General features: G+C 75.9%; 119 protein-coding genes and 1 pseudogene (1 of these 120 running past the window's edge). 62 read left to right on the top strand and 58 right to left on the bottom strand.

The window, feature by feature from the left end:
- The 3 genes from BM414_RS20450 to BM414_RS20440 all read right to left on the bottom strand — a co-directional run.
- A protein-coding gene (locus BM414_RS20450) for an SMP-30/gluconolactonase/LRE family protein (RefSeq protein WP_093582399.1) crosses the window boundary here: on the bottom strand, positions 1-395 show its 5' portion. It extends 505 nt beyond the left edge of the window; only the first 395 of its 900 coding nucleotides appear in the window; its start codon is at positions 393-395; its stop codon lies off the left edge, out of view.
- Positions 396-405: 10 nt separating this feature from the next.
- Complete coding sequence (locus tag BM414_RS20445; RefSeq protein ID WP_093582397.1) at positions 406-1,854, bottom strand: amidohydrolase family protein; 1,449 nt, start codon at positions 1,852-1,854, stop codon at positions 406-408.
- A 293-nt stretch (positions 1,855-2,147) separates the two neighbouring features.
- Positions 2,148-3,311 carry an RtcB family protein gene (locus BM414_RS20440; RefSeq protein ID WP_093582395.1) on the bottom strand — a complete coding sequence of 388 codons (1,164 nt, stop codon included), beginning with the start codon at positions 3,309-3,311 and terminating at the stop codon, positions 2,148-2,150.
- Positions 3,312-3,503: 192 nt separating this feature from the next.
- Here BM414_RS20440 and BM414_RS20435 point away from each other — a divergent pair, with 192 nt between their 5' ends.
- Positions 3,504-4,469, top strand: a complete 966-nt coding sequence (locus BM414_RS20435; RefSeq protein ID WP_093582393.1) for a TIGR03557 family F420-dependent LLM class oxidoreductase — start codon at positions 3,504-3,506, stop codon at positions 4,467-4,469.
- Positions 4,470-4,559: 90 nt separating this feature from the next.
- Positions 4,560-5,156 carry an HD domain-containing protein gene (locus BM414_RS20430; RefSeq protein ID WP_093582391.1) on the top strand — a complete coding sequence of 199 codons (597 nt, stop codon included), beginning with the start codon at positions 4,560-4,562 and terminating at the stop codon, positions 5,154-5,156.
- A 4-nt stretch (positions 5,157-5,160) separates the two neighbouring features.
- On the opposite strand, the gene BM414_RS20425 is transcribed toward BM414_RS20430, so the two are convergent.
- Positions 5,161-5,589, bottom strand: coding sequence for an ATP-binding protein (locus BM414_RS20425; protein ID WP_093582389.1), 429 nt, complete (start codon positions 5,587-5,589; stop codon positions 5,161-5,163).
- Between the two features lie 70 nt (positions 5,590-5,659).
- On the opposite strand from BM414_RS20425, the gene BM414_RS20420 reads away from it, so the two are divergent.
- Positions 5,660-6,010: an STAS domain-containing protein gene (locus BM414_RS20420; protein WP_217644838.1), complete on the top strand. Its 351-nt coding sequence runs from the start codon at positions 5,660-5,662 to the stop codon at positions 6,008-6,010.
- An 11-nt stretch (positions 6,011-6,021) separates the two neighbouring features.
- The gene (locus BM414_RS20415) at positions 6,022-8,259 is read left to right on the top strand and encodes a SpoIIE family protein phosphatase (RefSeq protein WP_093582386.1); all 2,238 of its coding nucleotides are present in this window, start codon (positions 6,022-6,024) and stop codon (positions 8,257-8,259) included.
- Between the two features lie 27 nt (positions 8,260-8,286).
- Here BM414_RS20415 and ilvA read toward each other — a convergent pair whose 3' ends face one another.
- On the bottom strand, positions 8,287-9,582 hold the full coding sequence (gene ilvA, locus BM414_RS20410; RefSeq protein ID WP_245784865.1) for a threonine ammonia-lyase IlvA: 1,296 nt from the start codon (positions 9,580-9,582) through the stop codon (positions 8,287-8,289).
- Positions 9,583-9,680: 98 nt separating this feature from the next.
- A complete protein-coding gene (locus BM414_RS20405; RefSeq protein ID WP_093582384.1) occupies positions 9,681-15,755 on the bottom strand; it encodes a DUF4011 domain-containing protein in 6,075 nt (2,024 codons plus the stop codon).
- Between the two features lie 154 nt (positions 15,756-15,909).
- On the opposite strand from BM414_RS20405, the gene BM414_RS20400 reads away from it, so the two are divergent.
- From BM414_RS20400 to BM414_RS20385, 5 genes are all read left to right on the top strand, one after another.
- Complete coding sequence (locus BM414_RS20400; RefSeq protein WP_093582382.1) at positions 15,910-16,407, top strand: hypothetical protein; 498 nt, start codon at positions 15,910-15,912, stop codon at positions 16,405-16,407.
- Positions 16,408-16,419: 12 nt separating this feature from the next.
- A complete protein-coding gene (locus BM414_RS20395) occupies positions 16,420-16,884 on the top strand; it encodes an NUDIX hydrolase (RefSeq protein ID WP_093582380.1) in 465 nt (154 codons plus the stop codon).
- Between the two features lie 465 nt (positions 16,885-17,349).
- Positions 17,350-17,493, top strand: coding sequence for a hypothetical protein (locus BM414_RS29550; RefSeq protein ID WP_175551708.1), 144 nt, complete (start codon positions 17,350-17,352; stop codon positions 17,491-17,493).
- A 153-nt stretch (positions 17,494-17,646) separates the two neighbouring features.
- Complete coding sequence (locus BM414_RS20390) at positions 17,647-18,624, top strand: hypothetical protein (RefSeq protein ID WP_093582378.1); 978 nt, start codon at positions 17,647-17,649, stop codon at positions 18,622-18,624.
- A 115-nt stretch (positions 18,625-18,739) separates the two neighbouring features.
- The gene (locus BM414_RS20385; protein ID WP_093582377.1) at positions 18,740-19,165 is read left to right on the top strand and encodes a hypothetical protein; all 426 of its coding nucleotides are present in this window, start codon (positions 18,740-18,742) and stop codon (positions 19,163-19,165) included.
- Between the two features lie 49 nt (positions 19,166-19,214).
- Here the strand turns inward: BM414_RS20385 and BM414_RS20380 are convergent, their stop codons facing one another.
- Positions 19,215-19,496, bottom strand: coding sequence for a DUF427 domain-containing protein (locus tag BM414_RS20380; RefSeq protein ID WP_093582375.1), 282 nt, complete (start codon positions 19,494-19,496; stop codon positions 19,215-19,217).
- Between the two features lie 151 nt (positions 19,497-19,647).
- On the opposite strand from BM414_RS20380, the gene BM414_RS20375 reads away from it, so the two are divergent.
- Together BM414_RS20375 and BM414_RS28585 are read left to right on the top strand one after the other, a co-directional pair.
- On the top strand, positions 19,648-19,896 hold the full coding sequence (locus BM414_RS20375) for a hypothetical protein (RefSeq protein WP_093582373.1): 249 nt from the start codon (positions 19,648-19,650) through the stop codon (positions 19,894-19,896).
- A 114-nt stretch (positions 19,897-20,010) separates the two neighbouring features.
- Positions 20,011-20,667, top strand: a complete 657-nt coding sequence (locus BM414_RS28585) for an LppU/SCO3897 family protein (protein WP_139245963.1) — start codon at positions 20,011-20,013, stop codon at positions 20,665-20,667.
- Between the two features lie 73 nt (positions 20,668-20,740).
- Here BM414_RS28585 and BM414_RS20365 read toward each other — a convergent pair whose 3' ends face one another.
- On the bottom strand, positions 20,741-21,124 hold the full coding sequence (locus tag BM414_RS20365; RefSeq protein ID WP_093582371.1) for a PaaI family thioesterase: 384 nt from the start codon (positions 21,122-21,124) through the stop codon (positions 20,741-20,743).
- 81 nt (positions 21,125-21,205) lie between these two features.
- On the opposite strand from BM414_RS20365, the gene BM414_RS20360 reads away from it, so the two are divergent.
- The gene (locus BM414_RS20360) at positions 21,206-21,757 is read left to right on the top strand and encodes a DM13 domain-containing protein (protein WP_093582369.1); all 552 of its coding nucleotides are present in this window, start codon (positions 21,206-21,208) and stop codon (positions 21,755-21,757) included.
- A 48-nt stretch (positions 21,758-21,805) separates the two neighbouring features.
- Here BM414_RS20360 and BM414_RS20355 read toward each other — a convergent pair whose 3' ends face one another.
- From BM414_RS20355 to BM414_RS20345, 4 genes are read right to left on the bottom strand one after another with little or no spacing between them, the layout of a single operon-like run.
- Positions 21,806-22,252 carry a GNAT family N-acetyltransferase gene (locus BM414_RS20355; protein WP_175551707.1) on the bottom strand — a complete coding sequence of 149 codons (447 nt, stop codon included), beginning with the start codon at positions 22,250-22,252 and terminating at the stop codon, positions 21,806-21,808.
- Positions 22,253-22,271: 19 nt separating this feature from the next.
- A complete protein-coding gene (locus BM414_RS31655) occupies positions 22,272-22,607 on the bottom strand; it encodes an ABC transporter permease (RefSeq protein WP_342716284.1) in 336 nt (111 codons plus the stop codon).
- The gene (locus BM414_RS20350) at positions 22,523-23,125 is read right to left on the bottom strand and encodes an ABC transporter permease (protein ID WP_342716282.1); all 603 of its coding nucleotides are present in this window, start codon (positions 23,123-23,125) and stop codon (positions 22,523-22,525) included. The genes BM414_RS31655 and BM414_RS20350 overlap by 85 nt, the downstream gene beginning before the upstream one ends.
- Positions 23,122-24,153, bottom strand: coding sequence for an ATP-binding cassette domain-containing protein (locus BM414_RS20345; protein ID WP_245784864.1), 1,032 nt, complete (start codon positions 24,151-24,153; stop codon positions 23,122-23,124). Before BM414_RS20345 ends, BM414_RS20350 begins: the two co-directional genes overlap by 4 nt.
- 170 nt (positions 24,154-24,323) lie before the next feature.
- Between BM414_RS20345 and BM414_RS20340 the strand changes: the two genes are divergently transcribed.
- The 6 genes from BM414_RS20340 to BM414_RS20315 all read left to right on the top strand — a co-directional run bounded on the left by BM414_RS20340 (position 24,324) and on the right by BM414_RS20315 (position 30,480).
- Complete coding sequence (locus BM414_RS20340; protein WP_093582367.1) at positions 24,324-25,346, top strand: iron ABC transporter substrate-binding protein; 1,023 nt, start codon at positions 24,324-24,326, stop codon at positions 25,344-25,346.
- 92 nt (positions 25,347-25,438) lie between these two features.
- Positions 25,439-26,956, top strand: a complete 1,518-nt coding sequence (locus tag BM414_RS20335) for an ABC transporter permease (RefSeq protein ID WP_093582459.1) — start codon at positions 25,439-25,441, stop codon at positions 26,954-26,956.
- Positions 26,953-28,017 (top strand): ABC transporter ATP-binding protein, encoded by a 1,065-nt coding sequence (locus tag BM414_RS20330; protein ID WP_093582365.1) that lies wholly within the window; start codon positions 26,953-26,955, stop codon positions 28,015-28,017. The genes BM414_RS20335 and BM414_RS20330 overlap by 4 nt, the downstream gene beginning before the upstream one ends.
- Positions 28,018-28,082: 65 nt before the next feature.
- Entirely contained in the window at positions 28,083-28,886 is an 804-nt protein-coding gene (locus BM414_RS20325) for an aldolase/citrate lyase family protein (RefSeq protein WP_093582363.1), read from the top strand.
- A complete protein-coding gene (locus BM414_RS20320) occupies positions 28,883-29,740 on the top strand; it encodes an NAD-dependent epimerase/dehydratase family protein (RefSeq protein ID WP_093582361.1) in 858 nt (285 codons plus the stop codon). The genes BM414_RS20325 and BM414_RS20320 overlap by 4 nt, the downstream gene beginning before the upstream one ends.
- Positions 29,737-30,480, top strand: a complete 744-nt coding sequence (locus tag BM414_RS20315; RefSeq protein WP_245784863.1) for a glycosyltransferase — start codon at positions 29,737-29,739, stop codon at positions 30,478-30,480. Before BM414_RS20320 ends, BM414_RS20315 begins: the two co-directional genes overlap by 4 nt.
- On the opposite strand, the gene BM414_RS20310 is transcribed toward BM414_RS20315, so the two are convergent.
- The gene (locus BM414_RS20310; protein ID WP_245784862.1) at positions 30,416-31,849 is read right to left on the bottom strand and encodes a glycosyltransferase family 39 protein; all 1,434 of its coding nucleotides are present in this window, start codon (positions 31,847-31,849) and stop codon (positions 30,416-30,418) included. The genes BM414_RS20315 and BM414_RS20310 overlap by 65 nt on opposite strands.
- Positions 31,850-32,026: 177 nt before the next feature.
- Here BM414_RS20310 and BM414_RS31860 point away from each other — a divergent pair.
- The 4 genes and pseudogenes from BM414_RS31860 to BM414_RS20295 all read left to right on the top strand — a co-directional run.
- Positions 32,027-32,101, top strand: a pseudogene (locus BM414_RS31860) (hypothetical protein); the annotation flags it as partial.
- Positions 32,102-32,154: 53 nt separating this feature from the next.
- Positions 32,155-32,358, top strand: coding sequence for a DUF559 domain-containing protein (locus tag BM414_RS30995; RefSeq protein WP_245784861.1), 204 nt, complete (start codon positions 32,155-32,157; stop codon positions 32,356-32,358).
- 119 nt (positions 32,359-32,477) lie between these two features.
- The gene (locus tag BM414_RS20300) at positions 32,478-33,500 is read left to right on the top strand and encodes a DUF222 domain-containing protein (protein ID WP_175551706.1); all 1,023 of its coding nucleotides are present in this window, start codon (positions 32,478-32,480) and stop codon (positions 33,498-33,500) included.
- A 65-nt stretch (positions 33,501-33,565) separates the two neighbouring features.
- Positions 33,566-33,904 carry an HNH endonuclease signature motif containing protein gene (locus BM414_RS20295; RefSeq protein WP_093582357.1) on the top strand — a complete coding sequence of 113 codons (339 nt, stop codon included), beginning with the start codon at positions 33,566-33,568 and terminating at the stop codon, positions 33,902-33,904.
- Between the two features lie 16 nt (positions 33,905-33,920).
- Here the strand turns inward: BM414_RS20295 and BM414_RS20290 are convergent, their stop codons facing one another.
- On the bottom strand, positions 33,921-34,502 hold the full coding sequence (locus BM414_RS20290; RefSeq protein ID WP_175551705.1) for a DUF6328 family protein: 582 nt from the start codon (positions 34,500-34,502) through the stop codon (positions 33,921-33,923).
- Between the two features lie 146 nt (positions 34,503-34,648).
- Between BM414_RS20290 and BM414_RS20285 the strand changes: the two genes are divergently transcribed.
- Complete coding sequence (locus BM414_RS20285; protein WP_245784860.1) at positions 34,649-34,879, top strand: hypothetical protein; 231 nt, start codon at positions 34,649-34,651, stop codon at positions 34,877-34,879.
- 6 nt (positions 34,880-34,885) lie between these two features.
- Here the strand turns inward: BM414_RS20285 and BM414_RS20280 are convergent, their stop codons facing one another.
- Positions 34,886-35,143: a hypothetical protein gene (locus BM414_RS20280; RefSeq protein WP_139245962.1), complete on the bottom strand. Its 258-nt coding sequence runs from the start codon at positions 35,141-35,143 to the stop codon at positions 34,886-34,888.
- An 82-nt stretch (positions 35,144-35,225) separates the two neighbouring features.
- Here BM414_RS20280 and map point away from each other — a divergent pair, with 82 nt between their 5' ends.
- Positions 35,226-36,008, top strand: coding sequence for a type I methionyl aminopeptidase (map, locus tag BM414_RS20275; RefSeq protein WP_245784859.1), 783 nt, complete (start codon positions 35,226-35,228; stop codon positions 36,006-36,008).
- A 6-nt stretch (positions 36,009-36,014) separates the two neighbouring features.
- On the opposite strand, the gene BM414_RS20270 is transcribed toward map, so the two are convergent.
- From BM414_RS20270 to BM414_RS20250, 5 genes are all read right to left on the bottom strand, one after another.
- Entirely contained in the window at positions 36,015-37,196 is a 1,182-nt protein-coding gene (locus BM414_RS20270) for an aromatic acid exporter family protein (RefSeq protein ID WP_093582349.1), read from the bottom strand.
- A 93-nt stretch (positions 37,197-37,289) separates the two neighbouring features.
- Complete coding sequence (locus BM414_RS20265) at positions 37,290-37,796, bottom strand: PGPGW domain-containing protein (RefSeq protein WP_093582347.1); 507 nt, start codon at positions 37,794-37,796, stop codon at positions 37,290-37,292.
- A 52-nt stretch (positions 37,797-37,848) separates the two neighbouring features.
- Positions 37,849-38,394 (bottom strand): hypothetical protein, encoded by a 546-nt coding sequence (locus tag BM414_RS20260; RefSeq protein ID WP_093582345.1) that lies wholly within the window; start codon positions 38,392-38,394, stop codon positions 37,849-37,851.
- A 101-nt stretch (positions 38,395-38,495) separates the two neighbouring features.
- Positions 38,496-38,765 carry a DUF2277 domain-containing protein gene (locus tag BM414_RS20255; RefSeq protein ID WP_093582344.1) on the bottom strand — a complete coding sequence of 90 codons (270 nt, stop codon included), beginning with the start codon at positions 38,763-38,765 and terminating at the stop codon, positions 38,496-38,498.
- 65 nt (positions 38,766-38,830) lie between these two features.
- The gene (locus BM414_RS20250) at positions 38,831-39,451 is read right to left on the bottom strand and encodes a hypothetical protein (protein ID WP_093582342.1); all 621 of its coding nucleotides are present in this window, start codon (positions 39,449-39,451) and stop codon (positions 38,831-38,833) included.
- Between the two features lie 85 nt (positions 39,452-39,536).
- Between BM414_RS20250 and BM414_RS20245 the strand changes: the two genes are divergently transcribed.
- The 6 genes from BM414_RS20245 (at position 39,537) to eutC (ending at position 46,998) form a co-directional block, all read left to right on the top strand.
- Complete coding sequence (locus tag BM414_RS20245) at positions 39,537-39,932, top strand: hypothetical protein (RefSeq protein ID WP_093582340.1); 396 nt, start codon at positions 39,537-39,539, stop codon at positions 39,930-39,932.
- Between the two features lie 37 nt (positions 39,933-39,969).
- Entirely contained in the window at positions 39,970-40,851 is an 882-nt protein-coding gene (locus BM414_RS20240; RefSeq protein ID WP_093582338.1) for an SDR family NAD(P)-dependent oxidoreductase, read from the top strand.
- Between the two features lie 110 nt (positions 40,852-40,961).
- Positions 40,962-42,440, top strand: a complete 1,479-nt coding sequence (gene eat, locus BM414_RS20235) for an ethanolamine permease (RefSeq protein ID WP_175551704.1) — start codon at positions 40,962-40,964, stop codon at positions 42,438-42,440.
- Positions 42,441-42,480: 40 nt separating this feature from the next.
- Positions 42,481-44,790 (top strand): penicillin acylase family protein, encoded by a 2,310-nt coding sequence (locus BM414_RS20230; protein ID WP_093582336.1) that lies wholly within the window; start codon positions 42,481-42,483, stop codon positions 44,788-44,790.
- A gap of 43 nt (positions 44,791-44,833) precedes the next feature.
- Complete coding sequence (locus tag BM414_RS20225; protein WP_093582334.1) at positions 44,834-46,249, top strand: ethanolamine ammonia-lyase subunit EutB; 1,416 nt, start codon at positions 44,834-44,836, stop codon at positions 46,247-46,249.
- Between the two features lie 17 nt (positions 46,250-46,266).
- Positions 46,267-46,998 (top strand): ethanolamine ammonia-lyase subunit EutC, encoded by a 732-nt coding sequence (eutC, locus tag BM414_RS20220; RefSeq protein ID WP_245784858.1) that lies wholly within the window; start codon positions 46,267-46,269, stop codon positions 46,996-46,998.
- A gap of 3 nt (positions 46,999-47,001) precedes the next feature.
- Here eutC and BM414_RS20215 read toward each other — a convergent pair whose 3' ends face one another.
- From BM414_RS20215 to BM414_RS20205, 3 genes are all read right to left on the bottom strand, one after another.
- On the bottom strand, positions 47,002-47,436 hold the full coding sequence (locus BM414_RS20215; RefSeq protein ID WP_093582332.1) for a nuclear transport factor 2 family protein: 435 nt from the start codon (positions 47,434-47,436) through the stop codon (positions 47,002-47,004).
- Positions 47,437-47,496: 60 nt separating this feature from the next.
- Positions 47,497-47,892, bottom strand: a complete 396-nt coding sequence (locus tag BM414_RS20210) for a nuclear transport factor 2 family protein (protein ID WP_163475728.1) — start codon at positions 47,890-47,892, stop codon at positions 47,497-47,499.
- A gap of 135 nt (positions 47,893-48,027) precedes the next feature.
- Complete coding sequence (locus BM414_RS20205) at positions 48,028-48,273, bottom strand: hypothetical protein (protein ID WP_093582328.1); 246 nt, start codon at positions 48,271-48,273, stop codon at positions 48,028-48,030.
- Positions 48,274-48,292: 19 nt separating this feature from the next.
- On the opposite strand from BM414_RS20205, the gene BM414_RS20200 reads away from it, so the two are divergent.
- The 5 genes from BM414_RS20200 (at position 48,293) to BM414_RS20180 (ending at position 52,558) form a co-directional block, all read left to right on the top strand.
- Positions 48,293-48,931, top strand: coding sequence for a hypothetical protein (locus BM414_RS20200; RefSeq protein WP_093582326.1), 639 nt, complete (start codon positions 48,293-48,295; stop codon positions 48,929-48,931).
- Positions 48,932-49,007: 76 nt separating this feature from the next.
- On the top strand, positions 49,008-49,316 hold the full coding sequence (locus BM414_RS20195; RefSeq protein WP_093582324.1) for a hypothetical protein: 309 nt from the start codon (positions 49,008-49,010) through the stop codon (positions 49,314-49,316).
- 118 nt (positions 49,317-49,434) lie between these two features.
- Complete coding sequence (locus tag BM414_RS20190; protein WP_093582322.1) at positions 49,435-50,631, top strand: hypothetical protein; 1,197 nt, start codon at positions 49,435-49,437, stop codon at positions 50,629-50,631.
- A 26-nt stretch (positions 50,632-50,657) separates the two neighbouring features.
- Positions 50,658-51,887 carry a sensor histidine kinase gene (locus tag BM414_RS20185; RefSeq protein WP_217644836.1) on the top strand — a complete coding sequence of 410 codons (1,230 nt, stop codon included), beginning with the start codon at positions 50,658-50,660 and terminating at the stop codon, positions 51,885-51,887.
- Complete coding sequence (locus tag BM414_RS20180) at positions 51,884-52,558, top strand: response regulator (protein ID WP_093582447.1); 675 nt, start codon at positions 51,884-51,886, stop codon at positions 52,556-52,558. The genes BM414_RS20185 and BM414_RS20180 overlap by 4 nt, the downstream gene beginning before the upstream one ends.
- Here BM414_RS20180 and cydC read toward each other — a convergent pair.
- Genes cydC through BM414_RS20165 form a run of 3 tightly spaced genes read right to left on the bottom strand, consistent with a single transcriptional unit; the run spans position 52,551 to position 58,560 of the window.
- Positions 52,551-55,955, bottom strand: coding sequence for a thiol reductant ABC exporter subunit CydC (gene cydC / locus BM414_RS20175; RefSeq protein WP_245784857.1), 3,405 nt, complete (start codon positions 55,953-55,955; stop codon positions 52,551-52,553). The genes BM414_RS20180 and cydC overlap by 8 nt on opposite strands.
- The gene (gene cydB / locus BM414_RS20170; RefSeq protein WP_093582319.1) at positions 55,952-56,965 is read right to left on the bottom strand and encodes a cytochrome d ubiquinol oxidase subunit II; all 1,014 of its coding nucleotides are present in this window, start codon (positions 56,963-56,965) and stop codon (positions 55,952-55,954) included. Before cydB ends, cydC begins: the two co-directional genes overlap by 4 nt.
- A 14-nt stretch (positions 56,966-56,979) precedes the next feature.
- Positions 56,980-58,560 (bottom strand): cytochrome ubiquinol oxidase subunit I, encoded by a 1,581-nt coding sequence (locus BM414_RS20165; protein ID WP_093582317.1) that lies wholly within the window; start codon positions 58,558-58,560, stop codon positions 56,980-56,982.
- 208 nt (positions 58,561-58,768) lie between these two features.
- Here BM414_RS20165 and BM414_RS20160 point away from each other — a divergent pair, with 208 nt between their 5' ends.
- Together BM414_RS20160 and BM414_RS20155 are read left to right on the top strand one after the other, a co-directional pair.
- Positions 58,769-59,134: a BlaI/MecI/CopY family transcriptional regulator gene (locus tag BM414_RS20160; RefSeq protein WP_093582315.1), complete on the top strand. Its 366-nt coding sequence runs from the start codon at positions 58,769-58,771 to the stop codon at positions 59,132-59,134.
- Position 59,135: 1 nt separating this feature from the next.
- Positions 59,136-60,062 (top strand): M56 family metallopeptidase, encoded by a 927-nt coding sequence (locus BM414_RS20155; protein WP_093582314.1) that lies wholly within the window; start codon positions 59,136-59,138, stop codon positions 60,060-60,062.
- Positions 60,063-60,071: 9 nt separating this feature from the next.
- Here the strand turns inward: BM414_RS20155 and BM414_RS20150 are convergent, their stop codons facing one another.
- The 8 genes from BM414_RS20150 to BM414_RS20120 all read right to left on the bottom strand — a co-directional run bounded on the left by BM414_RS20150 (position 60,072) and on the right by BM414_RS20120 (position 65,173).
- Positions 60,072-60,422, bottom strand: a complete 351-nt coding sequence (locus BM414_RS20150) for a hypothetical protein (protein WP_093582312.1) — start codon at positions 60,420-60,422, stop codon at positions 60,072-60,074.
- A complete protein-coding gene (locus BM414_RS20145) occupies positions 60,419-62,689 on the bottom strand; it encodes a heavy metal translocating P-type ATPase (RefSeq protein ID WP_281246767.1) in 2,271 nt (756 codons plus the stop codon). Before BM414_RS20145 ends, BM414_RS20150 begins: the two co-directional genes overlap by 4 nt.
- Positions 62,686-62,910 carry a hypothetical protein gene (locus tag BM414_RS30990; protein WP_245784856.1) on the bottom strand — a complete coding sequence of 75 codons (225 nt, stop codon included), beginning with the start codon at positions 62,908-62,910 and terminating at the stop codon, positions 62,686-62,688. Before BM414_RS30990 ends, BM414_RS20145 begins: the two co-directional genes overlap by 4 nt.
- Positions 62,907-63,602, bottom strand: coding sequence for a hypothetical protein (locus BM414_RS20140; RefSeq protein WP_245784855.1), 696 nt, complete (start codon positions 63,600-63,602; stop codon positions 62,907-62,909). The genes BM414_RS30990 and BM414_RS20140 overlap by 4 nt, the downstream gene beginning before the upstream one ends.
- A 26-nt stretch (positions 63,603-63,628) precedes the next feature.
- Positions 63,629-63,838, bottom strand: coding sequence for a heavy-metal-associated domain-containing protein (locus BM414_RS20135; protein WP_093582310.1), 210 nt, complete (start codon positions 63,836-63,838; stop codon positions 63,629-63,631).
- Positions 63,839-63,866: 28 nt separating this feature from the next.
- Entirely contained in the window at positions 63,867-64,178 is a 312-nt protein-coding gene (locus BM414_RS20130) for a metal-sensitive transcriptional regulator (RefSeq protein WP_281246766.1), read from the bottom strand.
- Between the two features lie 16 nt (positions 64,179-64,194).
- The gene (locus BM414_RS20125; protein WP_217644835.1) at positions 64,195-64,578 is read right to left on the bottom strand and encodes a helix-turn-helix domain-containing protein; all 384 of its coding nucleotides are present in this window, start codon (positions 64,576-64,578) and stop codon (positions 64,195-64,197) included.
- Positions 64,579-64,672: 94 nt separating this feature from the next.
- Positions 64,673-65,173 carry an Hsp20/alpha crystallin family protein gene (locus BM414_RS20120; protein ID WP_093582308.1) on the bottom strand — a complete coding sequence of 167 codons (501 nt, stop codon included), beginning with the start codon at positions 65,171-65,173 and terminating at the stop codon, positions 64,673-64,675.
- 163 nt (positions 65,174-65,336) lie between these two features.
- Here BM414_RS20120 and BM414_RS20115 point away from each other — a divergent pair, with 163 nt between their 5' ends.
- Genes BM414_RS20115 through BM414_RS20100 form a run of 4 tightly spaced genes read left to right on the top strand, consistent with a single transcriptional unit; the run spans position 65,337 to position 68,055 of the window.
- Positions 65,337-65,801, top strand: a complete 465-nt coding sequence (locus tag BM414_RS20115; protein ID WP_093582306.1) for an STAS domain-containing protein — start codon at positions 65,337-65,339, stop codon at positions 65,799-65,801.
- A 49-nt stretch (positions 65,802-65,850) separates the two neighbouring features.
- Positions 65,851-67,119 carry a YibE/F family protein gene (locus tag BM414_RS20110; protein ID WP_093582304.1) on the top strand — a complete coding sequence of 423 codons (1,269 nt, stop codon included), beginning with the start codon at positions 65,851-65,853 and terminating at the stop codon, positions 67,117-67,119.
- Positions 67,116-67,736, top strand: coding sequence for a class I SAM-dependent methyltransferase (locus tag BM414_RS20105; protein WP_093582302.1), 621 nt, complete (start codon positions 67,116-67,118; stop codon positions 67,734-67,736). Before BM414_RS20110 ends, BM414_RS20105 begins: the two co-directional genes overlap by 4 nt.
- Entirely contained in the window at positions 67,726-68,055 is a 330-nt protein-coding gene (locus BM414_RS20100) for a TraR/DksA family transcriptional regulator (protein WP_093582300.1), read from the top strand. The genes BM414_RS20105 and BM414_RS20100 overlap by 11 nt, the downstream gene beginning before the upstream one ends.
- Positions 68,056-68,134: 79 nt before the next feature.
- Here the strand turns inward: BM414_RS20100 and BM414_RS20095 are convergent, their stop codons facing one another.
- Genes BM414_RS20095 through BM414_RS20075 form a run of 5 tightly spaced genes read right to left on the bottom strand, consistent with a single transcriptional unit; the run spans position 68,135 to position 73,031 of the window.
- Positions 68,135-69,070 (bottom strand): glycosyltransferase family 2 protein, encoded by a 936-nt coding sequence (locus tag BM414_RS20095; protein ID WP_093582298.1) that lies wholly within the window; start codon positions 69,068-69,070, stop codon positions 68,135-68,137.
- Positions 69,067-69,954 (bottom strand): glycosyltransferase, encoded by an 888-nt coding sequence (locus BM414_RS20090; RefSeq protein ID WP_245784854.1) that lies wholly within the window; start codon positions 69,952-69,954, stop codon positions 69,067-69,069. Before BM414_RS20090 ends, BM414_RS20095 begins: the two co-directional genes overlap by 4 nt.
- Complete coding sequence (locus tag BM414_RS20085; RefSeq protein WP_245784853.1) at positions 69,951-70,991, bottom strand: prenyltransferase; 1,041 nt, start codon at positions 70,989-70,991, stop codon at positions 69,951-69,953. The genes BM414_RS20090 and BM414_RS20085 overlap by 4 nt, the downstream gene beginning before the upstream one ends.
- Before the next feature lie 31 nt (positions 70,992-71,022).
- On the bottom strand, positions 71,023-71,784 hold the full coding sequence (locus BM414_RS20080; protein WP_093582296.1) for a class I SAM-dependent methyltransferase: 762 nt from the start codon (positions 71,782-71,784) through the stop codon (positions 71,023-71,025).
- The gene (locus BM414_RS20075) at positions 71,778-73,031 is read right to left on the bottom strand and encodes a glycosyltransferase family 4 protein (RefSeq protein WP_175551703.1); all 1,254 of its coding nucleotides are present in this window, start codon (positions 73,029-73,031) and stop codon (positions 71,778-71,780) included. The genes BM414_RS20080 and BM414_RS20075 overlap by 7 nt, the downstream gene beginning before the upstream one ends.
- A 53-nt stretch (positions 73,032-73,084) precedes the next feature.
- Here BM414_RS20075 and BM414_RS20070 point away from each other — a divergent pair, with 53 nt between their 5' ends.
- A complete protein-coding gene (locus tag BM414_RS20070) occupies positions 73,085-73,378 on the top strand; it encodes a Dabb family protein (RefSeq protein ID WP_093582294.1) in 294 nt (97 codons plus the stop codon).
- A 108-nt stretch (positions 73,379-73,486) separates the two neighbouring features.
- Complete coding sequence (locus BM414_RS20065; protein WP_093582434.1) at positions 73,487-74,593, top strand: DUF4192 domain-containing protein; 1,107 nt, start codon at positions 73,487-73,489, stop codon at positions 74,591-74,593.
- A 3-nt stretch (positions 74,594-74,596) separates the two neighbouring features.
- Here BM414_RS20065 and BM414_RS20060 read toward each other — a convergent pair whose 3' ends face one another.
- Together BM414_RS20060 and BM414_RS20055 are read right to left on the bottom strand one after the other, a co-directional pair.
- Positions 74,597-76,690 carry a S9 family peptidase gene (locus BM414_RS20060; protein ID WP_245784852.1) on the bottom strand — a complete coding sequence of 698 codons (2,094 nt, stop codon included), beginning with the start codon at positions 76,688-76,690 and terminating at the stop codon, positions 74,597-74,599.
- Positions 76,691-76,795: 105 nt separating this feature from the next.
- Positions 76,796-77,503 (bottom strand): iron-dependent transcriptional repressor DtxR, encoded by a 708-nt coding sequence (locus tag BM414_RS20055; RefSeq protein ID WP_093582292.1) that lies wholly within the window; start codon positions 77,501-77,503, stop codon positions 76,796-76,798.
- Between the two features lie 173 nt (positions 77,504-77,676).
- Between BM414_RS20055 and BM414_RS20050 the strand changes: the two genes are divergently transcribed.
- Positions 77,677-78,858 (top strand): acetoin utilization protein AcuC, encoded by a 1,182-nt coding sequence (locus BM414_RS20050; RefSeq protein WP_093582290.1) that lies wholly within the window; start codon positions 77,677-77,679, stop codon positions 78,856-78,858.
- On the top strand, positions 78,851-81,565 hold the full coding sequence (locus BM414_RS20045) for a bifunctional acetate--CoA ligase family protein/GNAT family N-acetyltransferase (RefSeq protein ID WP_093582288.1): 2,715 nt from the start codon (positions 78,851-78,853) through the stop codon (positions 81,563-81,565). Before BM414_RS20050 ends, BM414_RS20045 begins: the two co-directional genes overlap by 8 nt.
- Before the next feature lie 16 nt (positions 81,566-81,581).
- Here BM414_RS20045 and BM414_RS20040 read toward each other — a convergent pair whose 3' ends face one another.
- The 4 genes from BM414_RS20040 to dtd form a co-directional block, all read right to left on the bottom strand.
- Positions 81,582-82,469, bottom strand: a complete 888-nt coding sequence (locus BM414_RS20040) for an alpha/beta fold hydrolase (RefSeq protein ID WP_093582287.1) — start codon at positions 82,467-82,469, stop codon at positions 81,582-81,584.
- 113 nt (positions 82,470-82,582) lie between these two features.
- Complete coding sequence (locus BM414_RS20035; protein WP_093582285.1) at positions 82,583-83,146, bottom strand: TIGR03086 family metal-binding protein; 564 nt, start codon at positions 83,144-83,146, stop codon at positions 82,583-82,585.
- 108 nt (positions 83,147-83,254) lie between these two features.
- Entirely contained in the window at positions 83,255-84,238 is a 984-nt protein-coding gene (sigB, locus tag BM414_RS20030) for an RNA polymerase sigma factor SigB (protein WP_093582283.1), read from the bottom strand.
- Positions 84,239-84,481: 243 nt separating this feature from the next.
- Positions 84,482-84,913, bottom strand: a complete 432-nt coding sequence (dtd, locus tag BM414_RS20025; RefSeq protein WP_093582281.1) for a D-aminoacyl-tRNA deacylase — start codon at positions 84,911-84,913, stop codon at positions 84,482-84,484.
- A 118-nt stretch (positions 84,914-85,031) separates the two neighbouring features.
- Here dtd and BM414_RS20020 point away from each other — a divergent pair, with 118 nt between their 5' ends.
- The 3 genes from BM414_RS20020 (at position 85,032) to BM414_RS20010 (ending at position 87,197) form a co-directional block, all read left to right on the top strand.
- Positions 85,032-86,036, top strand: a complete 1,005-nt coding sequence (locus BM414_RS20020) for an anti-sigma factor RsbA family regulatory protein (RefSeq protein ID WP_245784851.1) — start codon at positions 85,032-85,034, stop codon at positions 86,034-86,036.
- 34 nt (positions 86,037-86,070) lie between these two features.
- A complete protein-coding gene (locus BM414_RS20015) occupies positions 86,071-86,673 on the top strand; it encodes an HhH-GPD-type base excision DNA repair protein (RefSeq protein ID WP_093582279.1) in 603 nt (200 codons plus the stop codon).
- A gap of 164 nt (positions 86,674-86,837) precedes the next feature.
- Entirely contained in the window at positions 86,838-87,197 is a 360-nt protein-coding gene (locus tag BM414_RS20010; protein ID WP_093582429.1) for a DUF3099 domain-containing protein, read from the top strand.
- 38 nt (positions 87,198-87,235) lie between these two features.
- On the opposite strand, the gene BM414_RS20005 is transcribed toward BM414_RS20010, so the two are convergent.
- Positions 87,236-88,117 (bottom strand): carbohydrate kinase family protein, encoded by an 882-nt coding sequence (locus tag BM414_RS20005; RefSeq protein WP_093582427.1) that lies wholly within the window; start codon positions 88,115-88,117, stop codon positions 87,236-87,238.
- Positions 88,114-89,067: a pseudouridine-5'-phosphate glycosidase gene (locus BM414_RS20000; RefSeq protein ID WP_217644834.1), complete on the bottom strand. Its 954-nt coding sequence runs from the start codon at positions 89,065-89,067 to the stop codon at positions 88,114-88,116. The genes BM414_RS20005 and BM414_RS20000 overlap by 4 nt, the downstream gene beginning before the upstream one ends.
- A 104-nt stretch (positions 89,068-89,171) precedes the next feature.
- On the opposite strand from BM414_RS20000, the gene BM414_RS19995 reads away from it, so the two are divergent.
- Complete coding sequence (locus tag BM414_RS19995) at positions 89,172-89,402, top strand: DUF3039 domain-containing protein (RefSeq protein WP_093582423.1); 231 nt, start codon at positions 89,172-89,174, stop codon at positions 89,400-89,402.
- Position 89,403: 1 nt separating this feature from the next.
- Here BM414_RS19995 and BM414_RS19990 read toward each other — a convergent pair whose 3' ends face one another.
- The 6 genes from BM414_RS19990 to ppgK form a co-directional block, all read right to left on the bottom strand.
- Positions 89,404-90,507, bottom strand: a complete 1,104-nt coding sequence (locus tag BM414_RS19990) for a YihY/virulence factor BrkB family protein (RefSeq protein WP_245784850.1) — start codon at positions 90,505-90,507, stop codon at positions 89,404-89,406.
- Positions 90,508-90,590: 83 nt separating this feature from the next.
- Positions 90,591-92,927, bottom strand: coding sequence for a VanW family protein (locus BM414_RS31465; protein WP_093582277.1), 2,337 nt, complete (start codon positions 92,925-92,927; stop codon positions 90,591-90,593).
- 159 nt (positions 92,928-93,086) lie between these two features.
- Positions 93,087-93,296, bottom strand: a complete 210-nt coding sequence (locus BM414_RS19980; protein ID WP_199505451.1) for a DUF7455 domain-containing protein — start codon at positions 93,294-93,296, stop codon at positions 93,087-93,089.
- A gap of 357 nt (positions 93,297-93,653) precedes the next feature.
- Complete coding sequence (locus BM414_RS19975) at positions 93,654-95,111, bottom strand: alanine/glycine:cation symporter family protein (protein ID WP_093582273.1); 1,458 nt, start codon at positions 95,109-95,111, stop codon at positions 93,654-93,656.
- A 190-nt stretch (positions 95,112-95,301) separates the two neighbouring features.
- Positions 95,302-96,684, bottom strand: a complete 1,383-nt coding sequence (locus tag BM414_RS19970) for an RNA polymerase sigma factor (protein WP_093582271.1) — start codon at positions 96,682-96,684, stop codon at positions 95,302-95,304.
- 246 nt (positions 96,685-96,930) lie between these two features.
- Positions 96,931-97,674: a polyphosphate--glucose phosphotransferase gene (gene ppgK, locus BM414_RS19965; protein WP_093582269.1), complete on the bottom strand. Its 744-nt coding sequence runs from the start codon at positions 97,672-97,674 to the stop codon at positions 96,931-96,933.
- Positions 97,675-97,733: 59 nt separating this feature from the next.
- Here ppgK and BM414_RS19960 point away from each other — a divergent pair, with 59 nt between their 5' ends.
- Positions 97,734-98,558 (top strand): inositol monophosphatase family protein, encoded by an 825-nt coding sequence (locus tag BM414_RS19960; protein ID WP_093582268.1) that lies wholly within the window; start codon positions 97,734-97,736, stop codon positions 98,556-98,558.
- On the opposite strand, the gene BM414_RS19955 is transcribed toward BM414_RS19960, so the two are convergent.
- Together BM414_RS19955 and BM414_RS19950 are read right to left on the bottom strand one after the other, a co-directional pair.
- Positions 98,555-99,091 carry a LytR C-terminal domain-containing protein gene (locus tag BM414_RS19955; RefSeq protein ID WP_093582266.1) on the bottom strand — a complete coding sequence of 179 codons (537 nt, stop codon included), beginning with the start codon at positions 99,089-99,091 and terminating at the stop codon, positions 98,555-98,557. The two genes, BM414_RS19960 and BM414_RS19955, sit on opposite strands and share 4 nt — an antisense overlap.
- 70 nt (positions 99,092-99,161) lie before the next feature.
- Positions 99,162-100,205, bottom strand: coding sequence for a phosphotransferase family protein (locus BM414_RS19950; RefSeq protein ID WP_093582419.1), 1,044 nt, complete (start codon positions 100,203-100,205; stop codon positions 99,162-99,164).
- Between the two features lie 311 nt (positions 100,206-100,516).
- On the opposite strand from BM414_RS19950, the gene BM414_RS19945 reads away from it, so the two are divergent.
- The 7 genes from BM414_RS19945 (at position 100,517) to BM414_RS19915 (ending at position 105,243) form a co-directional block, all read left to right on the top strand.
- Complete coding sequence (locus BM414_RS19945; protein WP_093582264.1) at positions 100,517-100,819, top strand: DUF4193 domain-containing protein; 303 nt, start codon at positions 100,517-100,519, stop codon at positions 100,817-100,819.
- 94 nt (positions 100,820-100,913) lie between these two features.
- Complete coding sequence (locus BM414_RS19940; RefSeq protein ID WP_093582262.1) at positions 100,914-101,891, top strand: hypothetical protein; 978 nt, start codon at positions 100,914-100,916, stop codon at positions 101,889-101,891.
- Between the two features lie 51 nt (positions 101,892-101,942).
- Positions 101,943-102,398, top strand: coding sequence for a dUTP diphosphatase (gene dut, locus BM414_RS19935; protein ID WP_093582260.1), 456 nt, complete (start codon positions 101,943-101,945; stop codon positions 102,396-102,398).
- 1 nt (position 102,399) lies between these two features.
- A complete protein-coding gene (locus BM414_RS19930; RefSeq protein WP_093582258.1) occupies positions 102,400-103,134 on the top strand; it encodes a DUF3710 domain-containing protein in 735 nt (244 codons plus the stop codon).
- Positions 103,131-104,018: an alpha/beta hydrolase family protein gene (locus BM414_RS19925; RefSeq protein ID WP_093582256.1), complete on the top strand. Its 888-nt coding sequence runs from the start codon at positions 103,131-103,133 to the stop codon at positions 104,016-104,018. Before BM414_RS19930 ends, BM414_RS19925 begins: the two co-directional genes overlap by 4 nt.
- On the top strand, positions 104,015-104,392 hold the full coding sequence (locus tag BM414_RS19920) for an OB-fold nucleic acid binding domain-containing protein (RefSeq protein ID WP_093582254.1): 378 nt from the start codon (positions 104,015-104,017) through the stop codon (positions 104,390-104,392). Before BM414_RS19925 ends, BM414_RS19920 begins: the two co-directional genes overlap by 4 nt.
- Positions 104,389-105,243: a DUF3159 domain-containing protein gene (locus BM414_RS19915; protein WP_245784849.1), complete on the top strand. Its 855-nt coding sequence runs from the start codon at positions 104,389-104,391 to the stop codon at positions 105,241-105,243. The genes BM414_RS19920 and BM414_RS19915 overlap by 4 nt, the downstream gene beginning before the upstream one ends.
- Here the strand turns inward: BM414_RS19915 and BM414_RS19910 are convergent.
- Positions 105,240-105,908: a potassium channel family protein gene (locus BM414_RS19910; RefSeq protein ID WP_093582252.1), complete on the bottom strand. Its 669-nt coding sequence runs from the start codon at positions 105,906-105,908 to the stop codon at positions 105,240-105,242. The two genes, BM414_RS19915 and BM414_RS19910, sit on opposite strands and share 4 nt — an antisense overlap.
- On the bottom strand, positions 105,908-106,573 hold the full coding sequence (locus BM414_RS19905; protein WP_093582250.1) for a potassium channel family protein: 666 nt from the start codon (positions 106,571-106,573) through the stop codon (positions 105,908-105,910). Before BM414_RS19905 ends, BM414_RS19910 begins: the two co-directional genes overlap by 1 nt.
- 169 nt (positions 106,574-106,742) lie before the next feature.
- Between BM414_RS19905 and BM414_RS19900 the strand changes: the two genes are divergently transcribed.
- Genes BM414_RS19900 through BM414_RS19880 form a run of 5 tightly spaced genes read left to right on the top strand, consistent with a single transcriptional unit; the run spans position 106,743 to position 111,024 of the window.
- Positions 106,743-108,785, top strand: coding sequence for an APC family permease (locus BM414_RS19900; protein ID WP_093582415.1), 2,043 nt, complete (start codon positions 106,743-106,745; stop codon positions 108,783-108,785).
- A complete protein-coding gene (locus tag BM414_RS19895) occupies positions 108,778-110,112 on the top strand; it encodes a class I SAM-dependent RNA methyltransferase (protein WP_093582248.1) in 1,335 nt (444 codons plus the stop codon). The genes BM414_RS19900 and BM414_RS19895 overlap by 8 nt, the downstream gene beginning before the upstream one ends.
- Complete coding sequence (locus tag BM414_RS19890; protein WP_175551702.1) at positions 110,109-110,480, top strand: DUF732 domain-containing protein; 372 nt, start codon at positions 110,109-110,111, stop codon at positions 110,478-110,480. Before BM414_RS19895 ends, BM414_RS19890 begins: the two co-directional genes overlap by 4 nt.
- Before the next feature lie 50 nt (positions 110,481-110,530).
- The gene (locus BM414_RS19885; RefSeq protein ID WP_139245961.1) at positions 110,531-110,740 is read left to right on the top strand and encodes a hypothetical protein; all 210 of its coding nucleotides are present in this window, start codon (positions 110,531-110,533) and stop codon (positions 110,738-110,740) included.
- Positions 110,741-110,796: 56 nt separating this feature from the next.
- Positions 110,797-111,024 (top strand): DUF4177 domain-containing protein, encoded by a 228-nt coding sequence (locus tag BM414_RS19880; RefSeq protein WP_093582413.1) that lies wholly within the window; start codon positions 110,797-110,799, stop codon positions 111,022-111,024.
- A 117-nt stretch (positions 111,025-111,141) separates the two neighbouring features.
- Here BM414_RS19880 and BM414_RS19875 read toward each other — a convergent pair.
- A partial coding sequence (locus tag BM414_RS19875) for a transposase (RefSeq protein WP_139245960.1) occupies positions 111,142-111,350 on the bottom strand: 209 nt, incomplete at its 5' end.

The raw sequence follows: 111,350 nt of genomic DNA, 5'->3' as shown, positions 1-111,350 counted from the left end.
ATCCGCTTCAGCGACGCGGTGGAGACGGCGCCGCCGCCCATGAGGTCGTAGCCGAAGTCGCCCGCGAACACGTGCCCGGCCGCGTCGACGACGAGGTCGTTGAGGTGCCCGCCGCAGTGCTCCGACAGGTCGGCGTACGTCGACAGCGACGAGCCGTCCCAGCGCAGCACCTCGTGGGTCTTCATCGAGACGACGACCAGCGAGCCGTCGGGCAGCCAGCCCATGCCCGAGGGCTGCCCGGGCACCTCGAACTGCACGGTCTCCTGCCCGTCGGCGCTCACCCGGCTGACCGTGTGCCGGTAGAAGTCCGACACCCACCACGTGCCGTCGTGCCAGCGCGGGCCCTCGAAGAAGCCGCCGCCGGTGAGCACCGTCCTGACCGTCCGCTCCGCCATGACGCGGACCCTAGGACCTGGCGGCCGGCGCGGCCGGTTGCGGGCGGTTGGCCTGGAACAGTGGCTCCATCAGCTCCCACCCGTTCCCGGGGGTGCCGGGCAGCGTCTGGCCGTTGTCGGCCACCCGCTGCAGCACCCCTTCGCACGCGGCCTCGGCCTGCCGGGTGAGCGCCCGCAGGTCGTGGTCGACGAGCACCCCGTCCTGCTTGACCACCCGGCCGTCCACCAGGACCGTCCGCACGTCGGCGACCGTCGTCTGGAAGACCAGCGAGCCGACGACGTCCGGCCGCGGCGACGTCTCGAACGACGGGCCGCCCACCAGCACGAGGTCGGCGCGCTTGCCCGGGGTGAGCGAGCCGATGCGGTCACCCATGCCCATCGCGTCGGCGGCGTTGACCGTCGTCCAGGTGAGCGCGTCGCGGGCGGTCGTCGTCACGGTCTCGGGCATCCGGCCGGCGAGGTTGTCCGCGTGCGTGGCGTCCCAGCGGTCGAAGCCGAGGCCGAAGCGCATCTGGTGCCACAGGTCGCCGCTGTTGAGCGAGATGACGTCGGCCGACAGCGTCGGCGCCAGCCCGTGCCGGCGGCAGCGCTCGAACACCGGGCGGCCCATGCCCATGTTGAGCTCGGTCTCCACCGAGATGGACACCTTGCCGCCGCTGCGGGCCAGCGCCGTCCACTCGTCGTCGTCGAGGGTGTTGCAGTGCACGTGCACGATGTCGGGGCCGAGCAGGCCGGCGGCGTCGAGCTCGCGGATGCCGCCGGTCACGCAGCTGCCCCACACGCAGCCGGTGTGGTTGACCACCAGCGCGCCGTACTCGCGGGCCAGGGTCAGCTCCTCGACCGTCTGCTGCCACGGCTGGCCGAACACCTCGCTCAGCGAGACGCCGAGCGTGACCAGCCCGTCGCGGCCCGGGAAGTGCCGCTCGGCCAGCCGGGCGAAGTCGCGGACCCGGTCGGCGTGCGTGCCGAACCGCGGCTCGGCGGGGCGGCTCTCGAAGAAGCCGTGGCAGTGCGCCGCCCGGACACCGGACTCGCGGATCCCGGTCACCGCGGCGTCGAAGTGGTCGGGGGTGTTGTTGGTGTGCGAGAAGTCCAGCAGCGTCGTGACCCCGGCGTTGAGGGCGTCGGCACCGCCGACCAGCTGGCCGAGCCGCACGTCCTCGGGCGTCATCGCCGGGGAGATCGCCAGCCGGATGCCGAAGTAGTAGTCGCCGAGCGTCCAGTCGGCACAGATGCCGCGGACGACCGACTGCCAGGTGTGCCGGTGGGTGTCGATCAGCCCGGGCAGGACGACGTGCCCGGTCGCGTCGACGACCTCCGCGTCGCCGGCCGGGACCGCCGGGGCGACGGCGACGATCACGCCGTCCTCGACGAGCACGTCCCCGACCGGCAGGTCGCCGATCGCGGGGTCCATCGAGACGACGTGCCCGCCGGTGACGAGGGTGCGCTGCTGGGCCATGACCGGGACCTCCCCGACGTCGGGAGCCGGCCTCGGCGCCGGCTCCTCAGCGCCACTCCACCACCGGGGGACCGGCCGGATCATCCGCCGGATCGGCAAGGATCCGGTCAGCCGGCGACTGCGGTGGCCGCCTCCCGGAAGGCCGCCACCAGCGGGCGGCGGAGGGTCAGGACGTAGCGCAGCGACTCGACGTCCACGCGGCGACTGTCCTCCCCGGCCGCCCCACGGGGAAGGGTCCGGCGAGCTCGTGCTCTGCCCACCCCTGTGGGCAGAGCACGAGCGTGGCGGAGGCACTAGTCGCCCTTGACGTTCACCACCTGGCGCAGCGTGTGCCGCACCTCGACCAGGTCGGCGGCGTCGGCCATGACGACGTCGATGCTCTTGTACGCATTGGGGTGCTCGTCGAGGAAGGCGTCCGAGCGGCCCCAGGCAATGCCCTGCATCCGCCGGTCGAGGTCGGCCCGGCTGAACCGCTTGCGGGCGGCCGACCGGGAGAACGCTCGCCCGGCGCCGTGCGGCGCCGACATCAGCGCCGCGGCGTCGCCCTTGCCGACGACCACGTAGGACGCGGCGCCCATCGAGCCCGGGATGAGCCCCCACTGGCCGGTGCGCGCGGAGATGGCCCCCTTGCGGGACAGCCACACCTCGCGGCCGTCGTGCGTCTCCCGCTCGGTGTAGTTGTGGTGGCACTGGACGACCTGCGCCCGGTGCACCTCCTCGGCGAGGAAGCGCGACACCTGGTCGGCGACCCGGTCCATCATCTCCTCGCGGTTGAGCGCGGCGAACCGCTGTGCCCAGCGCAGCGCCTCGACGTAGGAGTCGAACTGCGGCTCGCCCTCCTCGAGGTAGGCGAGGTCCCGGTCGGGGACCTCGACGCCGCGCGCCCGGGTGCGCTCCTGCGCGATCCGGATGTGCTTGGTGGCCAGCTTGTTGCCCACGCCGCGGGAGCCCGAGTGCAGGAACAGCCACACCCGGTCGGCCTCGTCGAGGGAGACCTCGATGAAGTGGTTGCCCGAGCCCAGCGAGCCGAGCTGCTGCGGCCAGTTCGGCGCGACCCCGTCGGCCTGCGCCGCGCCGGGCAGGCTCCGCAGCTCCTCGACGCGTGCTGCCGCCGTCTCGCGCACCTTCTTGTTGTAGCGGCCGGCCGACAGCGGGATCGCGCGGTAGACCTGCTCGTGCAGCGTGGACAGGTTCCGGCCGCGGACGTCGTCGCCGGTGAACTGGGTGCGGACGGCCATCATCCCGCAGCCGATGTCCACCCCGACCGCGGCCGGGATGATCGCGCCGTCGGTCGGGATGACCGAGCCGACGGTCGCGCCGAGGCCCAGGTGCGCGTCGGGCATGAGCGCCACGTGCGGGTGGATGAACGGGAGCGAGGCGGTGCGCTCGGCCTGCTCGCGGGTCGAGTCCTCGAGGATCGACGCCCAGCTGAGCAGGCGCTCGCTGATCTTCTCCATGGTCCTTTCGCTTCTGTGGTGCAGGGCCCGGTCCCCGCCGCTGACGGGAGGCCGGGGCAGTCAACGCGCTCGGCTCGCGCGACGCGACCGCATTACCCGCGCGCCGCCGGGTGGACCCCGGCGTGCCGTTTCCGTTCCGCGGGCCACGGGCAGCCCCGGTGCGACCGGGAACCCAGCAGTGAGGACGAGGACATGCAGGTCGGACTGAAGCTCGCCACCGAGGCCTTCCCGCCCGAGGAGATCGTCCGGCAGACGGTCCGGGCCGAGGAGGCGGGCTTCGACTTCGTCGAGCTCAGCGACCACTTCCACCCGTGGCTGGACAACCAGGGGCACAGCGGCTTCACCTGGTCGATGCTCGGTGCGATGGCCGCGAAGACCGAGCGGATCGGTCTGGCCACCGGCGTGACCTGCCCGATGATCCGGTACCACCCCGCGGTCATCGCCCAGGCCGCGGCGACCGTGCAGATCCTCTCCGGCAACCGCTTCACCCTCGGCGTCGGCTCCGGTGAGCGGCTCAACGAGCACGTCGTGGGCCAGGGCTGGCCGGCCGTGCACGTGCGGCACCAGATGCTCACCGAGGCGCTGCAGATCATCAAGCTGCTCTGGCAGGGCGGTTACCAGACCTACGAGGGCAAGCACCTGCAGCTCGAGGACGCCCGCGTCTTCGACCTGCCCGACCAGCTGCCGGTCATCGCCGTCGCCAGCGGCGGGCACAACGCCTCCACGCTGGCCGCCGAGGAAGGCGACGGCCTGTTCGCCACCGAGCCGCGCAGCGACCTGGTCGAGGCCTACACCGCGGCCGGCGGCGCCGGCCCGCGCTACGCCGAGGTGCCGATGGCGTGGGCGACCGACGAGGAGGCCGCCGTCCAGGCCGCGCTGGAGACCAGCCGCTGGGCGCTCACCGGCTGGAAGGTGATGAGCGAGCTGCCCAACCCGGTCAACTTCGACGCCGCCAGCGCGACGGTGAAGCCCGACGACATCCGCCAGCAGTTCTCCTGCGGGCCGGACGCCGAGAAGCACCTGCAGCAGGTGCAGCCCTACGTCGACGCCGGGTTCGACCACATCGTGCTGCAGAACGCCGGGCCGGACCCCGACGGCTTCATCGACGCCTGCGCCGGCGGGCTCATCGAGCAGGTCAAGGCGCTCCAGGCGTCCTGACCCCGTCGTCCCTGCCGGGTTCCGCAACGGACCTGCCAGGACGCGCGGGAGGTGGGGGAGGGGGCACGGACGGCGGCACACTCGCCGTCCGTGACCGTCTCCCTGCCCGCGCTGCCCGACACCCCCGCCTGCCGCCTCGCCCGCGAGGTGGTGCAGGAGTTCAGCTCCCCGGCCCTGGTGAACCACTGCCTGCGCTCCTACCTGTGGGCCGCCGACCACGCCGCCCGGCACGGCATCGACTTCGACGCCGAGCTGCTGTTCGTCTCGGCGATGGTCCACGACCTCGGCCTGACGCCGGTCTTCGACAGCGCGACCGTGCCGTTCGAGGACGCCGGCGGTGCGGTCGGCTGGGTGTTCGCCGCGGGCGCGGGCTGGCCGGTCGAGCGCCGGAGGCGGGTCGCGGACATCGTCGTCGCGCACATGGCGCCGGAGGTCGACGTCGGGGCCGACCCGGAGGGGCACCTGCTGGAGCTGGCCACCGGCCTGGACATCTCCGGGCGCGACCCGGACGCCTGGCCCGCGGACCTGCGCGCCGGCGTCCTCGCCCGGTACCCGCGGCTCGGGCTCATCGACGAGTTCGTCGCCTGCTTCACCGACCAGGCCCGCCGCAAGCCCGACTCGCTCGCCGGGCGGTTCGTGGCCACCGGCTTCGCCGAGCGGGCCCACGCCAACCCGCTCGACGCCTGAGGGTTCAGCTGTGGCCGAGCAGTCGCAGGGGTGGGCGCGAGGAGAGCCGCTTCTCCAGGCTCATCCGGTGCCGGCCCTCTGCGTCGCGGCGGAAGTCGAGCGAGTCGACGAGGGCCTGCATCAGGCGCAGGCCCGCCCCGCCGTCGCCGTCCGGATCCGACCGGGCGGCGGCCTCCGCACGGTCGGAGCCGGTCCCGTCGTCGACCACGGTGATGCGGCACAGGTCGTCGTGGATGGTCACCGACACCTCGTACTCGGCGTGCTCCCCGCTGTGCTGGACGACGTTCGCGCAGGCCTCGGTGAGCGCCAGCGTCGTCTCCTCGATCACCGGCCGGTCGACCTGCAGGTGCTCCAGCGCCTGGCGGCACAGGCCACGGACGAAGGGGACGCTGCTGACGTCGACGGGCAACCGCACGGTGAACGAGATGTCCATGCCAGGATCCCCCTACGGACCACCGCGTTACGCTTCCCCGGTCCGTACCGCGTCGGCAAGGAGCCCAACCGTGCTGTTCGCCGTGGCCCGTGGCGCGGTCAACGGCCTGCCGGTGCTGAGGGTACGCGGTGAACTGGACCTCTCGACGGTGCCGCTCCTCGCCGCGTACGTCGACGACGCGCTGGCACCGGGTCCGCGGTCGCTGGTCATCGACCTGACCGACACCGCGTTCCTCGACTCCTCCGGTGCCCGGCACCTGGTCCACACCGCCAAGCGGGCCGCCGAGGCCGGCACCGCGCTGCAGGTCGTCTGCCCGCGGGGGAACGTGCCGGTCCGGCTGATCATCGACCTGCTCGAACTGCAGCGCCTGGTGCCCGTCGTGGAGTCCGCGACCCTGACCGACGGCGAGGTCGGGTCGTAGGGTCGGCCGCGATGACGCAGCCGACGATCCCGGCCAGACGCCCGCCGTCCCCGGCGCCCGACCCCCTCCGCCGCACGGTCGACGAGGAGGCCCTCGCCCGCTGCGCCGAGGAGCCGATCGCGGTCCCCGGCGCGATCCAGCCGCACGGCGCGCTGCTCGCCGTCTCCGAGTCCGACCTCACCGTCGTCGTCGCCTCGGCCAACGCCGCCGAGGCCCTCGGGACCGACCCCACCGGCGCGACCCTGGCCGACCTGCTGACCCCCGCCGAGCTCGACCGGCTGCGCGCCGCCCTGGCCGGCGACCTCGCCGAGGCCGAGCCGCTGCGGGTGGCGCCCGGCGGCGCCGAGCTGGACCTGGTGCTCTCCCGCAGCGGCGGCCTGCTGGTCACCGAGTGGGAGCCGGTGGCCGGTGCGGAGCAGGCGGGCGCGGCCTGGCACCGGCGGCTGCCCACCGTGCTGCAGCGGCTGTCGGCGCCCACGACGCTCGAGGGCCTGACCGCCGTCCTCGCCCGCGAGGTCCGCGCGCTGACCGGCTTCGACCGGGTGATGGTCTACCGCTTCGACGCCGAGTGGAACGGCGAGGTGGTCGCCGAGGACCGGCGCGACGACCTCGAGCCGTTCCTCGGCCTGCACTACCCCGCCGGCGACATCCCCGCCCAGGCCCGCGCGCTGTACGCCACCAACTGGATGCGGCTCATCCCCGACGCCACGTACACGCCGGTGCCCCTCGAGCCGCCGCTGGTCCCCGGCACCGGCCGCCCGCTGGACCTCTCCGGCGTGATGCTGCGCAGCGTCTCCCCGGTGCACCTGGAGTACCTGGCGAACATGGGCGTCACCGCGTCGATGTCGGTCTCGCTGATCGACCGCGGCCGGCTCTGGGGCCTGATCTCCTGCCACGGCTACAGCGGCGCGCACCGTCCCTCCCATGCCGACCGCACCGCCGCGGAGTTCCTCGGCCGCACCGCCTCGCTGCTGCTGCACACCACCGTCGGGGCCGCCGAGCGCGACGGGGTGGTGGCCGTCGCGCAGCGGGAGGCCGAGCTGGTGGCCGCGATCGGCCGCACGCCGCGCACGCCCGCGGCCGCGTTGGTCGACGGCGACCTCACGGTGCTCGACCTGCTGCCCGCCACCGGGGCCGCGGTGCGCCTGGACGGCCGGCTGCACCTGCTCGGCAGCACGCCGCCGGCCGGGCGGGTCGCCGCCGTCGTCCCCGCGGTGCTGCGCGCCGGCGGGGCCACCGACCGGCTGACCCTGACGCTTCCCGGCTTCGACGACGTCGCCGACGACGCCAGCGGCGTGCTCGCCGTCGAGGTCGGCGGCGGGCGCGGTGACTACCTCGCGTGGTTCCGTCCCGAGACGCCGCGCGAGGTGAGCTGGGGCGGGGACCCGCGCACCTCGAAGGTCACCGGCGGGCGGCTCTCGCCCCGGTGGTCGTTCGCCCGCTGGACCGAGACCGTCCGCGGCACGGCCCGCCCGTGGCGGGAGCACGAGGTGGGCGCCGCCCGCGCGCTGGCCGGCCACCTCGGCGAGGCGGTGCTCGCCCGCGCCGGCGAGGACGACCGGCTCTCCGCCGCGCTGCAGCGCACCCTGCTGCTCGACGGCCTGCCCGAGGTCCCCGGCGTCGCGCTCGGCGCGCGGTACCGGCCCAGCGAGGCCGACGTCGTCGGCGGCGACTGGTACGACCTCGTGCCGCTGCCCAGCGGCCGGCTCGCGGTGGTGCTCGGCGACGCTGCCGGGCACGGGCTGACCGCCGCCTCGGTCACCGCCCAGCTGCGGCACGCCCTGCGCGCGGCGCTGCTGCGCGACGAGGGCCCGGGTGCGGCGCTGGCGGAGCTCAACCGGCTGGTCGCCGCGCTGCTGCCGGGGGAGATGGCCACCGCCGTCGTCGTGCAGCTGGACCCGGCCACCGGCGAGCTGGCGCTGGCCAGCGCCGGGCACCTGCCGGCCGTGCACGCCGGCCACGGCACCGCGCGGCTGGTCACCGACGGTCGCGGCCCCGCCCTGGGCCTGCTCGACGTCGCCGACTACCCGCAGGTGACCATGCGTCTGGACGCCGGCGACCGGCTGCTGCTCTACAGCGACGGCCTGGTCGAGCGCCGGGACCGGCCGCTGCCGGAGGGCCTGGAGATGGTGCGCGCGGTGGTGGCCGGTGGAGCGGGCGGGCCGCAGGAGGTCGTGGACGCGGTGTTCACCGGGCTCGACCCGGCCGGCACCGACGACGTCACCGTGGTGGGTCTGGCTCTCGTCTGAGCCCGCGTCCGAGTCCGCGTCCGGGCCTCAGCCGAACGTGCCGCCGCGGACGAGGTAGCGGTAGGCCGGTGAGTCGGGGTGGAGGTGCTGGATGCGCAGCGGGCTCGCCGCGGTCCGGTCGAGCAGGCCCGGCAGGCTCGCGGCGCTGCCGAGCTCGATGCCGGTGAGCGCGGCGCCGGTCTCGCGGTTGTCCCGCTTGACGTACTCGAACAGCACGATGTCGTCGTCGGGACCGAGCACGTCGTCGAGGAAGCGGCGCAGCGCACCGGGCTCCTGGGGGAACTCGACGAGGAAGTAGTGCTTGAGCCCCTGGTGCACCAGCGAGCGCTCGACGACCTCGGCGTAGCGGCTGACGTCGTTGTTGCCGCCCGAGAGCAGGCAGACCACCGTCGAGCCCGGCTCGACCCGCACGGTGCCGCCGGTCAGCGCCGCGGTGGCCAGGGCCCCGGCGGGCTCGGCGATGATCCCGTCGACCTGGTACAGCTCGAGCATCTCGGTGCAGATCTGACCCTCGGGCACGGCCAGCACCTCGGCGTCGGAGTCGCGCACCAGCGGCAGGGTGACCGCCCCTGCCCGCCGGACGGCGGCGCCGTCGACGAACGTGTCGATCACCGACAGCTCGACCGGGTGCCCGGCGGCCAGCGCGGCGGCCATGCTGGCCGCGCCCGCGGGCTCCACACCGACCAGCCGGGTGCCGGGGCTGGCCTGCGCCAACCAGGTGCCGCACCCGGCCAGCAGCCCGCCGCCGCCCACCGGCAGGACGACGACGTCGGGCGTGCGGCCGCCGAGCTGCTCGAGCACCTCGACGGCGACGGTGGCCTGCCCGACGACGACCGGCCACGCGTCGAACGCGGGCACGAGCGTGGCGCCGGTCGTGGCAGCGTGCACGGCGGCCGCGGCCGCGGCGTCGTCGTAGGTGTCGCCGGTGACGACCAGCTCGACCGTGTCCCCGCCGAGCGCCCGGATGCGGGCGCGCTTCTGCCGCGGCGTCGTCCCGGGCACGAAGACCGCTCCCCGCACGCCGAGCGCCCGGCACGCGTACGCGACACCCTGGCCGTGGTTGCCGGCGCTGGCGCAGACGACGCCGGCGGCGCGGGCGGCGTCGTCGAGGCGGCTGATCGTGTTGTAGGCGCCGCGGACCTTGTAGGAGCGGCCGACCTGCAGGTCCTCGCGCTTGAGCCACACGTCGGCGCCGGTGAGGTCGGACAGCCGCTGGTTGCGCTGCAGCGGCGTGCGCTCGGCGACCCCGGCGAGCCGGTCGACGGCGTCGCGCACGTCGGCGGCGAAGTCGGTGGTCGGGTGGATCGTCCCGGCGGTGCTCACGGTGCTCCAGTCTCCCCGGGCGGCCAGGGGTGTTCCGCGGACGGTCGTGCTCTGCCCACAGTTGTGGGCAGAGCACGACCGTCCGCAGGACAGGTCGGTCAGGCGGTGAGCCGGCCGTCGTCGCCGACGGTCACCCGGCCCGCAGCGGTGACCCGCGCCAGCGCCTCGGCCAGCAGCGGGGCCAGCGACGGCGTGCGGCGGCGGTAGCCGAACACCTCGGCGGTGCGCAGGAGGAGCTCGTCCTGCGTCAGCGGCCCGCCGGCGCGGCACAGGGCTGCCATCGCGTTGCCGACCTCCGGCACCGGCACCTGCTCCAGCGGGCGCACGCCGCTCGCGGCCTGGCGGCGGAAGGCCGTCCAGGTCTCCCGGTCCAGCGCCTCGGGCCAGACGATCTCGCCGTCGACGGCGCCGTCGGGCAGCAGGGCCAGCAGCGCGTCGCGCCGGGCCTCGGTCACCCGGGTGAGCCCGAAGGCGCCGGCGGCCAGGCGCACCAGGCGGTCGCGGTGCACCGGCCCCTCCGCCTTGAGCCCGGCGGTCAGCACCCGCTTGACCAGGCGGGCGTTGCGCGGGTCGGCGAGGGCGTCGAGGACCTTGCGGTCACCGGCGGGCTTGGGCGCCCACGGGCGGAACCGCAGCTCGCCCTCCAGTCCGGCGGCAGCACGGCGCACCGGCACCGGCTCCTCCGCTGGCTCCCCGGCGGGGTCCTCGGCCGGGTCCTCGGCCAGGTCGGGGACGACGGTCAGCGGGACCGGCGTCACGGGCGTGGTCACCACCGGGGCGTCGACGGGCTGGTGCCGCGGCACTGGCAGCGCGGTGACGGCGGCCGACACCACCGACCGCAGCGTCGGCAGCCCCCGGGCAGCGGGCTCCTCGACGGTGTCCTCGACGAGCTCCGCGACCACGGGCTCGACGACCACGGGCTCGACGGCGACGGGGAGCTCGATGACGGGGAGCTCGGCGACGACGGCCGGAGCGAGGGCCGGGGGAGCATCCACCGGCGCGGTCACCGCGGCCACCGCCGCGGTCAGGCGGTCGAGCACGGCGTCGCGGTCGCGCAGCCACGAGGGCAGCCACACCCGCTCCACCACCGGCCAGCCGAGCATCCCGGAGAGCACCTCGACCAGCAGCCCGTCGCGGTCGCCGACGGTGCGCCGCCGCGCCCAGTCGGGCCCGTCGAGCAGCACGGCCATGACCGGCGTCCCCGGGTCGTCGGCGTGTGCCACGGACAGGTCGACGCGGAACCCCGAGAGGCCGACGTCGGTGCGCACCGCGAGCCCGCGGGAGCGCAGCGCCGCGGCGATCTCCTCGCGGTGCCGGTCGGGCACGGTCGACCGCCGCGCCTCGCGGGGCAGCGCGTCGGTGCCGAGCGCGGCCAGGTCGAGGTAGGCGCGCAGGTGCTTGATGCCCAGCGACGAGGTCTGCTCGGCCCGCAGCGCCGACGGGTCGAACGACGAGAAGACGACGACCTGACGGCGGGCGCGGGTGATCGCCACGTTGAGCCGGCGCTCGCCGCCCACCCGGTTGAGCGGGCCGAAGTTCAGCGGCAGCACGCCGCGGTCGTCGGCGCTGAAGCCGGTGGAGAACAGCACGACGTCGCGCTCGTCGCCCTGCACGTTCTCCAGGTTCTTGACGAACAGGCCCTCACCGTCGATGCGGTCCAGCGCCTCGGCCAGCCGCTCGTCGCCGGCGTCGCGCAGCAGCGACTCGATGGAGGCCCGCTGCTGGGCGTTGAAGGTGACCACGCCGATCGAGGGCACCGCGTCCGGGGAGGCGTCGAAGCGGCGGCGGACCTCCGCGACGACGGCCTTGGCCTCCAGCGGGTTGGTGCGCAGCAGCCGGCCGGCGCCGGAGCGGTGGAAGGTGCCCTGCACGCGCACCAGCGAGATGCCGCGGCCGTCGACGTCGGCCGAGGGACGCCCGTGCGTGGGCGCCGGGAACGACGACAGCCGGTTCTCGTAGTAGTGCGCGTTGCTGAAGGCGATCAGTGACTCGTCCTGGCTGCGGTAGTGCCACGACAGCCAGTGCCGCGGCACCCGGGCCTGCACGCACTCCGAGAGGATCGACTCCTCGTCCTCGACGGCGGTGCCGAGCAGCTCGGCGAGCTCGTCGTCGACGGCGGTGGCCGGCTCGGCGAACGACGTGGGCGGCATCTGCTCGCTGTCGCCGACCACCACGGCCGCCCTCGCCCGGCCCAGCGCGCCGACGGCGTCGGCCACGCGGATCTGCGAGGCCTCGTCGAACACGACCAGGTCGAACTGACCGGCCTTCGCGGGGAAGAAGCGCGCCACCGAGTCGGGGCTGACCAGGACGCACGGCATGACCGCGGTGACCAGGTCGCCGTACTGCGCCAGCAGCGCGCGCACGCTCATGCCCTTGCGGGAGCGGCCGAGCTCGCGCTGCAGGGCACCGAGGCGGCCGTCAGCGTCCTCGAGCTGGCGGCCGGCCAGCACCGAGGCGGGCAGCGCCGAGGTGAGGTGCCGGCGCACCGCCCGGGAGGCCGCGGTGAAGCGGGTGATCGCCCGGCTGTGCGCGGCCTCGTCGAAGCCGTCCAGGCCGGTGGCGGCGCGGCGCTCGGCGGAGGAGGCCGCGGCCAGGCCGTGCTCGAGGGCGCGCGACGCGTCCTCGGCCGGCAGCCGGCCGGACACCAGCTCGGCGCGGGCCTCGGTCAGCCCGGCCGCGCGCAGCGGCTCGAGGGTGTCGAGGAACTCCGCCCAGCGGCGCAGCGAGATCAGCCCGCCGTGCTCGACGCCGCGCTCGGGCCGGGTCAGCGCCCAGCGCAGCACCACGCCGTCGCCGCCGCACCAGGCGGCCAGCGCGGCCGGGGTGCTGCGGCAGACGGACAGCAGCTCGTCGAGCCCGTCGCGCAGCCGGGCGACGGCCGCCGCGGCGCCGGCGTCCGGCCCGGGCCCCGCGACGACGTAGCGGCGCAGCGCGACGGCGAACTCGCGCGCGCTGTCCACGACGGTGCCGGCGCGGCGCAGCCAGGCCACCTGCCCGTCGAGCAGCGCCGGGTGCAGCAGCGGGTTCCAGCCCTCGGGCACCGACAGGCCGGGGATGACCGAGGCGCGGGCGGCGAGGGCGGCGGCGGCGGTCTGCAGCCGCCACAGCGAGGCGGTGAGCTCCGGGAGGTCACGCAGCTTGACCGTTCCGCCCGGGCGCAGCACCGGCGCCAGCTGTGCGCGCACCGCGCGCAGCCCCTGCCGGCGGGTCCACCAGCGGGCGGCCTGCGCGGTCTGCGCGGCGACGTAGAGGTCGGCCAGGGGCAGCGCGAGCGCCTCCGGGGTCGCCAGCTCCAGTCCCGGGTGCACGGTCGAGGCGAAGGCCGCCACCTCGCCGAGCACCGTCGTCGTCGCGGTCGTCCAGCGCTCGGTGGGCACCTCGTCGAGGACGTCGAGGCCGACGGCGGGACCGGACAGCAGGTGCGCGAGGTCGTCGAGGTCGCCCGGGGTGCGCACCTCCCGCAGCGCCCGCGCGAGGTGCTCCTCGGCCGGCAGCGCGCGCATCGCGGTGTCGACCTCGGCGGTGACCCGCTGGGCGGCGGGCAGGTCCACCCGGGACGTGTCGACGAAGGCCCACGGGTGCCGCGGGGAGGGGCGGACCAGGTCGGCGACGTCGGGCAGCAGCGCCAGCGCCCGGCGCACCCCGGCCAGCGTCGCGGCAGGCGCGGCGGCGGCGAAGGGCTGCGGCACCGGCAGCTGCGGGACGTCGTCGCCGAGCGCGAGCTGCGCGGTCCGCGCCGAGTAGTAGGACAGGCCCGCGGCGTTCAGGGCGTGCAGCCGGTCGGTGTAGCGGGCCAGCGTCCGCCGGGCGGCGCGCAGGTCGTCGCCGTCGGCGGCCAGGCCCTGTTCGTCGACGGCGACCGCGTGGTCCAGCGCCGCGCGCACCCGCGCCCGCACCTCGGCGGCGCGGGCGCCGCGGTCGTGCAGGTCGAGGACGAACGGGCCCATGCCCACCGCCTCGAGCCGCCGGGCGACGACGTCGAGCGCGGCCCGCTTCTCGGCCACGAACAGCACGCGCTTGCCGTCGGCGACCGCGCGGGTGAGCAGGTTGGTGATGGTCTGCGACTTGCCGGTGCCGGGCGGGCCCTCGAGCACGAACGTGCGGCCGGCGACCCCCTCGGCCACCGCGCGCAGCTGCGAGGCGTCGGCCGGGACGGGGCAGCGGGCGGCCAGCTCGTCGAGGTCGACGTCGGCGACCGCAGCCGGCACCGGGTCGGCGAAGGACTCGGCCGGGGCGTGCACGAGGTGGTGCACCAGCGGGTTGGCGGTGAGCTCGGCCCAGTGCTCGTCGAGGTCCCGCCACAGCCGGTACTTGGCGAACTGCAGGACGGCGAGGTCGGCGGTGGCCTCGACGCGGAAGGGCAGCTCGGCGTCGGCCAGCGCCTGGCGCACCACGGTGAGTGCGGTGTCGACGTCGGTGCCCTCGCCGTCCGTGCCCGTCGTCATCAGGCCCGGGACGGTCAGGCCGTGCACCTGGCGCAGCTTCTCCAGCAGGCACCAGTTGGGGCTGACGGAGGCGGCGTCGTCGGCGGTGAGGCGGTAGGCGCCGGAGCGGCCGGCGGGGGAGAGGACGACGGGCAGCAGCACCAGCGGCGAGCGCAGCGGCCGGCCGTCGAGCTCCCAGGCGAGGCTGCCGATCGCGACGTAGAGGTTGTTGGCGCCGGTCTCCTCGCGGACGGTGCGGGCGCGGTGGGCGAGCCCCCGCAGCCGCGGCAGGTAGCCGCCCTCGGTGACGTCGGCGTGCACCGACCGGGAGTCGACCAGCGTCTCGCCGAGCAGCCCGACCGGCAGCTCGCGCGCCGAGCGCAGGCCGCGCTCGACCTGGACGGCGGCCAGCCGGTCGCTGGGCAGCAGGGTGACGGCGACGTCACCGGTGAGCTGGTCGGCGAGGGAGGCGAGGTAGGCGTCGGGGACGACCAGCGGCAGGCCGGCGCCCTCGGTGTAGTTGATCAGCCTGTTGCGCAGGCTCAGGTCGAGCAGGCTGTTCTTCCACTGCTGCACGCGCGGCGGCACGCCGGGGCGGCTGCCCGGGACCGGGGCGGCGTGCCGGCCGGCCGGGCGGGTCGCGGGGTCGGAGTCGGCGGGGTGGTACTCGATGACCTGCACCGAGCCGTCCGGGCCGCGGGTGCGGGCGGGCAGCGGCAGGATGCCGTCGCGCCGGGCGCGGTGGACGTCGGTCACGCCGACCACCCGCTCCAGCGCGCCGGGCAGCCACGCGTCGTAGGCGGCGCGGTGCAGCCGCTCGGCGTCGGGTTCCTCGGCGGCCCGGCTGGTGAGCAGCGTCGTCTCCACCAGCCGCACCAGGCCGAGGTCGACCAGGTCGACCAGCGGCGCGACGTCGGTGGTGGCCGCGCTCTCGGCGCTGCGCTCCTCGCGCCAGTAGCCGAGGAAGGAGTGCCCCTCCGCCACCCAGAGCAGCGGCCGGACCCCGGCGGCCTCCAGCGCGGCGGCCAGCACGACGACGGTGTCCAGGCAGGTGCCGACCCGGCCGTCGAGGACGTCGCCGGGGGTGCGCACCTTCTGGCCGATGTCGGCCCAGCCGGCCGGGGGCTCGCTGTAGCGGATGCCGCGGGCGCGCATGGCGTCGGCGATCGCCGCGACGATCTGGTCGACCCGCTCGGGACCGGCCTGGTAGCCCTGCACCGACGGGTCGTCGGTGCGCTCCTCGATCAGCGCGGCGGCCTCGGCCAGCAGCGCGGTCACCGCGGGGTGGTTGGGCAGGACGTGCGCGGCGAGCATCTCCAGCGCCAGCGGCACGGGGGTGGCCAGCCACTGGCTGGCGGCGAGCACCTGCACCGGCAGGGCGGTGCCGGCGACGTCCGCGCCGTCGACGGCGACGTCGATCTCGATCGAGCCGGGCCGCTGCTCCTCGATCTGCAGCATCGCGGCGGGGTCCATGACCAGGCCGACGTCGCTGAGCACGGTCGTGGCGCCGGCGTCGAGGTCGACCAGGAGCTCGACCGGGCTGCCGATGGGACCCTCGGCGTCCTGGACACCCAGGCGCACCGTGGCGCCGCGGACGGCCGCGCCGTGGTTGGTGAACGCCAGTCGCGACACCACCGGGACGCGGTTGTGCGCGAGGGCGTAGGAGAGCACCGGCGTGCCGGTGGCCGCGATCGCCACGGCCGCCCGGACACCGTCGTGCGGATGCGGGCGGGTGTCCGTGGTGCTCATGGCGACCTGTCTACCGGTCCGGACGGACCGGTCCGGTCATCCCGGTGGAGCGTCTGGGGCGGGTGTGACGGGAGCGCCGAGACGTTGCCGGGCGGGTCGGCGGAGGCGGGTCGCTGGCCGGAACGGGGGGCTCTGCTTGCGTACGTTCGGCCCGATGCGCACCGCTCCCGAGCCGCTCCTCGACGGACTCCTCGCCGACGGGCTGGACACCGAGCGGCTGCCCGTCCGGTCGCGGCACCGGGCCGCGCTGCCGGGGTTCCGCCGCCTGTGGGTGCTGGCAGCGCTCGCGCTGGTGCTGGCCGTCGGCGGCCTGGCGGTGCTGGTCGCGCCGGCGGTCCCCAGTCCCGGAGACGGCGCCGCGCCGGCCCTGCCGACCGCGGCGGGGACGACCGACCCGGTCGCGCGGCCGGCGTCCCCGGACCCGTCGACGCCGTCGTCGTCCCCGGCGGCTCCGTCGTCCCCGCTACCGGTGACCGTCGCGCCCGGGCCGGTGGCCGAGGTGCCGGTCGCCGTCCCGTCGGCGGCGCCCTCGCCGATCCCGCCGGCGGCCGCGCCGAGCCGGCCGGCGCCCGAGCCCGCACCGACGTGCGACGAGCGGCCCGGACGCGGACACGGCCGCGGCCACGGCGACCGGGAGCCGCGCTGCCCGTGACAGGCTGATCCGGTGCCGAGGCGGAGCGCGGGGGTGCTGCTGTACCGGCGCGGCGCCGGGGGAGCGGTCGAGGTCCTGCTCGGCCACATGGGCGGGCCGTTCTGGGCCCGCAAGGACGACGGCGCCTGGTCGGTGCCGAAGGGCGAGTACGGGGACGGCGAGGAGCCGCTCGCCATCGCGCACCGGGAGTTCGAGGAGGAGCTCGGCAGTCCCGTGCCGGCGTCCGACCTCGTCCCGCTCGGTGAGCTGCGGGCCGGCGCGAAGGTGCTGACCGTGTGGGCCGCCGAGGGCGATCTCGACGCGGCCGCCGCCGTCAGCAACACCTTCGAGCTCGAGTGGCCGCCGCGGTCGGGGCGGGTGCAGGAGTTCCCCGAGATCGACCGCGCCGCCTGGTTCGGCGTCGACGAGGCGCGGGGCAAGTTGGTGAAGGGCCAGGTCCCGTTCCTCGACCGGCTGGCCGCCCTCCTGGCCACCTGACCGCGGCGCGCCCCCCGCCCGGTGTCGACCTGCGGTCGTCCCAGGACTCCCGAGGCGACGGCGAGTCGACATCCGGCGGCGTGGAGGACGTGGGCTGGGGTTCGCCACCTGTTCCTCCAACGGTCGGGGGAACGCGGTGGGTCGATCGCGTGACGTCTCGTCCCACCGGCGCGCCGGATCTCGCGCTCCGCCGCCGGGGGTGTCACCCTCGGCGGCCACCGATCCCGGGAGGTCCCCGTGAGCACCGCGCACCGCTGTTCCGGTCAGCCCTGTGGCTGCACCCCCTCGTCCCGCCCCGTGGCGACGACGGTGGTGCGCCGCCGTCCGCGGTGGTCCGCGGGGCCCGCGCAGGTGACGGATCGCTGACGAGACGTCCCACGCGTCCCATCCGCAGCGGGAACGTGACACGCGGGTGACAGGGTCTGCCTCCCGAGTCCCTCCGGACTCCCGAGCGAGGAGACCCGCGTGCCGTGTGACACCTGCGCCGTCCAGACCCACCCGGGCCCGGTCTGTGCCCGCTGCGCCGCGCTGTCGCAGCTGACCCAGCCGGTGCTGCGGCTGGAGACCCGGCGCCGGCCGCCGGTGCCCCCGATGGCGCCGCGGGGCTGAGCGGCGGTCGCCGTGTCGGCCCGTCGAGGAGTCGACGGGTCGACACGGCGTGACCGACCTCACCGCTAGCAAAGCGCTTGCAGGAGTTAGCAGTCGGGACGGGCGGGGCACTCAGGAGAGGACAGGTCATCCCCGATCCCTGGAGTCTCCACCGTGACCGACACCACCCACGCCAAGATCGTCAACCAGCTCCGCGCGCTCGTGCTGCTCACCCAGACCGAGGAGCAGGTCGCCCGTACCCGCGTCTCCCAGGCCCGGACCGACGCCGTCCGCCGTGAGCTGACGCAGAACGCCGACAACGCCATGGAGCGCACCCGCCTCATCACCGCCGAGCTGCGCGAGCTCGGTGGCGTGCCCGACGTCGTGACCCCGGCCGTCGGCCGGCTGGCCGCCGTCCTCAAGGCCACCTTCGAGCAGGCCGAGCCCCTCGAGGAGGCCCTGCTGCAGGACCTCACCCTCGAGCACCAGCTGCTCGACCGCGCCACCTACCTCAAGGTCCTGGGCCAGGCGGCCGGGATCACCAAGGTCGAGCGCCTCGCCGAGGGCCTCATCCGGGCGCACGAGGCCACCGTCGAGTGGCTGACCGTCGTGCTGGCCGAGGAGGCGCTGGGCGGTCCCGCCGCGCTGCAGCCCACCCCGTTCCAGACGGTCGCCGGCGTCGCCGCGCGTGCCGCCAACGCCCCGTACCGCTTCGTCGCCAACCGGGTGAACGAGGCGCTGGACACCGCCCAGCAGCGCCGTCAGCGGGTCGGCGAGGAGATCGGCCAGGTCGCCGACCGCGCCGGCACCCTCACCGACGCCGTCCGGGAGACCCTCACCGTCGGCCGCAGCGCCGCCCTGCGCCGGGCCGAGCGCATCGCCCGCCGCGAGGGCAACCGCGAGGCCGCCGACACCGCGCGGGCCGCCCGCGAGGAGCTCGGTGACGTCTCCGCCGACGAGCTGCCGATCAAGGGCTTCGACTCGCTGTCGACGCCGGATGCCGCCAAGGCCGCCAAGGCCCTGCGCAAGCCGCACGACATCCGCGTGATCATCCGGTACGAGGAGACCCACAAGAACCGGTCGAGCGTCATCAGCGCCGCCCAGGTCGCCCTCGCCGAGGTGGCCAAGGAGGCCGTCGGCGTCGACAGCTGACGTCCGCCACTCTCCGGAGGGCCCGCACCCGCACCGGGTGCGGGCCCTCCGCGTTGCGGGGAGATCCCCGTCGCAACGGGTCGCCACCGTCGGACACCTCGGGGAAGGTGGACGAATGCAGATCACTCCCGAGACCCTGGAGCAGGAGTTCTCCCTCCAGACGGCCGCCACCCGCCTGGACTTCCTGAGCCGGCGGGACTCCGGGGCGACGACCCTCAACACCGTCGCCGACCGCGACGACGACGACTGGAGCTCGCTGCTCGACGGCGGCACCTCCCTCGACGTGCCCGAGTCCCTGGAGCTCCTCGCGCTCGGTGAGGTCATCGCCCGCAAGGCCCACGACAGCCAGCTGGTCGGTTTCCGCGCGGCCCTGCGCGGCGGCGCCAGCTGGGAGCAGATCGCCACCGCGCTCGACCTGACGCCGGACGAGGCGTGGGCCGCCTACCACCGCGCGATCGAGCGGCAGGAGCGCACGGCTGCTCTCGCACCCGACGAGGCCGCCTCGGCCCGCGAGCTCGCCGGCGCCCGCCCCGGCGCCTAGCTCCTCGATCCCCTCGGGCCCGGCCGCCGCGGCGGCCGGGCCCTCGCCGTCACCGGACCTCGACGCCCCGCCAGAAGGCGACCCGGTCGGTGATCTCCTTCGCCGCGTCCTTCGGCTCCGGGTAGTACCAGACGGCGTCGGGGTTGGTCTGCCCGTCGACCTCGAGCGAGAAGTAGGACGCCTCGCCCTTCCAGGGGCAGGTGGTGTGCTTCGACGACGGGCGCAGCACGTCCTCGCGCACCGACGCGCGCGGGAAGTAGGCGTTGCCCTCGACGGTGACGATGTCGTCGGACTCGGCGATGACGGTGCCGTTCCAGGTGGCTGTGGTCATGCCCCGATCGTCCTCTCCTGCGCCGCGGGCCGGGACATCCCGTTGTGTGCGATCCGGATGTGCGCCACAGGCGTAACGCCGGGGCGGCTGGGCATGTGTCGGAGGGGGCGCCCGACGCGCCGTCCACCCCGTCGACCCGAGGAGTCCCGCCATGTCCGAGGCCGCCCGTCCGCCCGACCCCGACGACGCTCGGCGGGGGATGCAGATGCGGCCCGAGCGCGGCCGCGCGGTGCTCCTCGGCACCTTCGCCGGCCTGATCGTCCTGGTCTTCGCGATCATCCTGCTGGTCAGCCAGTGCGCCCCCGAGGACGACGACGGGGACGACGACAACGCCGGCGGCGCCGGTCCGGCCGTGTCCGTGGTCGTCGACCCGCCCGGATCCGCCCTGCTCGCGACCTGACCCGCGAGGGGGAGGTCGCGCCGCGTCCTCCTGACCAGCACGGACGTCGTGTGTGAGGGTGCCCGCCGGACCGGATGCCGCCCTGGCACCGCTCGGAGCACCGAGGAGCACGACATGACCGACCCGGGACAGCCCGGCACCCAGCCGCCGGCCGGGGGCCCGCACCCCGGCCAGCCCGTTCCGCCGCAGGGCGCCCCGTACCCCGGCGGTGCTCCGTCGGGCGCCGGGCCGGCAGGGGCCACTCCGGCGGGCGCGTGGCAGCCGCCGGCGGGCGGTCACCCGCAGCCGGGTCAGCCCGGTGCCTGGGGTCCGCCCCAGCCCGGCTTCGGCCAGCCCCAGCCCGGGCAGCCCGCGTCCGGTCAGCCCGGCCCGTTCGGTCCCGGCCAGCCGGGTCAGCCCGGTCAGCCGGGCCCGTTCGGCGGCCCGGCCCCGGCGCCGGCCGGCAAGCCCGGCAAGGGCCGGAAGATCGGCAGCATCGTCGCGGCGGTCGCCGTCGCCGGCGGGATCGCCGCGTTCCGGCTCGCCGACTTCGGCGCCCCCGAGGTCGGCGACTGCATGAAGCAGGAGGGCGCCAGCTCGTACGACACCGTCGACTGCGACGACTCCGAGGCGACGCTGCGCGTCGTCGGCGTCGAGGGCGAGGAGGTGACGGAGTCGGAGTTCTACGACACCGACTACATCCCGTGCACCGAGTTCGAGAACGCCGTGCAGGCGGTCTGGCGCGGCGGGGACTCCGGCGACGGCACGGTCTACTGCGTCGAGCCGGTCTGACCTCGGCCCGTCCGAGGCACTCCGAGCGCCCCGCCGGCACCGCCGGTGGGGCGCTCGTGCGTTCCGGGGCGGCCTAGCGGTCGAGGAGGGCGAAGGTCGCGACGGCGTGCGCGAGGCCCCGGCCCTCCTGCTCGACGTCGGCCTCGCAGATGGTCAGGTGCTCGCCGCGGGTGCGCACCCGCCCGCGCACCTCGAGCCGGCCGGGCTTGCCCGGGCGCAGGTAGGTCACCGTGAGCTGGCTGGTGGCGGGCACCTCGCCCTCGCCGGTGGTGGTGCGCACGGCCTGCCCCATGACGGTGTCGACGAGGGTGGCGACGACGCCGCCGTGCAGGGTCCCCGCGGGGTTGAGGTGTTCGTCGCGGACCTCGAAGCCCAGCGTCGCCTCGCCGTCGCCGGTGTCCTCCACCGTCGCCCCGAGCCGTCCGGCGAACCCGCCGGGTGCCGCGTCGTCTGCCATGCGGCGGGCGGTACCCGCCCTCGCACTCCCCACGCCCAGGAAGCCCCACGGACGGCGGGACCGCGGCTATGGTCCGCCGCCGTGGCGACGCGGCGGAGGACCTGGATCTGGACGGCGGCAGCTGTCGTGGTGGTGGCGCTGGCCGCCGTCACGCTGATCTGGTTCCAGCCGCAGAAGCTGTTCTACGACGACCGGGTCGACGAGAGCCTCCCGACGGCCGCCGCGGGGGAGACCCCGGCCGCCGACGGCGGGGGAGCGGTGATCACCGTGGCGCCGCCGGAGCCGGTCGACCTCGCCGCCGGCACGTTCGTCTCCCGCGAGCACGAGACCTTCGGCACCGCGCGGGTGGTCCGGCTGCCCGACGGGCAGGTCGTCGTCCGGCTCGAGGGCTTCGAGACCTCCAACGGCCCGGCGCTCCACGTCTACCTGTCACAGAACCCGGCGACGGGCGAGGAGGCGGCCTTCGACGAGCAGTTCGTCGACCTCGGCCCGCTCAAGGGCAACGTCGGCGACCAGAACTACGTCGTGCCGGCCGGTGTCGACCCCACCGGGTACACCAGCGTCGTCATCTGGTGCGACCGTTTCGACGCCGCCTTCGGTGCCGCCGACCTCGGCCCCGCGACCATGGCGTGAGGGCTGAGGGCTGAGGGCTGTGGCCTGAGGGCTGTGGCCTGACGGCTCCTATGCCGGCTCGTGGCGCATCGGCACGTGCGGGATGCCGTCCTCCACGTAGCCGGGACCGCTGAGCCGGAAGCCGAAACGCTCGTACCAGCCCTGCAGGTGCGCCTGGGCGCCGAGCGTGACCGGCCACCCCTCGCACAGCCGGATGCCCTCCTCCACCAGCCGGGCGGCCAGTCCGCGCCCGCGGGCGGGCACGGCGGTGGCCACCCGGCCGATCGCCCGCGTCTCGCCGTCGTCGAGGACCCGGATGGTGGCGAGGACCTCGCCGTCCTCCTCGAACCACAGGTGCAGCGTCGCCGGCTCGGGATCGCGGCCGTCGAGCTCGGGATACGGGCACTGCTGCTCGACCACGAAGACGTCGACCCGCAGCCGGCACAGGGCGTAGACCTCGAACGGGGTCAGGTCGGCGAAGCGGGCGGTGCGCAGGGTCGGCTGGGCGGCGGGCACCGCACCGTTCTAGCCGACGTCAGATCCGCGTGCGGTAGCGGCGCATCGTCAGCGGGCCGACGACGGCGACCAGCGCGGCCGCCCACACCAGCACCAGGACGACGTCGGAGCCGGCGACCTCGCCGTGCACCAGTCCGCGCACCGCGCTCACCAGGTGGCTGACCGGGTTGACCCCGACGACGGCCTGCAGCCAGCCGGGCATCGTGGCCGGGTCGACGTAGATGTTGCTGCCGAAGGTCAGCGGCGTGATGACCAGCATGCTCCAGCCCATCACCGCGTTCGGCGTGCGCACCACGAGCGCCAGGAAGGTCCAGATCCAGCCGAGCGCGAAGGCGAAGACCAGCAGCAGCGCCACCGCGGCGAGCACGCCCGCCGGCCCGCCCTGCGGCCGGAACCCAGCACCAGGCCCAGCCCGAGCACCACGGCCGAGGCGAGGGTGAAACGGACGACGTCGCCGAGCAGCGCGCCGACCAGCGCGCTGGGCCGCCAGACCGGCAGCGAGCGGATGCGGTCGAAGACGCCCTTCTCGATGTCGGTGTTGAGTGCCACCCCGGTGTACATCGTGATCATGAGGATGCTCTGCACGAGGATGCCCGGCAGGAAGAACTGCAGGTAGCGGTCCACCGAGCCGGCCAGGGCGCCGCCGAACAGGTACGTGAAGATCAGCGTGAGCATCACCGGGAAGACGGTGACGTCGAACAGCTGCTCGGGGACGTACTTGATCCTCAGCAGCGTCCGCCAGCCGAAGGTCGCCGACGCGGCGAGCGGTCCCTGCGGCGTCGGGCGGTCGGCCGACCCGAGGGCCGCGAGGACCGCGTCGGTGTCCGGTGCGGCGGCCTCGGTGGTGGCGGGCGCGGTCGAGGTGGCGGTCATCGCGGGTCCTCCGGAGCGGGCGTGCCGGTGCTGTCGGCGGGCCGGCCGGTCAGGGCGAGGAAGACCTCGTCGAGGCTCGGCTGCCCGAGGGCGAACTGGGCCAGCGGGATGCCGGCGGTCTCCAGCGCGGTGAGCGCCCGGGCCGCGGGCGCGCCGTCCTGCACCGCGGCGGTGAGGGCCGCGGGGTCACCGTCCTCGGTCACCGGGACGGCGAGGACCCGCTCGAGCAGCTCCCGGGCGGCGCCGCGGTGGCCGGGGTCGGCCACGCGCACGTGCAGCGTGCCCGACCCCACCGACGCCTTGAGCCGGCCGGGCGTGCCCTCGGCGATCACCCGGCCGGCGTCGATGACGGAGATGCGGTCGGCGAGCTGGTCGGCCTCGTCGAGGTACTGGGTGGTGAGCAGGACCGTCGTCCCGCCGCGGACGAGCGCGCGGATGACGTCCCACACCTGGTTGCGGCTGCGCGGGTCCAGGCCGGTGGTGGGCTCGTCGAGGAAGATCAGGTCGGGCCGGACGACGATGCTCGCGGCGATGTCGATGCGCCGCCGCATGCCGCCGGAGTAATTCCTGACCTGCTTGCCGGCCGCCTCGGTGAGGCCGAAGGCGGCCAGCAGCTGGTCGGTGCGCTGGCGGGCGGCGGCCCGGGAGTAGCCGAGCAGCCGGGCGAGCAGGAGCAGGTTCTCCGCGCCGCTGAGCATCTCGTCCAGGGAGGCGAACTGGCCGGTCAGGCTGACCCGCGCGCGGACGGCGGCGGCGTCGGTGACGACGTCGTGGCCGAAGACCCGCGCCGACCCGCCGTCGGGCGGCAGCAGGGTGGCCAGCATGCGGATCGTCGTCGTCTTGCCCGCGCCGTTGGGGCCGAGGAAGCCGTGCACGCCGCCCCGCGGGATCCTCAGGTCGACGCCGGCCACGGCGGTCGTGCCGCCGAAGCGCTTGACCAGGCCCACGGCCTCGATCGCCAGGACCTCGCTGTCGCCGCCGGGCGTCCGTCCACCGGCCGGCGCCGCATCTCCGACGTACGCCGTCACGTGCCCCACCCCCTGCCTCCCGAGTCGGGGGCCCGCACGGTGCCGCACGGGTCCGACAGACCGGACCGGCCGGGGGGCGGGGACTCATCGGCGCCCGCGCCGCCACGCGTCTGTTTAGGTGTGCCTACCCTGGGCTGCCAGGACAGTCGTCGACGTCTCTTGGAGGACCCGTGACCAGGCCCGCCCGGGTGAGCGCTGCCGCTCTCACCGCCGTCTGCCTCGCCGGTGCGCTGGCCGGCTGTGGGAGCGCGGGGGCCTTCGACGCCGACACGCTCACCGTCTACAGCGCCCAGCACGAGAGCCTCGTGCGCACGATGCTCGAGGGATTCACCGAGGAGACCGGCATCGAGGTGGAGTTCCGCGACGGCAACGACGCCGAGCTCGCCAACCAGATCGTGCAGGAGGGCGAGGCCTCACCGGCCGACGTCTTCCTCACCGAGAACAGCCCGTCGATCGCCGTGCTCGACCGGGAGGGGCTGCTGGCGCCGCTGGACCGGGCGACGCTCGACCAGGTCAGCGAGCAGTTCCGGCCGTCGTCGGGCACCTGGACCGGGTTCGCCGCCCGGTCCACCGTGCTCGTCTACGACCCGACCGCGCTGGCCGAGGACGAGCTGCCGGCCTCGATCCTGGAGCTTGCCGACCCGGCGTGGGAAGGCCGCATCGGCATCGCCGCCGGCGGGGCGGACTTCCAGGCGATCGTCGCCGCGGTCCTGGCGCTGCAGGGCGAGGAGGCCACCCGGGCGTGGCTGGAGGGCCTGGAGCGCAACGCCGGCGTCTACCAGAGCAACAGCGCGGTCATGGTGGCCGCCGACGAGGGCGAGATCGACGCCGGCGTCATGTACCACTACTACTGGTACCGCGACCAGGCCGAGGGCGGCCTCAAGGGCGACGACGCGCGGCTGCACTTCTTCGGCGGACAGGACGCGGGCGCCTTCCTCAGCGTCTCCGGCGCCGGCGTCCTCGCGTCCTCCGACCAGCCCGAGGACGCGCAGCGGCTGGTCGCCTGGCTGACCGGACGCGAGGCGCAGGAGCAGCTGGCCGAGAGCACGGCGCTGGAGTACGCGGTCGGCACGGGCGTCGCCTCGGCCGAGGCGCTGCCCCCGCTGGACGGCCTGGGCGCGCCGGCCGTCGACCCCGGCTCCCTCGACCAGGACCGGGTCACCGAGCTCATGCAGGAGGTGGGACTGCTCTGAGCCTCGTCCCGCCCTCCGCTCCCCCCGGTCCCGCGACCCCGGCTGCGCCGGCGTCGCGGGGTCGGCGCGCGCCCGCGGTGCGCCGCTCGCCGGTGACGGTCCTGCTGGCCGTCGCCGTGGCGGCACTCGCGCTGCTGCCCCTGGCGCACATCGTGGTGGCCGCGGTCGACGTCGGCTGGAGCGGGGTCGCGGAGCTGGTGTTCCGGCGGCGGGTGGCCGACCTCCTGGGCAACACCCTCCGGCTGGTGGCCGGTGCCGTCGCCGTGTGCACGGTGCTCGGCGTGGGCGCGGCCTGGCTCGTGGAGCGCACGGCCCTGCCCGGCCGCCGGGTGTGGCACGTGCTGCTCGTCGCGCCCCTGGCCCTGCCGGCCTTCGTCAGCAGCTCGGCGTGGATCTCCCTGCTGCCCGGGCTGGACACCTACGGCGGCGCCCTCCTCGTGGTGTCGCTGGCCTACGCGCCGTTCGTCTACCTGCCCGCGGTCGCCGCCTTCCGCGGCCTGGACCCGGCGCTGGAGGAGACCGCCCGGGGCCTGGGCCTGTCCAGCTGGGCGGTCTTCCGGCGGGTGCAGCTGCCCCAGCTCCGGGTGGCCGTGCTCGGCGGGGCCCTGCTGGTCGCGCTGCACGTGCTCGCCGAGTTCGGCGCCCTGGCGATGCTGCGCTACCCGACCTTCACCACGGCCGTCTACGACCAGTACCGGGCCACGTTCAACGGCCCGGCCGCCACCATGCTGGCCGGGGTCCTCGTGCTGCTGTGCCTCGTGCTGCTCCTGGCCGAGATCCGGCTGCGCGGTGCCCGCGGCTACGCCCGCACCGGGGCCGGTGCCGCCCGGTCGCCGCGCCCGGTCCGCCTCGGGCTGCTCACCGGTCCCGCCCTGGTGGCCCTGGCGACGGTGGTCGGGCTGTCGCTGCTGGTGCCGCTCGCCGCGCTGGTGTCCTGGTTCGCGACCGGCACCTCGGCGCGGGTCGACTGGGCGGCCCTGGCCACCACCACCGGGACGACGCTCGCCCTCGCCGCCGGGGCCGCGGCGGTCACCACCGCGCTGGCCCTGCCGACGGGCTGGCTCGCCGTCCGCCGCCGGGGACCGCTGGCCACCCTGCTGGAGCGCACCACCTACCTGGGCAGCGCGGTGCCGGCGATCGTCGTGGCCCTCGCGCTCGTGACGGTCAGCATCCGGCTGCTGCCGGGCCTCTACCAGACGGTCCCGGTGCTCCTGGCCGCCTACGCCGTCCTCTTCCTGCCCCGGGCGATCGTCACGGTGCGCGCGGCGGTCGAGCAGTCGCCCCCGGTGCACGACGACGTCGCGGCCTCCCTCGGCGTCTCGTCGCCGGCCCGGCTGTGGCGGGTGACCCTGCCACTGCTGGCCCCCGGGATCGGGGCGGGGGCGGCGCTGGTGTTCCTGGCGGTGGTCACCGAGCTCACCGCCACGCTGCTGCTCGCACCCACCGGCACCGAGACCCTGGCGACGGCGTTCTGGTCGGCCAGCAGCGCCCTGGAGTACGGCGCCGCCGCGCCCTACGCCGTCGTCATGGTCCTGCTCTCGGCACCGGCCACGGTGCTCCTCTCCCGCGATCCCTCCTCCCGTGACGTCCGACGAGGTCTGACCACATGAGCGCGCTGACCGTCACCGGCCTGGCCAGGTCCTACGGCCGCACCCCGGTGCTCACCGGGGTGGACCTGCACGTCCCCACCGGGACGACGACCGCGCTGCTGGGTCCCTCCGGCTGCGGGAAGACGACGCTGCTGCGCATCGTGGCCGGCTTCGACGACCCCGACGCCGGCACGGTCGAGCTGGGCGGCCGGGTGGTGGCCGGCGCCGGCCGCGGGGTGCCCGCCCGGCGGCGCGGCATCGGGTTCGTGCCGCAGGAGGGCGGGCTGTTCCCGCACCTGAGCGTGGCCGGCAACGTCGCCTTCGGGCTGCCCCGCCGGCTGCGCCGGGACCGAGCGCGGATCGCCGGGCTGCTCGCCCTGGTGGGCCTCGACGCCGCGCTCGCCGACCGCGCGCCGCACCAGCTCTCCGGCGGCCAGCAGCAGCGGGTCGCGCTGGCGCGTGCGCTGGCACCCGAGCCGTCGCTGGTGCTGCTCGACGAGCCGTTCTCCTCCCTCGACGCCGCGCTGCGGGAGGACACCCGCCGCGCCGTCGTGGACGCGCTGCGGACCACGGGCGCGACCGCCGTGCTCGTCACCCACGACCAGGCCGAGGCGCTGTCGACCGCCGACCAGGTGGCGGTCATGAGGAGCGGCGCCCTCGCCCAGCTCGCCGACCCGCGGACGCTCTACCGCGAGCCCCGCGACCTGGACGTGGCGGCCTTCGTCGGGGAGGCCGTGGTCCTCGACGGGGTGGCCACCGGCGGCCGCGTGGCCTCCGAGCTGGGGGAGCTGGCCCTGGGCCGGCCCTGTCCGGACGGCCCCGTCCGGGTGCTGCTGCGCCCCGAGCAGCTGCGGCTGGCGGGCGGTCCCGGGGTCCCCGCGCGCGTGTGCGGGGTGGACTTCTACGGACACGACGCGCGGATCGAGCTGCAGCTGTCCTCGGGGCTGCGGGTCAGCGCGCGGGCCGAGGGCGCTGACCTGCCGGTTCCCGGGTCCGACGTGACCGTCGCCGTCCAGGGCGCGGCGGTGCCGTTCCCGGCCGCCCCGGCGGTGGGCCGTCCGGAGGTCCCGGCACCCGCCTGACGCCGCGACGGCCCGGGGACACCTGGACGCAGGCGGTGGGTTAGGTGTGCCTAAGCTCACGACCCGTGGACCTCCTCCTCTTCACCGTGGACCCCGCCTGGGGACGCGACGTGGTCGCGGCCGGCGCGGCCGGGATCGTCGTCGACTGGGAACGCCGCGGGAAGCACCGCCGGCAGGCCGGCGAGGGCACCCAGATCAACGCCGACACCCTCGAGGACCTCGTCCGCATGCGGGCGGCCACCGACGGCCGGCTGCTGTGCCGGGTCAACGCCGCCGGCCCGTGGACCGCGCGGGAGGTGGCCGACGCCGTCGCGGCGGGGGCCGACGAGGTCCTGCTGCCGATGGTGCGCACGGCCGAGGAGGTCGACCGCGCGCTGGACCTGGTCGCCGGCCGCTGCGGGCTGGGCATCCTCGTGGAGACGCAGGACGCCGTCGACCGGGTCGCCGACCTCGCCCGGCGGCCGCTGTCGCGGATCTACGTCGGGCTCAACGACCTGCGCATCGACCGGCGGTCGCAGGAGCTGTTCCGGCCCCTCGTCGACGGGACCGTCGACGCCGTCCGCGCCGCCGTCGGGATGCCCTTCGGCGTCGGCGGGCTGACCCTGCCCGGCGGCGGGTTCCCCGTGCCCGGGATGCTGCTGGCCGCGGAGCTGGTCCGGTTGCGCACCGACTTCACCTTCCTCCGCCGCTCGTTCACCGCGGACATGGCCGGGCGCGACCCTGCCGTCGAGGTGCCGCGGCTGCTCGCGGCGCTGGCCGACCTGTCCGGCGCCGACGCGGGGACCGCGGCGCAGCGGCGGGCGGGGTTCGTGGCGGCGGTCGAGGGTGCCGCGGCCGTCGACCGGCTCCGGGTCGCCCAGCCGGCGTGAGCGGCCGGGCGCTGGTCACCGGCGCCGGCGGATTCGTCGGCGGTCACCTGGTGGCGCGGCTGCGGGCCGACGGCTGGGACGTCACCGGGCTGACCCGCGCCGACGTCGACCTCGCCGACCCGGTCGCCGCCGCGGCCGCGGTGCGGGCCGCCGACCCCGACGTCGTCTTCTCCCTGGCGGCCGGCCGCGCGAAGGCGACCCCCGCCGAGCGCGCCGCCACGGTGGCGGTCAACACCAGTCCGTGGCTGGTCGACGCCCTGCCCGGGCGCTGCCGCGCGGTCGTCCGCCTCGGCTCGTCCACCGAGTACGCCGCGGGGCAGCGACCGCTGGACGAGGACGCCCCCCTGCGCCCCCGCGGCTTCTTCGGCGCCACCAAGGCGGCCGGGTCCCTGCTGCTGCAGGCGTCCGCCGCCGAGCGGGGCGTGCGGGCCACGGTGCTGCGCGCGTTCCAGGTGTACGGGCCCGGCGACCACCCGACCCGGCTGGTCCCGGTCGTGCTCGCCGCCGCGCGCACCGGCGCGACGGTGCCCCTCCCGGCCGGGGTCAGCCGGCGGGACTGGGTGTGGGTCGGGGACGTCGTCGACGCCTGCGTGCGGGCCGCGCTCGCCGACGACCTCCCCTCCGGCGCCGTGCTCAACGTCGGCACCGGCGTGCAGACCGGGGTGGCCGAGCTCGTCGCCGTCGCCGAACGGGTCACCGGCCGGCCGATCGGCACCGCGCCCGGTGCCCACCCGGGCCGGCACTGGGACACCGCGGACTGGGTGTGCGACCCCCGCGCGGCGCGTGCACTGCTCGGGTGGGAGCCGACGGTCGACCTCGAGGAGGGGCTGGCGCGCACGTGGGAGGCGGGGTGAGCGGTCCCCGCGTGGCCGTCGTCGTCCCCGTGTACGGCAACCAGGCGACGCTGCGGCCGCTGGCGGCGCGGCTGGCGGCGGCGCTCGCGGGCCGGGACTGGCGGCTGCGGATGGTGGTCGACGCCTCGCCCGACGGCAGCCTCGCGGTCGCGCGGGAGCTCGCGGCGGCCGATCCGCGGGTGGCCGTCACCGCCCTGGAGGTCAACGTCGGCCAGCACCGGGCGCTGGCCACCGGGCTGCAGGCCGAGGACGCCGACGTCTGGGTGTGCCTGGACGCCGACCTGCAGGACCCGCCGGAGGCGGTGCCGGCCCTGCTCGACCGGCTGGCCCGGGGCGACGTCGGCGCGGTCTTCGCCGGCCGCCGGGGGCGCTACGAGTCGCCGGTGCGGCGGGTGACCGGCGAGGTGCACCGGCGGGTGGCCGCCCGGCTGACCGGCCTGCCGCCCGACGCCGGCGCCTTCCTCGCCCTCGGGCCCGCGGTGCGCGACGCCGTCGTGGCGGCGGTGCTGGCCGGGTCCGCGCCCAGCGTCGTGCTCGCGGCCGGCCTGACCGGCACCCCGCTGGCCAGCGTGCCGGTCGCGCGGGACCGCCGGCCCGAGGGGGTCTCCGCGTGGACCGGCCGCGCCCGGCTGCGGCAGTCGCTGCGGTCGCTGGCCTGGGCGGTGACGCGCCGGGTCAGCCGGTCCAGAGCTGGACGACCAGGTCGGTCTTCGACGCCGGGAGCTCCCAGGTCCGGGTGAGGGACAGGCCGGCGCCGGTGAGGACGGCGTCGTCGTCGGTGGGCACCGGCTGCCCGTCGATCAGGCGCCGGACCAGCCAGACGCGGTCGGCGTCGGCGGGGGCGTCGTCGGGCGGCAGGACCACGTCGGGACGCAGCCGGGGTCCCTCGGTGCGGACGAAGTGGTCGAGCCCGAGCGCCGCGCGCTGGTCGGCCGCCACCACCGGCTCACCGGGGCGCTGCTCCTCCAGCAGGAGGGCGACGACGTCGTCGGAGCGCTCCCGCGGCTCCCGGACGGCCAGCGGCGCGCTCGCCACGAGGGACAGGCCGACCAGTGCGGCGGCCACCGGCGTCCGCGCGCCGCGGGGCAGCGCGGTCACTCCGGCCGCGGCCAGGACGCCGAGCCCGAGCAGCCCGGCCAGCAGGTAGCGGGGCAGGTACACCGGCCGGACGGTCTCGGCGGCCAGCAGGAGGAGCATCGGCACGAGCACCCAGCAGACGCCGACCACCCGCATCCCGGCACCGCGCAGTGCGCCGACCACGGCGAGGCCGACGGTCAGGTAGAGCAGGGGAGTGCGGCCCCCGGCCCACGCCTCGACGGCGAGGTCGGCCAGGGTGCCGCCGGTGTCCCGCAGGTGCTCGGCGTTGCGCGCGCCGGTGCCGTTGAGCAGATTGACCCCGATCAGGCCCCCGACCGGCAGGGCGGCCAGCGCGCCGACGACGGCCACCCGGACGGCCGCGCGGCCGCGGAGCAGCAGCGCCGCGACGACGAAGGCGGCCAGCACCGTGACGGCGTACCAGTGCATCAGGCCCATCGCCGCGCCCGCGAGGCCGAACAGCGGCAGCCCGCGCCCGTCCTGCAGCCACCGGGCCAGGCCCAGCAGTGCCCCGCCGGTGGCCAGGACGGCGAGCCCGTAGCTGCGGGCCTCCACGGCCTGCTCGAGCAGCAGCGGGGCGGTGGCGGGGACGAGGCCGGCCAGGACGCCGGCCGCCCGGCCCGCCAGCCGGGTGACCGCGCGCGTGACGAGCGCCAGGCCACCGGCGGTGGCCAGCACCGACAGCACCCGCAGGGACGTGTCGCCCCCCAGGCCGGGCAGCGAGACCCACAGGTGGGCGACGAGGTAGTAGGGCGCGTTGTACGAGGGCGGGACGTCGGCGAGGTAGTCGGTGACGCCCTCACCGGTGGTGATCGCACGCGTGATGTCGGCGAGCGGGCGGCGGGCGACCTCGGCGGAGAACGCCTCGTCGAACCAGAGCCCGTGACCCGGGGAGAGCAGCACCGCGCAGAGCAGCACCAGCCCTGCCGGGGGGACCAGCTCGACGGGGGACCAGCGCTGCGTCGTGGTGTGGGGCGCGGGCGTCTCCGCCGTCCGGTCCGCCGTCGCGCTCACGGGCACGAAGGGTAGGCGTACCTGACCCGGTGCCGACGTGTCGGTGGGGAGGCGCAGCATGGCGGCGTGCACGGGAGGGCGGACCCGACGGCGGGGCCGGGCCCCGCGCCGGCGCCGTCGTCGGAGGTCGTGGCGGCGCGCTTCCGGCGGCAGGGCCGGCACGACACCCGGCCCGAGATGGCCGTGCGGCGGCGGCTGCACGCCCGCGGCGTCCGCTACCGCGTGGACGTGCGGCCCTGCCGCGAGACGCGGGCCCGCGGCGACCTCGTGTGGAAGGGCCGGCGGCTGGTCGTGTTCCTCGACGGGTGCTTTGGCACGGCTGCCCGGAGTGCGGGCACCTGCCGAAGACGAACGGTGCGTGGTGGGCGGCGAAGCTGGCGGCCAACGCCGCGCGCGACCGCCGGGCCGACGCCGTCCTCACCGGGCTGGGGTGGCGGGTGCTGCGCTTCTGGGAGCACGAGGACCCCGACGGCGTCGCTGACGCCGTCTGCGCCGCCCTCGACCGCTGACCCCGGCCGAGGAGGGGCCCTCGCGCGTTTCCTGATCACGCATCCGTGCTGGTCGGGGGCTGGGTTTGTCGTACCCCGCCTCTAGGTTGCAGGTGTGTCGGGGGGGCGGGATGGGGTCGGTGGACGAGGCGCCGCCGGCTGCCCCGCGGCTGGACGAGGCGTTGGCGGTCGGGTCGTGGTCGGTCGAGCAGAAGGCCACGGAGTTGGAGCGGCTGCAGGCGCACCGGTCGGCGATCGCGGCGTTCGAGTGCCGGCTGATCGCCGAGCTGGCCGGGGACCGCGCCGACTTCTTCGCCACCGCCGCCGAACGCAGGGGAGGTGAGCAGTCGGCGTCGTGTTCGGAAGACGGGCTCGCCGGGGTCGGCGAGTTCTTCGTCGACGAGCTCGCCCAGGTCCTGCGCTGCTCGGTCACCGAGGCCTCCGTCCGCGCGGAACTGGCGCTGCTGCTGACCCGTCACCTGCCGGCCACCTGGGCGGCGTCGGCCGAGGGGCGCATCGACTGGCCGCGGGCGCGGGCGGTCGCCGCAGAGCTGTCCGAGCCGGTGCGCCGCGGCGACCGGACGGCGGTGGTCGCAGCGGTCGAGGCCCTCGTGCTGCCCCGGGCGATGGACCTGGGTGTTCAGGCGCTGCGCGCGGCGGTGCGCCGCGCGCTGACCCGCCTGGACGAGGGTGCGGCCGAACGCCGCCGCCGTGAAGCCCGTCAGTGCGCCGATGTGCGCGTGCGCCCGATTGGCGACGGGATGTCGGAACTGGTGGCCCTGCTGCCGCACGAGAAGGCCGTCGTCATCCGGGACGCCGCCGACGCCCACGCGAGGATGGCCAAGGAGACCGGCGATCCCCGCCCGATCGGCGTCATCCGTGCGGAGGTCCTCACCGACCTGGTACTGCGCCCCTGGGACGATTCCCGCCCGCCGGTCACCGCCCACCTGACCGTGCACGCTCCACTACTGGCGCTCGAGGGCCGCGCCGGCGGAGAGCCGGCCGAAATCGACGGCCAGCCGATCACCGCCGCTCACCTGCGCGACCTCCTCGAGCGCTTCGACTCGCTGTGCCCCGGCGGGCTGCGGGCACGGCCGGTGGCAGCGTCGACGTCGCCCTCACCGACCCCGTCAGCGGCCGGCTGCGCGCGGTCGTGCCCATGAGGGAACTCCGCCTCCTCGCACGACACGGCTGCCCCGACCATCCCTCGGACAGGTGCGAGTGCCCGGTGCTGGACCGACCGGCGGCCACCGATGACTACCGGCCCGGGCGCGCGCTACACCGGTTCGTCACCACCCGCGATCGCACCTGCCGCATGCCCGGCTGCCGCGTCCGGGCCGGGCACGCCGACCTCGACCACGTCCTGCCGCACCCCGAGGGCGCCACCGACTGCACCAACCTGTGTTGCCTGTGCCGCCGGCACCACCGCCTCAAGACCCACGCCCGCGGGTGGCGCTTCGACATGGACCGCGATGGCGTCCTCACCGTGACCACACCCACCGGCATCACCCGGGTGACGAGACCGCCGGGCCTCCGCGAGCCGTCGACGGAGACGCCGCCGTTCTGATCCGCGTGGAACGCCGTCAGCCGTCGGTGCGGGCACCGCGGGCGCGCTGCAGGGCCGGGCTGCCGATCCACAGCCAGCCGAGCAGCGCCGCGACGACGCCGCCGGTGACCAGCGCCTGGGGGAGGGCGAAGAGGAAGTCGACCACCAGCACCACCGCGGCGACGATCGCGACGGCCAGCACGCACAGGCCCAGGAAGGCGAGGCGGTTGCTGCGCCGCAGCAGGTCCTCCTTGTCGTGCTGCCGGAACAGCGCACGGTGCTGGGCGGCCGGGGCGATGAGCAGAGCGGTGGCGGCGACCGCGGCGACGAGGGTCACGAAGTACACGTCGCGCTGGAAGTCGGTGGCCCGCTCCGTCGCCTGCTGGAACGGCACCACCAGCAGGAACGCGAAGAGGAACTGCACGCCCGGCAGCGCGACCCGCAGCTCGTTGAGCAGCTCCATGAGCTCCCGGTCGACCCGCTCGGCGTGGGACTCGTCCCGGCCGTCGGCTCCGCGCCGGTCCTCCCCGGTGTCCCGGTCCCGGGTCGCAGCAACCGGCTGCGCGCCCCGTCGTGCCCGCTGAGCAGAGCCCGTCGTCGTCATGCCCGTGGTCGTCATGTCCGTGGTGCTCCCTCCGGATGCCGGCCTCCCCCGGGGCCCCGCGACCCCGGCCGTTCCGCGGCCGTATACCCGCCGGCCACCTGGTGATCACCTGGGAACGGCCCGGTGCCGGGTAGGGGACTGCCATGTCGATGTGGGAAGCGATGACGCCGAACAGCCACCGCCCGGACGACGAGATCGCCGCCGCGGACCCCGGTGCGGGCGCGCCACCGCCGGCCGAGGGCTTCGGCGTCGGCGGCGAGGAGCCGGACCGGCCCGAGCAGACCGGCGGGTCGCCGGCCGGTGCTGACGCGTCCCCGCCCGGTGCCGACGGCCAGGACACCGTCTTCCGGACGCCGGACCCCGCCGACGTCCGGCGCGAGCCCGGCGCCTGAGGACGGCTAGATCAGCGGGCTGGGCGCCGACGCGGGGCCCTCGTCGGGCTGGTCGGCCTCGCGCAGGTCGTGGGCGGCGCGCACCCGGGCGGCGGGGTAGACGTCGACGGCGCCGTCGGCACCCTCGAGGTAGCACCAGCCGTCGGCGAACAGGACGTGGCAGTCCTCGTACACCTCGCGCGCCGTCGGGAGGCCGCCGGGCTCGGCGATCTCGATGCGGCCGGCTCTGTGCCACTGCCCGGGCCTGATCCTGCGGAAGTCCATGGCGGCCACCGTGGCACCGGCTGCACGTCCCCGGCCAGTCCACGGCGTCCCGGACCGTCGGGTGTCTCGTACCGTCGGCGGCGTGGACCTGACCGTTCTGCCGCAGCGGACCGCCGACGAACTCGACGCCATGCGCGCCGCCGGGCGCGTGGTGGCGCAGACGCTGGCGGCGGTCCGGGCGGCGGCGGCCCCCGGGGTGAAGCTGCGCGAGCTCGACGACCTCGCCAAGACCACGATGTACGAGGCGGGCGCGACGTCGTCGTTCCTGGGCTACAAGCCGTCGTGGGCGCCGACGGCCTACAACGGCGTGCTCTGCCTGTCGCCCAACGAGGTCGTCGTGCACGGCCGGCCCAGCGGCCAGCGGCTCAAGGACGGCGACCTGCTCAGCGTGGACTGCGGCGCGGTCGTCGACGGCTGGAACGGCGACGCGGCGTTCTCCGTCCTGGTGGGGGAGCGCACCTCCGACGAGGACGCCCGGCTGGTCAGGGCGACCGAGGAGGCCCTCGCCGCGGGCATCGCCGCCGCGGTGCCGGGCGCGACGCTGCTCGACGTCGCCCGGGCCGTCGACGCCGTCGCCCGCCGGTACGGCTACGCGCACCTGCCCGACCACGGCGGGCACGGCATCGGCCGGTCGATGCACGAGCCGCCGTTCGTGCCCAACCAGCCGCTCGCCGGGCTGGACCGCGTGCGCCTGCACGCCGGGAGCACGCTGGCGATCGAGCCGATGCTGCTGGCCGGCGGCGGGCGCTACCGGCACAAGAAGGACGGCTGGGCGGTGGTCACCGCCGACGGCCGCCGCGCCGCGCACGTGGAGCACACCGTGGCGGTCACCGACGACGGCCCGGTCGTCCTCACCGCCGCCTGAGCCCGCTCACCTGCGCCGGTGCCGGGTCACCGCCCGGCGGAACGCCCGCCGCTGCGCCCCGGCCAGCGGCGGCGGCGCCCACGTCGCCGACGGCGGGTGCAGCGCGGTCCCCAGCTCCACCCGCAGCAGGTCCATCGCGTCGAGCAGGCTCCCGTGCTGCGACCAGGCGGCCGCGTCGGCGCGGGGGTCGACGAGGAGTGCGTCGGCCAGCCGGCCGCGCAGCTCGAGCAGCGTCCCCACGCGGGTGGCGTCGACGTCGGCCGGCGACACGGTGCCGACGGCCACCGCTCCGGCGTCGCGGAGAGTCGCCGCGACGGCGCGCAGGACGTCGGCCAGCGCGGCCCGCGCGGGCAGCGACCAGGCCTCGCCGGCGTCGTCCTCGGGCACGAAGTAGGTGCGGTCCAGCAGCACCCGGGCGACGTTGCGCAGGGAGACGTGGACGCGCTCGAGCGCGGTGAGCGTGTTGCGCAGCCGGGGCTGGGCGTCGCGGGCCGCCCTCCCGCGCGGGTTGAGGCGGGCGCTCTCCTCGGTGCGGGCGAGGTGGCGGTCGGCCCGGGCCACCTCCGTCCCGAGCCCGCGGGCGCGGTCGAGCAGGGCGTCGGTGAGGCGGCGTGACCACGGCCCTCCCAGCGCGGCCGCGAGGTCCTCGCAGAAGCCGGCCATGCGCTCGGCCAGCTCCGCGATCGCCTCGCCGGCCGGCTGCACGTAGAGCGGCGGCGCGACCAGCAGGTTCACCAGGACGCCGACGGCCGCGCCGATGAGCGTCTCGGTGATGCGGCCCAGCGCCGCGTTCTCGGCTCCGCCCACGGCGAGCACGAGCATCGCGCTGATCGGCACCTCGGCCAGGTGCGGCCCGAGCCGCAGCAGCCGGCCGACCACCAGCGAGAGCCCGACGACGAGCCCGAGGCTCCACCAGGTGAGCCCGACGACCGAGGCGAACAGCACCGCGATGAGGACCCCCGCGGTGACGCTCGCGACCCGTTCCCAGCCGGTGGCCAGCGTCTCGTACAGGGTCAGCTGCACGACCAGGAGCGCGGTCAGCGGGGCGAGGATCGGCGAGCTGGTGGTGTCCAGCCAGGTCGCGATCTGGAACGCCACCACGGCGGCCAGCACGGTCTTGGCGGTGCGCAGGCCGGGGGTGCGGCCACGCCGTACCAGCCGGGCACGCAGCGCACGGCGTCCGGCCACGGAGCCAGTGTTCCCGCCACCCGGGCCCGGACGCGCGCCGGCCGCCGTCCGCGGGTGCGGACGGCGGCCGGAGGAGCGCGGACCAGTGGCGGATCAGCCGAGGCCGAGTGCGGTGGTCGCCCGGTTGACGAGGTCGAAGTGGCCGACCGCCCAGAACACCGCCCCCGCGGCAGCGAGCCCGCCCACGGTGACGGCCAGCGAGCTGACCGGGTGCTGCTTGGCGTGCCGCCACGCCGAGACCGCCTTGCGGCGGAAGGAGGCGAAGAGCCGCCGCGCCCAGTCGAACTCCGTGGACCACACCCACAGCCCGGCGAGGACCGGCGGGATGGTGAGCGGCCCGGGCAGCACCGTGAGGGCCACGCCGAGCACCACGAGCAGCAGGCCGACGACGAAGACGCCGATCCGGTACGCCATGTGCAGGGTCGGGTTCTGCCGCATGCGGTCGCGCCACGACCCGGGCTTCACCGGCCGCGGCTTGCCGAGGCCGTCGGTGCAGTGGGCGCAGCGGGTGGCGCCGGTGCCGCCGCCGGTCGTGCCGGGGTGCTGCTCGCTCACCGTGTTGCCGGTGAACGTCGTGCTGCGGGTGTCGGTACGGGACACGGGTTCCTCACTGGAGTTCGGAACGGACGACCGGGCCGGCGGCCCAGGACGCTCAGCGGCGGGAGACGCCCCTGATGACCTCGCTGGCGCGCTGCTGCTCACCGGCGTAGGAGCTGACGACGACGAGCGCGCCGGTGAGGGCCGGGATGACCCACTGCAGCGAGTCGAGCTGCTCCTGCGCGGCGGCGATCTCGGCCTTGGTGCGCTTGGTGGGCTTGGTGCCCGACCGGGACGAGGGGTTGCTGGCGCCGCTGCCGGTGCCGTTCACGACCTGGCCCAGCGAGCGGCTGTAGGCGGTGACGCCGAGCGCGGCGGCGGTGAGCAGGGTCTTGAGCGCGGACATGCTCGCCACGCCCTCCTGCTGGGAGATGCGGCCGCGGTTGCCGATGAGCTGGCCGACGCTGCCCACGAGGTGGGCGCCGATGGCGACGGCGTTGACCGGCGTCCACCGGTTCCAGCCGGCGTTGGCGACCTTGCCGGTGTCCTTGCCGGCCTCGCCGGCGGCGGGGTTCAGGGCGACGGCGTTGGCGAGCGTGCCGCCGAACCAGGCGGACAGGCCGAGGTCGTGCAGGGCGCGGGACACGGTGTTGCGGGCCATCAGGACTCTCCTCGGGGAAGTGGACGGGAGCCCGCCACCTACCCGCTCAACCCGAGGCCATGCCCACAGGCAGCAGGTGGATCGCGCGCAACGGGCCGCGCTCAGCGGGCGTAGCGCACCGCTGCCCGGGCCCGTGCCTTCTCTGCCTCGACCTCGCGGTCCTTCGGCGGCGCCGTCGTCACCAGGGCGGCGAGCAGCCGGGCGGAGGCGGCGGCCACCTCGGCGACGGCGCGGTCGAAGGCCTCGGCGTTGGCCCGGGACGGGTGGGTAGCACCGCTGATCTTGCGGACGTACTGCAGCGCCGCGGCCTGGACCTCGTCCTGGGTCGCCGGCGGCTCGAAGTTCGACAACGGGCGGATGTTGCGGCACATGCGCGGCAGCGTAGGACCGAGGAACGACAGCGGGGCCCCGTCCGCGACGGGGCCCCGCGGTGCGCTCAGAAGCCGGCGCGGTCGACCCTGCGGTGGTAGCGCGTGCCGAGCTTCCCGCCGAGCAGGGCGCCGGCCAGCGTGGCCACCAGGATCGCTCCCAGCGTGATGATCCCGGCGGTGGTCGCGGTGCCCTCGTCGATCGGGATGCGCGGCAGGTCCAGCTGCCGCAGCACGTTGTACTGCGAACCGAGCACGGCGCCGGCGACGGCCAGCAGGACCACCACGAGCAGCCCGACCAGCCACACCGCCAGCCCCTGGCGGATGCCGTCGAAGCGCGCCATGCGGCCGGCCACGTAGCCGCCGGCGAGGTAGGCGAGGAACAGCACGACGAGCACGGCGATCGCGCCGCCGAGCCCGATGCCGGCGGCCTGGTCGGTGGCCTCGCCCACCGTGTCGACGCCCCGGGCCAGCCCGAGCCCGACGCCGGCCGCCGAGACGAGCGCGACCAGGACGACCGCGAGCCCGTTGGCCGACAGCCACCCGAAGAACGCGGCACCCCACTTGGTCCCGCCGAAGCGGTCGCGCTGGGCGGCGATGGCGTCGCGGCCCGGGCCGCGGGTGGCGTGCGACCCCTCCGTGGTGACGGTCGCGTCGTGGTCGTGGTGGGTGCGGTCGCTGCTCGCCATGGGACCTCCTCGTCGCTGGGGTGCTGGTCAGGCGCGTACCCCGCCGCCGCGCGACCATGGACGGGGTCACCCGGGAGGAGGACGCGTGAGGGTCCTGCTCGTCGACGCCGCCAACGTCGTGGGCGCCCGGCCGGACGGCTGGTGGCGCGACCGCGCGGGCGCCACCGGCCGGCTCGTGGGCCGCCTGGCCGCACCCCTGACGGGCGACGACGTGCCCGCCGTCGACGAGGTGGTCGTCGTGGTCGAGGGGGCGGCGCGCGACGTGCCGGCGCCCGCCGGCGTCCGGCTGGTACGGGCCCCCGGCAGCGGCGACGACGCGCTGGCCGCGGAAGCCGCCGCCCTCGCCGCCGCCGGCCGGGCGGTGCTCGCGGTGACCGCCGACCGGGGCCTGCGCGCCCGGCTGCCCGCGGGGACCGACGTGCGCGGGCCCGGCTGGCTTCTCGGCGTACTCGATCGCATGGCGTGCAACCGACCGGGGTAGCCGGGGAGCGACCCCCCGATCGAGGAGACGTCCCCGCATGCCCCAGACCGTGCTCATCACCGGTGCCTCCAGCGGCATCGGCCGCGCCACCGCCCGCCTCTTCGCCCAGCGCGGAGCGGCGCTCGTGCTGCTCGCGCGGGGCCGCGAGGCGCTCGAGGAGACCGCTGCCGAGGTGCGCGCCGAGGGTGCCGCCGACGTCGTCGTCTGCCCGGCCGACGTGCTCGACGAGGGCGCGCTGGGCACCGCCGTCGAGGGCGCCGTCACGCGCTTCGGCAGCCTCGACGTCGTAGTCCACTCCGCGCAGGTCATCGCCTACGGGCGCATGGAGGACGTGCCCAAGGAGGTGTTCGAGCGGGTGGTCGACACCGCCCTGCACGGCACCGCCAACCTCGCCCGCGTCGTCCTGCCGGTGTTCCGCAGCCAGGGCGAGGGCCACCTGGTGGTCGTCAGCTCGCTGCTGGCGTCGGTGGCCACGCCGCTGATGGGCAGCTACATCGCCGCGAAGTGGGGCCAGCTCGGCATGATCCGCGTGCTGCAGCAGGAGACGCGCGACGTCCCGGGCATCCACGTGTCGGCCGTGGCGCCCGGCGGCGTCAACACCCCGATCTACTCCCAGGCCGGCAGCTACATCGGGCTCAAGGGCCGCCCGCCGATCCCGATCTACTCGCCCGAGCGCGTGGCCCGCTCGGTCGTGGCGCGCCTGGACAAGCCGCGGCGGCTCGTCCAGTCCGGCTTCGCCAACCCGGTCGTCATCCTCGGTTTCCGGCTCTTCCCCGCGGTGTACGACGCCCTCGTCGGGCCGCTGCTGCGGGTGTTCGCCCTCGCCGACGACCAGAAGACGCCGCCGACCGAGGGCAACGTCTTCGAGTCCAGGCCGGCCGGGAACGCCGAGGAGGGCCGCTGGCACGGCATCCCCTGAGTCCGCGGTGTGAACGGCCTGTTGCTGCTCGCGCAGGCCGTTGACCTGGTGTGCGGCGCGGGACCAGGCTGGCCCTCCCCGCCGTCGGCGGGCCGACCTCGGGAGCCCGCATGACCGCCGATCCCAGCGCCGATCACAGCGCCCGATCCGCACCGACCCGGCCGGCCCACGCGGGGGTGGAGGCCGAGCGGGTGGAGGCCGGCTACCTCGAGAAGCGCCGGCTGCGGACCGGGACGGCCGGCTGGCTCCTGCTGGCCGGGCTCGGCGTCTCGGCGGTCATCTCCGGTGACTACGCCGGGTGGAACTTCGGCCTGGCCGAGGGCGGCTTCGGCGGCCTGCTGATCGCCACCGTGCTCATGGCGGTCATGTACACGGCGATGGTCTTCGGGCTCGCCGAGCTCGGCTCCGCGCTGCCGACCGCGGGCGGGGGCTACACCTTCGCCCGGCGCGCGCTCGGCCCGTGGGGCGGCTACGCCACCGGCGTCGCGGTCCTCATCGAGTACGCCATCGCGCCCGCCGCGATCGCCACGTTCATCGGCGCCTATGTCGAGTCCCTCGGGCTGTTCGGCATCACCGACGGCTGGTGGGTCTACCTCGCCGTGTACGCGCTGTTCATCGGCATCCACCTGATGGGCGTCGGCGAGGCGCTCAAGGCGATGTTCGCCGTCACCGTCGTCGCCCTGGCGGGGCTGGTGGTCTTCCTCGTCGGCGCCGTTCCGCAGTTCGACGCAGGCAACCTGCTCGACATCGCGCCCACCGACGCCGCCGGCGCCTCGTCCTTCCTGCCCTACGGGCTGATCGGGGTCTGGGCGGCGTTCCCCTTCGCGATCTGGTTCTTCCTCGCCGTGGAGAGCGTGCCGCTGGCCGCCGAGGAGGCCCGCGACCCGGCCCGGTCGATGCCGCGCGGGATCGTCGCGGCGATGGGCCTGCTCGTCGTCCTGGCCGTCCTCATGCTCGTGTTCACCCCCGGCGCGGCCGGGTCGGCGGCCATCGCGGAGTCGGGCAACCCCCCGGTCGACGCGCTGGCCGCCGCCGGCGTCTCCGAGGGCCTGACCCGGGTGGTCAACTACGCCGGCCTGTTCGGGCTGGTGGCCAGCTTCTTTTCGATCATCTACGCGTACTCGCGGCAGACCTTCGCGCTCTCCCGCGCCGGCTACCTGCCGCGCGCCCTGTCGGTCACCAACGCCCGCAAGGCGCCGGCGCTGGCGCTGCTCGTGCCCGGCGCGATCGGCTTCGCCCTCTCGCTCACCGGCCAGGGCGCGATGCTGCTCAACATGGCCGTCTTCGGGGCGACGGTGTCCTACGTGCTGATGATGGTCAGCCACATCGTGCTGCGCCGCCGCGAGCCCGACCTGCCGCGCCCGTACCGGACGCCGGGCGGGACCGCGACCACCGGGATCGCCCTCGTGCTCGCGGCCGCCGCGGTCGTGGCCACCTTCCTCGTCGACCGGACCGCCGCGCTGTGGACGCTCGCCGCGTACGTCGTCTTCCTGGCTTGGTTCGCGCTCTACAGCCGCCACCACCTGGTGGCCTCCGCGCCGGAGGAGGAGTTCGAGTTGCTCGCCGCCGCCGAGGACGACGTCCGCTGAGGGGGCGCACGGGCACCCGGCCCGACGGAGAGGAGTCCCCGTGGCCGAGCAGGAGTTCGTCGTCGAGGGTCTGACCGAGGACGTCGAGATCCTCGTCGACGTCTGGGGCGTGCCGCACCTCTACGCCGGCTCGCGCGACGACGTCCACCTCGCGCAGGGGTTCAACGCCGCCCGGGACCGGCTCTGGCAGATCGACCTGTGGCGCCGCCGGGGCAACGGGCTGCTCAGCGAGGTCCTCGGCGGGGCCTTCGTCGAGCAGGACCGGGCCAACCGGCTGTTCCGCTACCGCGGCGACATGCGCGCCGAGTGGCTGGCCTACGGCACCGCGATGCGGGCAGTGGTCACCGCCTTCACCCGTGGGGTGAACGCCTACGTGCGCTGGGTGCTCACGCACCCCGAGCACCTGCCGCCGGAGTTCCGCGTGCACGGCTTCCTCCCGGCGGAGTGGGACCCGGAGGACGTCGTCCGGTTCCGCACCCACGGCCTCTTCTACAACGTCGAGCAGGAACTGGCCCGGGCGCTGACCCTGCGCGACGCCGGCCCGGAGGTGGAGGAGGTCCGGCACGCCCGGGAGCCCGCCGACCCGCTCCTGCTCCCGGACGGCACCGACCTCGCGCTGCTCGCCGACGAGGTGCTGCGGGTCCACCGCCTGGCGTTCTCCCCGGTGGACCTCGGCGGCGTGCCGGCGCCGGGGGAGTGGCAGGCGGCGTCGGCCGGCAGCAACAACTGGGTGGTGTCCGGCTCCCGGACGGCAACCGGCCGGCCGCTGCTGGCCAACGACCCGCACCGTGCGGTCGGGCTGCCCTCGTTGCGCTACCTCGCCCACCTGGACGCCCCGGGCATGAGCGTCATCGGGGCGGGCGAGCCGGGACTGCCGGGCATCTCCATCGGGCACAACGGCACGGTCGCGTTCGGGCTGACGATCTGGCCGGCCGACTCCGAGGACCTCTACGTCTACGAGCTCGACCCCGCCGACCCGGGCCGGTACCGCCACGGCGACGGGTGGGAGGCGTTCACCCGCGAGACCGACCGCATCGCCGTCGCCGGTTCCGACCCGGTCGACGTCGAGCTCCTGTACACGCGGCACGGGCCGGTCGTGCACACCGATCCGGAGCGCGGGTTCGCCGTCGCGGTGCGGGCGGTGTGGCTGCAGCCGGGGACGTCGCCCTACCTGGCCAGCCTCGAGTACCAGACGGCGGCCGACGCGGACGGCTTCGTCGAGGCGCTGTCGCGCTGGGGCGCGCCGGGGGTCAACCAGGTCTACGCCACCGTCGACGGCGACATCGGCTGGCAGGCGAGTGCGCTCGTGCCGCGGCGGGTCGGCTGGGACGGATCACTCCCGGTGCCCGGCGACGGCCGCTACGAGTGGGACGGGTTCGCGCCGGCCGAGGAGCTCCCCGGCGTCCGCAACCCCGAGGCCGGCTGGTTCGCCACCGCCAACCAGGAGAACCTGCCCGCCGACCACGACCCGGGGCTGCCGATCACCCACGACTGGTACTCCCCGGCGCGCTACGAGCGGCTCGCGGAGTGGCTGGCCCACGACGACGCGGTCAGCGTCGAGACCAGCTGGCGCATGCAGTGGGACGCGGTCAGCGTGCACGCCTTGCGGGTCTGCGCCGCCCTGGCGCCGGTCGACGGTGGGGAGGTGCGTGACCGCGACGTGCTCGAGCGGCTGCGCGGATGGGACGGCGAGGAGTCGGTCGACTCGTTCGAGGCGCTGGTGTTCGAGGTGTGGCTGCGCCGGCACCTCCGGCCCTGGCTGCTCGAGGAGCTGCTCGACCGGGAGGGTGTCGACGACCGCGCGACCGCGCGGCGGACGGTGCTGCGGGACGAGTCCATGGACTCCGACCTCCGTGGCGACCTGCGGATGCTCGCCGCGTACCGGGACGACGGGAACCGGCTCACCGCGGGCGCCGACGCGACCCTGCGCGCTGCACTGGAGGAGATCGAGGGGCTGCTGGGCCCCGACCGTTCGGGATGGTCGTGGGGCCGGGTGCACCACACCCGGCTGGTGAACACCGCCCTCGTGGGCGCCGAGGACCTGCCCGTCGAGTGGGGAGAGCTGGGGCCGGTGCCGCGTGCCGGGAGCGGTGACACGGTCGGGATGACCGGCTACGGTCCGGACTTCCGGCAGACGATGGGCTCGACCTTCCGCATGGTGCTGGACGTGGGGGAGTGGGACAGCAGCCGGGCGATCAACTCGCCCGGGCAGTCCGGCGACCCGCGCTCACCGCACCACCGCGACCTGTTCGAGCCGTGGGCGGCGGGCGGGGGCTTCCCGCTCGTCTACAGCCGGGCGGCGGTAGAGGCCCACGTCGGTACCCGGATCCGCCTGCGCGCACCGCGGTGACCGGCCCCGGACGCGGAGGCCCGCGACGACTGGAGGGCAGACGATGACCGTCCGCCGTACGACGCTCGGGGGGCGCACCCACGAGTTCCCGACCCTCGTCGAGCTCATGGCCAAGGCGACGCCGCTGCGCTCCGGTGACGTCCTCGCCGGCTGCGCCGCGGAGTCCGCCGCCGAGCGGGTGGCCGCGCAGACGGTGCTGGCCGACCTGCCGCTGGCCACCTTCCTCGACGAGCAGGTCGTCGGCTACGACGAGGACGACGTCACCCGGCTCGTCCTCGACACCCACGACGCTGCGGCGTTCGCGCCGGTCGCCTCCCTGACGGTGGGGGAGTTCCGCGACCGGCTGCTCGCGTGGGCGGCGGCCGGCGACGAGACGTCGATCAGCGCGCTGGCGCCGGGGCTGACGCCGGAGATGGTCGCGGCGACGTCGAAGCTCATGCGCAACGCCGACCTGGTCGCCGTCGGCCGGCGGACACGGGTGGTCACCGGGCTGCGCAGCACCATCGGCCTGCCCGGGACCCTGGCCTCGCGGCTGCAGCCCAACCACCCCACCGACGACCCGGTCGGCGTCACCGCCTCGATCCTCGACGGCCTGCTGCACGGGTCCGGCGACGCCGTCATCGGCATCAACCCGGCCACCGACTCACCGGCCCGCACGGTCGCGCTGCTCGACCTGGTCGACGCCGTCATCAGCCGGTACGGGATCCCCACGCAGTCGTGCGTGCTGGCCCACGTGACCACGACGCTGCGCGCCATGGAGCAGGGCGCCCCGGTGGACCTGGTCTTCCAGTCGGTGGCGGGCACGCAGGAGGCCAACCGCGGCTTCGGCGTCACCCTCGACCTGCTCGCCGAGGCCCGCGCGGGGGCGCTGGCCCTGGGCCGCGGCACCGTGGGGGACAACGTGACCTACTTCGAGACCGGACAGGGGTCGGCGCTCTCGGCCGGCGCGCACCTCGGCGTCGGCGGGCGGCCGGTGGACCAGCAGACGCTCGAGGCGCGCGCGTACGGGGTGGCCCGGCAGTTCCGGCCGCTGCTGGTCAACACCGTCGTCGGGTTCATCGGCCCGGAGTACCTCTACGACGGCAAGCAGGTGCTGCGCGCCGGCCTGGAGGACCACTTATGCGGCAAGCTGCTCGGCCTGCCGATGGGCGTCGACGTGTGCTACACGAACCACGCCGAGGTCGACGGCGACGACACCGACTCGCTCATGCTGCTGCTCGGCGCCGCCGGCTGCTCGTTCGTCATCGCCGTCCCGGGCTCGGACGACGTGATGCTGCACTACCAGTCGCTGTCGTTCTCCGACGTCCTCACCACCCGCTCGGTGCTCGGCCTGCGGGCGGCGCCGGAGTTCGAGGCGTGGCTGGCCCGGATGGACCTGCTCGGCGACGACGGCCGGGTGCGCGAGCTCGCCCCGGACGCACCGGCAGCGAAGGCACTCCTCGCGGCGGCGACCCCGTGACCGAGGGAGCGGCAGACGTGGCCATCTCTGTCGCCGGTGACGACCCGTGGGCGGTGCTGCGGTCGGCGACGCGGGCGCGGGTGGCGCTCGGCCGGGCCGGCGACGCGCTGCCCACGGCCCGCGAGCTGGAGTTCCGCGCGGCGCACGCCGCCGCGCGCGACGCCGTCCACTCGCCCCTGGACGTCGACCGGCTGCGCGCCGACCTCGACGGGGAGGTCCTGGTCGTCGCCTCCGCCGCGCCCGACCGGGCCACCTACCTGCAGCGTCCCGACCTCGGCCGGCAGCTCGCCGAGGGGACGACGCTGCCGGCGACCGGCGCCGACCTCGCGGTCGTGCTCGCCGACGGGCTCTCGCCGCGGGCGGTGCACGAGCACGGCCCGGGGCTCGCCGCCGCGCTGCTCGAGCGGCTGCCCGGCTGGTCGGCGGCGCCGCTGGTGGTCGCCACGCAAGCGCGGGTGGCGCTCGGCGACGCCGTCGGCGCGGCACTGGGCGTGCGCGCCGTCGTGGTGCTCATCGGGGAGCGACCGGGGCTGTCCTCGGCGGACTCCCTCGGCGCGTACCTCACCTGGGACCCGCGGCCGGGGCGGGTGGACTCCGAGCGCAACTGCGTCTCCAACGTCCGCCCGCCGCACGGGCTGTCCTACGCGCAGGCCGCCGACACCGTGGCCGCGCTGCTCGCCGGCGCCCGGGAGCTCGGCGCCTCGGGCGTGGCCCTGAAGGACGAGGGACCGGCGCTCCCGTCCGGCTGACGCTCAGGAGTAGAACGCGTCCACCGCGGCCTGGTCGGTGTACGCCGGCCAGAACTCGGCGACCCGGCCGTCCTCGAAGCGGGAGATGTGTGCGCCGAGGACGTCGAGCGTCCGGTCGCCGCGGTGCGCGGTGAGCCGGACGACGGCCACGCCGTCGGTGTCGTCGGCGCACGCCGATCGCAGCTCGGCCACCCGCAGGCTGCCCTCGGTCAGCTCGAGCACGCGGCGGAAGAGTGCGAAGACCTCGTCGATACCGGTGTGGTCACCACTGAGCAGGTTGCGCCCGGGCTCGTGCCACCGGACACCGGGCGTCCAGAGCTCGGCCAGGCGGTCGAGGTCCCCCTTGCCGAAGGCCTCGTAGCCCTCCAGCAGCACGGAGACGTTGGGGTGACCGGAACCCTCGCGCGTGCGCGTGAGGTCGGGGTGCTCGGTGCTCATGTCTGCCTCCTCGGGGCCGGCGCTCCCGTCCGGCTGAGCGGGAGCGCCGGTGCGAGCGGGTCAGCTCCAGAACGCGTCCCACACGACCGGTTCGAGCGGGGCGTTCCAGAACTCGACGGCCCGGCCGTCCGCGTCGAAGCGGGTGACGTGCGCGCACCGGGTGTCGAGGTGCCGGTCACCCCGGTGGGCGGTGAAGCGGACGAGTGCGGTGCCGTTCTCGTCGTCGGCGCACGTCAGCACCGCCTCGGCCCGCAGGCTGTTCTCGGTCATCTCCATCACCTGGCCGAACATCCCGAAGACGGCGTCCGGGCCCTGGTAGTCGCCGGCGACCGGGGAACTGCCGGGCTCGTGCCAGCGCAGGTCCTCGTGCCAGAACTCCCTCAGCGCGGCGAGGTCTCCCTTGTCGAAGGCCGTGTAGGCCTCCCGGAGCCGGGTGAGGTTGGTGTGGTCGGACACGGTGCTCTCCTCCCGCGGGTCGGGTTCCCCCGTGACGGGCACGAGCAGTGTCGACCCGGCTCCCGCGGCGGGGGGAGGAGCCCGTGCGCGGCCCGGTGTGGCGGTCGCCGAGCGTCCGCGGGAGGACGTGGCGCGTCAGCGGCGACGGCGGAACAGCCGGGCGCGGACGCCCACCGCCACCGGGCCGGGCGGCTCGTCCCCGGCCTCGGGTCCCGGGACGGCGGCCGCCGCCGCGTGCCGCTCGTGCAGCCGGGCTCGGACGTCCTCGGGCGTGTACGCGCGGCGCTGCCGCTCACCGCGGACCAGCACCGCACCCGTGGCCGCGACACCGGTCAGCCCGGCCAGGCCGAGCAGCTTCCAGACCCGCTTCCGTGCGCGCACGGTCGCCTACCGTAGCCGCGTGACCCCGCCGCGGCCCCTCTCCCTGGACGAGGCGGTCGAGCTGACCCGCACCGGCGACGTCTGGGTGTTCCGCGGCGCCTCCCTGGCCGACCGCGCGATCCGGGCGGTGACCAACGCGCCGGTCAACCACGTGGGCATGGCCGTCGTCCTCGAGGACCTGCCGCCGCTGCTCTGGCACGCCGAGCTGGGCCGCTCGCTGCCCGACGCCTGGACCGGCGAGCACCAGCGCGGCGTCCAGCTGCACGACCTGCGCGACGCCGTCGTCACCTGGCGGCAGCGTCACGGGCAGCGCGCGTGGCTGCGCCAGCTGGTCGGCCCGGCCGACGACGGCGGGGTGACCCCCGGGATGGAGGACGCCGTCCTGCGCACGGTCGCCCGGTTCGACGGCCGGCCATTCCCGACCACCCGCGGCCTGGTGGGCGGCTGGCTCACCGGCCGGCTCCGCCGCGGCACCGCGGCCGGGACGGTGTTCTGCGCGGAGCTGGTCGCGGCCACCTACACCGCGATGGGCCTGCTCCCGGCCGACCGGCCGCGCAACTGGTACGACCCGGGCAGCTTCTGGTCCGGCGACGACCTGCGGCTGCTGCAGGGCGCCACGCTCGGCCCGGAGGTCCCGGTCGACGTCTCCGCGGTCTGACCCAGCGGCCCGGAACCGTCGTACCCCGGCGGTAGGAAGGAGTCAGCAGCACGGGGGTCCGCCCAGGAGGCTCGTCATGGCCACACTCGCGATCGACCGCACCCCCGCCGTCGCGCATCCCCCGCTGCCCGGCTTGGCGAGGGACCTCCTCGCCGTCGCCTGGGAGCCGGGTGCCGCCCCGCCCCGGGAGGTCCGCGTCCGCCCGGAGCTGGCCGAGCGCCTGTGCGCGCAGCTCGGCTGGGACGCGGCCGCGCACTCCCTGCTCGGGGAGCCGGCCGGGCTGCCGCTGGTCGTCGACCCGCAGCTGCCGCGCAGCCCCGGCTTCGAGGTGCGCCGGGTGCCGCCGGGCGCGCGGACGCGCCCGCTCGCCGCGACGGCCGCCTGAACTCCCCCCGCGCGGCTGAGCGGGTTCCCCCGCGCGGGGGAGCTGCCCGGGCGCCCGCGCTCCCAGGCTGGACGGCGTCCGCCCGGGAGCCGCCCGGGCAGCACCACCGGAGGTCCCCGTGGCCGTCACTGCTTCCCCGCCCAGCACCCCGGTCGACCGGGCTCCGGTCCTGCGCCGGGCGCTCTGGGTCGCCGCGGTCTGGAGCGCCCTGCACCTCGCCGTCGCCACCTGGTGGCTGCTCGACCCGGCGGCCCGGCCAGGGCTGGAGGGAGGGGACGAGAACGGCGGCTCCGGGTTGCTGACCGTGCTGCCGCCGACGACGACCGCCTGGATGGTGCTGGCCCTCGCTGCAGGCGGCCTGGCCGCGACGGGCGCGGCCGCGCTGCGCCGGCCCTCGACCGGCACGGCCGTCGCCGCGTTCGCGGTGGCCGGCGGCCTGGGCGTCCTCACGGCCGACCTGCGGGCGCTGGTGCTGCTCGGCTACCTGTGCGCGATCGTCGCGCCCGCCGCCTTCCTGGTCGTGTTCACCGTCGGCGCGCTGCGCAGCCGCCGGGCGCGGCCGTGGCTGGCCGCCGTCGGGCTCGCCGTCGGAGCTGGACTGGCGAGCGGGGTGCTCGAGCCCTCGACCATCGGCCGCCTCGCCGAGCAGCTGCACGGGTCGCTGGCCGCCGAGCTGCCGCCCCGCGGGCACCTGGCGCTGCTGCTCGCCGGCGCCGTCCTGTTCGCCGTCCTCGGGGTCCTCGTCCGCCGCGCCGCCGTCGGCGCGTGCGACGCCTGCGGCCGTCCCGGCCCCGCCTGGACGCGTCCGGAGGCGGCCGCCCGCTGGGGACGGGTGGCCACGCTCGTCGCCGCCGCCGGCCCGCTGCCCTACGGGCTGCTGCGCATGACCTGGCTGACGCCGTGGCCGGTGGGGCTGCCGGACGCGTCCGACCCCGCGCTGCGGCTGTTCGGGTTGTCCCTGGGCGTCGCGGCGCTCGGCGGCGCCGTCCTCACGATCGGGCTCATCCGGCCCTGGGGCGAGGTCTGGCCGTCCTGGATACCGGTCCTGCGCGGCCGGCCTGTGCCGGTGCGGGTGCCCGTGCTCGCCGGCGGGCTGGTGGCCGTCGTCCTGCTCGCGGCCAGCCCCGGGATGATCGCGATCGGGATCGCCGGGCTCCGCTCGGGTGACCTGTTCGAGGCGTCGTTCCTGCTCGTGTTCCCGACCCTGCCGTGGGGGCTCGCGCTCGCTGCCGCGGTGACCGGCTACGCGCTGCGCCGCCGGGGCGCGTGCACCACGTGCGGCCAGGGGCAGCCGCCGCTCGCCGTCCGCTCGTGATCGGCATGGCCTGCCAGGATGGCGCCGTGGTGCCGGCCGCCCCGTCACCCGCGCTGCGGCGGGAGCTGCACCGCTGGGTGTACCTGCTCCTGGGCGGGGCGTTCGCGCTCGCGGGCGGCGTCGTCCTGGCCTGGCCGGTCGAGGTCCTGATCACCTCCGGCCTGCCGCTGGTCATCGCCGCGCCGCTCGCCCTCCTCGTCGTCGCGGCACCGCTGGCCGCCGTGGGCGCCCTCGCCGAGAGCCGGTCGATCGAGGGCGCGGCGGTCGGGGCGCTGCTCACCGGCCGCGCGGAGGAGCGGGTCGGCCCGTCCACGACGGCGGGGCAGCGGGCGCGCACCGGGCTGCTGCTGGTGCTGCACGTGCTGGCCGGGGGAGTGGCCGGCGCCCTGCTCGTCGTCGGGCTGCCCACCGCCGTGCTGCTGGCCGCGACGCCGGACGCGGGCGGCCTGTTCGGCGACGCCCGCGTCCCCGGGGGGTGGGGCGTGCGGCTGGCGCTGGCCGTCGTCCTCGCCGTCGCCGTGGTCGCGGGCGGCGACCTGCTCGGCCGCGGGCTGGCCGCCCTCGCGCCCCGGCTGCTGGCCGGGTCCACGGCCGAGCGGCTGGCCGCGGCCGAGGCGTCGGTGTCGCTGCTCGCCGGGCGCGACCGGCTGGCCCGCGAGCTGCACGACAGCGTCGGCCACTCGCTGAGCCTGGTCACCGTCCAGGCCGGGGCGGCCCGCCGGCTGCTCACCCGCGACCCCGCGGCGGCGGAGACGGCGCTGCGCGCCACCGAGGACGCCGCCCGCCGCGCGCTCGTCGACCTCGACCACGTGCTGGGGCTGCTGCGCGAGGAGTCCGGCGGCCCGGCCGGCACCGGCCCGGCGCCCGACCTGCGGGACCTCGACGCCCTGGTCGGCACCGCCCGCGCCGCCGGCGCCCGCGTCGAGGTGTCCGTGACCGGGCAGGTGGGCGCGCTGCCGGCGGTCGTGTCGCGGGAGGCCTACCGCATCGTGCAGGAGGGCCTGACCAACGCGCTGCGGCACGCGCCCGGGGCGGCCTGCCGGCTGGAGGTGGAGGCGGCCGGCGACCTGCGGATCCGGCTGGCCAACGAGGTCCCCGGCACGGTGCCCGGGACCGCGGGCGGCGGCCGCGGCCTGCGGGGCCTGCGGGAGCGGGCGCGGGACCTGCGCGGGGTCGTGGACGCCGGGCCCGGCGACGACGGCCGGTGGGTGCTGGCGGTGCGGCTGCCGGTGCACGCCCGCGGGTCGCTGCGGTGACCGGCCAGGGGACCGGCCACGGCACCGGCACGGTCCGCGTCGCGCTGGTCGACGACGAGCCGCTGATCCGCAGCGGCCTGGCCGCCGTCATCGGGGCCGAGCCGGACCTGGAGGTGGTCGGCCAGGCCGGCGACGGGTCGGAGGTGCTCGACCTCGTGGGGCGGACCGCGCCGCACGTCGTCCTCATGGACGTCCGCATGCCGGGGGTCGACGGCATCGCGGCCACCCGGGCGCTGGTCCGCGCCGGCTCGGCGGCCCGCGTGCTGGTCCTCACCACGTTCGCCAACGACGACCACGTCGTCGACGCCCTCGCGGCCGGCGCCGACGGCTTCCTCCTCAAGCGCTCGACGCCGGAGGAGGTGCTGCACGGCATCCGGACCGTCGCCCGCGGGGAGTCGCTGCTGTTCCCCGACGCGGTCCGCGAGCTGGCCCGGCGGCACGTCCGGTCGGCCGGCCCGGCAGGAGTGCCGGAGCTGGCGCGGCTGACCGCGCGGGAGGGCGAGGTGCTGCGGCTGATGGCCGACGGCCGCAGCAACGCCGAGATCGCCGCCGCGCTGGTGCTCGGGGTCGAGACGGTGCGCAGCCACGTCGCAGCGGTACTGGCCAAGACCGGCACGCGGGACCGCACGCAGGCCGTGGTGCTGGCCTACCGGTCCGGCTTCGTCAGGTAGCGGCGCCGACCGGGGCTCCCGCGCCGAGCCCGACGACGGTGTCGCCGGGCTGCTCCACGGCGTCGTCGTGGGTCACGCAGACGACCACCCGGCCGGCCAGCGCGGCGCGCAGGTCGCGCACCAGCGCGGCGGCGGTCGGCGGGTCGAGGTGCGCGGTCGGCTCGTCGAGCAGGACGACGTCGCGGTCGGCCAGCAGCGCGCGGGCCGCGGCCAGCCGCCGTCGCTCTCCGCCGGACAGCGCGGTGCCGCCGGCGCCGACGGGGGTGTCCAGGCCCTCGGGCAGCCCGGCCAGCAGCGGGCCGAGGCCGGCCGCGGTGAGCGCGGCGGTCATCCGCGCCTCGCCGTCGGCGCCGGTGAGCCCGCCGCGCGGCGCGGCCAGCGCCAGGTTCGCGCGGATGGTCGAGGCGAACACGTGCGCGTCCTGCGGCAGCCAGGCGGTGCGCGCCCGGACCGCCTCGCCGGTCAGCCGCGCGGTGTCCACGTCCCCCGTGCCGCCGCCGAGGACGTAGCTGCCCGACCGCGGCCGCAGGGCGGCCAGCAGCACGGCGAGGAACGTCGACTTGCCGGCGCCGGAGGGGCCGCGCACCACCAGCCAGCCGCCGTCGGCGGTCGCCCGCGTGGTCAGGCCGTGCAGCACGTCCGGGCCGCCGGGCCAGCCGGCGGTCACGTCGGTGACGGCGAGGTCGCGCACGGCCGCGGGAGCGGGCAGTGGATCGGCCGGGTCGGCGGGCACCGGGGCGGTGAGGACGGCGGCGAGGCGGGCGCGGGCGTCGGCCAGGGAGCCGCGCCGCTGCAGCGCGGACACCAGGCCACCGAGCGGCTCGGCGAGCGCGAGCGGCGCGAGGCCGAGCACCGCGACCTCCGGGCCGCCGAGGCCGGTGGCCACGCCGACCGCGGTGGCGGCGACGGCGGCCAGGCCGGTGCCGAGCACGACCAGGCCGGTGCCGAGCGCGCCCGCCCGGGCGCCGGTGGCGGCGACGGCGGAGCGGCGGTCGGCGACGCCGGCGAGGTCGGCGGCGGTGGCCGCGGCCAGGCCGTGGGCGCGCAGGTCGGCGGCGCCGTCGAGGGCCGTGGTGACGTCGCGCAGCGCGGCCACCCGCAGGCTGCCCTCGGTGCGGGCGGCGCCGGCGTCGACCCGGCGGTGCACCAGCAGCACCAGCGCGGCGGTGACCGCGAGGACCAGCGCGGCGGTGCCCGCGGCGGCCGGGGAGAGCAGGGCCAGCGCGGCCAGGGTGAGCGCCGGGACGGTGGCGGCGACCACCGCGGGCGGCACCACGCGCACCGAGAGGTCCTGCACCAGGCCGACGTCGCCCACCACGCGGGCCAGCGCGCTGCCCGGCGTCCGGTCGGCGGCCACGCCCTGCGCGGCCAGCACCCGCCAGACGCGGACCCGCAGGTCGGCGGCCATGCGCAGCGCGGCGTCGTGCGCGGTGAGCCGCTCGACCCAGCGCAGCGCGGCGCGGCCCAGGCCGAAGGCGCGCACGCCGACGATGGCGACCATCAGCGTGAGGATCGGCGGCATCTCCGCGGCCCGGACGATCAGCCAGCCGCTCACCGCGGTGAGGGCGACGCCCGCGCCGGCCGAGGCGGTGCCCGCCGCGAGCGCGCGCGCCAGCGCCCGCCGCGGCCAGCCGAGCCCCGCCGCCGGTACGGGGGAGCCGGCGGCGGCCGGCCCGGCGAGATCGGCGATCTCGGCGCCCCGGGCCGCGGGAGGCGGCGAGATCGCCGGTGTCGTCCGGGAAGCGGCGGTGACGGCGACCCCGGGCAGCGTCACCGTGCGGTCGGCGAGGGCGGCCAGGGCCGGGTCGTGGGTGACCAGCAGGACCGTGACCGTGCCGCGCAGGGAGGCCAGCACGGCGGCGACACGGGCGGCCGAGGCGCCGTCGAGGTGGGCGGTCGGCTCGTCGAGCAGCAGCAGCCGGGCACCGCGGCGGACGCGCACCAGCGCCCGGGCCACCGCGACCCGCTGCAGCTCGCCGGGGGACAGGGTGGTGCAGTCGCGCCCGGCCAGGGGTTCGGCCCCGACCCGCTGCAGCGCCTCGACGACGAACGCCTCGGCCACCACGGCGTCCACCCCGGGCTCGGCAGCGGCGTGCCGGCGCAGCTCGTCGGCCACCGTGGGCGCCGTCGTCCGCGGGTGCTGCGGGACCAGCGCGACTCCGCCGGCCGGCACGCCGGTGACGGTGCCGGCGACGTCGGCGGACGGGTCGAGCGCGCCGGTGAGCGCGGCCAGCAGGGTCGACTTGCCCGAGCCGCTGGCGCCGCGCAGCACGACGAGCTCGCCGGGGCGCAGCACCAGGTCGGTCGGCGGGAGCGCCGGCAGCGTCCGGCCGGGGTGGCGCACGGTGAGGCCGCGGACGGCGACGTCGGCACCGCGCGGGTCGTCGTCGTCCCCGGTGGCCACGGGCGAGCGGCCGTCGGGGGCGGTGAGCACGGCGCGGGCCTCGCCGGCGGCCAGGGTGGCGGCCTCGCCGGCGTGGTGGGCGGTGCCCAGGGCGCGCAGCGGGGCGAAGGCCTCGGGTGCGAGCAGCAGCGCGGTGAGGCCGACGGCGAGGTCGAGGTCGCCGTGCACCAGCCGCAGGCCGACGGTGACCGCGACCAGCGCCACCGACAGCGTGGCGATCAGCTCGAGCACCAGTGCGGAGAGGAAGGCCAGCCGCAGGGTCGCGAGCGTGCGGCGGCGGGTGGCCTCGCCCAGCTCGGCGAGCGCGGTGACCTGCTCGGCGGCGCGGCCGAGGCCGACCAGCACGGGCAGGCCGCGGACCAGCTCGGCGACGTGCGCGGCCAGCCGTTCCAGCGCGCGGGCGGCGCCGGTGGTGCCGTCGCGGCTGGCCAGGCCGACCAGCGCCATGAACAGCGGGACCAGGGGGAGGGTGACCGCGACCAGGCCGGCCGACAGCAGGTCGGTGGCGGCCAGCACGACCAGCAGCACCGGCGGGACGACGAGCGTCTGGGCCAGCGCCGGCAGGTAGGTGGCCAGCGCCGGGGCGAGGTCGGCCAGCCGGGTGGTGGCCAGCACCGCGGCCGGCGCCGGGCCACCCGCGGCGGCGACGGCGGCGGGCGAGGCGGCGAGCCGGCCGAGCAGCGCGCGGCGCAGCCCGTCCTCGGCGCGGCGGGCGTCGCGGGCCGCGGCCCGCTCGCCGAGGGTGCCGGCCAGCGCGCGCAGCACGGCGCCGGCGGCGGCGACCGCGAGCGGGGGCAGCACCCCGCCGTCGGCGTACCCGGCGGCCCGGGCAACGGCGGAGGCGAGACCGGCGGCGAGCAGCACCAGCCCCGCCGTCGAGCCGAGGGCGGCGGCCGCCGCGCGGACCAGCGCACCGGGCACGCCCGGCACGCCGGCCAGCGGGGCGAGCGGACCCCGGGCCGGAGCGGCAGAAATGGCCATCTCTGCCGTCACGCGGCCACTGGGGCGTCGTCGTGGGTCGGCTCGGCGGTGAGCCGGCGGCGGAACACCCAGTAGGTCCAGGCCTGGTAGGCGAGCACCACCGGCAGGCCGACGGCGGCCACCCAGGTCATGACGGTGAGCGTGTAGTCGCTGACCGAGGCCTGCGCGATCGTGACGTCGAAGGCCGGGTCGATCGTCGAGGGGACGACCACCGGGAAGGCCGAGCCGAACAGCGTGGCCGCCGAGGCCAGGAGCACCGTGGCCCAGCCGGCGAAGGCCTGCCCCTCGCGGTCCAGGCGCACCCGGGTCCAGGTGACGACGACGGCCAGCGCGGCGACCAGCCACAGCACCGCGGTGACCACCGTGCCCGACCGCAGCTGCACCAGGCCGGCCCACGCCAGCAGCGGCAGCGCGGCCACCGGCGACCAGCGCAGCGCGAACGCCCGCGCCCGCAGCCGCAGCGGGCCGTCGGTCTTGAGCGCCAGGAACAGCGCGCCGTGCACCAGCGAGAAGCCGACCACCGCGGCCGCGCCGAGCAGCGAGGACCAGCCCAGGCCGGCGAACGCGCCGCCGACCCGGGTGCCGTCGGCGTCGATGGGCAGGCCGAGGGTGGTGGCCCCCAGCGCCGCGCCGACGCCGGCCGCGGCCACCAGCGAGCCGCCGGTGATGACGCGGGTCCAGGTGGCGTCCCAGCGCGGGTCGTGCGAGCTGTGCCGCCACTCGAAGGCCACCGCCCGCACGATCAGGCCGAGCAGCACCAGCACGAAGGGCAGGTACAGCGCCGGCAGCCAGGTGGCGTACCAGCCGGGGAAGGCGGCGAACACCGCGCCGGCGGCGGTGATCAGCCAGACCTCGTTGCCGTCCCACACCGGGCCGATGGTGCGCAGCATCAGGTGCCGGTCGGCGGTCCGCCGGCCGAGCACCGGCAGCAGCGCGGCGACGCCGAAGTCGAAGCCCTCGAGCAGCAGGAAGCCGGTCCACAGCACCGCGACGGCGGCGAACCACAGGGTCTGCAGGTCCATGTCAGGCACTCCGGTCAGTACGCGAAGGAGAGGACGTCGTCGTCGGCGCGGTCGTCGCCGGGGCGCGGGTCCGCGTCGTCGGATCCGTCGTCCCGGCGCCCGCTGCCCACCGCCGGCGGGGTCGGCGTGGTGTCACCGGTGGTGACGCCGCCGCGCACCAGCCGGACGAGGAGGAACAGCTCCACCACCGCGAGCGCGCCGTAGAGCAGGCCGAGGCTGATCAGCGAGGTCCACACCTCGGCGGCGGTGACGCCGGGGGAGACGGCCTGGGCGGTGAAGAAGTACACCTGCTCGCCGACCGGGACGTCGGGGTTGGGGTGGACGACGAAGGGCTGGCGGCCCATCTCGGTGAAGATCCAGCCGGTCGCGTTGGCCGCGAACGGTGCGCCGACGGCGAGCAGCGACCCGTAGACGCCGATCCGCGAGGTCGGCACCCGGCCGCGGCGGGTCGACCAGAGCGCGTAGGCCGCGACACCGGCCGAGACCGCGCCCATGCCGATCATGAGCCGGAAGCTCCAGTAGGTCACCGCCAGCACCGGCGTGTAGTCGATGGGCCGGCCGGCGCGGTCGCCGAAGGACGGGTCGTCGGGGTAGGTGGCGCCGTAGACCTCGGAGTACTCCTCCTGCAGCTCGTTGACGCCGGGGACGGCGGTGGAGAAGTCGCCGTGCGCGAGGAAGGAGAGCAGCCCGGGGACGGTGTAGCTGTGCACGTCGTCGCACTCGTTGGAGCCGAGCTTGCCCCAGGCGAAGACCGAGAAGGGGGCCGGCGCCTCGGTCTCGCAGAGCGCCTCGGCCGAGCTCATCTTGAGCGGCTGCTGCTGATACATGAGCTTGCCCTGCCAGTCGCCGGTGACGGCGATGAGCACGAACGCGGCCAGCGAGACGAAGCCGCCGAGCCGGACCGAGCGGCGCCACACCAGGTCATCGGTGCGCTGGCGCGCGACGTCGGTCGCCGACCTGTCGGCCAGCTTCCGCCGGCGCAGCTGGTACAGGCCGATGCCGACGAGCAGGGCGCCGGCGACCATGAGCGCGGCGACGATCGCGTGGCTGAAGGCGGCCAGGGCCGTGTTGTTGGTCAGCACGGCGAGGAAGTCGACCTGCCGCGGGCGGCCGTCGTCGCCGACGGTGACGCCGACCGGGTGCTGCATCCAGGAGTTGGCCGCGATGATGAAGTACGCGCTGACGATCGAGCCGATGACGGCGGCCCACAGCGAGGCCAGGTGCAGCTTCTTCGGGATGCGGCCCCAGCCGAAGATCCACAGGCCGAGGAAGGTCGACTCGAGGAAGAAGGCGAGCAGCGCCTCCATCGCGAGCAGCGAGCCGAACACGTCGCCGACGAAGCGGGAGTACTCGCTCCAGGCCAGGCCGAACTGGAACTCCTGCACCAGGCCGGTGGCCACGCCGAGGACGAAGTTGACCAGGTAGACCCGGCCCCAGAAGCGGGTCATCCGCAGCCACTCGGGCCTGCCGGTGCGCACCCACTGGGTGTGCATCACGGCGACCAGGATCCCCAGGCCGATGGTCAGCGGGACCATCAGGAAGTGGTAGACGGTCGTGATCCCGAACTGCCACCGGGCGATGTCGAGCACGTCCACGCGCGCTGCTCCTCTTGTGTGTGCCGGAGAGGCCGACACACTCTTTCTACGCCTCGTAGAAAGGTCTTTCTACGACCCGTAGACGATCGGCGTGTGAGGTCGCGGACAGGCAGGGACCGAGGTCCTGACGTGGGAGGACTCCCGGCCCGACGCGCCGGCGGAGAGCGTTCTACGCTGTGTAGAGGACCGTCGATCGGGAGGAGCAGCCGTGGCGTCGCTGGGTGACCTGGAGCGCACCGTCATGGACGTCCTGTGGGCGGCCGACGGGCCGGTGGCCGCGACCGAGCTGCGCGACGCCCTGGCCGACCGCGACCTCGCGCTGACCACCGTGCACACCGTGCTGTCGCGCCTGGAGGGCAAGGGCTTCGTCGAGCACGACGACGCCCGGCCGCGCCGGTTCCGCCCCCGCGCCAGCCGCGCCGAGCACGCCGCCGAGCTCATGCACGAGGTCCTCGGCCAGGCCGGCGACCGGCAGGCGGTGCTGGCCCGGTTCGTCGGCGGCGTCGACCCGGAGGAGGCCCGCCTCCTGCGGCAGCTGCTGGCCCAGAGCGGACCGGACGCCCGCACCCGCTGACGTGCTGCCCGCGACCGCCGCGGCGCTCGCGGTCCTCGCGGCGCTGCTCGCCTGGCCGGTGCCAACGCTGCTCGGTCGCGCCCGCTGGCCGCGGCGCGACCCGCTGGTCGCGCTGGTCTGCTGGCAGGCGATCGGGCTGGCCGGTGGCCTGTCGATCATCGGGGCACTGCTGGTGCACGGCCTGGCGCCGTGGGGCCACTCGCTGCCGGAGGCCGGCTGGGCGGTGCTCACCGGCGACCCGGCCCGCGACCCGGTCCGCGGCGACCACTGGGTCACCCTGACGCTGGCCGCCGTCCTCGCCGTCGAGCTGCTCGGCGTCCTCGCGCTGTCGTGGGCGCGCACCGCCCGCACCCGCCGCCGGCACCGGGAGCTGCTGGAGCTGGTCGTCCAGCCCTCGGCCGCGATCCCGGACGCCCGGCTGCTCGAGCACCCGGCGCCGGTGGCGTTCTGCATCCCCGGCGCACGCCCGCTGCTGGTGCTGTCCTCGGGCATGGTCGCCGAGCTCGACGACGGTCAGCTGTCCGCCGTCGTGGCGCACGAGCGGGCGCACCTGGCCGAGCACCACCACCTCTACCTGCTGCCGTTCCTGGCGTGGGAGGCGGCGCTGCCGGTGCTGCCCGCGGCCGCCCGGGCGCACGCCGCGGTGCGCGAGCTGGTGGAGATGCGCGCCGACGACCGCGCGGTCGCCTCGCTCGCCGTCCCCGACCCGCGGCGCACGCTCGCGCAGGCCATCGTGGTCGCGGCCGGGGGAGCGGGCGGCGGGGTGCCCGACGGCGCGCTGGCGGTGGGCGGCAGCGCGGTCGGCGCCCGGGTCGTCCGGCTGCTCGACCCGCCCGCGCCGCTGCCCGGCGCCGCCCGTGCCGGCGCGCTCGTCGGCGCGGGCCTGCTGCTGCTCGCCCCGACCGTCCTGCTCCTCCTCCCGGTTTGAGCCGGGGGACTACCGGCCTGCTGAGCCGAGGAGGACTGCCGCGAGCGCCGTGCCGGCGGCGCCGCCGCCGGTGAGCCGCGCCGCGCGGCCGTACCGGGCCGACCGCAGCAGCGGCACCATGCTCGCCGCGTGGACGAGGTCGACGGCGGCCGCGGCGCGCAGGACGGCCGGCCGGGGCGCGGCCAGCACGGCCGCGTGCTGCACCAGCAGCCGCGCGCCGAGCAGCCGGGCCACCCACAGCCGGCTCGGCGGGTACTCCGGTGACACCGCGGCGGCCACCTGCCGCGGGCGGGCCAGCAGCGCGAGTCCGGCGCCGACGCCCACCACGGCCATCGACCGCGCGAGGAGGGCACGCGTCATCGGGCACTCCCGATGGTCACCAGCGGCCGGCCGGAGGGCACCGCTGTCGTCGTGTCGCGATTCTCCCCGAGCGGGGCGAACCGGCGCAGCCGCAGGCTGTTGGTGACGACGAAGACCGAGCTGAACGCCATCGCGGCGCCTGCCACCATCGGGTTGAGCAGCCCGGCCATCGCCAGCGGCAGCGCCGCGACGTTGTAGGCGAACGCCCAGAACAGGTTGCCCTTGATCACCGCGAGCGTGCGGCGGGCCAGGCGGACGGCGTCGGCGGCGGCGCGCAGGTCGCCGCGCACGAGGGTGAGGTCGCTGGCCTGGATGGCGACGTCGGTGCCGGTGCCCATGGCCAGCCCCAGGTCGGCCTGGGCGAGGGCGGCCGCGTCGTTGACGCCGTCACCGACCATCGCGACCGTGCGGCCGTCGGCCTGCAGCCGCCGGACGGCGTCGACCTTGTCCTGCGGCAGCACCTCGGCCACGACGTCCTCGATCCCGACCTCGGCCGCCACCGCGCGGGCGGCGGCCGTCGAGTCGCCGGTGAGCAGCACCGGCCGCAGCCCCAGGTCGCGCAGCTGCCGCACCGCGGCCGCCGACGTCGGCCGGACCGTGTCGGCGACGATGAGCACGCCGCGCACCGCGCCGTCCCAGCCGACGGCGACCGCGGTCCGCCCGGCGGCGTCGGCGTCGGCCACCGCCGCGGCGAGCTCCGCGGGCAGCGCGCCCACCAGCGACGGACGGCCGACGACGACCGGCACGCCCTCGACGGTGCCCCGCACGCCCAGCCCGGCCTCGCTGCGGAACCCGCTGACGGCGGGGAGCTCCCCGCAGCGCTCGCGGGCGGCGACGGCCACGGCCGCGGCGATCGGGTGCTCGGAGGCGTCCTCGAGCGCGCCGGCGCGGCGCAGCACCTCGCCGGCGTCCTCGCCGTCGGCCGCGGTGACCCCGGCCAGGCTCATCCGGCCGGTGGTGACGGTGCCGGTCTTGTCGAGGACGACGGTGTCGACCCGCCGGGTGGACTCCAGGACCTCCGGGCCGCGCACCAGGATGCCGAGCTGCGCGCCGCGGCCGGTGCCGACCATGAACGCGGTCGGCGTGGCCAGCCCGAGCGCGCAGGGGCAGGCGATGATCAGCACCGCGACGGCGGCGGGGAACGCCCCGGCCACACCGGCGCCGGTGCCGATCCAGAAGCCGAGCGTGGCCAGCGCCAGCGCGAGCACGACCGGCACGAAGAAGCCGGACACCCGGTCGGCCAGCCGCTGCACCTGCGCCTTGCCGTTCTGCGCCTCCTCGACCAGCCGGGCCATCTGCGCCAGCTGGGTGTCCGCGCCGACCCGGGTGGCCCGCACGACCAGCCGGCCGCCGGCGTTGACCGTCGCGCCGACGACGGTGTCGCCGGGGCCGACCTCCACGGGCACCGACTCGCCGGTGAGCATCGAGGCGTCGACCGCGGAGGCGCCCTCGACGACCTCGCCGTCGGTGGCCACCCGCTCGCCGGGCCGGACGACGAACACGTCGCCGGCGTGCAACTGCTCGACCGGCACGCGGACCTCCGCGCCGCCGCGCAGGACCGACACCTCGCGGGCGCCCAGCTCCAGCAGCGCCCGCAGCGCCGACCCGGCCCGCCGCTTGGCGCGCGCCTCGGCGTAGCGGCCGGCCAGCAGGAACGTCGTCACGCCGGCGGCGGCCTCGAGGTAGACGTCGCCGCTGCCGTCGCTGCGGGAGACGGCCAGCGAGAACGGGTGCGTCATGCCCGGCTCCCCGGCGGTGCCGAGGAACAGCGCGTACAGCGACCACAGGAACGCCGCGGTGGTGCCGAGCGAGACGAGAGTGTCCATGGTGGCCGCGCCGTGGCGGAGGTTGGTCCAGGCGGCGCGGTGGAACGGCCAGCCACCCCAGACGACGACCGGCGCGGCCAGCGTCAGCGACAGCCACTGCCAGTAGGTGAACTGCAGCGCGGGGACCATGCCGAGCACGACGACCGGCAGGCTGAGCGCCGCCGAGACGAGCAGACGGTGCCGCAGCCCGGCGTCCTGGTCGGGCTCGGGGACGTCGTCCTCCGCGGGCGGCGCGGGCAGCGCGGCGGTGTAGCCGGCCTTCTCCACCGTGGCGACGAGGTCCTCGGGCGCGACGCCGTCGCCGAAGCTCACGCGGGCCTTCTCGGTCGCGTAGTTGACCGTGGCGGTGACGCCGTCGAGCCGGTTGAGCTTCTTCTCGATCCGGGCCGCGCACGACGCGCAGGTCATGCCGCCGATCGACAGTTCGACCTGCGTGGTCACGAGGCGCTCCGGGCGGTCAGGGAGAAGGCGGCGGTGCGGACGACGTCGCCGTGGCGGAAGTCGAGGAACAGCCGGTGGTCGCCGGCCGCGGGCACCCGGACGGCGAAGCGGACCTCCGCGCCGGAGTCGCCGGTGGGGTGGACGTGCAGGTAGCCGAGGTCGCCGGCGCGCAGCGCGACCAGGTGGCCGCGGGCACCGAGGTACGGCTGCAGGTCGGTCACCGGCACGCCGTCGCGGTCACGGTGAGCACGACCTCGGACTCCCGGCCGGCCACCAGGTCGCCGTCGAGGGTGACGGTGTAGCCGTCGACCTCCGCGGTCGCTGACGGCGCGGGCAGTGGGACCGGCTCCCACGCGCCGCCGACGGCGAGGTCGGCGCCGAGCACGAGGCCGTGCCCGAGGTCGGTGGGAGTGGCGTCGGCCAGCACCCGCCAGGAGCCGGGCTCCAGCGCGACCGTCGTCGTCCAGGTGCCGTCGGGTGCGAGGACGGGGTGCACGTGCCGGTAGCCGGTCAGGTCGCGCCGGACGACGACGAGGTGCAGGTCCTGCTCGTGCACCGTGTCGTACGCGGTGACCGGCGCGCCGTCGGGCCCGAGCACCCGGAAGGACAGCGGGACGGCGGCGCCGGTGGGCAGCGCGTCGTCGGCGAGGTCGAGCGTGTGGCCCTCGGCGGAGACGGCGAGCCCGGCGGGGAGGTCGGGGACCGCTGCCGCCTGGTCCCCGTCGGACGCGTGCTCCTCGCCGCCCCGTTCCTCGCCGCCCCATTCCTCGCCCGCGTGCTCCTCGCCCCCGTCCTCCTCGGTGGCAGCGGGTGGTGTGCCGACCGGGCCGGCGAGCGCACCGGCGCCCCAGCCGGCGCCGAGGACGGTGGCGGCGCCCACGAGCGTGGCGGCGACCCGGGTGACGGTGCGCACGACGACTCCCTCGACGACCGGCCCCGTCAGCGGCCGGCGACCTCGTAGCCGGCCTCCTCGACGGCGGCGCGCACGGCGTCGTCGTCGAGGGGGGCGTCGCTGGTGACGGTCAGACCGCCGCCGGCGAGGTCGACCTGCACACCGGTGACGCCGGGCAGGCCGCTGACCTCCTCGGTGACCGCGGAGACGCAGTGCTGACAGGTCATGCCGCTGACGGTGTAGGTGGCGGTGCTCATGGCGGGTCCTCCGGAACGGGGGTGGGGGTCAGGAACGGACGAGGCGGGCGATCGCGGCGGAGGCCTCGCGGACCTTCGCGTCGGCCTCCGGTCCACCGGTGGCGACCGCCTCGGCGACGCAGTGCGCCAGGTGCTCCTCGAGCAGGCTCAGGGCGACCGACTGCAGGGCGGAGGTCATCGCCGAGACCTGGGTGAGGATGTCGATGCAGTACTTCTCGTCCTCGACCATGCGCTGCAGCCCGCGGGCCTGTCCCTCGATGCGGCGCAGCCGCTTGAGGTGGTCGTCCTTGCGGTGGATGTAGCCGTGGACGTGGCCGGGGGCGTTCTCCGGATCGCTCACGCCGCCGACTGTACCCCTACCCCCCAGGGGTGTCACGCACGGGCTCGTCGTCCTGCCCGCCCCGGAGCCGGTCGACGGTGTCGCGCAGCCGCGCCGTGTCGGCGCGGGCGTCGGCGAGCTCGTCCTGCAGCCCGAGGATGACCTCGGCGGAGGCGAGCGTGTGCCCCTCGTCGAGCAGGCCGCGCAGCCGCGCGGCGAGCACCAGCTGGTGGCGCGAGTAGCGGCGGTGGCCGCCGGGGGAGCGGTGCGGCTGGAGGACGCCGGAGCCGTCGAGGCTGCGCAGGAAGGCGGCCTGGACGCCGAGCAGCGCGGCGGCCTGGCTCATGGTCAGCGCGGGGAAGTCCGGGTCGTCCAGTCGCCGCACGGCGTCGGCCGGCTCGGGAGCGCCGTCGGTCGTCACGGGACCTCCTCCTCGCCGGCACGTGATGCGGACACGGCGCGGGGCCGGGCCGCACCGGCCCGGCCCCGCGCGCGGTCGCCGATCAGCTGGCTGATCAGCTCTCGACGGCCTTGGTCCCGCCCTGGGCGGACCCCGACTCGCCCTCGATGGTCCGGCTCTCCACCGCGGCCGGCACGTCGGCACGGGTCACGGTGATCTTGCGGGCGCGGGCCTTCTCCGCCACGGGGATGCTCACGGTGAGCACGCCGTCGTGGTAGCTCGCCTCGAGCCGGTCGGTGTCGAGGCTGCGGCCGAGCACCAGCTGCCGGGTGTAGGCGCCGTAGGGGCGCTCGGCGACGGCCCACTCCGCGTTCTCGAGCTGCGGGACCGAGCGCTCGGCGCTGACGGTGAGGGTCGTGCCCTCGACCGACAGGTCGATCGAGCCCGGGTCCACGCCCGGCAGGTCGAAGTGGGCCACGAACTTGTCGCCGACGCGGTAGGCGTCCATCGGCATGCCGGACAGCTGGCGGGCGGTGCCGGTGCGGCCGGTGAGCTGGTCCAGCGCGCGGAAGGCGGCGTTCGTGGCGGCGAACGGGTCGTACGCGGTCAGCATCATGACTGGTGAACCTCCTGGGAGATCCGGTGTGCAGTTCGCTGCCTGAGGAAGAACCTCCAGTGGCAACTGGAGATTACCTCGGCTGCACGCCGGTGTAAACATCTCGCGCACGGAGTTGTTCCGACCTTGCATGGACGGCGGGCAACGGGGGCAGACTCCGGACATGGACGAGCACCGAGGAAGCGGAGGACCGGCCGACCCCGCACCCGACGAGCGCCACGACGGCGAGCCCGAGGTGGTCGCCACGCTCGACGGCGACCGCAGCTCCATCACCGTCACCGGGGAGCTGACCGAGGCCGCGCGCCGGCCGCTGGTGCGCGCCGTCACCGACCAGATGCTGTCGGTGCCCACGCTGTCGCGGGTGGAGCTGTACCTGGGCGGGGTGTCCTACATGAACTCCGCCGGCATGGCCGTGCTGGTGCAGTTGCAGCGGATGACCTCTCCGCGCGCGGTGACCGTCGCCCTCGTCGACCCGCCGACCGCCGTCGCCCGGCCGCTGCAGCTCACCGGGCTGTGGCGCCGCTTCGAGGTGGTGGAGCAGGGCGCCGGACCCGCCGACGCCGGCGGCGCCCCCACCTCCGGCGCCCAGTCGCGGCGGCCCGACGGGCCCGACGGACGGAGCGCCTGACCGCGGTGTCGGGCGGTGGCCGGGCAGCCGCTGCTCCTAGCCTGGCCGGGTGCCGCCCCACTCCCACAGCCACGGGCCCGATCCCGACGCGCCGCCGCCGAGCCCGGAGACGCTGACCCGGCGACGCCGCGCGGTCTGGCTGATGCTCCTGCTCCTGGTGCCGGTGGGCCTGGCCACGGTCGTCGGACTCCTCGTCCTGTGGCCGGGCGGCGAGCCCACCCGCGCCGAGCAGGTCGCGGCGACGTTCCTGCCGCCGGGCACCACCTACGCCGACGCCCGGGTGGTGTCGCTGCAGACCCTGCCGTGCGGGGACGCCGGCACCGCCGCGGCGACCTGCGCGACCGCCGTCGTCGAGGTGCTCGAGGGCGAGGGCGCGGGGGACTACCAGCAGGTGGACCTGCCGGCCGAGGTCGTGGCCAACGGCGTGGCCGACGGCGACACGATCGTGCTGACCCGCGACCCCGGCGCCCAGGGCGGACCGAACTACCAGTTCTCCGACTTCGAGCGCACCACGCCGATGGTCGTGCTCACCGTGGCCTTCGCCGTCGTCGTCGGGGCGGTGGCCCGGCTGCGCGGGCTCGCCGCCCTGGTGGGCCTGGCCTTCGCGTTCTTCGTCCTGCTGCAGTTCGTGCTGCCCGCGCTGCTCGCCGGGTCCTCGCCGACGCTGGTCAGCCTGGTCGGCTCGGCGGCGATCATGTTCGTCGTCCTCTACCTGGCGCACGGCCTGTCGGCCCGGACGACGACGGCGCTCGTGGGCACCCTGTTCGGCCTCACGCTGGTGACCGCGCTCGGCTCGGTGGCCGTCGGGGTGGCGAAGCTGACCGGGCTGACCACCGAGGAGACCGTCCAGCTCGGCACCTTCGACCCGACGCTGGACTTCTCCGGCCTGGTGATCGCCGGGGTCGTCGTCGCCGGGCTCGGCGTGCTGAACGACGTCACGATCACCCAGGCCTCGGCGATCTGGCAGCTGCACGAGGTGGACCCGGCGATGGGTCGGAGGGAGCTCTACCGCCGCGGGATGGCCGTGGGCCGCGACCACATCGCCTCGACCGTGTACACGATCGTCTTCGCCTACGCCGGGGCCGCGCTGCCGCTGCTGCTCCTCTTCGAGGTCTACACCCGGCCGGCCGGCGTCACCCTGACCAGCACGGTGGTGGCCGAGGAGGTCATCCGCACCATGGTCGGCGCGATCGCCCTGGTGCTGGCGGTCCCGGTGACGACGGCAGTCGGCGCGTTCTTCGCCACCGCGGCCGGGACGGCGGCCGGTGCCGCCCCCGAGCGGAGCCTGTCGTCCCTGCGTGCGAGATTCGCCCGGTGAGCTCCGACCTGCTGGCCGCCGCCCGGTCCGCGCCCGGCTTCATGCCCGACGACGAGGGCCGCGCCCTGTACGAGGCCGCCCGCGCGGTCGCCGTGCCCGGCCCGCTGCTGGAGATCGGCTCCTGGATGGGCAAGTCGGCGCTCTACCTCGCCGCCGCGGCGCGGGAGACCGGCCGGCGGGTGGTCACCGTCGACCACCACCGCGGCTCCGAGGAGCACCAGCCGGGCTGGGAGTACCACGACCCGTCGCTGGTCGACCCCGCCGTCGGGCTCCTGGACACCCTGCCGCGGTTCCGCCGCACCATCGCCGACGCCGGGGCCGAGGACGTCGTCGTCGCCGTCGTCACGCGGTCGGAGGTGCTCGCTCCGCTGTGGTCGACGCCGCTGGCGCTGCTGTTCCTCGACGGCAGCCACACCGAGGAGTCCGCGCGCCGCGACCAGGACGCCTGGGTGGCCAAGCTCGCCGTCGACGGCACGCTGGCCATCCACGACGTCTTCCCCGACCCCGCCGACGGCGGCCAGGCGCCGTTCGGCGTCTACCGGCGGGTGCTGGACTCCGGGGACTTCACCGAGCTGCCCGGCACCGGCTCGCTGCGCCTGCTGCGCCGTGTCCGCTGACCCGCTCGGGGCGGAGCGGGCGGCCGCCCTGGCGCAGATCGAGGCGCTGACCCGCGAGTTCGACGCCATCGTCGCCGCGTCGCGGGCGTCGAACGCCGACGACGAGCACGACCCGGAGGGCGCGACGATCGCCTTCGAGCGCCAGCAGGTGGCGGCGCTGCTGGCCGCCGCGCGCCGTCGCCTGGCCGACGTCGACGCCGCGGTCACCGCCGTGGAGGCCGGCACCTACGGCCGCTGCGAGTCCTGCGGCGGGCCGATCGCCCCCGAGCGCCTCGCCGCCCGCCCCAGCGCCCGCACCTGCATCACCTGCGCCCGCTGAGCGCTGCGGCGAGGCAAAGGAAGCAATACGCACGTATCGGAGTCGCAGACGTGCGTAGAGCTTCCTATGCCTCGTCAGCTCAGCTGACGTAGCGGCGGGCGGTGGAGCGGCGCTGGACGGCGTCGAGCGCGGCGAACCGGGCCTCGGCGTGCGGGGGCAGCACCCGCCGCTCGCGCACCACCCACGGGACCCCGCGGACCGCGGCCAGGAGCCCCTGCGCGGTGACCCGGTCCCGCGGCAGCGTGGCCAGCAGGTGCAGCGTCCGGCGCAGCGCGGGACGGAGCGGCCGCCGCAGCCACGTCGTCCAGAGGGTGTTGCGGATGCCGTCGCGCCGGCGGCGGTGCGAATCGCGGGCCCGGGACGCCTGGTGGTGCACGGTCAGCGACGGCAGGTAGCAGAGCTCCCAGCCGGCCGCGGCGAGGTCGCCGGCCATGAGCTCCTCCTCGCCGCCCAGCCACAGCCGCTCGCTGAACCCGCCGACCTCCAGGAACGCCTCCCGCCGGACCACGCTGGCGCCGGCGAGGAACGAGCCCAGCGCCGGGCCGGGCAGCCAGTCGGCGCCGGGGACGGGGGAGTCGCGCAGCTCCGGCACGATCGGGTCCTCGCGGGCGCCGGGCTCGACGAGGATCCGCGCGGTCACCACGGCCAGCAGCGGGTGCGCGTCCATGACGTCGGCCGCGGTGCGCAGCGACCCCGGCTCCCACCACGTGTCGTCGTCGCAGAAGGCCACGTACGGCGTCGCGAGCCGGTCGATGCCGACGTTGCGGCCGATCGCCCCCAGGTTCTCCGGGCTCGCGATGAGCTCCACGGCGGGAAAGCGCTCGCGGACCGCGTCGGCGGTGCCGTCGGTGGAGCCGTTGTCGACCAGCACCACGTGCGGCTGCTCGGGCAGCTCCAGCAGCCGGGACAGCGCCACCAGCACCTCGTCGCGGCGCTGGTGGGTGATGACGACGACGGCGACCCGCGCCTCGGCGCCGGTGCCGGCCGCCTGCGGGTCCGCCTCGGTGGCCGTCACCCGGCGTCCCCGGCGAGCAGCCGCAGGTCGGCCAGCACGTGCGCGGGCAGCCGGCGCCGGCGGCGCAGCGCGGCGGGCAGGTCCGGCAGCGACCGGCCCAGCCCGCGGCGGGCCGGCGCGCCGGCCCGCAGCGCAGCGAGCACCGTGCGGACGACGTCGCGCACCGGCAGCCGCATCACCGCGGTCAGCACCCTCGACCGCCCGATCGCCGCGCGCCGGGCAGCGGCGTCGTGCCGGCGGGTCGAGGGGTGGTGGTGCACGGTCACCGAGTCGACGTAGGCGATGTCCCAGCTCGCGGCGGCGAGGTCGAGGGACAGCCGCTCCTCCTCGCCGGGGAACCGCACCACCGGGTCGAACCCGCCGACGGCGAGGAACGCCCCGGTGCGCACCATCGCCGCGCACCCGATGAAGCCGAGCAGCCGCGGGCCGGGCAGGTGTGGCGGGGTGCCCAGCGGGCTGGCCGCCAGCTGGGGGCACAGCGGGTCGAGCCGCTCCTCGGGACCGACGAGGACGCGGGCGTTGAGCACGGCCAGCCGGGGGTGGGCACGCATGATCGAGACCGCGCGGGCGAGGTCGCCGGGCGCCCACCACGAGTCGTCGTCGGCGAAGGCCACGAACTCGGTGCCGGCGTGCCCGGCGCCGATGGTGCGGGCCCGCGCGCCGACGTTCTCGGCGAGCGGCAGCACCGTCACGTCCGGCAGCGCGGCCCGGACGGCCTCGACGGTGCCGTCGGTGGAGCCGTTGTCCACCAGCACCACCGGCGCCTCGTGGCGGGGCAGCGTGGCCAGCAGGTCCTCGCGCCGGTCGCGGCTCATCACCACGACGGTGACGCCGCCGACAGCGGATCGCCGGGCGGTGCCGGTCGCGGGGGAGGTGCTGGTCACCGCTGCACCCTGCCCGTGATCGGCGGCAGCGAACCGGTGTCGGCGGTCCCGGGGGCGGGCAGCGCCGCGGGGTCGGCGAACAGCCCGGAGGCCGGCGTCGCGCCGGAGAGGGCGTCGGCGGCGAGCACCACCGCGGCCGCCGTCCACGTGGTCCGCTCGACCGGCCAGTGGGCGTCGTCGGGGTAGACGAACCCGGTCCAGTACGAGCCGTCGTCGTGGCGCAGGTGCTGCATGGCCGCCACCTGCTCCAGCGCGGCGTCGGGCTCCCCGGCGACGACGAGTGCCAGCGCCAGTTCGCAGGTCTCCGCGCCGGTCACCCACGGGTGGTCGGCCACGCACCGCGCGCCGAGCCCGGGGACGACGAAGCGGTCCCGGTCCGCGGCCAGCCGGATCCGCGCCGGCTCGCCGGTCACCGCGCCGGCCAGCACGGGGTAGTACCAGTCCATCGAGTAGCGGGAGCGGTCGGCGAAGGCGCCGGGGTCGCTGCGCAGCGCCGTCCCGAGGCCGGTGACGGCCAGCTCCCAGTCCGGCTGCGCCTCCCCGGCCAGCCCGGCCAGCCCGATGCCGCAGCGCAGCGCCTGGAACAGGCTGGCGTTGCCGGTGAGCAGCGCGGTGCCGTCGGGCGTGCCGTCGGGCCGCAGCGCCCAGCTGACCGCGCCGGAGGCCAGCTGCATGCCCACGACGAGGTCCAGGCCGCGGCGCACGGCCGGCCACAGCTCGGTCACCAGCCGCTCGTCGCCGCTGGCGAGCCAGGTGTGCCAGGCGCCGACGGCGAGGTAGCCGGCGTGGTTGCTCTCGACGGCGGGCTGCGTCTCGGCCCCGTCGCGGTACTCGGCGGCCCAGGAGCCGTCGGCGCGCTGCCGGGCGGCCAGCCAGCGGTAGGCCGCCGCCGCCCGCGCGTGCTCGCCGCCGACGTCGAGGGCCATGGCCGCCTCGATCGAGTCCCACGGGTCCAGCTGCCCGCCGCGGAACCACGGCAGCGACCCGTCGCGGCCCTGCTCGGCGGCGATCGCGGCCACCGTCCGCCGCACGGCCACCCCGTCGAGGACGCCGGGCAGCTCGGGCAGCTCAGCGCGCGGCAGCGGTCTTCTCCCGCTCCGGGGCGGCCGCCACCTGCGCGACGGCGGGCTTGTCCGCGTAGACGACCAGGCTCTTGCCGAACAGCGGGTCGAGCACCCTCTCGGCCGCCCGCGTGACCAGCGGCCGCTCCACGAGGTCCCAGACCAGCAGCCGGTGGTAGGCACGCACGGCGGCGGCGTCGCGGTCCACGCCGACGGCGCACTTGAGCCACCAGAACGGTGCGTGCAGCGCGTGCGCGTGGTGCTGCCGCCCCGGCACGAGGCCGGCCACCGACAGCCGGGCGCGCAGGACGTCCCCGCGGTAGATGCGGACGTGGCCGCCCTCGTTGGCGTGGTAGGCGTCCGACAGCGCCCAGCAGATCCGCTCGGGGCCGTAGCGGGGCACGGTGACCGCGACCCGCCCGCCCGGCTTGAGCACCCGTGCGATCTCGGTCATCGCGGCGACGTCGTCGGGGATGTGCTCGAGCACCTCGGAGGCCATGACCCGGTCGACGCTGGCGTCGGGGAACGGCAGGTGCCGCAGGTCGCCGCGCACCACCTCGTACCGGGCGCCCTCCGGTGCCTCCCCGGCCTCGGCGATCGCGCCCAGCCACTGCTTCGTCGTCTCCACCTCCGACACGCCCCAGTCGACGGCGACGACGTGCGCGCCCCGGCGGTAGGCCTCGAAGGCGTGCCGGCCCTCACCGCAGCCGAGGTCCAGCACGGTCGTGCCGGGGCGCAGGTCGAGCAGGTCGTAGTCGACGGTCAGCAAAGAGCGCCCTTCCGTTGCAGCACCTCGGCGTACCAGGCGGCCGTGCGCTCGGCGGTCGAGCGCCACGTGTAGGAGGCCAGCACCCGGCGGCGCCCGGCCCGGCCCAGCTGCTCCTGCAGCGAGGGCTTCTCGAGCACCAGCCGCAGCGCCGCGGTCAGCTCGTCGACGTCACCGGCGCGCACACGCAGGCCGGCCTGGGTGCCGACGACCTCCGGCAGCGCACCGGCGTCGGTGGTCACCAGCGGCGTCCCGCACGCCATGGCCTCGACCGCGGGCAGCGAGAAGCCCTCGTACAGCGAGGGGATGGCCGCCACGGTCGCCGTCTGCAGCAGCCGCACCAGGTCGGCCTCGGGCAGCGGGCCGGTGAAGCGGACGGCGTCGCGCAGGCCGAGCCGGTCCAGCGCGGACTCCGCCGGCCCGCCGGGCCGGGCGGTGCCGACGACGGTCAGCCGCACCGGCCGCTCGGTGCGCAGCTTGGCCACCGCCTCGAGCAGGTGCACCAGGCCCTTGAGCGGGACGTCGGCGCTGGTGGTGACCACGATCGAGTCGGTCTCGCGGGCCCGGCCGGCCGGCGGCGGGGTGAAAACGGCGGGGTCGATGCCGACCGGGATGACCTCGACGCCGGAGGCGGGGACCCGCAGGTGGGTCCCGATGTCGCGCCGCGAGTTCTCCGAGACGGTGGTGACGGCGTCCAGGCGGGGGGCGACCCGGGCCTGCATGGCGGTGAAGCCGTACCAGCGGTGCAGGGTCAGCCGCCGGCGCAGCGTGGGCGCCGCGGCGATCTCGAGCCGCCGGTCGATGGCGACCGGGTGGTGCACGGTGGCCACGGTCGGGACGCCCGCACGGAGCAGCCGCAGCAGCCCGTAGCCGAGGGACTGGTTGTCGTGGACGACGTCGAACTCGTGCGCGCGGGGGAGCAGCAGCCGGGCGGCGCGCAGCGTGAAGGTCAGCGGCTCGGGGAAGCCGGCGGTGCACATCGCGGCCCACTCGGCGACATCGATCCAGTCGCGGAACTCCGAGGGGCGCGGCGTCCGGAAGGGGTCGGGCTCGCGGTAGAGGTCGAGGCTGGGCACCCGGGTGAGCGGGACGCCGTCGTCGAGCTCGGGATAGGGCTGGCCGCTGAACACCTCGACGGAGTGGCCGAGGTCGGTCAGCTCGCGCGAGAGCGCCCGGACGTAGACGCCCTGCCCGCCGCCGTGCGGCTTGCTCCGGTACGACAGCAGTGCGATCCGCAGCCGTCGTCCCATGCGCCGGACCCTACCGACCCTGCCCGGTCCGCCCGCCTGACAGGGTGAGGGGCGTGATCCGACACGTCGTGCACTTCACCTGGTCCGACGCCGCCGACGCCGCCCGGCGGGCGCAGACCGTGGCCGCGCTGCGCCGGCTGCCCGAGCAGGTGCCCGGCTCGCTGGCGTTCACCGTCGCGCCCGACGCGGGCCTGGTGGAGGGCAACGCGCACACCGTCCTGGTCGCCGACTTCCCCGACGTGGAGACCTTCCGCCGCTACGCCACCGACCCCGTGCACCTCGAGGTCATCGCCGAGCACGTCCGCCCCTTCCTGGCCGCCCGCAGCGCCGTCCAGTACGAGGTCTGAGGCAGGACCCACCGACGGTCCCGGCACCCGCCGTCCACAGGGGCCGATCGCTCCACAGGCGTGGCCGGTCCGGTCCGGGAGGGCCTCGAGGCGCCCAGGGTCGGCTGGGTGGACGAACCCCCGATCCCCGTCATCCGGCTCGGCGACACCGGCGAGGTCGCCGCCGCCCTGCCGCACCTGCTCGGCTTCCACCCGGCCGAGTCCGTCGTGCTGGTCAGCCTCCGCGGCACCGGCGGCAGCCGCGTCGGCCTGACCGTGCGCGCCGACCTGCCCCCGCCCGCCGCGGCACGGTCGCTGGCGCACACGCTCGCCGGCAAGGTCGCCACCGACGAGCCGCAGGCCGTGCTGCTGGCCGTCGTCTCCGGTGCACCAGATGTCGTGACGCCCGACGCCGCGGCCGTCCCCGTGCTGCCCGGTGCCGGGTTCCTGCCGCCGGCGCCCGAACTGCCGCACCGCGACCTCGTGCACGAGATGGTGCTCGCGCTCGACGCCCGGGACGTGCCGGTCCGGGAAGCGCTGCTCGTGCGGTCGGGCCACTGGTGGGACTACGACTGCCCGTACCCGTGCTGCGAGCCCGGCGCGGGCACGCCCCTGCCCGGCGGGGCGAGCCCGCTGGCTGCCGCGGCGGTGGCCGGCGGCGCGGTCCTGGCCGCCGGCCGGGAGGCGCTCGCCGCGCGGATCACCCCGTCCGACGACGACCCGGGCGCGGCCGGGGTGGCGTCCGCCTGCCTGTCCGCCGGGCGCGAGCACGCCGCCCGGCTCCGGGCGCTGGGCCGGGCGGCGGTCGCCGCGGAGGCGGGCGCGGCGGTCACCGCGGCCGTCGCCGACTGCCGGCCGGGTCCCGACACGGCGGCCACCCGGCTGGCCGACGCACGGGTGGCCCGGGTGCTGTGGGGACTGACGCTGCCGGAGGTGCGCGACCGCGCGCTCGGCCTGGCGCTGGGCGAGGACGCGGCGGCCGCCGAGGTGCTGTGGAGCGAGTGCACCCGCCGCGCGCCCGTGCTGCTGGACGGGCCGCCGGCCACCCTGCTCGCGGTCAGCGCCTGGCTGCGCGGCGACGGCGCCATGGCCAACGTCGCGCTGGAGCGGGCGCTGGCCGCCGACCCCGGCGCCGCCCTGCCCCAGCTGCTGGCCGACGGCCTGGCCGCCTGCCTGCCGCCGTCCGCCCTGCGCGCGCTGATCGGCAGCACCCTCGAGCAGGACGCCGCCGGGTGAGCCTCAGACCAGCTCGGGCCGCTGCCACTCCTGCCCGAGGACGTGCTCGGCGAGGAACGCGAGCACCGTCTCGTACCAGACCGTCGCGTTACCCGGCGTGAGCACCCAGTGGTTCTCGTCCGGGAAGTACAGGAACCGCGAGGGGACCGCGCGCTTCTGCAGGTCGTACCAGAGCCGCAGGGCCTCGCCGATCGGCACGCGGTAGTCCTTGTCGCCGTGTATCACCAGCATCGGCGTGCGGATGGCGTCGGCGAACCGGTGCGGGGAGTTCTGCTCGTAGCGCTTGGGGGTGGCCAGCGGGTCGCCCCACTCCTTCTCCCAGTAGTAGGCCGCGTCGGTGGTGCCCACGAAGGAGTCGAGGTCCCAGAGGCTGGCGTGGGTGACGATCGCCTTGAAGCGGTCGGTCTGGGTGGCCACCCAGTTGGCCATGTAGCCGCCGAAGGAGCCGCCCATCGCCGCGGTGCGCTCCGCGTCGACGTCCGGGCGCTCCAGTGCCGCGTCAACGGCGGTCATGAGATCGGTGTAGGGGGCGCCGCCCCACTCGCCCCAGCCCCGGCGGACGAAGTCCTGCCCGAAGCCCTGCGACAGCGCCGGGTTGGGCAGCAGGACGGCGTAGCCGCGCGCCGCCATCACCCACGGGCACCAGCGCCACGACCAGGAGTTCCAGCTCATCAGCGGCCCGCCGTGGATCCACAGCAGCAGTGGTGCCGGGTCCTCGGCGCTCGCGCCCTCCGGCAGGACCAGCCAGGACTGCACCTCCGCGCCGTCGGCGGCGGTCGCGCGCACCTCGTGCAGGGTGCCCGGCAGCGGCCCGAGGGCGCTCGGGGACGGCAGCGGCTCCGGGTGCTGGCCGGTCGCGCGCGGGTCCAGGCGCACCGGCGCGGGCGGCTCGTCGTAGGCCGAGCGCAATGCGAACAGTGCGCTGCCGTCGCGGGCCACCCGCAGGTCGCTGTAGGCGCCGTCGGCGGTGAGCCGCACCGGGCCGCCGCCGGAGAGCTCCACCCGGAACAGGGCGTGCCGGCCGTCCTCGTCGGCGAGGAAGTACACGGCGTCGCCCTCGGCGCTGAACTGCGGGGCGCTGGGCCAGCGGTCGAAGCCCGCGGTGAGGTCGCGGGTCTCGGCGGAGGCCACGTCGACCAGCAGGAGCGTGTAGTCCGGGGGCTCGGCGTAGGTCGTCAGCGTCTCGCGCACGCACACGACCGAGGCGCCGTCGGGGGAGAAGGCGCCGGAGTGCACGTCGGCCAACGGGTCGTCGACGAGTACCCGGCTCTCCCCGGTGGCGGTCTCCAGGAGCACCAGCCGGGTGCGCCGGCCGGCGGGCCCGTCGGGCACCTGCTCGTGCCGCAGCGCCTGCGTCCCGTCGGGGGAGAGGGTCACCGACTCGCCGGCTCCGATGGGCGGCCCGGCGTCGGGCGTCAGGTCGCGCAGGGCCACCGGTTCGGGCCGGTCCCCGGCGGGGTCCTCGGCGGGCAGGGCGCCGGCCCAGAACAGGTGCGGAGCCGCGGGTCCGAGGTCGGCGTCCCAGTAGCGGACGGGATAGGCCTCGTGCAGGACCGCCGTCACCCCGGCGTCGGTGCGCGCCTTGCGGCGCTGCTCGTCCTCGGCCGCGTCGGCGGCGCCGGGCATGGCCGAGGCCACGACGACCACGTCGCCGCTGTCGGCGGCGACGGTGAACCCGCCGACGCCGCCGGGCGGGGAGACCACGGGTCGGGCCTCGCCGCCGCCGGCCGGCAGCGCCCACAGCGCCGGCTTCGGGTCACCGCCGTCCTTCCCGGCGCCCGGGTCGGGGCGGGCCGAGACGAACAGCAGCGTGCCGTCCGGGGCGAAGGCCGGCGCCGACTCCCCGGGGGCACTGCGGGTGAGCCGGCGCGGCGCGCGCCGGCCCTCGGGGTCGACGTCCCACAGGGCCGAGACCCACTTCTTCCGCTCGGCGTCGAGGGTCTGCACCGAGACGGCGAGCCGGCCGTCGGGCGCCAGCGCCAGGCCGCTCACCCGCGGGACGGCGACGAAGTCCGACAGCCGGGCGAACGGGTGCGCCGGATCGGGGTCGGGAGCGGTCTCGGGCCGGCTGTGGGACACGGCGTCGGGCTGGCTCACCGGGGCTCCTCGCGACGGGGACGGGACGGTGCCGCCCACCGTAACGAGCAGCGCCCGGTCCCCCGCCGGAGCGGAGGACCGGGCGCTGGCGGCGCGGCGCGGGGCTCAGAGCTGGGCGGCGGCCTCGACCGGGGTCAGGTCCTCGTCCAGTGCCGAGACGAACAGGTGCTGGGCCACGCCCGCCGGCACCGGGTGGCCGTCGAGGGTGACTGTGCCGTTGGCCGACTGCGCCACCATCGTGGCGCCGGGGCGGATCCCCTGGTCGGCGAGCGTGCGCAGCAGCGTGGCGTCCTCCTGCAGCTGCTCGCTGATCCGCCGGACGGTCACCCGCCGGCCCTCGGCGGTCGCCGTGGTGGAGAGCAGGGTGAGCGCGTCGAGGACCGCCGAGGTCTCCCCGCCGAGCGCGTCCAGGCCCGGGATCGGGTTGCCGAAGGGCGAGACCGTGGGGTTGCCGAGCAGGGACAGCAGCTTGCGCTCCACCGCCTCGCTCATGACGTGCTCCCAGCGGCAGGCCTCCTCGTGCACGTCGGCGTAGTCGAGGCCGATCACGTCCACGAGCAGGCACTCGGCCAGCCGGTGCTTGCGCATGACGGCGGTGGCGAGCTCGCGGCCGGTCTCCGACAGCTGCAGGTGCCGGTCGCCCTCGACGGTCAGCAGCCCGTCGCGCTCCATGCGCGCCACGGTCTGGCTCACCGTCGGGCCGCTCTGGTGCAGCCGCTCGGCGATGCGCGCCCGCAGCGGGACGATGCCCTCCTCCTCCAGTTCGAAGATCGTGCGGAGGTACATCTCGGTGGTGTCGATGAGGTCGTTCACTGGCACTCCTCCGTGTCGTCCCCGATCCTACGGCGCGCGGACGACCGGAACGGGTTCCGCGGGACAGGTCCGCGGGGGAGGCCTTCCTGGGCACGGCGCCCGGCCGGGCGCGGCGGTAGCGTCCGGACGGGCGCGTCGGAGGCACCAGCGGCGCCGGCGACAGGGGAGGGCTCGTGAGCGACTCGGTGGCCGTGGTCTGGGACGAGGCGCTGCTCGGTTACACGATGGGCGGCGAGCACCCCCTGCACCCGGTGCGGCTGGACCTCACCATGCGCCTGGCCGACGGCCTGGGCGTGTTCGCGCCCGGCCGGGTGGAGGTGGTCACGCCGACGCCGGCCGGTGAGGACCTGCTCACCCTCGTGCACGACCCGGCCTACCTGGAGGCGGTGCGGCGGGCGCCCACCCACCCGGACGAGGCGTTCGGCCTGGGCACCGCGGACAACCCGGTGTTCGAGGGCATGTACGAGGCGGCCGCGCTCATCACGGGCGGCAGCGTCATGGCCGCGGAGCTGGTGCACACCGGCCGCGCGCAGCACGCGGTCAACATCTCCGGCGGCCTGCACCACGCCATGCGCGACCGCGCCTCGGGCTTCTGCGTGTTCAACGACGCCGCGATCGCGATCGCCTGGCTGCTCGGCCAGGGCTACGAGCGGATCGCCTACGTCGACCTCGACGTCCACCACGGCGACGGCGTGCAGGCGGCCTTCTACGACGACCCGCGGGTGCTCACGGTGAGCGTCCACCAGACCCCGCTCACGCTGTTCCCCGGCACCGGCTTCCCGGAGGAGACGGGCGACCCGGAGAAGGCGCTCGGCAGCGCGGTCAACCTCGCCCTGCCCAACGGCACCGACGACTCCGGCTGGCTACGGGCCTTCACCGCCGTCGTCCCGAGCGTCGTGCGCGCCTTCTCGCCGCAGATCCTGGTCACCCAGTGTGGCTGCGACGCCCACCACGAGGACCCGCTCGCCGACCTCGCGCTCACCATCGACGGCCAGCGGGCCAGCTACCGGGCGGTGCACGACCTCGCCCACGAGGTGTGCGACGGCCGCTGGATCGCCCTCGGCGGCGGCGGCTACGGGCTGGTGCGCTGTGTGCCGCGGGCCTGGACGCACCTGCTGGCCGAGGCAACGGGGGAGCGGCTGGACCCGGTGACGGCGATCCCGCAGTCGTGGCGCGACGACGTCGTCGCCCGGGGACTGCGGGCGCGGCCACCCACGCACATGACCGAGGGCGGCTACACCGGCTTCTCGGCGTGGGACCCCTTCACCGAGTCCCGCGTCGACCGGGCGGTGTCGCGCACCCGCAGGGCGTCCTTCCCCTACTTCGGCCTCGACCCGGACGACCCCCGTGACTGAGCAGCGGACCACCGCCACGCCCGCGCACGAGGAGGAGCCGCCGCAGCCCCCGGCGCACTGGCAGGCCGACATCGTCGCCGCCGACGGCGGCACGGTGCACCTGCGCCCGATCTGCCCCGAGGACGCCGAGGGGCTCACCGGCCTGATGGAGCGCAGCTCCGACCAGACCCGCTACTACCGGTTCTTCGGGCCGATGAAGCGGCTGTCGGACAAGGACCTGTACCGGTTCACCCACGTCGACCACACCGACCGGGTGGCCTTCGTGCTGCTGCTCGGCGAGCAGCTGATCGGCGTCGGGCGCTACGACCGCTACCCCGGCACCACCGACGCCGAGGTCGCCTTCCTCGTCGAGGACGCCCACCAGGGCCGGGGCCTGGGCTCGGTGCTGCTCGAGCACCTGTCCGCCGCGGCCCGCGAGCGGGGGATCACCAACTTCGTCGCCGAGGTGCTCACCCAGAACAGCCGGATGGTGCGGGTCTTCCTCGACGCCGGCTACCAGGCCAGCCGCTCCTACGAGGACGGCGTGGTCCACCTGACCTTCCCGATCGCCCCCACGGAGACCTCGCTGGCCGTGGCCTACGAGCGCGAGCAGCGCAGCGAGTCCCGCTCCATCGCCCGGTTGCTCACGCCGAAGTCGGTCGCGGTGGTCGGCGCCAGCAACGACGAGGCCAAGATCGGCAACCTCGTGCTGCGCAACCTGCTCGACTACGGCTTCGAGGGGCCGGTGTACCCCGTCAACCCCGGCGTCCGGCACGTGCGCGGCGTCCCCGCGTACGCCTCGATCGAGGCCATCCCCGACGACGTCGACCTGGCCGTGGTCGCCGTCCCCGCCGACGAGGTCGCGGGCGTGGTCGATGCCTGCCGGCGCAAGCGGGTCCGCGGCCTGGTCGTCATCTCCGGCGGCTTCGGCGAGACCGGCCCGGCCGGGCGCGAGGCCGAGCGGCAACTGGTGGCCTCCGCCCGCGCGTCGGGCATGCGGGTCGTCGGCCCCAACTGCCTGGGCATCGTCAACACCGACCCGGCGATCCGGCTCGACGCCAGCCTCGCCCCGCTGGTGCCCGCGCGCGGCCGCGTCGGGTTCTTCGCCCAGTCCGGTGCGCTCGGCGTCGCGCTCCTCGAGCGGGCGCGCAGCCGCAACATCGGCCTGTCCAGCTTCGTCTCGGCGGGCAACCGCGCCGACGTCAGCGGCAACGACCTGCTGCAGTACTGGGCCACCGACCCCGGCACCGAGGTCGTGCTGCTGCACCTGGAGAGCTTCGGCAACCCGCGCAAGTTCGCCCGGCTGGCCCGCACCGTCGCCCGCACCAAGCCGGTGGTCGCCGTGAAGAGCGGCCGGCACGGCGGGCTGACCCCGGGGCTGGCCGGCACGTCGGTGGCGGTGCCCGAGCAGTCGGTGGCCGCGCTGTTCGCCTCGGCCGGGGTGATCCGCGTGGAGACCGTGGCCCAGCTCTTCGAGGTCGGCCTGCTCCTGGCCCACCAGCCGCTGCCCGCGGGCGACCGGGTCGCGATCGTCGGCAACTCGACGGCCATGGGGGTCCTGGTCGCCGACTCCGTCCTCGACCAGGGGCTGGCCCTGGCGCACGAGGCACCGGTCGACATCGGCACCAACGGCAGCCCGGAGGCGTTCCGCACCGCGCTGCAGGCGGCGGTCGACGACGACGGCGTGGACTCCGTCGTCGCGGTGTTCCTCCCGCCGCTGGTGCGCACGCCGCCGGGCGAGTTCGGGCGGGTGCTGCGCGAGGTCTCGACCGCCTCGGCCAAGCCGGTGCTGGCCACCTTCCTCTCCGCCGAGGGCGTCCCGCCGGAGCTCACCGTCCCCGACGACGCGGGCATGCCGGCCCGCGGCTCGGTGCCGTCCTACTCCACGCCGGAGCGGGCGGTCATCGCGCTGGCGCGGGTCACCGAGTACGCGCGCTGGCGCCGGCGGCCGATGGGCACGGTGCCCGAGCTGGCCGGCGTCGACGCCGCGCGCGCCCGGTCGGTCGTCCTCGGCGCGATGGCCGAGTCGCCCGGCGGCCGCCCGCTCACCGACGACGAGATCCTCGAGATGCTGGCCGCCTACGGGGTGCCGCTGCTGGGCACGCGGACGGCGACCACCGCCGACGAGGCCGTCGCCGCGGCCGACGCGGTCGGCTACCCGGTGGTGCTCAAGTCCACGGCGCCCTGGCTCCGGCACCGCACCGACCTCGGCGGGGTCCGGCTCGACCTCCCGGACGCCGCGGCCGTCCGCGCCGCCTTCGCCGCCATCCCGGCCGGCGACCCGGTGATCGTGCAGGAGATGGCCGCGCCGGGCGTGGCCACCGTGGTGGAGGTCGTCGACGACCCGTCGTTCGGCGCGCTGGTCAGCTTCGGCGTCGGGGGAGTGGCCACCGAGCTGCTCGGGGACCGCGCCTACCGCACCCTGCCGCTCACCGACCTCGACGCCGCCGAGCTGGTGCGCGCGCCGCGGGCATGGCCGCTGCTCGACGGGTGGCGAGGATCGGAGCCGGTCGACGTCGCGGCGCTGGAGGACCTGCTGCTGCGGGTGGCGCGGCTGGCCGACGACCTGCCCGAGGTGCTGGGGCTGACGCTCTCGCCGGTGATCGTTGGCCCGGCGGCCCCCTGGCACGGCGGCCGGTCGCTGGTGGTCGCCGGCGGCACCGTGCGGGTCGGCCCGCCGACCGCCCGCGTCGAGCCCGGCCCCCGGCGGATGCGCGACCCCTCCTGAGCGCCCCGGGTGCCGGCTACCGCCACCGCTCGATGAACTCGACCGTCGCGCGGTCGACCTCGTCGGGGTGCGAGGCGCTCAGGAAGTGCCGGCCGCCCTCGACGACGCGGAGCTCGGCGCCGGCGCTGGAGGTGAAGAGCCCGATCTCGTCCTGCGCGTTGGCGACGGAGTAGACCGGGTCGGCGGTGCCGTGCATCCACAGGACCGGGCACCGCACGCCGTCCAGCCGGCCGTGCAGGCCGTCGCGGTCACGCAGGTTGACGGAGCTGATCCGCAGGCGCTTGCGCCCGTCGTCGCCGGTGTAGTTCTCCTGGTGCGTCCGGTGCCAGAACGCGCGCTCCTCGGGCGACACGTCCCCGCCGAGGCCCTCCGCGAGGACGGCGTCGACCAGCTCGACCGGGATGACCCAGTCGTCGCCGACGGGCTCGGCGAGTGCGTGGATGGCCGGCGTGCAGAAGCCGACGCCGTCCCAGCAGCCCAGGTCCCGACTGCGCTGGCTCTCGGCGTCCATCGAGGTGCCGAGCAGGACGATGCCGGTGATCCTCTGCGGCGCGAGCACGGCCATGCGGGCCGCGATCCAGCCGCCCTGCGAGGTACCCAGGACGAACGCCTCGCGGATGCCGAGTGCGTCGAGGACCTGCAGGTCGGCGAGGGCCGAGTCCCAGTACGTGAACTGCTCGTACGAGGCGCGCGTCCGGCCGTGGCCGTACGGCTCGAGGGCGAGCAGGTTGGCGGTGGCCGTGAGCCGCTCGTCGGCGAACTGCGGCCGGTACAGCTCGGCGGAGGTGGTGAACGAGTTGACCAGGACCAGCGTCGGGAGCGAGGCGTCGTAGGGCCTGCCGAACCGGTAACCGATGGTCGAGGTGCCCAGGTGGGGGACGGGGATCGTCTCGACGTCGCTCATGGGTCCCCTGTCGTCGGTGACCGGGCGCACGGCACGTCGGCCGGGGCCGGGGTGGGTCCGGCCATCGTGGTCCCGCGCACCGGGGCGGTCAACCGACCGGGGCGGGCGCCCGCTCAGGGCTGCCGGCCGGTGAAGGCCAGCAGCTTCGTCAGGTCGTCGGCGTCGTCGGGGACGGGGACCCGCGGGCCGTAGTGGCCGCTGCCGCGCAGCGCGGCGTCCCAGGGCTCGATCCCGGCGAGGAAGCCCGACGCCTCGGCCTGGTCGAGGGTCTCGTCCTGACCGGTGGCGCGGGCGAGGTCCCAGGCGTGCACCAGCAGGTCCATGAGGCCGGTCATCGCGACCAGCTCCTGCAGCGTCATGTCCCCGGCGTGGGTGCTCGTGGGGCGCGAGGCGACGGCGGGGTCCTCGAGGAGGGCCGAGATCGCGGCGTCGGCGGCCCGCCAGGCGCCGGCCGGGTCGTCGTCGACCGAGGGCCCCTCGGGCAGTGGCCGGCCGACGGCACCCAGGTACAGCGAGGGCATCCACTCGACCACGTGCCGGACGACGTCGCGGGCCACCCAGCCCTCGCAGGGTGCAGGGTCGTCCCAGCGGCCGGCGGGGACGCCGTCGACCCGCCGTCCGAAGTCGTCGGCCAGGTGCCGCCACCGCTGCGCCGTCGTCGGCTCCGTCGTCGTCATCACCATCTCCTCAACCATCCGGTTGAGTAAGAGCCTGGCCCGGAACGGCGCCCCTGTCAACGCCGAGAGCCGGCTCCCCGCGGGGAACCGGCTCTCGGTTGCTGGCTGTCAGGCCAGGTAGTCGCGCAGGGCGTCGGCGCGCTGCGGGTCGCGCAGCTTGGCCATCGTCTCGCGCTCGATCTGGCGCACCCGCTCGCGGGAGAGGCCGAACTGCTTGCCGATCTGCTCGAGCGTGCGCGGCTGGCCGCCGTCGAGGCCGAAGCGCAGCACCACCACGTCGCGCTCGCGGTCCTCCAGCGTGCCGAGGACGGTGCGCACGTCGCCCTTCATCATCTGGAAGGCCACGGCGTCCTCGGCCACCGCGGCGTCGGCGTCCTCGATGAAGTCACCGAGGCGGGACTCCTCGTCGGCGCCGACGGTCTGGTCGAGGCTGACCAGGTCGCGGCTGTACTCGAGCAGCTCGGTGATCCGCTCGGGCGTCATGTCGAGCTCGAGACCGAGCTCCTCGGCGGTGGGCTCGCGCTCGAGCTCCTGGTGCACCCGCCGACGGGTCCGCACGACCTTGTTGACCTGCTCGGCCAGGTGCACGGGCAGCCGGATGGTGCGGCCGGAGTCGGCCATCGCACGGGTGATCGCCTGGCGGATCCACCACGTCGCGTAGGTCGAGAACTTGAAGCCCTTGGTGTAGTCGAACTTCTCGACGGCGCGGATGAGGCCGACGTTCCCCTCCTGGATGAGGTCCAGGAACGTCATGCCGTGACCGGTGTAGCGCTTGGCCACCGAGACGACCAGGCGCAGGTTGGCCTCGAGCAGGTGCCGCTTGGCGGCCTTGCCGTCGGTGGCCAGCGCCTTGTAGTCGCGCTGCAGGGCCGGGGTGAGCTGCCGCTCGTTGAGCAGCCGCTCGGCGTAGAGGCCGGCCTCGATGCGCTTGGCGAGCTCGACCTCCTGCTCGGCGGTCAGCAGGGCGGTCTTGCCGATGGTGTTGAGGTACACGCGCACCAGGTCGGTCGACACCAGGCCACTGGTGTCCGGCTCGCGGCGCGGCGAGCGGACCTCGAGGGCGTCACTGGGGGAAGACTGGAGGAGCGTCACGGGATGTCTTCGTCCTTGCCTGGGGTTCGGATGCATGCACCGGCCCTCGTGGTCGGTGGGACACCCGCGTCTGGGGGTGGGTCTCCGCTGTCCGGGCGGCTACCCGCTGTTCTTCCGTTGTGGTCCGTTGTGTTACGCCCCGTACAACGGTCCCGCCGGGGCCTGGTGTTCCGCACATCCCGGGTTCACAGGGAACGCACAGGTGGTGTGTTCGGTCACTGGACGTACCCGGCTCGCCGCCGATCAGACCTCGAGCAGCAAGGTCATCGGCCCGTCGTTGACCGACGACACCAGCATCCGGGCGCCGAACACCCCCGTGGCCACCGTGCTCCCACGCCGCTGCAGTTCCTCGACGACGGCCGTGACCAGCGGTTCGGCCACCTGCGCGGGCGCGGCGCCGTCCCACGAGGGACGGCGTCCCTTCCGCGTGTCGGCATACAGTGTGAACTGGCTCACGACGAGCACCGGGAGTCCCAGGTCGCCGGCCGAGCGGGCGCCGTCCTCCGTGGGGAACACCCGCAGCTCGTGGATCTTCCGCGCCAGTCCGAGCGCACGGTCGGCGTCGTCGTCCCGGCCGACGCCGACCAGCGCGAGCAGGCCCGTGCCGATCTCTCCGACGACGGCGCCGTCGACGGTCACCGAGGCCGCGGCCACCCTGCTCACCACCGCACGCACCGGCCCATCCTGCGGCAGTGCCCCCGGCCCGCCCGCCGTCCGGGTGCCCGGCGGGTATCGGGTGGTCTCGTTCCGGAGTTACGGTGGTGAGGCCGGCCGCCCGTGCACCGGCGCACCGGTGACCACCTCGGGGGACCCCACGTTGCACTCGGACCAGAGCTCCGCGGTCGACGCCGCCCCCGACGCCGGCCCTGACGTCGGCATCGCGCACGACGCTCTGGTCTACGACGCCCCCGAGCAGGTCGCCGAGGTCGCCGCCCCATGGCTGCTCGAGGGCCTGGCGGCCGGGGACGCCGCGGTGGTCGCCGTCGGCCCGGAGACCGCCGGCCCGATCTGCGAGGCCGTCGGTGACGACCCGCGCGTGATCGTGGTCGAGCGGCACGCCCTCTACCGCTCCCGCACCCCCACCGCCGTCACCGCGTTCCGCCGGTTCGCCGCCGAGCACGCTACTCCGGGGCGTCGGGTGCGCGTGGTCGGGGAGGTGGACTTCGGCGCCACCGTCGCCGACTGGCGGGAGTGGCAGGCCTACGAGGCCGTCATCAACGACGCCTTCGCGCCCTTCCCGCTGTGGGGACTGTGCGTCTTCAGCGCCGGCCTGCCCGAGCCGCTGCTGGCCACGGCGCGGCACACCCACCCGGGCCTGGTCACCGCGGACGGGTGGGTGCCCAACTCCGACTACGTCGACCCCGCCGCCTACCTGCGCGCCCTCCCCGTCCCCGACGAGCCGCTCGAGACCACCGCGCCGGCGCTGGCCGACGACGCCATCGCCGACTACATCGGCCTGCGGCACGCCGTCCGTGCGCTCCTGGAGACCGTCGACGGCCCCGGTGACGTGCTGGAGGACTTCCTCATGGCCGTCGACGAGATGGCCTCGAACGCCGTCCGGCACGGTTCCCCGCCGGCCGGACTGCGGCTGTGGACCGCGCCGGGGCGGCTGGTCTGCACCGTCCGCGACTCCGGGCGCGGCTGGGACGACCCCTTCGCCGGGTACGGGCCGGCGCACGGCGAGGACCTGTCCCACGGCGGCATGGGCCTGTGGCTGGCCCGCCAGCTGTGCGACCACGTCGCCATCCGGCGCGACGAGCGCGGCGTCAGCGTGCGGCTGTCCACCGGCTGGACCTGACGGCCGGAGCGCCGTCGTCCGGCACACTTCCCGGGTGCCCACAGTGCGCATCACCCAGGACGAGGCGGCCGACGACCTGCTGGGGCGCGACCCGCTCGCGCTGGTCCTCGGGATGCTGTTCGACCAGCAGTTCCCGATGGAGCGGGCCTTCGCCGGGCCCCGGTTGCTGGCCGACCGCATGGGGGTGGACACGCTGTCGGCCGCCGGGATCGCCGACGCCGACCCCGACCGGCTGCTCGCCTGGTTCCAGGGACCGCCGGCCGTGCACCGCTATCCGGGCTCGATGGCCGCCCGGACCCAGGCGCTGTGCCGGCTGCTCCTCGAGCGCTACGACGGCCGCGCCGACGCGCTCTGGTCCGACGCCCCGGACGGCGCCACGCTGCTGCGGCGCATCGGTGAGCTGCCCGGCTTCGGCGCGCAGAAGGCGAAGATCCTCGTGGCGCTGCTCGGCAAGCAGTACGGCGTCACCCCGCCCGGATGGCGGGAGGCGGCCGGCTCCTACGGCGAGGAGGGGTCGCGGCGGTCGGTCGCCGACATCACTGGGCCGGAGTCGCTGGCCGAGGTGAGGGCCGCCAAGCAGGAGGCGAAGAAGGCCGCGAAGCAGGCGGCGGCGACCGCTCCGGCGGCCCGCTCCTAGCGGTCCGGGATCGTCCGCGGAGGCGCCTGCACGGCCTCGATCGCGGTGGCACCATGGGAGCCGGACCGGGGGGAGACCCGGGGCCCGGCCAGCAGGGACCGGGACCTGGCCACCACAGGCGACACCGTGCCGTCGGTGCCCCGATCCAGCGGAGGGATGTGTCCGTGGCCTCGAGCCAGCAGTCCGCACGACCCCGCCGGTCGGAGCCGGTGCTGATCACCCAGGCCGAGCCCAGCCTGGCCGAGCAGCACGCCGCCCGGAAGCGGCGGTACGTAATCACCATGGCCGTCCGTGCCGTCAGCCTCGTGCTGGCCGCGGCGTTCTACCAGATCCTCTGGCTGGCGATCATCTTCGCGGTCCTCGGCACGGTCCTGCCCTGGATCGCCGTCGTCATGGCCAACGACCGGCCGCCGAAGAAGAAGCTCGACGCGAATCGCTACGTCGCGCCCCGGCCCGACCGCATCCTCGACGACCCGGCCCGCCAGCGGCGGGCCATCGAGGGTGGCACCGTCATCGAGGGCTGAGCGCATCGGGAGCTGAACGCATCGGGGGCTGAGCCACCTCAGCGCGCGCCCGGGCGGCCGACCACCTCGGTGGCCCGGGCCAGTCCCGCGTCCAGCGCGGCGGCCGGGTCGCCGTGCGGGTCGGCCAGCCACACCGCCAGCAGCCCCGCGGTGAACGCGTCCCCGGCGCCCGTCGTGTCCACCACGCGCGCCGGGCGCGCGGGCCGGTGCACCAGGGTCGTGCCCGACGCCCACAGCGCGCCCTCGGCACCGAGGGTGACCGCCACCGCCTCGTGCCGGGCCGCCAGCGCCCGTGCGGCGTCGGTGACGTCGGCGCACCCCGACAGCAGCCGTGCCTCGTCCGCGTTGGGCAACAGCAGCCCGACGCCGGCGGTGTCGGCCAGCCACCGCGGCACGCCGTAGGCGGTCAACGGCCCGGTCGAGGCCGGGTCGAGCGAGGTGGTGCACCCCGCCGCGGCGGCCGCGGCCAGCGCCGCCAGGCCCGCCGCGCGCGGGCGCTCGTCGAGCAGCGTGTAGCCCGACAGGTGCAGGTGCCCGCCGGGGAGCGGTGCGGGCACGTCGCCGGGACGCAGGTCGAGGTTGGCGCCGCGGTCGGCGAGCATGCTCCGCCGCCCGCCGGGTTCCACCAGGCTCACGATCGTGCCGCTGGCGGCCCCGGTCACCGTCCGCACCGCCAGGCCCACCCCGGCACCGGCGAGCTCCGCGAGCAGGACGGCGCCGGCCGGGTCGTCGCCGACGCACCCGGCCAGCGTGACGGTCACCCCGAGCGCGGCCAGGTGGGCGGCGACGTTGGCCCCCGCCCCGCCGCCGCGGCTGCGGATGGTGGCCGGCCGGTCGGAGTCCGGCGCCGCCTCCCCGGAGAGGACGGCGACGACGTCGGTGGCCAGGTCGCCGACGACGACGACCGGACGGGTGCTCAGCGGGCCGCTGCGGCCAGCGCGGTCGCGATCCGCCCCGCCAGCTCGGCGTTGCGCAGGACGAGCCGGACGTTCACGGCCAGCGTCGCGCCCTCGCTGGCGCGGTGCAGGTGGTCGAGGACGAACGGCGTGACGGCCTTGCCGCGCACGCCGGCGGTCTCGGCCGCGGCCAGCGCGTCGGCGATGACCCGGTCGTGTAGCCCGGGGTCGAGCTGCTCGTCGGCCGGCAGCGGGTTGGCGACGACGACCGCGCCCGGCACGAGCTCGCGCCGGGCGGCGAGCACCGCGGCGGCCTGCTCCGGCGACTCGACCGACCAGTCCAGCTGCGCGCCGCCGTCGGCGACGTAGAAGCCCGGGAAGGTGCGCGTCCGGTAGCCGACGACGGTGACCGACAGGCTCTCCAGCCGCTCCAGCGTGGCCGGGACGTCGAGGATGGACTTCACGCCGGCGCACACCACGGCCAGCGAGGTCCGCGACAGCGCGGTGAGGTCGGCGGACTCGTCGAAGGTGTCGGCCGACTGGCGGTGCACGCCGCCCAGGCCGCCGGTGGCGAACAGGCCGATGCCCGCGGCCTCGGCCAGCAGCGCGGTGCTCGACACCGTGGTGGCGCCGGACAGCCCGAGCGCGGCGGCCACCGGCAGGTCCCGGACGCCGAGCTTGGCGAGGTCGGGGTCGGCGCAGACCCGGTCGACCTGCTCCGCGGTCAGGCCCACGTGCGGCACGCCGTCGAGGACGGCGATCGTGGCGGGCACCGCGCCGCCGGCCCGGACGGCCGCCTCGACGTCGTCGGCGGCGGCGCGGTTGTCCGGCCGCGGCAGGCCGTGGGCGAGCAGCGTGCTCTCCAGGGCGACGACGGGCGCACCGGTGTCCAGCGCCTCGGCGACCTCGGGGGAGAGCGTCAGGGGCGGTGCGGCGGCGTGACGGGGCTCGGTGTGCGGGGCTTCGGGAGGCACCCTGCCATCATGGTGTGCGGGGCGGTCGCGCCCGGCGCCCACCTCCGGCAGGAGGGCGGCCGGGAGTGCCCGCCGGGACCCGTCGCCCGAACCTGGGAGAGACCGTGAGCGACACCGACCTCCTCGAGAAGCCCGACGTCCGCGACTCGGACACCGGCAACGCCAACGAGGTCTTCCACTACGTCCGCAAGAACAAGATCGCCGAGAGCGCCGTCATGGGCACGCTCGTCGAGGCGCTGTGCGGCGAGGTGTTCCCGGTGACCAAGTCACCGAAGCCGGGCAGCCCGGTCTGCCCGGCCTGCAAGGAGGTCTACGAGCAGCTCCGCAAGGAGTGAGTCAGCGGAGGCCGAGGCGCTTGGCCTCGGTCTCCAGCTCGGCGGCACGGCGGCGCTGGGCACGGCGGGTGTGCCGGCGGGGTGGCGCGGGCCAGCGCTCCTGGATCGTCGCGTTGAGCTCCGCGCCGAGCAGGACGGCCATGCCGAAGAAGAACAGGAACAACAACGCCGCGATCGGGGTGGCCAGCGCGCCGTAGGGCAGGGCGGCGACCAGGATGTCGGACACGTAGAGCCGCAGCACCGTGGCCGCCACCAGGAAGAAGGCGACGGCGAGAAGCGTGCCCGGCAGGTGCCGCCGCCAGGGCAGCCGTCGCGGCAGGATCACGTGGTAGAAGCTGGTCAGCGCCAGCAGCAGGCCCACGAGCACCACCGGCCAGTAGACGGCGTTGATCAGCACGGTCGCGGTCTCCTGCCAGTGCTGCGGCAGCAGGGCGACGAGCACCCCGCGGCCGAGCACCAGCAGCGGCAGCATCAGCACCGCGAGCACCAGGCCCACGACGAACAGCCACAGCGCCATCAGCCGAGTGGCGATCGGGCCGCGGACGTCGCGCTGGTCGTAGGCGATGACGATGGTGTTCATGAACGTCGCCGTCGCCGACGACCCCGCCCACAGCGTGATCACGAAGCCGAGGCTGACGACGTCGAGCCGGCCCGAGGTGAGGATGTCGCTGAGCGTCGGCCGGACCAGCGAGTCGACGACGTCGGCGGTGAGCACCTCGGCGGAGGCGTCGACCAGCGTGTCCTCGATGGTCTGCACCGACTCCGCACCGATCCAGCTGCCCAGGTAGCCCAGCGACCCCAGCAGGGCGATCAGCAGCGGCGGGACCGAGAGGATCTGCCAGAACGCCGCCTCGCCGGACAGCCCGAGGATGCGGTCGTGCCAGGCCTTGGCCACCGTGCGGCCGAGGACCTGCGCCGGCACCCGGACGACGGCGGGCCAGTGGTCGAGCCGGCCGGGAGGGGGCAGTTCGGCGCGGGTCGAGCCGGCCGGGGACGGCGCGGGTGCGGGGGCGGGGACAGCGATGGGTGCGTCGACGGGTGCGTCGACGGGTGCGTCGTCCGCGGTCCCGGTGCGGGACCGCCCGCCGGCCCGCACGGTGCTCACCAGGCCAGTGTGCACGCCCGGCGCCCGCCTCTGCCGCTGACGCGGGAGGCGCGGGCGCCGGGGCGGCCCGATCGGGTGGCCGCTCAGGCCGTCGGCTCGGCCGGCGGGGTGCCGCCGTCCGGGGTGGGCGCGGCCGGGGCCTCGGCCGGCGGGGGAACGCAGCGGATGACCGCCTCGGCCGCGTAGGTGGTCTCGAAGGTCTCCCGCCGGATCTCCGCGCCGCTCTGCAGGTCGCGGAACACCCGGGTCACCGTGACGTCGAAGCCCGGCACGCCGGACTGGGAGATGCAGTCGCCGTCGTCGACCCGCTCCTGGACCGCCGGCTGGCGGTAGTTCGTCCGCGGGCCCTCGATCGCCTCGACCTCGTAGCGCTTGGTCCCGTAGAAGGTGACCGTGATCGACCCGCCGGAGGCGGCGGGCGTCCACTGGGTGTCCACGTAGATGCCGGTGTCGGTGTCGTTGCGCCACTGCAGGTCGATCTGGCCCTCGTACACGGTGGCCTCACGGCCGGCCGGGTAGCGGCTGATGTAGAAGCTGTGCGGCTTGTGGTAGACGTCCTCGAGGCCGCCGAAGAAGACCGCGTTGAACATCGTGGTGGCGAACTGGCTGATCCCGCCGCCGACCGCGGTGGACAACTCACCGCCGCTGATGACGTTGGCCGGCACGTAGCCCTGGGCGGTGCCGCGCGGCCCGGTGTAGGTGTTGAGGCTGAACGTCTCGCCGGGCAGCACCAGCGCTCCGTCGACCTCCTCGGCCACCACGCGGATGTTCGTGCCGCTGGCGTTGTTGGTGGTCGTCGTCGTGAAGGAGCTGACCGTCTCGCGGATGCCGAGCGCCTCGGCCTCCTCGGTGGTCAGCTCGGCCGGCACCGGCCCGAGCTCGGCCGTGACCGTGCGCGGTGCGGCATCGGGCAGCACCTCGAGCAGCTGGTCGGCCAGCGCCGCCGGGTCCACCCCGGTGCCGTCGACGGACGGGACGACCTGCACGCTGCCGCCCACGACCTCGAAGCGGGCGTCCTCGGCGGGCGTGCCGAAGGCGCTGAACTCCTCGGCCATCGCCGTCCGCAGCGCGGCCGGGTCGACGGCGACGGCGAGCTCGCCGTCGTCCTGCGGGGTGAAGGTCAGCGAGGCGGCGATCGCCTCGACCGGGATCTCGACGGACGTGGCGCCGTCCTGGCTGGTCACCATGACGGGCGCGGCCAGTGCCGGGGTGACGGTCTCGTCGAGGACGCGCTGCGCCTCCTCGGTGTCCACGCGCACCGGGTCGACGTCGACCGGCAGCTCGATCGGCGTCGCGGGGTCGCCGCCGGCCGCCAGCGCTCCGGTGATCGCCGTCGCGGCGCCCTCGCGGTCCAGCGTCCGGCCGTCGACGGGCTCGACCAGGCTCGGCGTGGTGCCCTCGAGGGTGATGCCGGCGTCGACCGGCGCCCGGTCCACCTGGGTGGCGATCGTGTCGACCTGGGCGGCCAGGGAGGTGTCCTCGCCGGTCATGACCGGGGCGACCTCTCGCTCGCCGAACAGCGAGACCAGGCGGGTCCAGGGGTTGAGAGGCTGGTCGTCGGCGGCGTCGACGGTCGCGTCCACGTCGAGGGTGATGCCGGCGGCAGCGGGGGAGAGGGTGGCCTCGACGTCGTCGGCGACGACGACGTGGTCGGCGGCGACCCGCGGGGCGAGGTCCTGCTCGAGCGCGTCGGTGGCGGCCGCGGGCGACAGGCCGCCGATCTCCACGCCGGCCACCACGGTGTTGCGCGGGACGTCACCGCCGGCCACGAGCAGGTCGACGCCGTAGGCCGCGCCGAGCACCGCCAGCAGGCCGACGGGGACGAGGACGGCGGGACGGCGCCAGCGCGGACGGCGCGGACCCGGGACGGGACTGCCGGGACCGCCCGGGCCACCAGGGCCACCGGGACCGCCGGTGGACCCGGCCGGGGGAGCGGCAGACGCGGGCACCGCGGAGGGAGGCGGGGTGCGGGGCGCGTCGGCGGGCACGGCGCCACCGTCCAGCGCGACCGTGTCCGAGGCGTCCGCGGCCGCGGGAGCGTCGGGGCGCCCGTCCAGGTCGACCGGCTCGGTGGTCCGCGTGCCGGCCGGGTCGCCGCTCAGCGCCACGGTGTCGTGGACCGGGTCGGGCGCCGGCGTGGCGTCGGCACCGGCGGAGGCCGCGACGGGGGTCCTGACGGGAGCCGCGACGGGGGCCTCGACGGGGGCCTCGGCCGGTGGCTCCACGGCGGGGTCCGCGGTGGCGTCGGCCGGGGTCCCGTCCGCAGCGGCGGGCGGAACCGGGGCGCCGGCAGGCGGACGCGCCGCGTCGGGACCGACGGGGCCGCGGTCGCGCGGCACCGGGCGGGTGTCGTCGGAGAAGCCGCCCGGTCCGGGATCCTCGGACGTGGCGGCGGGTGTGGAGGCAGGGTGCTGCGGCATCGGGGTTTCCTCGGGTCGCCGTCGACCGGGGGTCCCCGGGAACGACGGAGCCGCCGGGCCCCCGGCCGCGTCATGCGGACCGGGGACGCCGGCGGCGGCGTCGGGTGAGGGCTTCATCGCGGAACGCGACGATAGCGCCCTCTCTCGGAGTGGTGAGGGTTACTCGCCGTCCGTCGCGATGATGTCGACGGCGATGTCACGGAGCTTGGTGTCGTACTCGCGAGCGTGGTGCCCGCAGAACACGAGGTCGCTGCCACTGGCGAGCACGACACGCACCTTGGCCAGCGCGCCGCACCGGTCGCAGTGGAAGGGCACGACCAGGTCGTCGGCGGCGGGGGTCGTCGTCAGCGTCTGGGTCATCTGGGTCATCACTCGCTCTCTACCGCACGGACCCGCGGCTGCGGATCGGCCTCCTGCACAGCGCCAGGATGGACCCCTGTGTTCCCGTGCCTCCCGTCACTGCGGTCGACTCACCGGGTCTCGGTGAGCCGGGTGACCGCTGGGACTGGTGGTGGTGGGTTCAGCAGGGACGTCACTGGGTGGTGCCGGTTGTCTGGTGGGACTGGTGGTTCTCCGGGCGCCGGCTGGTCTCCGGCTGTGGGTCCGCTGCTGTCTCGACGTCCTCCACGCTACGCGCTCTACCCGACCGGTGCCGCGGTACACCGCACGGGCAGCCCACCCGGGTGAGATCGTGACCTCTCCGAGATCACGCGCGGGACGCTCCCGTCAGCTCGTGCGTCCGGCGGACCGGGCGGGCTCGTCGGAGCTCCAGACGCTGTCGGCCACCGTCCCGGGCAGGTCGGGGTTGTCGGTGGTGCGGAAGACGGGGTCCTGCCCGGCCCGCACCTGACGCTCGAAGTCGCGCAGCGCCCCGAGGGCCCACCGGCCCAGGAGCACGAGGGCGACCAGGTTGACCAGCGCCATGAAGCCCATGGCGACGTCGGCCAGCGCCCACACGGTGGCGAGCTCGAGCAGCGCCCCGGCGCCCACCACGGCGACGACCACGACCCGGAACACCGTCAGGGCCACGGGCCGGGCGCGGAGGAAGGTCATGTTCACCTCGGCGTAGGAGTAGTTGCCGAGCACCGACGAGAACGCGAACACGAAGATCAGGACGCTCATGACCCAGGTGGTCCCGCTCCCCAGCTCGTGGGCCACGGCCGCCTGGGTGAGCGAGGCGCCCTCGGTGGTCTCCCCGGGCCGGTACACCGCGGATCCGGCGAACAGGATGATGAAGGCCGTCGCGGAGCACACGATGATCGTGTCGACGAAGACGCCCAGGGACTGGACCAGTCCCTGCTTGACCGGGTGGCTGGTGGTCGCGGTCGCCGCCGCGTTGGGGGCACTGCCCATCCCCGCCTCGTTGGAGAACAGCCCCCGCTTGGCCCCGTTGAGCAGGGCTGCCGCGAGCCCACCCGTGATGCCGGCCGCGGCCTCGCCGAGACCGAACGCGGCCGAGAAGATCTGTCCCAGGACGGCGCCCACCTGCGTGATGTTGAGCGCGATGATGACGGCGGCGAGCAGGACGTAGGCCAGTGCCATCGCCGGGAGGAGCCACTCGGCGACCCGCGCGATGCGACGGACCCCGCCGAACACCACCGACGCCGTGAGGACCATCAGCAGGGCCGCGGACCACCACTCGCCGACCCCGTGCCCGCCGGCCAGCACGTCGCTGATGGTGTTGGCCTGGACCATGTTGAAGGCGATGCCGAAGGTGAAGATCAGCAGGACGGCGAAGAGGACGCCGCCGCGCCGGGAGCCGAGGCCGCGCTCGATGTAGAAGGCCGGCCCGCCGCGGAAGCTGCCGTCACCGGCCGGGATCTTGAAGATCTGCGCCAGGGTGGCCTCGATGAGCGCGGTGGCCATGCCCACGAGGGCGACGACCCACATCCAGAAGATCGCCCCGGGACCACCGAGGGTGAGCGCGATGGCCACGCCGGCGATGTTGCCCGTCCCCACGCGCGAGGCCAGGCCGACGCAGAAGGCCTGGAAGGACGAGATGCCACCGTCCGAGCCGCTCCGCGAGGAGGTGATCTGCCGCAGCATGCGGCCGAACAGCCGCACCTGGACGAAGCGCGTGCGGAACCCGAAGTAGAGGCCCACGCCCAGGAGCACGTAGACCAGCACGTAGGTCCACAGGACGTTCGAGACCGGGTCGATCAGGTTCTGCTGGATGAAGTCCATCGGAGGGCCTCCGCGTGTCGGCCTGCGGCGCTGGGATCACGACCTCGGGGACGACCGCTCGGCTCGGTGAGCCCCTGGGCGGCGTTGCGGAGGATCATCCGGCCCTGCCGGGTGCCGCGCACCTCGGGTGCCGGAACGCGGAGAGGCCCCGACCCTGGCGGGTCGGGGCCTCTCCGGTGGAGTCCTCGCGTCAGTCGAGGTAGTCGCGCAGGACCTGCGACCGGCTCGGGTGGCGCAGCTTCGACATCGTCTTGCTCTCGATCTGCCGGATCCGCTCGCGCGTGACCCCGTAGACCTGGCCGATCTCGTCGAGCGTGCGCGGCTGGCCGTCGGTGAGACCGAAGCGCAGCCTGACCACGCCGGCCTCACGCTCCGAGAGCGTCTGCAGCACGCTGGTCAGCTGGTCCTGCATCAGGGTGAAGCTGACCGCGTCGACGGCCACGACCGCCTCGGAGTCCTCGATGAAGTCACCGAGCTGGCTGTCGCCCTCGTCGCCGATGGTCTGGTCGAGGCTGATGGGCTCCCGGGCGTACTGCTGGATCTCCAGCACTTTGTCCGGCGTGATGTCCATCTCCTTGGCCAGCTCCTCCGGGGTGGGCTCGCGCCCGAGGTCCTGGAGCAGCTCACGCTGGATGCGGCCGAGCTTGTTGATGACCTCGACCATGTGCACCGGGATGCGGATGGTGCGGGCCTGGTCGGCCATGGCGCGGGTGATGGCCTGCCGGATCCACCAGGTGGCGTAGGTGGAGAACTTGTAGCCCTTGGTGTAGTCGAACTTCTCCACCGCGCGGATCAGGCCGAGGTTGCCCTCCTGGATGAGGTCCAGGAACGCCATGCCACGGCCGGTGTAGCGCTTGGCCAGGGAGACCACGAGGCGGAGGTTGGCCTCCAGCAGGTGGTTCTTGGCGCGCTCGCCGTCGCGGACGATCCAGTTGAGGTCACGGCGCATCTGCGGGGAGAGCTTCTGGCCCTCCTCCTCGACCTGGCGCAGCCGCTCGGCGGCGTAGAGGCCGGCCTCGATGCGCTTGGCGAGGTCCACCTCCTCCTCGGCGTTGAGGAGGGCGACCTTGCCGATCTGCTTGAGGTAGGCGCGGACCGAGTCGGCCGAGGCGGTGAGCTCGGCGTCCTTGCGGGCCTGCCGCAGCGCCTCGGACTCCTCCTCGTCGTCCCACTCGAAGTCGGTGCCGCCCTCGGCGGTGGCCTCCTCGGCGGCGGGCGCCTCGGCGGCCTCGGCCCCGTCGGGACCGGCGACGACGGCCTCGTCGAGGGTGAGCCCCTCGGCGCCGGCGTCGACCACGGCGACGGCGGAGGCGTCGGTGGCCACGGCGGTCAGCACGGTGCCCTCACCGGTACCCGGGGAGGGGCTGATGCTCGGCTTCTGGGCGCTCTTCGGCGCGGCCGACTTGGTGGCGGTCTTCGCCGCAGGAGCCCGCTTGCGCGTGGCGGGCTTGGCCGGCGCGTCGTCGGCGACCCCGACGGTGGCGCTGGTCCGGGGAGACCGGGTGCTCGCGGCGACGTTCCGGGAGCGGGTGCTCGCGGTGGCGTCGTCCGGTGCAGGCGTGTCGGCGGGCACTCAGGATCCTTCCCGTGCTGGGTGCGTTCCCCGGGAGCGGTGTGACTCCCGGGTAGCGGCCCCGGCCGTCGCCGCGGAGCGGGGAGGCCCCAGGATCCGGCACGGTGTTTCACCGCGACGCGGACGGGGGATGACTCCCGGCTGGGTGGTGACGGGCTGGGGCTCTTCCATTGTAGCGACGGGAGCCGGTGTGACCACCGCCTCGAACGGTCCCGGATCGCCCGGAAGGGCTGCTCCGGCCCGAGGTCAGGGCTCGAACCGCTCCGCGGCGGCCAGGGCGGCCCCCACGATGCCCGCGTCGTTCTGCAGCTGGGCGGGCACCACCGGCGTCCGGGTGCTCAGCAGCGGCACCCACTTGTGCGCCTTCTTGCTCACCCCGCCGCCCACGATGATCAGGTCGGGCCACACCCCGGCCTCGAGGACGTCGAGGTAGCGGTCCACCCGCGCCGCCCACTGCGGGTAGGAGAGGTCCTCCCGCTCGCGGGCGGCCGCCGACGCGCGGCGCTCGCCGTCCTCGCCGTCGACCTGGATGTGACCGAACTCGGTGTTGGGCACCAGCCGCCCGTCGTAGAACAGGGCGCTGCCGATCCCGGTGCCGAAGGTGAGCATGAGGACGACGCCGTCCTGGTCGCGGCCGGCGCCGTAGCGCATCTCGGCCAGCCCTGCGGCGTCGGCGTCGTTGAGGGTCTCGACCGTCCCGGGCACCAGCGCGGTGAGGCCGGCGTCGACGTCGGTGCCGATCCAGCCCTTGTCCATGTTGGCCGCGGTGTGCGCGACACCGCGCTTCATGACCCCGGGATAGGTGACGCCGATCCGGCCGGTCCAGCCGAAGGAGGTCACGATCCCGGCGACCACCTCGTAGACGGCCTCCGGCGTCGAGGGCTGCGGGGTCTCCACCCGCACCCGCTCGCCGACCAGGACACCGGCCTCGAGGTCGACCGGACACCCCTTGATGCCGCTGCCGCCGATGTCCACACCGAACCCCTGCACACGATCACCCTAGTGACCGGCGCCGCACCTCGGTGGGTGGCTCGGGCAGGATCCCCCGGGTGAGTGCCCCGCCGTCCCCCGCCCAGCTGCTCGACCTCGCGGTCGCCACCGCCCGCGAGGCGGCCGGTCTCGTCGCCCGCGAGCGCGGCTCGGCCGCGGCCGCCGTCGACGTCAAGAGCAGCCCCACCGACGTCGTGACCGCCGTCGACACCGCCACCGAACGGCTGATCACCGGGCGGCTGCTCGACGCGCGCCCCGACGACGGCCTGCTCGGCGAGGAGGGCGCAGCCCGCGAGGGGACCAGCGGCGTGCGCTGGGTGGTCGACCCGATCGACGGCACCGTCAACTTCCTCTACGGGCTGCGCGGCTACGCCGTCTCGATCGCCGCCGAGGTCGACGGCGTGACGGTGGCCGGCGCCGTGCTCGACGTGCCCACCGGCGAGCTGTTCACCGCCACGGCCGGTGGCGGGGCCTTCCTCAGCACGCCGGCCGAGCCGGAGCCGGTGCGGCTGGCCGGCAACCGGCCGGCGTCACTGGAGCAGACGCTGGTGGCCACCGGGTTCGGGTACCGCGTGGAGCAGCGGCGGGCGCAGGGCGCGGTCGTGGCGCAGCTGCTGACCGAGGTCCGCGACATCCGCCGTCAGGGCTGCGCGTCCCTCGACCTGTGCTCGGTGGCCGCCGGCCGGGTGGACGCCTACTACGAGCTCGACCTCAAGCCCTGGGACCACGCCGCCGGCGCGCTGGTGGCCGCCGAGGCCGGCCTCGTGGTCACCGGTCTACCCGGCCGGCGCTTCGCCGAGCCGATGGCCGTCGCGGTCCCCGGGACCGTGGCCGAGCCCTTCCTCGCCCTGCTCGACCGCCTCCACCCGGGCGGCGCCCGCTAACAGGCCGCTTCGGCGCTCGCGATCGGGTCCAGGGTGGCGGCGACGTCGTCGGGGGAGGCCAGCCCGGGGAAGTCCGGGCCGATCACCAGGTCGATGCGGGCGTCGGCGCGGGTGTCCTGGAAGGAGCCGGCGCCCGGGAGGAACAGCGCCAGGTAGCCCGCCGCGTCGGTGCCGCGCGCGCCGTGCCGGATCTCGCCGGGTCCGGTCACCTCGCGGTCGGTCGGGTCGTTGGCGACCTCGTCGACGACGAAGCCGCGCTGCGTGAGCTGGTCGGCGACCTCCTGCGCCTTGCCGGCGAGGTCGGAGGCGTTGTACACGCGCACCGTCACCGTGCTGGGGTCCAGCGACGGCGGTGCGCCCGCGGCGGTGACGCAGGCGGCCTCGGTGGCGTCCTCGCGGGCGCCGGCGTCGTCGAGGACCTTCCACCAGACGCCGAGCGCGGCCAGGGCGAGCACGAGCAGGAAGACCAGCGGGGGCACCGGCCGGCGGTCCCGCCGGGGGCGGGCCGGGGGACTGTCGGTGCTCGTGCTCACGGTCGTCCTCCTCGACGGCCCCCCGGGCAGGTGCGGCGGGTCGCGCGGAGTCTAGGTCCGGCCGCCGACCTCAGAGGACACCGTCCTCCAGCGCGGCGCGTCCGAGCTCGACGCACGGGTCGATGCGGTCGGCGTAGCCGGAGGTGTCCTTGCCGGCCATCGCACCGGCCGCCGACCGGGCGACGATGCCGGCCACGATCGCGGCGAACTTGAAGAAGGCGAAGCCGACGTACCAGTTGAGGTCGGAGAGGTCCACGCCGCTGCGGGCGGCGTAGTGCTCGGCGATCTCCCGGCGGGTCGGGAAGCCGGGCAGCGTCGTCACCGGGCTGAGCACCGGCCGGGTCTCGCCGGCCTCGGGCCAGTAGACGAACAGCATGCCGATGTCGGTGAGCGGGTCGCCGAGGGTCGACATCTCCCAGTCGAGGACGGCGCGGATGCCGCCGGGGCGCCCGGGGTCGAGCAGGCAGTTGTCCAGCCGGTAGTCGCCGTGGACGACGCCGGTCCGCTGCGTCACCGGCACGGTCTCGGCCAGCCGGGCGGCGAGGGCGTCCATCTGCGGGCGGTCGCGGTCGCGGGTGGCGTCCCACTGCTTGGTCCACCGCCGCACCTGCCGGGCGAGGAAGCCCTCGGGCCGCCCGAAGTCACCGAGGCCCACCGCCTCGGGGTCGACGGCGTGCAGGTCGGAGAGGACGTCGATGAGCCCGTCGCCGATCTGCCGCCGCTGCTCCGGGGTGTCGGCGTAGCCGGCCGGGATCTCGTCGACCACGTGCAGGCCGACGACCCGCTCCATCACGTAGAAGGGCGCCCCGAGCACCTCGGTGTCGGTGCACAGGTGCAGCGTCCGCGGCACCGGGACCGGCGTCGGCCCGAGCGCGCTGATGACCCGGTGCTCGCGGGCCATGTCGTGCGCGGTGGCCAGCACCGCGCCCGTCGGGGGCCGCCGCAGGATCACCGCGTCGTCGGCGCTGCCGCCGGCCGGCGTGACGACGTAGGTGAGGTTGGACATGCCCGCCGCGATCAGCTCGACGGTCACCTCCCGCCAGCGCTCGTCACCGAGGACGGAGGCGAGATACGGACCGACGACGGCGGGGTCAGCTCCCACGGGACTCGACACGGGCGGCAGGGTAACCTCCGGCACTCCGCTCCCCGACCGGCCCGCCCGGGCCCGTTCCGGGGGCCCTGCACGGGTCGAGGAACGGTCCCGTGTGTCCCGCCCGGAAGTGCGGGCACAAACCGGGGCCACACGGCGTTGGGGGGCTGCCGGTCCCGTACCGAGCCGACCACCGCGTCGGCCGGACGCGGGCCCGGCCGAGCCAGCGGCCGCCCCCGGGCGGCCGGCCAGGACGACGGTGGCCCCCGCCGCCGTCGGACCACGGCGGGCGCGCTCGACGCGCCCGCGAGAACCCCGGAGGAGGGGCACACCCCATGGCCACCGACTACGACGCCCCGCGCCGCAACGAGGCCGACGAGCTCGGCGAGGACTCCCTCGAGGAGCTCAAGGCCCGTCGCGCGGAGGCCCAGTCGGCCTCGGTCGACGTCGACGAGACCGACTTCAACGAGAGCCTCGAGCTGCCCGGCGCGGACCTGTCCAACGAGGAGCTGACCGTCCGCGTGCTGCCGAAGCAGGAGGACGAGTTCACCTGCTCGCGCTGCTTCCTCGTGCAGCACCGCAGCCGGCTCGCCGCCACCCGCGGCGACCAGAACTACTGCCGCGACTGCGCCGCATGACCGAGGACCTCCCTGCCCCCCACCGCGCGCAGGCCGGCGGCGGGACCCTGCAGGGAGGCCGACCGACATCCGACGGACCGGGGTGGACCAGCCGATGACCGAACCGACGCCCGAGTCGACGCCCGAGTCGACGCAGCGCATCGGCGCGCCTCGTGACGTCCCGCCGCCGCGGCCGGTCCCGCAGGCCGCGCCGGGGCCGGACCGGTCGGGGGACGGTCCGGCCTGGCCCGCCGACGACAGCGGCCTGGGCCGCGCCGCCCGCGCGGTCGCCGACGCGGTGTCCGGGCTCCTCAGCGGGGGCGCCGACGAGGCGTCCGCCGCCGGGCAGCCCGACCCCCGCCGGTCGGCCGGCGGGGTGCTGCGCGACGTCCTGGGCGCCCTGGCCTCCGCCGCGACCTCCGCCGCGACCTCGGCGGCGACCTCCGCGGCGGCCGGGAGCCGCGGCGGGGACCGGCCCGCGGGCACGGCCGACGACGAGCGGTCGGGCCGCAACCCGGTCGGCGTCATCGGCGACCTGCTCGCCACGGCCGCACCGCGCCTGCCCATCCGCGACGCGACCCGGCTGCGCGCCGCGTACCCGGGGCTGTCGGACGAGGAGATCGCCGACGCCCTGGTGACCCGCTCCTCCCGGCTGACCGCCGCGGTCGGTGCGGCCACCGGCGGGCTGGCGGCCGCCCACTGGTTCGCGACGCCGTCGCTCGTGGCGCTGCCGCTGGAGCTGGGCGCCGAGACGCTGCTCACCGCCGCCGTCGAGGTGGTGATGCTCGGCGAGCTGCACGAGATCCACGGCCGGCCCGCCGCCGGGACCCCCGCCGAGAAGGCCGCCGCCTACCTGTCCAGCTGGACGCAGCAGCGCGCCGTCGAGGGCGGCGAGCGGCAGGCCATGGGCACCGTCCTCGGCACCGCCGGGTTCCGGGCACTGCGCCGCCGGCTGTCCCGCCGCATCGCCCGCAGCGCGCCGTCGGCGGCGCCGCTGCTGATCGGTGCGGCGCTCGGCGGCCGGGGCAACCTCAAGGCCACCGAGACCCTCGCCCGGAGGGTGCGGACCGACCTCCGGCGCGGCCTGTCCTGAGCCGCGCGTCCGGTCCGCCGACCCGTACGGGCCGCGGTTAGGGTCGCCGTCGTGTCCGACCCCCTCGAGGTGCCCGTCCGGCTGACCGCGGCGGGGGCCGCACCCCCGCGCTACGCCCTCCCCGGCGACGCGGGAGCCGACCTCACGCTCACCGAGGACGTGCAGCTGGCCCCGTTCGAGCGTGCACTGGTGGGCACCGGCGTGGCCGTGGCCATCCCGGAGGGCTACGCCGGCTTCGTGCACCCGCGGTCGGGCCTCGCCGCCCGGCACGGGCTGAGCCTCGTCAACGCCCCGGGCACCATCGACGCCGGCTACCGCGGCGAGATCAAGGTCAACCTGGTGAACCTCGACCCCACCACCCCGCTGACGCTGCGCCGCGGCGACCGGGTCGCACAGCTCGTCGTGCAGCCGGTCGTGCAGGTCCGCTTCGTGCCGGTCGACCAGCTGCCCGGGAGCGTCCGCGGCGAGGCCGGGCACGGGTCCACCGGCGCAGGACAGGAGGCCTGAGATGCCCTTCGGACGACGGCGCGGCCGGATCGACCGCACCCTGCGCGAGCGCGGCGTCCCGCCCGAGCCGCAGCACCGCGAGCGCGACGTCGAGGAGACCACCGGTCCCTACGACGAGTCCGACGTCCCCGAGGACGGCACCCCCCGCGTCGACCTCGGCGCGCTGCGGCTGCCGGCCCTGGCGGGCACCGAGCTGCGGGTGGACCTCAACCAGCAGCAGAAGGTCGTCGGCGCGACGCTGCGCTACGGCGACTCGGTGCTGCAGGTCTCGGCCTTCGCCGCCCCCCGGGCCACCGGCATCTGGGACGACGTCCGCACCGAGCTGGCGAGGAGCGCGTCGGGGCAGGGCGGCCGGCTGCAGGAGGCGGACGGCCCCTTCGGCCCGGAGCTCTCCGGCACCGTCGTCGTGACGCCCCCGGCCCAGCCCGGTGGCCCTCCTCCCAAGCCGGTGCGCCGCCCCGCCCGCTTCCTCGGCGTCGACGGACCGCGCTGGTTCCTCCGCGGGATGATCAGCGGCCCGGCCGCGGAGTCGCCCGAGGCGGCCGCGGTGCTCGAGGACGTGTTCCGCCGGATCGTCGTCGTCCGGGGGACCCAGCCGATGCCGGTGCGCGAGCAGCTGCCGCTCACCCTGCCGCCGCAGGCCGCCGAGCAGTTGGCCCGCCAGCAGCAGGCCGCGGGGCAGCAGCAGGCAGGGCGGCCGGGGCGTCCGGCGACCCCGCCCGAGCCGACGGCGTGACGCCGGCGGTCGTCCCCTACGGCCCGCACCCCGACCAGTTCCTCGAGCTGACCCTGCCGGACGGGGACGGGCCGGCGCCCGGGGGCGCCGCGCAGGACCCGGCGCCGGGGGGCGCCGCGCAGGACCCGGCGCCGGGGGGCTCCGCGCAGGACCCGGCGCCCGTGGTCGTCGTGCTGCACGGCGGGTTCTGGCGGGCGGCGTACGGCATCGAGCTGGCCCGCCCGCTGGCCGCCGACCTCGCCGCCGCCGGGTACGCCGCGGTCGCCGTCGAGTACCGGCGGGTCGGTACCGGCGGAGGGTGGCCGGCCACCCTCGAGGACGTCGCCGCCGCGCTCGACGCGCTGCCCGGCCTGCCCGACACGCCCCGGCTCGACCTCGGCGACGTCACGGTCGTCGGCCACTCCGCCGGCGGGCACCTGGCCGCCTGGGCCGCCGGGCGGGGGCGGCTGCCGGCCGGCGCTCCCGGCGCCGCGCCGCGCGTGCGGGTGACCGCGGCGGTGCTGCAGGCCGGGGTCGTGGACCTGCAGCACGCCGCACAGCAGCGCCTGGGCGAGCGCCGGGGCCTGGGTGCCGTCCAGGAGTTCCTCGGCGGGGAGCCGGGGGAGGTGCCCGACCGTTACGCCGTCGCCGACCCGGTGCGCCTGCTGCCCACCGGTGCCGACGTCCTGTGCGTGCACGGCACCGGCGACGACGTCGTCCCGCTCGAGCAGTCGCAGCGGTACGCCGCCGCGGCGGCGGGCGCCGGTGACCGGGTGACGGTGCGCACCGTCCCGGGCGGGCACCGCGTGCCCATCGACGTGGCGGGGGAGGCGTGGGCCGTCGTCCGCGAGTGGCTGGGGGAACACACCGCCGGCCGCCGGACCGGCACTACTCTGGGACCGTGACACAGACCCGTCCCGGCGGCTGGCTCGCGCGCACGCTGCAGCGGCTGACCGCCGACGACTCCGCCATCGACGCGCAGGAGCTGCGCGAGGAGGCCGACCGCGCCGGCTGCGAGCAGGTGAGCGCCTGCCGGAAGGGCGCGGTGGTGACCGTGACCGGCCGGCTCAAGTCGGTGGTCTACACCCCGCGCGAGACGGTCCCGACCCTCGAGGCCGAGCTGTTCGACGGGTCCGGCTCGGTCACCCTCGTCTGGCTCGGCCGGCGGCGGATCCCGGGCATCGAGCCCGGCCGGACGCTGACCGCCCGCGGCCGGTTCGCCCAGTTCGACGGCCGCAAGGTCATCTACAACCCCTGGTACGAGCTGAGCGCAGGGTGATCCCGGCGGCCGACGACGACGGCCGGCGTGATCCGGGGGGAGCAGCACCGCAGCAGGAGCACGGCGCCACCTCCGACGACGCCGGGGCCGGCGGGCACGGGCTGACGCTCGACCGGCACACGGTCCTCGAGCAGCTCGGCGGCTGGCGCGGCATGGTCGACGCCTCGCTGCCCACGCTGGCCTTCATCGTCGCCAACTCCGTCGGCGGCCTGCGGACCGGCATTTGGGCGGCGATCGGCGCCGCCGTCCTCGTCCTGCTGTTCCGGCTGGTGCGCCGGGAGAGCCTCCAGCAGGCGTTCAGCGGCCTGTTCGGCGTCGCGGTGGCGGTGGCCATCGCGGCCGCCTCCGGGCAGGCCCGCAACTTCTACGTGCCGGGGATCATCCGCAACGCCGTCATCGCTGTGGTCCTGCTGGCGTCGGTGCCGCTGCGCTGGCCGCTGGTCGGCGTGCTCGCGGAGTTCCTCGCGCCCAGCCACATGGGGTCGATGGCCGCGCACACGGTGCCCGGCCTGCGCCGGCGGGTCGACAGCGCGCGCGCCCTGCTGCACCACCAGCAGCCCGCGGAGCCGGCGTCCGGTGAGCGCCCGGCCGACCCCGAGCCCGAGCGGCACTGGCGCGACGACCCGCGGGTGGTGCGCGCCTACGGCTGGCTGACCGTCGTCTGGGCGCTGACGTTCCTGCTCCGGGTGGCCGTGCAGACGCCGCTCTACCTCGCCGACGAGGACGACCTGCTCGGCATCGCCTCACTGGTGCTCGGCCTGCCGGTGACCGCGGCCGCGCTGGCCCTGACGTTCTGGGTGATCTCCCGCCTGCACCGCCACCGGGTCGCCACGGAGGGCGACTCCGGCTAGCGGACGATCTCGGGGGAGAGGACCTGCTGCAGCTGCTCCTCGACGTCGGCGTGCGTGATGAACAGCAGCTCGTCGCCGACCTCGAGCGGCTCGTCGGGGCTCGGCGTGATGACCCGGTCGCCGCGCAGCATCGCCGTCAGCACCGTCTCGCGGGGCAGCGGCACCTCGCGCAGCGGCCGGCCGGCCCACGGGGTGTCCTCGGAGAGGGTGATCTCGACCAGGTTCGCCGCACCCTTGCGGAAGGTCATCAGCCGGACGACGTCGCCGACGGTCACCGCCTCCTCGACCAGCGCGGCGAGCACCCGCGGGGTGGAGACGGCGACGTCGACCCCCCACGCCTCGGTGTAGAGCCACTCGTTGCGCGGGTCCTTGACGCGGGCGACGACGCGGGCGACCGCGAACTCGGTCTTGGCCAGCAGCGAGACGACCAGGTTGGCCTTGTCGTCGCCGGTGGCCGCCACGACGACGTCGCAGGTGGCCAGCTGGGCCTCCTCGAGCGAGGAGACCTCGCACGCGTCGGCCTGCACCCACTCCGCGCCCGGCACCGAGCGGGTGCGGACCTTGCGGCCGTCCTTCTCGATGAGCATCACGGTGTGCCCGTTGTTGAGCAGCTCCCCGGCGATGGAGCGGCCGACCGCCCCGGCGCCCACGATGGCCACGCGCATCAGGCCCTGCCCCCCTCGCGCTGCTCGACCGTGTGGTGCACCCGGTCGGAGATCTCGTCGGTGGCCGCGACGACGAGCTGGTCGCCGTCCTGCAGCACGGTGGTGGCGGTGGGCAGCTGCGCCTCGCCGAAGCGGACCAGCCACGCCGCCCGCGCGCCCGAGGCGGCCTCGAGCTCGGCGACCTTGCGGCCCACCCACCCGTCGGTGACCGTCACGCGCATCAGCAGCACCCGGCCGGTGGGCTCGCGCCAGATCTCGCTGACCTTGACCGACAGCAGCTCGCGCAGCAGCCGGTTCACCGTCCACGGGACGGTGGCCACGCTGGGGATGCCCATGCGCTCGAACACCTCGGCGCGCTTGGAGTCGTAGATCCGGGCGACGACGTGCTGGACGCCGAACGTCTCCCGGGCCACGCGGGCGCTGATGATGTTGGAGTTGTCGCCGCTGCTGACCGCGGCGAACGCCCCGGCGGAGTCGATGCCGGCGTCGAGCAGCGTCTGCCGGTCGAAGCCCAGGCCGGTCACCTGCCGGCCGCCGAAGTCCGGCCCCAGCCGGCGGAAGGCCTCGGGGTCCTGGTCGATGACCGCGACGCTGTGGCCGATCTGCTCCAGCCGCCGCGCGATGGCGGAGCCGACGCGGCCGCAGCCCATGACGACCACGTGCACGTGTCGCTCCCGGATGCCTCGCACGGGCGCCGTCCGCCCGCGGTCCAGGGCGCGAAGCTACACCCGGCCACGGGGCTCCCGGGGACGCGTCCCGGATCACATGACCCCTCCGGGCGGGAGGGTCGCGGCGGGCGGCACCGGGTGCCCCCGCCTCCGTACCATCGCCGCCGTGCCCAAGCTGTCCGACCTCGGACAACTCCCCAAACGGCTCGTCGTCGGCCGTCCGGTCCGCAGCGACCGCGTCGGGGAGTCCCTGCTCCCGAAGTCCCTGGCCCTGCCGATCTTCGCCAGCGACCCGCTCTCCTCGGTGGCCTACGCCACCCAGGAGATCCTGATCGTCCTGACGCTGGCCGGCACCGCCTTCCTCTTCCTCGCGCCGTGGCTGGCCGTCGTCGTCGTGCTGCTGCTGGCGACCGTCGTCCTCTCCTACCGGCAGGTCGTGCACGCCTACCCCTCGGGAGGCGGTGACTACGAGGTCGCGATGAAGAACCACGGGCAGTTCGCCGGCCTCACCGTCGCAAGCGCCCTGCTGGTCGACTACGTGCTCACCGTTGCGGTGTCGGTCTCGGCCGGCACCGACAACATCATCTCCGCGTTCCCCACGCTCAACCAGCACCGCGTGCTCATCGCCGTCGGCCTGGTGGCGCTGCTGGCGGCGGCCAACCTGCGCGGTGTGCGGGAGTCGGGCAAGACCTTCGCCGTCCCGACGTACCTGTTCGTCGCCGGGATCGTGGTCATGATCGTCACCGGGCTGATCCGGGACTTCGTCACCGGGGACCCCGTCGTCGCCGAGAGCGCCGGCTGGTCGATCACCGCCGAGCCGGGGTACGACGACCTGGGAGGCCTCGCGCTGGTCTTCTTCGCCCTGCGCGCCTTCGCCTCCGGGTGCACCGCGCTGACCGGCGTCGAGGCGATCGCCAACGGCGTCCCGGCGTTCCGGCCGCCCAAGTCGCGCAACGCCGCGACGACGCTGGCGCTCATGGGCGGCATCGCCGCGACGATGTTCGCCGGGGTCACCGCGCTGGCCCTGATCGGCGGCGTCAAGTACGCCGAGAACACCTGCGACCTCGTCGGGTTCCCCGGGAACTGCGAGACCGACCCGCAGCGGACGGTGATCGCCCAGCTGGCCGCGGCCACCTTCGGCGGGGACACCTCGGTCGGGTTCTTCTACATCCAGGCGGCGACCGCGCTGGTGCTCGTCCTGGCCGCCAACACCGCCTTCAACGGCTTCCCCCTGCTGGGCTCGGTGCTCGCGCAGGACCGGTTCCTGCCCCGCCAGCTGCACACCCGCGGCGACAAGCTGGTCTACAGCAATGGCATCCTGCTGCTGGCCGGCTTCGCGGCGCTGCTGATCCTGGCCTTCCAGGCCGATCCCAACCGGCTGATCCAGATGTACATCGTCGGCGTCTTCACCAGCTTCTCGATCGGTCAGTGGGGCATGGTCCGGCACTGGAACCGCGAGATCCGGCTCTCCGACGACGCGGCCGCCAAGCGGGCCATGCGCCGCTCGCAGGTCATCAACACCGTCGGCGGCACCCTCACCACGGCGGTGCTGGTGATCATCGTGACCACCAAGTTCACCCGGGGCGCCTACCTAGTGATCCTGGTGATGCCGGTGCTGTTCCTGCTGATGAAGGCCATCAACCGGCACTACTCGCACGTGGCCGAGCAGCTCGTGCCCGACCAGGACGCCCGCCTGCTGCCGAGCAAGGTGCACGCGATCGTGCTGGTGTCGAAGGTGCACAAGCCGACCCTGCGCGCGCTGGCCTTCGCCCGCGCCACCCGGCCCGACGTGCTGACCGCGCTGACGGTCAACGTGGACGAGAGCGACACCCGGGGGCTGCAGGCCGACTGGGAGCGCTACGACATCCCGGTGCCGCTCACCGTGCTCGAGTCGCCGTACCGGGAGATCACCCGGCCGGTGGTCGACTTCGTCAAGGCGATCCGCCGGCAGAGCCCGCGCGAGCTGGTCATCGTCTTCGTGCCGCAGTACGTCGTCGGGCACTGGTGGGAGAACGTGCTGCACAACCAGAGCGCGCTGCGGCTGCGTGCCCGGCTGCAGTTCCAGCCCGGCGTCATGATCACCACGGTGCCGTGGCAGCTGGAGAGCTCGGTCGGCCGCGGCGAGGACGACCGCCGGGACGGCCCGATGCCCGGCGACCTGCGCCGCGGCCTCACCGACGACCAGGTCGAGGCCACTCCCTATGGCTGAGCGGCCCCGCCCGCGTCGGCACGGCAGGAGCACGCCGCGGCCGGACCGGGGCGGTGGCTGGGCCGGCCGGGAGTTCGAGGTGGCCGTCGGCCCGGTCGCGCACGGCGGGCACTGCGTCGCCCGCCACGAGGGCCGCGTGGTCTTCGTCCGCCACGCGCTCCCCGGTGAGCGGGTGGTCGCCCGGGTCACCGAGGACCGCCAGCCCGGCTACTGCCGCGCCGACGCCGTCGAGGTGCTCGAGGCCTCGCCCGACCGGGTCGAGCGGCCCTGCCCGTACAGCGGGCCCGGGAGGTGCGGCGGCTGCGACTGGCAGCACGTGTCGTGGGAGGGGCAGCGCCGCCTGAAGGCCGACGTCGTCCGCGAGCAGCTCGTCCGGCTCGGCGGGCTGGACGCCGGCGACCCGCTGCTGACCGGCCTCGAGGTCGAGCCGCTGGCCGGCGGTCCGCTGCGCTGGCGGTCGCGGGCCCGCTTCGCCGTCGACCGGACCGGTGCGCCGGGACTGCGGCGGCACCGCTCGCACGACGTCGTCCTGCTCGACGACTGCCCGATCACGGCCGAGCCCGCGGCGCAGGCGGTGCTGGCGCGGCGCTGGCCCGGGGCCGGCGCGGTCGACGTCGCCGTCGACTCGGCCGGCACGGTGACCACCACCCGCCTGGACCGCCGCGGCGTGCCGACGTCGACCCGCGTGCTGCACGCCGGTGACGACGTCCCGGCCGAGCCCGGCGGGCGGTCCGGGCGCCGGGCGGCCGGGCGGGACTGGGAGGTGGAGGGCACCGGCTTCTGGCAGGTGCACGGGTCGGCCGCCGACGCCCTGGTGTCCGACGTCGCACGGGCCGCCGGCGTCCGGCCGGGGGAGTCGGTGCTCGACCTCTACGCCGGTGCGGGCCTGTTCGGCGGCGCGCTGGCGCCGGCGGTGGGGGAGTCCGGCCGGGTCGTGTGCGTCGAGGCCGACGCCGAGGCGTGCGCCGCCGCCGAGGCCAACCTGGCCGGGCTGCCGCAGGCGGAGGTCTGGCAGGGAGAGGTGGACGCCGAGGGGCTCACCGGCCTGCTCGAGGAGCTCGGCGGCAGCCCCGACGTCGTCGTGCTCGACCCGCCGCGCGCCGGAGCCGGGCCGGCGGTCAGCCGGGTGCTGGCCGCCACGGGGGCGCGCGCCGTCGTCTACGTCGCCTGCGACCCGGCGTCGCTGGGCCGCGACGTCGCCGCGTTCGCCGCAGGCGGGCACCGCCTGGCCGCGCTGCGCGCCTTCGACGCTTTCCCCATGACCGCGCACGTGGAGTGCGTGGCGCTGCTGGTGCCGGGCGACCGGGGACCGGACGCGGGGGAGTGAGGCGGGCCCTCGCCTGCCTCGCCGCGGCGGCGGCGCTCGCCGGCTGCGGGGACGAGGGCGGCGCCGCACCGGCGGCGACCGCCACCGCCCCCGCGACGACGAGCACTCCTCCCTCCGACCGGGAGGCCGCCGACGCCGTCTTCACCGACTTCGTCACCGACCAGGGCCTGACCTCCCACGGCAGCGTCGAGGACCTCATCGCCCTGGCGCTGGCGGTCTGCGACGCCTACGACCGGGGCGTGGCCGTCACCGACGTCGTCGCGTCGCTCGAGGACAGCGGCTTCGCCGGCTACGAGGCCGGCCAGGTCATCGGGGCGGCCACCGCCACCTACTGCCCGGAGCACGAGGACGCGGCGTCCGGGACCTGACGCCCGGGTCCCCACCGCACGGCCCTACTGTCCGGCCCTACTGTCCGGCCATGGCCGGACCCGACACCTGCCCCGTGTGCGGCGAGCTGACGGCCCGCCGCGACAGCGGAGCGACCGACGACCGGCACGACGAGGTCGGCGACCCGCTGGTGTTCGTCGACCACACGTGGGCGCCGGAGCTGTGGGGCCGGGGGACGCGCGCCGAGCCGGCGCCCTGCCCCGGCTCGGGCCAGAACCGGTCCGGCCACCGGCGCCCGTAGCCGGATCTGCGGCGACCGGAACCGGTCTCCCGAGCGGCCCTCGCTACGGTGTGGAGGTGACCTCCTGGGAGTACGCCTCGGTCATCACGGCCAACGACGCCGAGTCGCAGCGCGCGGGGGTGAGCGTCAAGCTCCCCGGCGGGAAGCTGGAGCGGCAGCAGGGAGACACCAGCACGGTGCTCAACGGGCTCGGCGGCGAGGGCTGGGAGCTGGTCAGCTACCACTCCAGCGGAGCCGGCACGTGGGGCTTCGAGCAGTTCTGGCTCAAGCGCCAGATCTCCTAGTAGTGCTTTGTTAGGTCGGTGCTCGAGGTTGGCTGTCGATGTGGGAGCCGCAGACGGTGCAGGTGCCGGTCCAGGTAGCTAGCAGGGCCTGCAGCTGGTGGAGCACGGCGTAGAGGCTCAGGCCGAGACACGGGCTTTTGGGCTGGTGCGCAGCAGGGTGAGGAACAGCTGGGCGGCAGTGACCAGGGTGACGTGGCGGTGCCAGCCGGTCCAAGTGCGGCCCTCGAAGTGGTCCAGGCCCAGGGCGGTCTTCAGCTCGCGGTAGTCATGCTCGATCCGCCAGCGGATCTTGGCCAGCCGGACCAGCTCGGCCGGGTCGGTGTCTT

Origin of the sequence: Geodermatophilus amargosae, from assembly GCF_900116515.1 — a bacterium.
GTDB lineage: Bacteria > Actinomycetota > Actinomycetes > Mycobacteriales > Geodermatophilaceae > Geodermatophilus > Geodermatophilus amargosae.
Note: the sequence above shows the minus strand (reverse complement) of the source record. Positions and strands in the feature narration are given on the sequence as shown.

What these genes read in the sequence shown, in the direction of transcription:
- BM414_RS20445 (WP_093582397.1), bottom strand. Translation starts at nt 1,854, where the DNA reads ATGGCCCAGCAGCGCACCCTCGTCACCGGCGGGCACGTCGTCTCGATG.
- BM414_RS20440 (WP_093582395.1), bottom strand. Translation starts at nt 3,311, where the DNA reads ATGGAGAAGATCAGCGAGCGCCTGCTCAGCTGGGCGTCGATCCTCGAG.
- BM414_RS20435 (WP_093582393.1), top strand. Translation starts at nt 3,504, where the DNA reads ATGCAGGTCGGACTGAAGCTCGCCACCGAGGCCTTCCCGCCCGAGGAG.
- BM414_RS20425 (WP_093582389.1), bottom strand. Translation starts at nt 5,589, where the DNA reads ATGGACATCTCGTTCACCGTGCGGTTGCCCGTCGACGTCAGCAGCGTC.
- BM414_RS20415 (WP_093582386.1), top strand. Translation starts at nt 6,022, where the DNA reads ATGACGCAGCCGACGATCCCGGCCAGACGCCCGCCGTCCCCGGCGCCC.
- BM414_RS20405 (WP_093582384.1), bottom strand. Translation starts at nt 15,755, where the DNA reads ATGAGCACCACGGACACCCGCCCGCATCCGCACGACGGTGTCCGGGCG.
- BM414_RS20400 (WP_093582382.1), top strand. Translation starts at nt 15,910, where the DNA reads ATGCGCACCGCTCCCGAGCCGCTCCTCGACGGACTCCTCGCCGACGGG.
- BM414_RS20385 (WP_093582377.1), top strand. Translation starts at nt 18,740, where the DNA reads ATGCAGATCACTCCCGAGACCCTGGAGCAGGAGTTCTCCCTCCAGACG.
- BM414_RS20380 (WP_093582375.1), bottom strand. Translation starts at nt 19,496, where the DNA reads ATGACCACAGCCACCTGGAACGGCACCGTCATCGCCGAGTCCGACGAC.
- BM414_RS20375 (WP_093582373.1), top strand. Translation starts at nt 19,648, where the DNA reads ATGTCCGAGGCCGCCCGTCCGCCCGACCCCGACGACGCTCGGCGGGGG.
- BM414_RS28585 (WP_139245963.1), top strand. Translation starts at nt 20,011, where the DNA reads ATGACCGACCCGGGACAGCCCGGCACCCAGCCGCCGGCCGGGGGCCCG.
- BM414_RS20365 (WP_093582371.1), bottom strand. Translation starts at nt 21,124, where the DNA reads ATGGCAGACGACGCGGCACCCGGCGGGTTCGCCGGACGGCTCGGGGCG.
- BM414_RS20350 (WP_342716282.1), bottom strand. Translation starts at nt 23,125, where the DNA reads ATGACCGCCACCTCGACCGCGCCCGCCACCACCGAGGCCGCCGCACCG.
- BM414_RS20330 (WP_093582365.1), top strand. Translation starts at nt 26,953, where the DNA reads ATGAGCGCGCTGACCGTCACCGGCCTGGCCAGGTCCTACGGCCGCACC.
- BM414_RS20290 (WP_175551705.1), bottom strand. Translation starts at nt 34,502, where the DNA reads ATGACGACCACGGGCATGACGACGACGGGCTCTGCTCAGCGGGCACGA.
- BM414_RS20285 (WP_245784860.1), top strand. Translation starts at nt 34,649, where the DNA reads ATGACGCCGAACAGCCACCGCCCGGACGACGAGATCGCCGCCGCGGAC.
- BM414_RS20280 (WP_139245962.1), bottom strand. Translation starts at nt 35,143, where the DNA reads ATGGACTTCCGCAGGATCAGGCCCGGGCAGTGGCACAGAGCCGGCCGC.
- BM414_RS20260 (WP_093582345.1), bottom strand. Translation starts at nt 38,394, where the DNA reads ATGGCCCGCAACACCGTGTCCCGCGCCCTGCACGACCTCGGCCTGTCC.
- BM414_RS20255 (WP_093582344.1), bottom strand. Translation starts at nt 38,765, where the DNA reads ATGTGCCGCAACATCCGCCCGTTGTCGAACTTCGAGCCGCCGGCGACC.
- BM414_RS20250 (WP_093582342.1), bottom strand. Translation starts at nt 39,451, where the DNA reads ATGGCGAGCAGCGACCGCACCCACCACGACCACGACGCGACCGTCACC.
- BM414_RS20240 (WP_093582338.1), top strand. Translation starts at nt 39,970, where the DNA reads ATGCCCCAGACCGTGCTCATCACCGGTGCCTCCAGCGGCATCGGCCGC.
- eat (WP_175551704.1), top strand. Translation starts at nt 40,962, where the DNA reads ATGACCGCCGATCCCAGCGCCGATCACAGCGCCCGATCCGCACCGACC.
- BM414_RS20225 (WP_093582334.1), top strand. Translation starts at nt 44,834, where the DNA reads ATGACCGTCCGCCGTACGACGCTCGGGGGGCGCACCCACGAGTTCCCG.
- BM414_RS20215 (WP_093582332.1), bottom strand. Translation starts at nt 47,436, where the DNA reads ATGAGCACCGAGCACCCCGACCTCACGCGCACGCGCGAGGGTTCCGGT.
- BM414_RS20195 (WP_093582324.1), top strand. Translation starts at nt 49,008, where the DNA reads ATGGCCACACTCGCGATCGACCGCACCCCCGCCGTCGCGCATCCCCCG.
- cydB (WP_093582319.1), bottom strand. Translation starts at nt 56,965, where the DNA reads ATGGACCTGCAGACCCTGTGGTTCGCCGCCGTCGCGGTGCTGTGGACC.
- BM414_RS20150 (WP_093582312.1), bottom strand. Translation starts at nt 60,422, where the DNA reads ATGACGCGTGCCCTCCTCGCGCGGTCGATGGCCGTGGTGGGCGTCGGC.
- BM414_RS20135 (WP_093582310.1), bottom strand. Translation starts at nt 63,838, where the DNA reads ATGAGCACCGCCACCTACACCGTCAGCGGCATGACCTGTCAGCACTGC.
- BM414_RS20120 (WP_093582308.1), bottom strand. Translation starts at nt 65,173, where the DNA reads ATGATGCTGACCGCGTACGACCCGTTCGCCGCCACGAACGCCGCCTTC.
- BM414_RS20115 (WP_093582306.1), top strand. Translation starts at nt 65,337, where the DNA reads ATGGACGAGCACCGAGGAAGCGGAGGACCGGCCGACCCCGCACCCGAC.
- BM414_RS20075 (WP_175551703.1), bottom strand. Translation starts at nt 73,031, where the DNA reads ATGGGACGACGGCTGCGGATCGCACTGCTGTCGTACCGGAGCAAGCCG.
- BM414_RS20040 (WP_093582287.1), bottom strand. Translation starts at nt 82,469, where the DNA reads ATGAGCGACGTCGAGACGATCCCCGTCCCCCACCTGGGCACCTCGACC.
- BM414_RS20035 (WP_093582285.1), bottom strand. Translation starts at nt 83,146, where the DNA reads ATGACGACGACGGAGCCGACGACGGCGCAGCGGTGGCGGCACCTGGCC.
- BM414_RS31465 (WP_093582277.1), bottom strand. Translation starts at nt 92,927, where the DNA reads ATGCCGCAGCACCCTGCCTCCACACCCGCCGCCACGTCCGAGGATCCC.
- BM414_RS19980 (WP_199505451.1), bottom strand. Translation starts at nt 93,296, where the DNA reads ATGACCCAGATGACCCAGACGCTGACGACGACCCCCGCCGCCGACGAC.
- BM414_RS19975 (WP_093582273.1), bottom strand. Translation starts at nt 95,111, where the DNA reads ATGGACTTCATCCAGCAGAACCTGATCGACCCGGTCTCGAACGTCCTG.
- BM414_RS19945 (WP_093582264.1), top strand. Translation starts at nt 100,517, where the DNA reads ATGGCCACCGACTACGACGCCCCGCGCCGCAACGAGGCCGACGAGCTC.
- BM414_RS19940 (WP_093582262.1), top strand. Translation starts at nt 100,914, where the DNA reads ATGACCGAACCGACGCCCGAGTCGACGCCCGAGTCGACGCAGCGCATC.
- BM414_RS19930 (WP_093582258.1), top strand. Translation starts at nt 102,400, where the DNA reads ATGCCCTTCGGACGACGGCGCGGCCGGATCGACCGCACCCTGCGCGAG.
- BM414_RS19910 (WP_093582252.1), bottom strand. Translation starts at nt 105,908, where the DNA reads ATGCGCGTGGCCATCGTGGGCGCCGGGGCGGTCGGCCGCTCCATCGCC.
- BM414_RS19895 (WP_093582248.1), top strand. Translation starts at nt 108,778, where the DNA reads ATGGCTGAGCGGCCCCGCCCGCGTCGGCACGGCAGGAGCACGCCGCGG.
- BM414_RS19885 (WP_139245961.1), top strand. Translation starts at nt 110,531, where the DNA reads ATGGCCGGACCCGACACCTGCCCCGTGTGCGGCGAGCTGACGGCCCGC.